Origin of the sequence: Acinetobacter sp. LCT-H3, assembly GCF_001866125.1 — a bacterium.
GTDB lineage: Bacteria > Pseudomonadota > Gammaproteobacteria > Pseudomonadales > Moraxellaceae > Acinetobacter > Acinetobacter schindleri.
In genome coordinates this window covers 57,672-173,014 of sequence record NZ_MODX01000002.1, presented here as the reverse complement: position 1 = coordinate 173,014, position 115,343 = coordinate 57,672, and the positions used below count along the sequence as shown (strand labels likewise).

The window sequence follows — 115,343 nt, the reverse complement described above, 5'->3', positions numbered from 1 at the left end:
CAGTATCAGTCTTAGCCTGATGCTGATGTTTGCAGCGCTGGAATGTATATTGCTGTTTCTGGGTGGTGGTTCACAAAGTGTTTTTGACCAACTCTTACTTGAAGACTCGCATCATGTAGACCTTCATCCTGCCAATAACCCCAATATCTTTAGCAAGGTATTTGACTGGTTGTATCTGGGACAACTTCCTCTCTTTATCTGGCTGATCATTTTCCTGACTACCTATGGCTTAAGCGGTCTTTTGATTCAAGGTATATTTGAACGTTTTACTGGACATTTAATTAATGGCTGGATCATTTCTCCCGCCTGCCTGTTCCTGTGCATGCCTCTGGTCCGTTTTAATGCCAAAATAGCGGAAAAGATCCTGCCAAAAGATGAAACCACTGCGATTCATATTGAAGAACTGATTGGCCGAACTGCAATCATTATCCTCGGCGATGCTCGTGCCAACTCACCAGCACAAGCCAAAGTTCAAGATCAGTATGGCCATACCCATTATGTGCTGGTCGAACCTGCCAATGGTGAAATCCTGAAACAGGGCCAATCTGTGATTTTAATGGATAAAACCCGCAATGGCTTCCAGGCCATGAAAGTCTAAATACTTATTCTTTCTTACTTTATATTTATTATTTAATCCAAAATTATATTTTCAAATACGCTAAAACAGAGAACAAACAACAATGCTAAATTTTGATTTATATAACATTTTAATCATTACTGGGGTTATTTTCTCCGGCCTGATCACCTTTGGTTTAATCATCGCTCGCCTTTACCGTCGTTCAAGTAAGGAAATTTCTTTTGTCCGTACCGGTTTTGGCGGGGAGAAAGTCATTCTAGGCGGTGGTGCGTTGGTTCTGCCGGTATTGCATGAAATTATACCGGTAAATATGAATACCCTGCGTCTGGAAGTTCGCCGTGCTGATGATCAGGCACTGATTACCCGCGACCGTATGCGTGTCGATGTTATGGCCGAATTCTATGTCCGGGTTAAACCAACCGCAGATTCAATTGCAACGGCAGCACAAACCCTTGGTCAAAAAACCATGTCGCCGAACGAGCTGAAAAATCTGGTAGAGGGCAAATTCGTGGACTCGTTACGTGCCGTAGCTGCTGAAATGGCGATGGAAGAGCTTCATGAAAAGCGTGTCGACTTTGTACAAAAAGTACAGCAAGTCGTGTCGGAAGATCTGCATAAAAATGGTCTTGAACTTGAAACTGTTTCTTTAACAGGTCTGGATCAGACTGGCTTCAAATATTTCAATCCACAAAATGCTTTCGATGCTGAAGGTCTGACCAAACTGACTGAAACCATTGAAGACCGTCGCCGTAAACGCAACCATATTGAACAGGATACTGACCTGGCAATTAAAACCAAGAATCTTGAAGCTGAACAGGCACGCTTACAGATTATTCGTGAAGAAGAATACGCCAAGCTGCAACAGGAACGTGAGATTTCGATTCGTCGCGCTGAACAGCTGGCTGAGATTGCAGCCCAAGAAGCTGCTAAAAAACGTGAAGCAGAGGAAGCACGTATTGCGGCTGAACGCGAAGTAGAATTAAAACGTATTCTGGCTGCCCGTGATGTCGAAAATGAAAATATCCAGAAAGCACAGATTATTCAAAAAGCTCAGGTTGAACAAAAGAAAACCATTGAACTGGCTGAACAGGACCGTGCGATTGCGATTGCTGAAAAATCTCGTGCCGAATCTGAAGCCAAAGCACAAGCAGATCTTGCCCGTGCTCAAGCAGTAAAAGCTGAAGAAGAAGTCGTAACAGTACGTCAGATTCAGCAGGCAGAACGTCAAAAAGCAGTTGAACTGGTGGCTGCCAAAGAACAGGCCGAGAAAGATGCAATTGCGATTACCGTGGCTGCTGAAGCAGGTAAACAGGCAGCGGCTGATGATGCAGAAGCGATTCGTATTGCCGCTGAAGCAGAAGCTGAAAAAGTTCGTTTAAAAGCCAAGGGGGAAGCAGATGCTAAAGTTCTCCTGGCTCAGGCAATGGAGAAACAGTATCAGGTCGATGCTGAAGGTACCCGTGCAGTGAATGAAGCTAACAATGTACTGTCTTCAGAGCAGGTAGAAATGCAGATCCGTCTGGCAATGCTCAAATACCTACCTGAAATTATCCGTGAAAGCGTTAAGCCAATGGAAAACATTGATGATATAAAAATTCTTCAGGTGAATGGCCTTCACGGAGCACATACAGGTTCTTGTCAGGCAGATGCTCATCATGAAAGTAGTAATGTTGCTCTCTCTGACCAAGTTGTAAATAGTGCTCTACGCTACCGTAGTCAAGCTCCGCTCATTGACAGTCTGATGAGTGAGTTAGGCATTCAGGGTGGTGATATTAATGGGATGACACAAAGTTTAAAAACGAAAACCTAAAAATTTATCGCTAAAATTTAAAAATAAAAAAGCTTCCAAGATGGAAGCTTTTTTCAAAAATTACACATATATTTTCAAATAAACATGCTATCAGTAAAGAAAGCGAATAAGCATCATTCTCATGATGGATTATTAAGATAAGAAAATTTATAACAACGATAATTACTGGATAGCATAATGAAAAATACAACTCCTTCCAGAAAATCTGCACTCAATATAACTTTAAGCTTAGGTTTAATTACCTCTTTAAGTTTACTTAGCACCTTTTCTAGCTCGTCAAATGCCCTGACCAAACCTTTATCTTTTTCATCATTAATTGAAAGGTACCAGAAGAACCAACAATTAGAGATGTCAATTATGCATCTTGATTTAGACTATATTTATGACCCTGATCCACGTCAGATGACACGTAATATTAACCAGTTAATCAAGCGTATAGAGACTGTCCAGCCTAATACTATTTTTTTACAGGCTTATGCTGATGAGGATGCTAATGGTTCAGCAAATGAAGTGTATTTCCCTAACCCACATATGCCTGTCAGGGAAGATTTATTTAAAAAAGTCACTGAACAGATTCGAAATCGCACCACTGTTAAAAAAATCTATGCCTGGTTACCCATGTGGGCTTGGGAACTGCCAAAGCACTACCGGGCAAATTATGTAGAAACTACAAACCAGAACATAAAAGGTTATATTCGCCTGTCGCCATTTGATCCAAAAAACTTTGATTATGTCTATGATATCTATAAGGCATTAACAGATAAAATAACTGTGGACGGTATTTTGTATCATGATGATATTACCTTGAATGACTATGAGGATAGTTCCCCCTCTGCCATGCAAGTATATAAATATTGGGGATTTAAGGATGCTGAAAAAATATTACGTCATCCTCAACATCCAGAACAAATGAAGTTTGCTAAAGCTAAAACCGCCTATTTAGATAACCTTGCTTTAAAATTGAGTAATAAGCTTAAAATCACCCATCCCTCCCTCAAATTCGCCCGAAACTCTTATGCGCCTGTGATGTTAAATCCTGAAAGCGAGAAATGGTTTGCACAATCAACCTCAAGTACCCTACAACATTATGATTATAATGCTGTTATGGCTATGCCCTATATGGAAAAAGCTCCGGACCATTCCAAGTTCTATCTTAATTTGGTAGAAAAAGCACGACAGTATGACCCTACTTTATCTCGGACCATTTTTGAAATCCAAACCATAGACTGGAATACACAGCATAAACTTTCAAATGAGGAGTTATTAGAAACGGTACATCTATTAAAAGAACAAGGAGTGCAGCATATTGGCTATTATCCAGAAGATCCTTTTATGCCACACCCACATGCAACGATTTTTAAGCCAAAGAAATTTTCATAGGCCTACCTTGTATGTCGTACTGCTCTAATCTCCCCTCCTGATTATAGTACAGAGTCAATTGTTTGGCCTGTACCATTTCCAGTAGAGCATGCTTTTCAACCTCAAAGCTATAAGCAATCTCCTGAAGTTCAACCGGTCTAGGTGCCGAACGTCGATCTACTCGATTGAATCGAATCCAGTTATAACAAGCCCATAACAGCAAGCTTGAAAAAGCAATAATAATCAGTAGGGCCAGCTCAAGTAGCGTCATTCCCTGATAAGGTTTATGGTCTATTAAGACATGATCAACAATCAGGCTCGATTCAAACCACCATAAACCCAGGGAGGCCAATGGCATAAATAACCATATCCACGCCATCCAGCCTAGTGCCATCAGGCTATAACCACTCGTTCGATCACTTACATATTCTGGAACATCGATATACTCCGGAATATCGAGTTTAGATTCTTTAACAGTTGCTGCGACACTGAGTTCAGAAAGTTCAACAGTTGTTGGGAGCTCCATATACTCGGCAATTTTAACCTGCGGCTTGGCAGGAATATTTTTATTGTTTTTCGCCTTATTTTACCTCTGTTTCACCACGGAAGCCTCGGTCTGGACTGATCCACCGTGCACGGGTTTGGGTTTTAAAAATGGTCTTCGGCAACGATACAACGGTCGTTAACATGGTTAAAATCCAGAAAAATAGTGGGTACCAGATTACCCAGAAATAACTTCTAAACATTCGACCTTTATCATATCTGCGGTCAATCCATAGACTGACCATGAACTGAATCAAACAGCTTGTGCCGAGAATCACACCATACCACTGCGGCAACAGAGAATTGACATACCACTCTGGGGCCACAGGAAAGAACAAACCATAAAAGAACAAGACGAATACACCAAACATGGTATATGCCCATAACACGCTAATCACAGATTCCAGTGCGATCGGCCACATGCGGCGCAAACGCCATTTAAATATTTTAGGAATATAGGCAAAGAGTACTTCAATACCACCTTGTGCCCAACGTAATCGCTGCTGCCACAACCCTTTAAAAGTTTCGGGCATATAAATATAGGTGAGCGCTTGAGGGACATACTGCACATCCCAATGATCAAACTGCAAACGCCATGACACATCAATATCTTCGGTAATCATGTCATCACGCCAATAACCAATACGATCCAGAGCAGTTTTTCTAAATCCGGCACAGACACCAGAGACAGTGAAAATGCGACCATAAGTACGTTGTGCCCGCTTAATCAATCCGATAATAGAAGAAAATTCTCCAACCTGGACTTTGCCTAGTATGCTGGAGCGATTGATAATACGCGGGTTACCCGTTACCGCTCCAACACGCGGGAACATGGTTAAGTGGTGCATCATCCAAAGTACACAATGTGGATGCATTAAAGCATCGCCATCAATACAGATCAGGTACTCATAACCACTTACCATTGCCCCTGCACGTAGTGCATACGCTTTACCCTGGTTCTCGGCCAAATGTACTACACGTAATTTTGGATATTTTTCTGCCAGTTCATCCAGAATCTCTCCTGTCTGATCCGAACTGCCATCATTAATCGCAATCACTTCAAATTTTGGATACTGACTTTGCATGGCATAGCGAATGGTCTGCTTGACCTGTTCAGCCTCATTAAAACAGGGAATTAAAATACTACAACCTGCTTCTTTGGGTTCAGGTAATGCTTTCTGATTCAGTTCGCGTTTTATAAAAAACCAGATTCCGCCAGCAATCCACATCCAGGCCATAAACAATGGATAGAAAAAAGCAAAGCCAAAAATGACATCATGTAAACTGATACTATTAATCATTTACGTTCTCCCTGCTGAGCCTGAAAGGGATCACGATAAACGAAAGGATTACTGTTTAAGCTAATCGATGCATAAAGTCTTTGTTGAACCTGCCCGGCATTTTTAAAGTTATAATTTTCAAGCGAAATTTTCTGGATACCTTGTCTACGTAAATTCGCAATACTATTAGTAATCCATTGATCTTGTTCTGATTGACCTGCCAAATCAAAACCGATCATCAAACGTTGTTTTTGTACGGAGGTCAACTGCTGAATATTTTTGAGCAACTGGTTATGCTCAGCTTTGCTGGTTTTTTGATCCAAAACCAGATAGATATAATCTGAATCATCTGCCAAGGTTTCAAATAAGGCCTTCAGCCCCATAGTTTTATGGGTATTTATTTTCAGTACTGCCAAATAGACATTACTGATATTGGCATAGTATTTGGCACGTCGACTCGTATTTTGTTTTAAGTTAATGACTCGCTCAATCTGTTTCTTACATTCAGCCGACCACTGTGTACTCTCTACAGCACAATTTAACTCTTGGCCAGCGTCTATCACCAAGCCTTCCAGATTGCTGTTATATTTGAATATATCTTCAACCAGCTGGACCATATTATAGCCCTGATTCATCATACTGAGCGGTAACTCTGCATAAACACGCTGATACGTACGGGTACGGGCTTGCCATAAAGTACGGTTCAGTAAATCCTGTTGCATTTTTAACTGGCTGTTCGGGAAGTAAGCCACATCGACCGTGCCATTACCATCGAGATCGGCAACAGGTTTCAAGATCAGCTGATTGGTTTTCAGCGCATCTAACTGGTTGAGGAACTGACCGAGTTTTTCATCAGCCTGTTTTATACTGGGCTGCGCAAGATCTTTCAAATTAAACTGAATAAAGCTCTTCTGCTCCAGATAGGGTTGCTTGGTATGATACAAAAACTCAGACATTGCCTCTTTAATTTCTGCCAGGTTCGGGTTATTCATAATCAAGGCACGCTGATAGGTTTTTACTGAATCAGCCAATGGTGCCATAGTTCCGAGGCTAAAAGACATGCTTAGTCCTGCCTGCTTAGCAATATCTTCTGTTTCTGCTGTTACAGCACCATAGGGCCAGAAAATAGCATGTGTCGGTACTGACAATTCCTGTTCCAGAATGGCTTTAGAACGCTTTAAGTCTTCCAGAACACGCTGCCTATAAGCGAGGTCAGATTCATAACGTGCCTTTGTCAGATCATATATACGTGCAGTTGCAGCAGGCTGCATATTTCTTTGTGGATTCGAAATAACTCCACGATGCAGATTATGTGAATGCGATACAAACTCGACTAAGCCACTATTTTGCATTTCCCGCATCTGGTCCCAATTCATCAGATTATTTGCCCCATAGGACTCTATGGCATCTTTATGCTTGGTACCAATCCAGCTGGTTGGAATAGCAAAAACGGCATGTAATTTATATTGCTTTAATAAAGGAAATACTTGGGTATATCCGCTTAGCGCCCCATCATCGAAGGTCAAAAGTACCGATTTTTCTGGTAATGGAATTTTTTCCTCACGGGCACGGCGGATATCTTCCAAAGAAATAGTTTTCCAGCCTTCACGTTTTAACCAAGCAAAGTATTGCGCCAAATATTCAGTACTAATTGCATATTGATCACGATCACCCTGACGTACTACATCATTCCTGACATCATGAAAAGTGAGTGTTACGAACTGGTTTTCAGGCAGATCCATCGCTTTATTTTCAGCATGAGTATATGCCATAAAAAGACTTAAGCATCCTAATAGAGCGAGTTTATTTTTTATTGTTTTCATTAGAATCTCCCTTCAAATCCAAAACTTGCTTCGAGTCTATTTTCATCTTCACCGTCATAAGGGTGTTGCCCATAGGACACCCCATAATTCAGGGACCAAGTTCTGGTGATTTGCCAGAGGTGTTGATATTTCGCCAAATAAATCAGGTCTGAGTCATAATCTTCTTGGTCAAATACACCAAGATTTAATGAAAAACGTTGAGTCAACGACTGATCATAACTACGCCAGGTTACCCAATCATGTTCCAGACCTGCTTCTGCACTCCAACTTGAAGATGGATTGAAATAGGAAGTTTCTACATCATCTTTATTCGAGGCCCAAAATCCATATAAGTTCAGATGGGTTAAATGATGTGGAGCCTGGAAAATACGTTGCTTGAAATAGGTACCTAGTTCCTGACGCTCATTTCCGTCATCAATATCAGTAAACTGATAGCTCAATCCAGCCTTTGTAGATTCATGCTGTTGCCAGTTTAAGTCGAAACGATAAGACTGCCCTTCATGTTCATCCTGTATCTGCAATGGAATCTCTGCCTGGCTGTTATAAGTCAGACCATAATTCCAGTGATCACTTAACCAATGATTCCAGGTTATATTCACACCAAAGCGATCACCCTCGGTCGCTTGTGAAAGTGCTATAGTGGCATACTTACGGTTATCGACCCATTCCAGTCCTACACCGATCCGTTGATCATCTCGCTTACCTTCTTCATACTCTCCACTACGGTACTGATGCTCCACAAAGGCCCGGTAATAATCCGAAAACCATGGGGTATTGAGTCGCGTCCAGCTTTGTTTCTCACGAGAACCATTCAGATTATTGACCAGATCTTGATCATCCGTTTCACTTTTCGCATAAAGACTATTATGTGAAATGGTAAACCGCTCACGATCTTTGAGCTCCTTATGACTACGTACTACCCCGGTATCAGTTCCTGCCCGCTCTAAAAGATCAGTATTGCTACTACGCCATGTCTGCACATCAAAGACAGCTTGTGCATTTTGCATGCTATTAATTCGGGTGGCTTGTGTTGATGGCTCTGTACCATTGAGTAAGGAAACCGTTGCCTGTGCTTGCAAAGGTTTTTCACGCCAACGCTGTATAGTCGCAAGATAATTGATGTAATTACGATTTCCTGGAGATTTATTTACCAGGTCCTGAAAATACAGTTCTGCCTTATCCAGCTGGTTTTTATAACTATAATGAAGACCTCTTAAGATCATATACTCATCCCGGTCCATATGAATCGTACGGTCTACACCTTTAGCCTGACTATAGAAGAAGATTGGTAAGCGCTGATCCATTTCCTTAATTACTTCATCAGCGGCTTTAAATTTTTCTTGTTCAATCAAGCTATAGTACAGACCTGCATAGACGTCATAGTCCACATAGTTCTTTTCTTTAAACAGACTGCGGTACAATATTTCCGCCTGCTTTGGTTTATGGTTGCGCAAATAGCTATCAGCTAGTGCATGTCTGGTATAGGCAGGCATGTGTTCTACCGGCTGATTGATTTTAGCCAGTTGGGCCAAAGCTTCAGCAGAACGTTGCCGTGCACTTAAGGCAAAAATATATTCATAATAAAATCTTTGACGTAACTCGGGATATTGGGCTAGCTCATTTTCATAAGCCTGCATTTCCGAAATCACCTGATCCAGCTCTGTATAGGCAATTTTGCCCTGATCCTTTTCACTTTGTACTTTATAGAAATCAATGGCATTACGAATATGTTGACTAAACTTGATCAGCTGTACTTCATGTTTGAGACGACTTTGCCCTTTACCCTGCTGCTGTAAATAACGGTTTGCACTGTCATAATCAGCACTGGCTGCCAAAGCCAGCACATACTGTTCCTGCACACTTTCCGAACGACTCATCGATAAAGCGCGAGTTGCGGTATTCAGTGCCTGTATAGGTTGTCTTAATAAGCGATAGGTATAAGCTAATTGTACCAGCTGATCAGCATTCAGCTGTTTCTGGTTAACTTTCCTGATTTGTTGCTCTGCCTGCTCCAACTGACCACTTTCCGCAAGCAACATGCCACGATATAAATCCCATGGAATATCACTTGTGCTGTTTTTCTGAAATTTTGCTGCATATTGTTCAGCCAGCAAAAATTTACCCTGATCACGTAATAACATCACCAGAGGCAGTTGCCCATAGACTGGATATGTTGAAATTTTTAAGTGATTCAGATTGTAATCTTGCTGAATTAGGGGGGAATTATATTGTCGGCTTAACAAAATAAAGTCAGCCAGCAGGTTCATGTTCGCAGGGTCTTTGCGTACCATTTCTGCGAGTATTTTAAGACCTTTTTGGGTATCCCCAGACTTAATTTGCTTGACCACCTGATGCCTTTGCGTGTCTGTAATAGCTGCATATAAAGGATTCAAGCTGATTCCTGTAGCAAGCAACACATAGGCGATTGAGTAATAGTTATTGTTGTTTAGCATTGGCATTTGTCTTGTTATGTATTTTATTTATACAAACATTATAACAAAGTGCGATTTAGCTCACAATTTCATCCTGTCAGACCAAACTATTATGTATTTCTTCTAAAAAAAGCCCTCAATAAGAGGGCTTTATGTTGGATTTTTATTGTTTAGATTAACCCTTTATCCTTCAGCAACTGATACATGGTCGAACCAAGCTCAGCAGGACTACGGGTATAAGCCATGCCAGCACGTTCAAAGGCTGCAAATTTTTCTTCCGCGGTGCCTTTGCCACCTGAAATAATCGCACCGGCATGTCCCATACGTTTTCCTTTCGGTGCTGTCACACCCGCAATATAACCCACCACAGGCTTAGTTACATTAGACTGAATATATTCAGCAGCTTCTTCTTCAGCTGTACCACCAATCTCACCAATCATGATAATAGCTTCTGTTTCAGGGTCTTCTTCAAACAGTTTTAAGCAGTCAATCTGGTTCATACCCGGAATTGGATCACCACCAATACCGATACACGTCGATTGACCTAGACCTAGTTTAGTCGTTTGCGATACAGCCTCATAAGTCAGAGTACCTGAACGAGAGATAATCCCGATCTTGCCTTTCTTATGGATATGGCCTGGCATAATTCCGATTTTGCATTCTTCAGGCGTAATAATACCCGGACAGTTTGGGCCAATCAGACGCGTGCCATTACCATTGGTTTCCAGATAACGCTTGGCTTTTAGCATGTCCAGTGTTGGTACACCTTCAGTAATCACTACAATCAGCTCAATACCTGAGTCAACCGCTTCCACAATAGAGTCTAATACAAATGGTGCAGGTACATAAATTACAGAAGCATCGGCCTGGGTTTCTTTTACCGCTTCACGCATGGTATTAAATACTGGCAGATCCAAATGTGATTGACCACCTTTGCCCGGTGTTACCCCACCGACCACTTTAGTACCGTAAGCAATTGCCTGCTCGGAATGAAAAGTTCCGTTTTTACCAGTAAAGCCCTGAACTAAAACTTTGGTGTCTTTATTAATTAATACGCTCATTCTAATACTCCTTAAGCTTTTACTGCAGCAACAATTTTTTCTGCAGCATCGGCCAGGCCATTTGCAGAAATTAATTTCAAACCAGATTCATCCAGTAATTTGGCACCAAGCTCAGCATTGTTCCCTTCAAGGCGAACCACAACCGGCACAGTGACATTTACTTCTTGAACTGCTGCAATAATTGCTTCAGCGATCATGTCGCAACGTACAATTCCACCAAAAATATTAATCAACACACCTTGTACAGAAGTATCTGCCAAAATAATTTTGAACGCCTCAATCACCCGCTCTTTGGTTGCACCACCACCGACATCGAGGAAGTTAGCTGGCTGACCACCATAAAGCTTGATAATATCCATGGTGGCCATCGCAAGACCTGCACCATTGACCATACAACCAATATTACCTTCCAAGGCAACATAGTTCAGATCAAATTCAGAGGCTTTTAGCTCACGCTCATTCTCTTGTGATTTATCGCGTAGTGCCGCCACTTCAGGCAAACGATACAGAGCGTTCGAATCGATCCCTACTTTGGCATCGACACAAAGAATGTCGCCATTTTCACGGACTGATAGCGGATTAATTTCAAACAGGGCAAAATCATTTTCCACAAAGGCTTGATAAGCTGCAGTCATGACTTTGACAAATTGGTTGATTTGTCCATCTTTAAGGTTTAAAGCAAATGCAACTTCACGTGCCTGGAACGGCAATAAACCAACGAGTGGATCAACTTCAACTTTAATAATTTTTTCAGGCGTTTCTTCTGCCACTTTTTCAATTTCAACACCGCCTTCAGTCGATGCCATAAAGGTAATACGGCGAGTTGAACGGTCTACCACAGCACCCAGATAAAGTTCACGCTCTACTGGATAAACATCTTCAGAGACCAGAATGCTATTGACCGGTTGACCATTGGCATCGGTTTGATAAGTCACTAAGCGTGAGCCAATAATTTGATTGGCATATTCAGCGGCTTCGTCGGCAGATTTAACTACCTTTACCCCACCCGCCTTACCACGCCCCCCGGCATGCACCTGTGCTTTTAATACAGCAAATTTTCCGCCCAGCTGTTGAAAAGCCTGCACGGTTTCTTCAGCATTTGTCGCAAGAATACCTTCCTGAACTGGCATGCCATATTTTTTTAATAACGCTTTTGCTTGATACTCATGTAAATTCATTGATTGACCTTTTACTACTTTTTCACTTTGTTATTACTGCGTCCAATATCCTGTGGCGCTGCAACATCGATATTGGAATTTATTAAAACGATGTTTTGATTCTTATCTTTATTTTTAGATGATTATTCATACAAAAACAACCACCAAATGTAAAAGAGCGGCCGAAGCCGCTCTTTTTTAGATTATTTACGCTTACGCTGGATCGCGTGAATTGCACGACCATCCACTGCCAGAGCAGCTTCATGTACGACTTCAGAGAAAGTTGGGTGACCAAAAGTCATCAACTGTAGGTCTTCTACTGAAGATACAAATTCAAGTGCGATCATACCTTGATGAACGATGTCAGACGCAGCAGGTCCAATCACGTGCATACCAAGTAGACGGTCTGTTTTCGCATCAGCAACAAACTTCACGAAACCAGCATTTTCGCCAGCAGCCATTGCACGGCCGTTCGCAGCAAAACCGAATTGACCAGTTTTTACCTCAATGCCTTTTTCTTTCGCTTGCTCTTCTGTTAAACCTACCCACGCCGCTTCTGGGTGTGTGTAAATTACAGAAATAATCGTGTCGTAGTTGACTTGTGCAGCGTGACCGTGAATACGTTCAACTGCCATTACGCCTTCTTCCATTGCTTTATGTGCAAGCATTGGACCACGTACCAAGTCACCAATTGCGTATACGCCTTCAACAGAAGTTGCACACCAATCGTTGACTTCAACCAAGCCACGTTCAGTCAATTTAATGCCTGAATCTTCAGCCAATAGGCCTTCAGCATAAGCACGACGACCTACACAAACGATCAACTTGTCGAAAGTCTGAGTTTTGTCTTCACCACCTTGAGTGTACTGAACAGTAACTTCACGGCCGTTAACTTCAGTACCAGATACTTTCGCACCAACACGGATATCTAGACCTTGTTTAGTCAATACTTTTTGGTAGTCTTTTGCCAATGCTTTATCAGCCATTGGTAAGAATGCATCCATTGCTTCAAATACAACAACTTCAGCACCCAGACGACGCCATACTGAACCAAGCTCTAGACCGATGACACCTGCACCGATGACACCTAAACGCTTAGGTACTTCCTGGAATTCAAGCGCGCCAGTAGAGTCAACAATAATGTCTTGATCTACAGGAGCAACAGGAATATTTACCGGCACAGAACCAGTTGCAAGAATCACGTATTTAGGTTCTAAAACTTGAGTTTCGCCTTCATGTGAAACAAACTCAACTTTTTTACCAGCAAGTAATTTACCAGTACCTTTTAACCATTCAACGCCATTGCCTTTAAGCAGACCGTCGATACCCATGGTCAATTGGTTTACGATTTTATCTTTACGCGCAAGCATTTTAGACAAATCAAATGCGACTTCGCCAGTCGTAATACCGTGATCATCTAAGTGATGAACAGTATCTTCATAACGATGAGAAGAATCCAAAAGTGCCTTAGAAGGGATACAACCTACGTTTAAGCAAGTACCGCCTAAAGAAGGTTTACCTTTGTGAATACGTTTTTCGATACACGCAACTTTAAAACCAAGTTGAGCTGCACGAATAGCAGCTTCATAGCCGCCTGGACCACCACCGATTACAACTAAATCAAACTGAGACATTTGTATCTCCAAAAACGAGTTCAAAGGATCGCTTCGAACTCGCTCTGATTATTCTTAAAAACTAAAATTATAGATCAAGGATAAGACGTGCTGGCTCTTCTAACAATTCTTTGATTGTTACAAGGAAACCTACAGCTTCTTTACCATCGATTAGACGGTGGTCATAAGAAAGCGCTAGGTACATCATTGGCAAGATTTCAACTTGACCATTTACTGCCATAGGACGTTCCTGGATTTTATGCATACCCAGAATCGCAGTTTGAGGCGTGTTCAAGATTGGAGTTGAAAGCAATGAACCGAAAGTACCACCGTTGGTAATTGTGAAAGTACCACCAGTCATGTCTTCAATTGCAAGTTTACCTTCACGTGCCTTACCAGCGTATGCACGGATACCATTTTCAACTTCAGCATAGTTCATGCGGTCTGTATCACGAAGTACAGGAACCACCAGACCACGATCAGAAGAAACCGCTACACCGATGTCATAGTAACCGTGATAAACGATGTCGTCGCCATCGATAGACGCATTCACCGCTGGGTAGCGTTTAAGCGCTTCAGTTGCCGCTTTAACGAAGAATGACATGAAGCCTAGACGCGCACCATGACGTTTTTCAAACACATCTTTGTACTGGTTACGCATTTCCATGATTGGTTTCATGTTGACTTCGTTGAACGTCGTCAGCATTGCTGTTTCTTGAGTTGCAGCAAGCAGACGTTCAGCAACACGTTTACGTAGACGAGTCATAGGTACACGTTTTTCAATACGTTCACCAACTGCAACGCTTAACGGTGCAGCAGCAGGAGCCGCTGGTTTCGCTTGGTGGCTTGCAACATCTTCTTTTGTGATGCGACCGCCACGACCTGTACCAGATACGTCAGATGCAGTAATACCAGATTCAGTTAACGCTTTACGAACTGCAGGTGCTTGGTCTTGAACCTGTTGACGCTCAACGATCGGTGCATTACCTGCTTCAGTTTTCGCAGCTGCTTGTTCTACTGATGCTTCAGATTCAGATTGAACTGCTTGAGTTTGCGCAGCACCAGAAACAGCACCTTCTTCGAATTGTGCAATCACTTCAGCAGAAAGCACTGTGTCGCCTTCATTTTTGATGATTGATGCAATTGTACCGTCAGCAGGAGCAACAACTTCTAAAACAACTTTATCAGTCTCAATATCACAGATCACTTCATCACGTGATACTGCTTCACCTGGTTGCTTGTGCCACGTTGCGATCGTGCCGTCTGCAACTGACTCTGGAAATACCGGTGCTTTAATTTCGGTTGCCATTACTTAGAATCTCCTGGATTATTCAGCATCGATCGCTAGAGCGTCGTTAACGAGCTGAGCTTGTTGTTTTGCATGCAAATATGGTGAACCACACGCCGGTGCAGCAGAAGCTTCACGGCCAGCGTAGCTAATACGAACCTGTTTACCAGACTTCATCACGTCGTCATACAGACGTGGCGCGATGAACAGCCAAGCACCTTGGTTCTTCGGTTCTTCTTGAGCCCAAACCAGCTCTTTCAGGTTTGGATACTGAGCAAGAACTTCAGCAAGACGTGCTTCTGGGTACGGATACAATTGTTCAATACGAACGATCGCTGTATTGTTCAATTCTTTTTCACGACGTTTTTCAACTAGGTCATAGTAAACCTTACCACCACACAGCACCAGACGAGTTACGTCTGATTTGTTGATGTTATCTACTTCATCGATCACAGTCTGGAATGTGCCGCTTGCAAGTTCATCAAGGTTAGACACAGCTAACTTGTGACGCAGTAATGATTTTGGCGACATGATGATCATTGGCTTACGGATTGGGCGAATTGCCTGACGACGTAATGCATGGAAGATCTGTGCAGGTGTAGTTGGAGTCATCACTTGCATGTTGTCTTCTGCACATAACTGCAGGAAGCGCTCAAGACGTGCAGATGAATGCTCTGGACCTTGACCCTCGAAGCCGTGTGGCAGAAGCATAGTCAGACCACACACACGTTCCCACTTGGTTTCACCAGATGAGATGAACTGGTCGATCACAACCTGTGCACAGTTCGCGAAGTCACCAAACTGAGCTTCCCAGATGATCAAGCTCTTAGGAAGAGTCGTCGCATAGCCGTATTCAAATGCCAATACTGCCATTTCAGACAATAATGAATCATAGATCGCAACGCGTGGCTGATTCTCTTTGATATGACAAAGTGGAATATAGGTTGAGCCATCTACCTGGTTATGCAGTTTTGCATGACGGTGTGAGAAGGTACCGCGACCCACGTCTTCGCCAGTTAAACGAACCAAGTAGCCATCGTCTAGAAGCGATGCATAGGCTAGAGTTTCAGCAGCACCCCAGTTCAGTGGCATTTCACCAGTCTGCATTTTCAGACGGTCATCAATCACTTTAGAAACCTGACGCTGCATCACGAAGCCTTCTGGAAGCTCGCGCATTTTACGACCAAGTTCTTTAAGACGTTCTAGATCACAAGTTGTATCCCACTCGTCTGTGTAGTCGTGACCTAAGTACGGAGACCAATCTACGAACATTTTCTTGTTTGGCTCTAACACCAAGGCATTGGCAACGTGTTTACCTGCTTCAAGATCGGATCGATAGTTTTCAACCATTTGATCTGCAGTTGCGCGGTCAAGGATCCCTTCTTGCACAAGTTTGTCAGCATACAAAGTACGAGTCGTCGCTTTCTTGTTGATGACTTGATACATCATTGGCTGAGTTGCAGCCGGTTCATCCGCTTCGTTGTGACCACGACGACGGTAACAGAACATGTCGATAACCACGTCTTTACGGAAAGTATGACGGAAATCATGTGCAAGCTGAGCAACAAACAATACAGCTTCCGGATCATCACCATTGACATGGAAGATCGGTGCCTGAATCATTTTCGCGATGTCAGTACAGTATTCTGTAGAACGCGCATCACGTGGATCAGAAGTGGTGAAACCAACCTGGTTGTTCACAACAATGTGCACTGTACCACCAACGGTGTAACCACGCGTTTGTGACATCTGGAAGGTTTCCTGGTTGACACCTTGACCTGCAAATGCTGCATCACCGTGAACGATGATTGGTAATACGTCATCACCACCGATGTCTTTACGACGTACCTGACGAGCACGTACCGAACCTTCAACTACCGGTCCAACGATTTCAAGGTGTGATGGGTTAAACGCCAATGCCAAGTGTACTTCGCCACCTGGAGTCATCACGTTAGACGAGAAACCTTGGTGATACTTAACGTCACCAGAACCTTTCTTATGAAGAGACTTACCTTCGAATTCGCCAAACAGGTCAGCCGGGTTTTTACCCATAATATTTACAAGAAGGTTCAGACGGCCACGGTGTGGCATACCGATTACAACTTCTTTACAGCCAACAGAACCTGCACGTTGAATCACTGCATCAACCATCGGAATGAAAGACTCACCGCCTTCAACACCGAAACGTTTTGCACCAACGAATTTGTTACCTAAGTATTTTTCCAAGCCTTCTGCTGCAGTCAAACGCTCAAGTACATGTTTTTTCTGTTGTGTTTTGAAACCAAACTGGCCACGTGCACCTTCAAGACGTTGTTGAATCCAACGTTTTTCCTTGGTGTCAACGATGTGCATGTATTCTGAACCAACAGTACTGCAGTATGTAGACTCTAATGCAGCAAGAATTTCAGCAAGCGTTGCTTCTTCTTTACCGATTGCAAGATTACCAGTATTGAATACTGTGTCTAAATCAGACTTGGTTAACCCATGCGCATCCAGTTCTAAGTCAAATGCTTGTTCGCGTTTTGCAAGACCTAATGGATCTAATTTGGCTTTCTGGTGACCACGGTTACGATAAGCCGCAATGAGTTGTAATACGCCAATTTGACGACGCTCGTGATCAGAGCTTACTGTCGCTTGAATGACAGGCTGAACACGGCTTGAATTACGACCTAACAGTAGGAATTGCTCACGTACATTGCTGTGTGGTTGGTCACCTTTAGGGAACTTACCGAAGTATTCCTGCCAGTCAGCACCCACTGAGTCTGGAGCGGTCAGATACTGCTCATAAAGTTCTTCAATATACGCTGCACTATCAGCGCTAAGTTCAGTGTCAAGACGCAGAGCGTCAGCAACTTCTTGCATTTGTGGACCCATTTCCTATTGCAAAAACATTTTCAGGATGCTTTTTAAGCAAAACCCAGGATTAGTAATGTCAAATTGGTAAGATGACATTAGTCCCCCATAAGGCATAAGCCATGAGGCGCTATCACCACACCAAGAGCAACTCTTGATATGTTTAATGAACAATAACGCCCCTCAGCGGCATCATCACTCATCGAATACCCGATAAAAACCGAGCAATTTTTTGCAAATCGACTTAGAAAAAACAAAGGCTTAAGCTGTATTTTTTCTAAAGCGACTCTAACTTACCTTTATATACCAGTCGCAGGTTTTTCCGTGTTTAAAAAGTGTACATTAATCCTTACATTTTTTGGATATAGTCTTATGCTAAATGCTATCACGATCTCGACTAATCAATTGATTTTTTTGACGAGAAATGTGTGTTTTTTAGTCAAATACATCAACCAGAAATTACTCTAACATAGGGAGCTTTAAATGAAAAATACAATCTCCGTAGACTAAAGTCCTACATCCATCCACCATACCACTGATAAACAAAAAGAGAGTAAATCTTCCAATCCACTCCCTTTGCAATCTTGCGTTATATAATAACATTATCGGGAATCTTTTTCAGGTCAGTTTTACATCTAAAAATCATAAATAAATCGAACTACATTATATTAGTGCACAAACCTGAGTAAAATGCTCTGAAATGATTCATCACCCTTTATGATTGCACCAGAACTCCTGCTGATAACACCTGCTTTTCGACTAGTCTTACCCTTTTCAGCGCCCCTATAAAGCAAAAAGCACACCAAGTGGTGTGCTTTTTTGACAAACTGTTATTCGCAGTCTGAATTAGCCAGCCATATCTAGAAGCATGTTACGGATGTGACCGATTGCTTTGGTAGGGTTCAAGCCTTTAGGACATACAGATACACAGTTCATGATGCCTTTACAACGGAACAGCGAGAATGGGTCGTCAAGACGAGCCAAACGCTCTTGAGTTGCTGTATCACGTGAGTCAATGATGAAGCGGTAAGCATTCAACAATGCTGAAGGACCCAAGAACTTATCAGGATTCCACCAGAATGACGGACATGAAGTTGAACAGCATGCACAAAGAATACATTCGTACAGACCATCAAGATGTTCACGTTCTTCAGGAGACTGTAGACGCTCTTTAGGCGGTGCAGGCTGATTATTGATCAAGAACGGATGAATTTTGTTGTACTGATCGTAGAACTGATTCATGTCTACAACAAGGTCTTTAACTACTGGAAGACCTGGCAGTGGACGGATTGTGATTGTTTCTGGTAAATCATTCAGGTTCCACAGACATGCAAGACCGTTTTTACCATTAATGTTTACACCATCAGAACCACAAATACCTTCACGACATGAGCGACGGAACGTTAAAGATTCGTCTTGTACTTTTAATGCCAGAAGTGCGTCAAGCAACATACGGTGCTTGTCAGTCAATTCCAGTTTAAAAGTTTGCATGTACGGTGCTGCATCCTTATCAGGATCGTAGCGGTAGATATTAAATGTACGAGTACCTCTACTCATCTTACTTCTCCGAATTAGAATGTACGTGGTTTAGGTGGAATTGCATCAACCGACAATGGACGGTAACGCACTGGTTTGTACTCAAGACGGTTGTCCGCAGAGAACCATAATGTGTGCTTCATCCACTCATCATCACGACGACCGTATGGGTATGCAGGATGGTCAGGAGACTCTTCAAAGTCTACTACCGTATGCGCACCACGGCATTCTTTACGCGCTGCAGCTGAAATTAGAGTCGCTTTAGCAACTTCATACAAGTTTTCAACTTCAAGCGCTTCAATACGTGCTGTGTTGAATACTTTAGATTTGTCTTTCAAGTGAATGTTGCGCACGCGCGGTTCAATTGCAAGAATCTGTTTCACACCTTCTTCAAGAAGTGCAGATGTACGGAATACACCAGCGTGGTCTTGAACGATGTCACGAATCGCATCAGCAACTTCTTGAGCATTTTCACCTGTCGTTGATTCGTCAAGTTTACGAATACGTGCAACAGTTTGCTCAAGTACAGTGGTAGGAAGCGGCTCATATTCATCACCGTGATGTTTAGTCACATAATCGATGATGTGCTGACCAGCAGCCTTACCAAATACAACCAAGTCAAGCAGTGAGTTTGTACCTAGACGGTTTGCACCATGTACAGATACACAAGAACATTCACCAATCGCATAGAAACCTTTCACTGGTTTAGTGAAGTTACGGCCTTCTTGGTTAGTCGAGTATGTATCAGTGTTCTTGTCGTAGTGAGTAACCAGTGCTTCAGTTTCCGGAGACTCTGGAACAACAACCTGACCATGAATATTCGTAGGAATACCACCCATTTGATAATGGATTGTTGGCACTACCGGAATTGGCTCTTTGGTGATATCAACGTTCGCGAATTTCTTACCAATCTCAAATACAGATGGAAGACGTTTCATGATCGTATCCGCACCCAGGTGCGTCATATCAAGAAGGATATAATCACCTTTAGGACCACAGCCACGACCTTCTTTGATCTCTTGGTCCATAGAACGTGATACGAAGTCACGTGGTGCCAAGTCTTTCAAAGTTGGAGCATAACGTTCCATGAACGGTTCGCCATCTTTGTTACGAAGGATTGCACCTTCACCACGACAACCTTCAGTTAGCAATACGCCTGCGCCCGCAACACCTGTAGGGTGGAACTGCCAGAATTCCATATCTTGTAATGGAATACCTGCACGAGCTGCCATACCAAGACCGTCACCAGTATTGATATACGCGTTAGTAGATGCACGGTAAACACGACCCGCACCACCAGTAGCAAATAGAGTAGCTTTCGCCTGGAATACTGCAATTTTACCAGTTTCCTGATCGATAGCAGTTACACCAAGTACATCGCCAGCTTCGTTACGGATCAAATCAAGTGCGATCCATTCTACGAAGAATTGTGTACCCATTTTCACGTTGCTTTGATAAAGCGTATGAAGAAGTGCGTGACCTGTACGGTCAGCTGCAGCACATGCACGAGGAACCGCTTTTTCACCATAGTTTGCAGAGTGACCACCGAATGGACGTTGGTAAATCGTACCGTCTGCGTTACGGTCAAATGGCATACCTAAATGTTCTAATTCGTATACCACTTGAGGTGCTTCACGCGTCATAAACTCGATCGCATCCTGGTCACCCAACCAGTCAGAACCTTTAACTGTGTCATAGAAGTGGTAGTGCCAGTTATCTTCTTGCATATTACCAAGAGATGCACCAATACCACCCTGTGCCGCAACAGTGTGTGAACGTGTCGGGAATACTTTAGTCAGTACAGCAACTTTTAAACCAGCTTGAGCAAGTTGGTAAGATGCACGCATACCTGAACCACCGCCACCCACGATGACAGCATCGAAAGTTTCATGTGGAATATTTGTATAATCTTCTTTAGGGTTAATTGCGCCCATGATCTCTTCCTATCAAGCCCAGAAAATCTGGATTGCCCAGATTGCGTATGCTAATACAGCGATAATCACTGCTGAAGTCAATACAATGCGTAAACCTGATGCTGATGGACCCATTTGACGAGTAGTCACATAGTCAGTGAAAACCTGCCACATGCCAATCCATGCGTGTGCAACAAGAGAGAATACTGCCAATAAAGACAAAATCTTCATTGGTGTAGTCATCATAAAGCCGTACCACTGTTCAAAATTGAAGCCACCATTCAGTAGAATCCAACCCAAAACGATAACAGTATACACAGCTAGAACCACTGCACTCACACGTTGAAGAAACCAATCGCGAGAACCTGAACCCGTTAAACCAGTAGCACTTTTCATTAGAGTACGATCCATACAAATGCTGCAACAATACCGATCGCAGACAAGATTAATGAAATAGTAGCTGCAGTACGGCCGCTTTGCAGTTCTTCTGCAACGCCAACATCTGCAAGTAAGTGCTTAATACCAGTAAACGTATGATAAATTAAGCCGGCTACAAATACCCATACAACAAAACGCACGATGAAACCGTTAAAGATTTCTTGCACTTGAGCAAAACCTTCAGGCGAAGACAATGACTTGTCTAAAATCCATAAAAGGACCGGTACGAGTAAGAATACGATCACACCAGAAAGACGGTGTAGAATTGATGCAATAGCCACAGGTGATTTTAAGTTTACTTCTAAAACTTGACCCATGGACAAATTGACAGGTCTGTTGCTTTTCACAGCGGGCATCCTGTAGTTAAAAACTCCATCCGGAGTTTGTTGGAATTAATTCGAAGGAAAGCTGGCATTGATTAGACAAATACATGCCTAAACGTAAAACGACACTGAATTATAAAACGCTCACTATCAAAATACAAACAACTCTCATAAGCTTTTTGGCTAAAAATCCTTTAAATAAGAATCATTAACAATAAGATTAATCTGCAATAATTTTATAATTGCCTTCTAATCAATACTTATATATATGTTTTTAAATAATAAAGCCGATTAATTTAGTCCGATATGGATATATATTAGAAACATCTGTTCTTTAGACTAAAGGTGAAGATTCAAGCACTTAGCGCTCGATTGAAAATATCACTCAAACTATACAGAACCCTCTATTTTTTAAAGATTTATGATAGGCCAAACGGTGAATACAAAACTATCTTTATAATAGTTGAATGAATATGTCACTTAGGCAGATAAAACGCATTTCAGTACCGATCTATGCTATTCAACTTAAAAATGTGAAACAGGTCTCCAAATAAATCAAATTAGCATGATTTAATCGAGCAAAAATAAGTCATTTTTTAATCAAACAGACATTTTCAAATATTCTATTAAGTGCTTTTATTTATAAAACCTGACAAAAACTACCAACCCTTGAAAAAGCTGTAAGTAGTGAAATTTATATAGTTTTAGCCAATTTATCGTTATGAACCCAATCATTTTAAACATTTTTTTACGATTAAAAGATGATGATTATTGCTACAAACAATGCATTTTTTTCTGCACCTCCTGCATGTTTTATCTTATTATAGCGCGTTGATGCTGTGATTTTAATAAAGCTTTTTATACAGAGATTATGTGACTAAGCCGCTGTGTAACGTCATTTTTTATCCATAAGTATAATTGACAAAATTTCAGTACTCACTAATCTTATAGCAAATTTTTGATCCGTCCGTTTTGTACATTAAAAGATTGATAGACAACTCGGATAAACATTCACCAGGACAGGAGATCTATTGAATGTCTGAAGCAACTGGCAAGAAAGCCGTTTTACAGCTTGATGGCAAAGAAATTGAATTACCAATTTACAGCGGCACATTGGGCCCAGATGTAATCGACGTTAAAGATGTGTTGGCTGCAGGTCACTTTACTTTTGATCCTGGTTTTATGGCAACAGCTGCATGCGAGTCTAAAATCACTTTCATCGATGGTAATAAAGGTGTTCTTTTACACCGTGGCTACCCAATTGACCAGTTAGCAACTAAAGCTGATTACCTAGAAACTTGCTACTTACTTCTTAATGGCGAGCTTCCAACAGCTGAGCAAAAAGAAGAATTCGACGCTAAAGTTCGTAACCACACTATGGTTCACGATCAAGTAAGCCGCTTCTATAACGGTTTCCGTCGTGATGCTCACCCTATGGCAATCATGGTTGGTGTTGTTGGTGCGTTGTCTGCGTTCTATCACAATAATCTGGACATCGAAGATGTTAACCATCGTGAAATCACTGCGATTCGTTTAATCGCTAAGATTCCTACTTTGGCAGCTTGGAGCTACAAATACACTGTTGGTCAACCATTCGTTTACCCACGTAACGATTTGACTTACGCTGAAAACTTCCTGTACATGATGTTTGCTACTCCAGCAGACCGTGACTACAAAGTAGATCCAATCCTTGCGAAAGCAATGGACCGTATCTTCACACTTCACGCTGACCACGAACAAAATGCTTCTACTTCTACAGTACGTTTAGCTGGTTCTACTGGCGCTAACCCATATGCATGTATCGCTGCTGGTATCTCTGCACTTTGGGGTCCTGCTCACGGTGGTGCGAACGAAGCTGTTCTTAAGATGCTGGATGAAATCGGCACTGTAGAAAACGTTGCTGGCTTCATGGAAAAAGTGAAAACTAAAGAAGTTAAACTCATGGGCTTCGGTCACCGTGTGTACAAAAACTTCGATCCACGTGCGAAAGTAATGAAAGAAACTTGTGACGAAGTTCTTGGTGCTCTTGGCATCAACGATCCACAGCTTGCTCTTGCTATGGAACTTGAACGTATCGCGCTTTCTGACGAATACTTCATCAAACGTAACCTTTACCCTAACGTAGACTTCTACTCAGGTATCATCCTTAAAGCGATTGGTATCCCAACAGAAATGTTTACTGTGATCTTTGCGCTTGCACGTACAGTTGGTTGGATCAGCCACTGGTTAGAAATGCACAGCGGTCCTTACAAGATCGGTCGTCCTCGTCAGCTTTATACTGGCGAAACTCAACGCGATATCGCTCGTTAATTCGAATCGCGTCGAAAGACCCAAAAAACCGCCCTTTCGGGCGGTTTTTTATGGGCAATGAAAATATTAAGCAAAGCAGCAAATAAAAAGTTGAGATTATTGTCTTAAATAGAATGATAAAGATGCTTACAAATCCAAGCCTATAATCCCGTTATAATCAGGTCATCCTGACTATTCATAAATACTATGCCCTACCGTTTTTTAGTCCTGCTGTTAAGACTGATCCGATTTCCACAATTTAAATGCCGTCAGCTGACTGTGGGCGAAATCCAGATGTGCCGTTCAGTGTTTGGAGACCGGATTGATTACGGCAAGGTGCATGTTATGAACCATCCTTTCCTGCCGTGGCAACCCAAGCATATTCTGATGGCACCTAATGGCTATATTCATGTACGCAATGCACTTTTTAAAGATGATTATTCCAAAGAGACTGCAAGTTATCGTGCAGTATTTATTCATGAGATGACGCATATTTTCCAGCATCAGCATGGCATTAATGTGGTATTGCGTGGCGCGATATTACAAACCGCTTATTTTTTGAGTTTTGGCCGCTATAATCCTTATCAATACTCTTATATTCCCGGCAAGTCTTTCTGGACCTACAATATTGAGCAGCAAGGTGATATTGCACGTGATATTTATCTTCAAAAGCTGCCAAATATCATTCAGCAAACGGATTAGAGAGTAGTATATTAAAATCTTTATATATAAATCTTTTCGCCCTGGCCAGGCAGATTCGATACAAAACAATATGTGATCCCTTTATTTTTAATCATCCAGTTGCATTTCAACAATAAATCTATGCAAACAACGCTAGCATCTGCTTCAAATTTCGATAGAATAACTCTTGTATGATATTTTATTTCCAAAAATGAGATTAGGTATCAAGCTTTTATTATTGTGTTTATGTTTCTCGCCATTTGGCATTATGTAAGTACCAGATTGCATTCGGCTAAATAACTATAATTTTAAACAATAGCCGATTAGTGCAAAAAATCTATCAGGATTAGGATTTAGTTGGAATGAAAAGTTTTAAAATTGCCCTTGCTCAATTCTCTCCACATGTTGGCAATATCGATGCAAATACGCAAAAAATGATCGAACAGGCCAATCTGGCTAAAAAAGACAATGCTGACCTGATTATCTTTCCAGAACTTTCGACTCTGGGCTACCCTGCAGATGACTTGATTCTGCGTCCAAGCTTGGCTAAACGCACCCAACAGGCATTTGATCAACTGGCACAAGTCAAAGATATCGTAATGGTCTTTGGCTTTGTCAACCAGACTGAAGATGGTCAGCGTTTTAACTCTGCTGCAGTGATGAAAGACGGTCAGGTATTGGGAATTTATAACAAGCAGACTTTACCAAACTATGCTGTATTTGATGAGAAGCGTTATTTTAATGAAGGTCATCAACATCTGGTATTTGAATACCTCGGTCATAAATTTGGAGTGCTGATCTGTGAAGATGTATGGTCTCTGAATGTGGTTCAACAGCTGGCTCAGCTGAATGTTGATACTGTGGTGGTACTGAACTCTTCTCCATATGAAGTCGGTAAGCCACAGCACCGTATTGAAACCATGGCAGCTTTGGTTAAACAGCTCAATATCAACCTGGTATATTGCAACCAGGTCGGCGGTCATGATGATCTTGTTTTTGACGGCACGAGTTTCGTACTGAATAAATCTGGCGAAGTTGCGCTGCAAGCAGCAAGTTTCCAGGAAAATCTATCTATTGCTGAATATGATGCAACTAACCTTGCGTTTAGCAAAACCAGCATTACCCCTACTCTTGACACCATGGCAGAGATCTATCAAAGCCTGGTCATGGCAACACGCGACTATGTACAACGTTCTGGTTTCCCGGGTGTAATTCTAGGTCTGTCTGGTGGCATTGATTCTGCCTTGACACTTGCGATTGCTGTAGATGCTATCGGTGCAGATAAAGTACAAGCGGTAATGATGCCTTATACCTATACGGCTCAGATCAGTGTGGAAGATGCAGCTGAACAGGCGAAAACACTGGGCGTGACTTTTGGTATTGCCGAGATCAACCCGATCGTAAATGGCTTCCTGCAAACCCTGTATCCGTTCTTCGGTGATGCTCCAGTGGATGCAACTGAAGAAAATCTGCAGGCTCGTTCACGTGGCACACTATTGATGGCTTTGTCGAATAAATTTGGCAACCTGGTACTATCGACGGGCAATAAATCAGAAGTAGCCGTGGGTTATTGCACTCTGTACGGTGACATGGTTGGTGGCTTCTCAGTACTGAAAGATGTGTATAAGACTATTGTGTTTGAACTGGCGAAATACCGTAACAGTATTGCAGACAAACCAGTGATTCCTGAGCGTGTGATTACCCGTCCACCTTCGGCAGAATTACGCCCAGATCAGGTCGATCAGGATTCATTACCTCCATATGAAGTATTGGATGCAATCCTTTACTCTTATATCGAAGAAGACATGAGTCAGGATGACATCATTGAGAAAGGCTTTGAGGAAGAAGTAGTAAAACGTGTGATTCGTCTAGTTGACGTGAATGAATATAAACGTCGTCAAGGTGCGATAGGTCCTCGTATCAGCTCACGTGCTTTCAGCCGCGAACGTCGCTACCCAATCGTAAATGGATGGAAAGCGGGTATCTGATTTAACCCTGTTTATTCAGAAAAACGCCCAAGTCCGCTTAGGCGTTTTTTTATTGGTAGTGATTTAAGATAAATGTATAACTCAAATATATTAATAAGTTGGCGCTGGAAAATTTAAATTAACAAGAATAGTGCAACAATTTTATAGGCTTAAATATATTTATTTGACACAAAAAAAGAGACCAAGCTGAGAGCTTGGTCTATAAAAATGGTGGCTATGACGAGACTTGAACTTGTGACCCCCGCATTATGAGTGCGGTGCTCTAACCAACTGAGCTACATAGCCGTAAACTGTGTGCGCATTATCGTAACTTCCGCATTCCTCGTCAAGCATTTTAACTCACAAATGTTCAGTCTTTAGGCAAATGCGTGTATTTGCATCAAACTTTAACCAAAATCAGTTTTTATTATGTATTTCACGTATTAATATGAATTTTAAAGCCGTTTTAAGTTACTCAGATATGATTAAAACTAAAATTCTCTTGACCATTTCTACGGCATTCAGCCTGAGTGCCTGCCAATTGATTTCACCACTGGTGGTGGACTATAACGGTGTACGTCGTGATGTTGCACATTGGATTAATAATCATCAATTTATGAGCATGCAACAAAAACGAAGTTTGGTTCAACTAAGTAAAGCACAGCAAAAACTGAAGCATTTTGCTGAATATGATGCAACTGAACAAATGAAAGTTACCCAAGAAAATCAAATTGCCCTGCATTGTGCACGCATACATATTACAGAATCCAAAATCTCCCAACTCCAACAACAAATTTATGGATCAGCCAATGCCTCTATTCAACAACAGTATCAACGGCTCGCATCAAAATTTAAAATAGATACGACACAAATTCAATGTGAATAATGCAGATGATCTATTAGGTGCGACCTTAGTCTGACAGCTTGAAGCATTTAAAATTCAAATAAATTTATATTTTATTATTTTTAATATAAAACAATAATTTATAAAAAATATTTTTACTAAAACCTTATTTAACCATATGGATTTACTTGGTTTTATTTTAACCTGATTAGCGTTATTATTTAAAAAACACCATGCCCGACGGATCATAGGCATTGTTTAAAATTTTTATAATACCCATAAATACATGTGGAGAATGACCATGGCTTTTCAACATATTTTAGTTCCAATTGATGGTTCAGAAACGGCTTATGCTGCGGTAGATCAGGCAGTACAACTGGCGAAAACTTTTAACGGTAAAATCACTGTAGTTCAGGTGATGACCTTAGACCCTTATATTGCGGCTGAATACATTACCGCAGCACAAACCAATGATTTAATTGAACGTGCACGTACTGCAATCCAGCAAAACCTGGATGAAGCGAAAAAACGTTTTGAAACAGCTGGTGTACAGGTAGATACCCAGTTGCTGGAAGGTCAGGTGGTAAATACCGAGATTGCCAAAGCAGCAAAAACTTTAGGTGCCGACCTGATTGTGATTGGCTCACATGGCCGTACCGGGTTCAAGAAATTCTTCCTTGGCAGTGTAGCTCAAAGCATTCTAGGACAGTCCGATGTTCCAGTGCTTGTGGTTCGCGGTCAGGCATAAATTATTATTTTATCCTCTTCAAATACCTCATGTACACATGGGGTATTTTCATTGGATATTGCCATCCCATTGGTAGAGTTTCAGATTAATTTTACCCTTAATAACTGCAACGCCTTCTTCCAGTAATTTACCTGCCTGAATGTTCATTCCCTGTTCATCCAGTTTTTGCACACTGATTTTGCCTTGCGAACTAACGACGCGATGCCAAGGTAAATCAGATGCTTCATCCATATCCCTCAGTACCCGTCCAACCAGACGTGCATGTCGTGGCAATCCTGCAAGCTGGGCCAGCTGACCATAGCTAGCAACTTTTCCTTGAGGGATTAATGCAATCACACCAAGAATCATTCGGGCAAGTTCATCACTGGGTTTGGCTGGCATTTTCAATATATCCATTTAAGCTGCTTTGATCATAATATTTGGATTCAAACTCACCAAGTTAATATCTAGGAAATAAAAAAGAGAATCCAAAAAGTCTCTTTTTTAAATCAAAAGTATTTTAGAAGTTATCCGGACTTTCCAGACGTTTCACTTCGTGTACTTTTTCAGGATTATGCACTGCTGCTACGCCATCTTCATCTTTTTCATCAATCAGGCTTTCAGGCTTGTACACCGTAATAATTTCATTGCCATTTGCATCTTCACCGATAATGTATTGGAAACCTTTACGGTTCATTTTATGGCACATCCGCTGATACCAGCCTTTCCAGCCTTCTTTCTCTTCATTCGGATTATAATAAAAGGCATTCATTACAGCTGGTAAACCCAGACCACAAACCACACCGGATAACAGCACCACAATAAAGGTATAACCGACCAGAATACTGCTGTACTCTTTTAGTTGCGGAACATTGGCAACAGCCAGAATCAAAGCTAAAGAAATTCCACCACGGACACCACCCCAAGAGAGAATTGCAAGACTGCCGTTATAACGTTTTTTACGCAGATGTGGAAACATGGAAAAAGACAGGAAGTTTGCTGCGAAACGCACTACATGCAGAATAATAAAAGCCACGATTCCACCCAGAATCAGGCTAGTGCTTAAATCCAGAATAAACAGTTCAAGACCAATCAGGGTAAACAGGAAAGAGTTAATAATTCCTTCAACCGTATGCCAGAAATGGTTCACATCACCAATATCGGCATCTGCCAGAATTTCCTTCCATTTATTACCAACGATCAGGCCTCCAATCACACAGGCAATTGGTGCAGAAGCATGCGCTAGCAAGGCCACCAGATAAGAACCACAAGCCAGTAATGCAGTGGTTAGAATCAGGGATTCCATTTCATGTTTGCCGCGAAGAATGCGTAGGATTGCCCAACCGAATACCACGCCAATGAATACAGCCACCACAATTTCGTAGAGCAGTGTTTGCAGTACGCCCAATAAAGTAAAGTTCTCACCCTGTAATACATTCAAAAGCGTCATAAACAAGGCAATACACATCGCATCGTTAAACAATGACTCACCTTCCAGTTTTACCATTAAGTGATGCGGTGCACGAACTGAACTGAGCACCCCTTTAATTCCGATCGGGTCCGTTGCACCTAATGCTGCACCCAGTAATAGCAATACCAACAGATCAACATGCTTACCGATCAGGAACTGGTAACCATACAGGACTAGACCAAACAAGACTGCACAGATCACCAGCGCCAGACTTGCTAGAATTCCGATCGGACGCCAGTGATTGCGCAAATCGGAAACCTTAAATTTCAGCGCAGATGAGGTCAAAATAAAACAGATGACGCCGTTAATCAGAAAATCATAAAAATCGATATGCCGGACTGCATTTTCAATATTGGCAATATTGATACTAAAAAAAGGATTGCCCTGCAGCAGGCTCGCGCCCCATTGCAGGATAAATACAAAAATTGCAGAAACAATCGGAACACCAATCGCTTGAGGAAAACCTAGCACTCTTTTATTAAATAATGTCGTGGCAATAGATAATGCAAAAACAACGGTCAAAAGTTGCAAGAAAAAGAAATTGCCCATGGGTTCCCTTAAAGCGCGCCTCATTCCTGAAAATGAGTGATTTGGCTTATTTAAAAATAAAATATCAAATGAAAAAGCATTTCTGGATGAAATAATTTTAATCCTGTTTATTTTGCTATTTAGTTAAGTTTCTTTTCAATAGTTCCAAATGGTGGTTTATCATACAATTCTATCTTAGTACTTTGCTGTATTCTTTTACCAGTTCTTCTGAATCCTTCTCCCATGCATCAAACCGTTAAACTTGTTTTCCGTCTTTTTCTTGCTACTGTGATTTTTTTGGTCACGCTTGCATTGTGTTTTACCTGTTTTGCCAAAATTCAGGAGATCATGCAGGCCGAGCAGTATTATCAACAAGGCAAGTCATTTAACTTAACCAGCTCACCAGATCAGCAGTATGTTTTGCTGTCCAATAACCAGAAACCAGATCATGCCATTTTTGTTCTGATTGCAGGGAATGGTTATATTTCTAAAAGTAGTTGCACCCATTATACGGCGTTGTGTAGCGATGACTTTAACCTGTCTCATACCCGTCAGATTGATCAGGTAAAACTGTTTAAGGCAGGTGAGTTTTCTTATATTCAACAGGTTAAATATAAAGATAGCCGCACTGGTCAGGTTTCAGAATTTTCCTATTCTGCTAATGAGATCCAGCAATTTTATCAGCAGGACATTGCTGGGCTGAAATATGTAGTCTTTGGTATTAGCTTATTTGCTTTAGCTGCTTTATTTGTCAGCTTCAAGCTGATCAGGAATTTTCAGCGATTTCTGAATAAATAAGTTTTTCTATGCTCAAGAAAAAGGAGCAACTGCTCCTTTTTGATTTCATCTGGCACTTTAAATAGATCTAAATACCTTTAGGATATTAAATGCCTTTATTAAAAGTATCACAATCTGCCATTTGACCAGATTTCAGGCCGGTATTAAACCATTGCACGCGCTGCGCACTGGTCCCATGAGTAAAGCTATCTGGCACCACATGTCCTTGGGCTTTTTTCTGTAAATAGTCATCACCAATCTTATGCGCTGCATCCATGGCTTCCTGTACATCACCCTGTTCCAGGAATTGAGTACGCTCATGATTATGATAAGCCCATACCCCCGCCAGACAGTCGGCTTGCAGCTCCTGATAGACTGACAGCTGATTCGCTTGCACCTTTGTGGCTTGCTGGCGTGCCTGCTGTACCTGAGAAGAAATACCCAAGATGGTCTGAATGTGATGTCCAACCTCATGTGCCACGACATATGCTTGAGCAAAGTCACCAGCCTGATCATTACGCGATAGCTCAGTTGAATTCTGCTCACCACTAATACCCATCTGGCTACGCATATCCCTAAAGAAGGTCGTGTCGATATACACTTTCTGATCTGCCGGACAATAAAACGGCCCCATGGCGGATTGCGCCGCACCACAACCTGAGTTCACCACACCGCTGAAGAGTACCAGTTTAGGAGGAGTGTACTGCTGATTCAGCTGCTGCTGGAACACCTGTGACCAGGTATCTTCTGTATCGGCCAGAACAGTTCCGACAAAGTCAATTGCTTCTTGCTGCTCTGGCGTTGGATTTTCCAGACCACGCGTTTCAGCACTGGAAACACCTTGTGTCACCTGCTTGGTGGCTTGATAAGCTTGTTGCGGATCCACACCAAAAAATTTCCAGGCAACAAAGGCTACAATCAGCCCTAGAATACTGATACCACCCGCTTTGGCACCCCCACCGCGGCGGTCTTCAACATTGCTACTAACTCGACGACCTTTCCAGCGCATAGTAAGATTCCTTATAGTTTATTTTTGACTTACTTCTAGCCAACCAAAATTATGCCTGCTTTGATTTTGCTCTGATCTTTTGAATAAAGCCAATCACAATGAATACCAATAATCCTGCGATAAAACCAATGACTAAATTAATGAGTGTTGGCGTAACGGCACCTATAATACTGCCCATTGTAGGAATGTGCTCTACATACTCGACTGAATCTTCAGTGAAATGATGAAACCATGGAATAGCGTGAGCAATAATCCCGCCACCAACCAGGAACATGGCAATTGTTCCCGCAATAGTTAAAGTTTTCATCAGTTTGGGTGCAAAAGCTAACAAGCCTCGTCCTACACTTTGCTTGAAACTCGATGCCTGCTTGCTCAAGTGCAAACCTACATCATCAATTTTCACAATCATGGCCACAAAGCCATACACTCCGATGGTCATGGCCACAGCAATCGTCGAAAGCACCATCACTTTGGTGGAAAAAGCAGCCGCTGCAACAGTACCCAAGGAAATCACGACAATTTCAGCTGACAAAATAAAGTCAGTACGAATCGCACCTTTAATTTTATCTTTTTCAAATTTAACCAGATCCGTTTCGATTGCGTTTAATTCTGCTTGCGCAGCTTCTTCAGTTTTGGCTTTTCTATGTTTGAGACTATGCAGTACTTTTTCTACGCCTTCATAACACAGGAACAAGCCGCCAATCATCAATAAAGGATTAATTAACCATGGTGCAACCACACTGACCAGCAAGGCCAAAGGAACAAGAATAAGTTTATTGACAAAAGAACCTTTGGCGACGCTCCATACCACCGGAAGTTCACGTTCGGCACGTACACCGCTTACCTGTTGAGCATTGAGCGCCAGATCATCTCCCAAGACCCCGGCCGTTTTTTTTGCTGCCATTTTACTCATGACTGCAACATCATCTAGAACTGTGGCTATATCATCCAATAATATTAATAAGCTACTCGCCATTCTTGTTATTCCTTATAAATGTAAAAATATTCTAATCAAAAAGCAGCAGAAAGATTGTATTTACTTCTTTAATTTCAGAGATTTTTTATTACTGTGATTCATTGTGACTGACATTCAAAAACAGAATGCCGTACAATGTTGCGATCCTAAAAATTTGAATGTAGTACGACTACTGGTTTGGAATAAATAATGAGTAATCAAGATAATCGTCCAGTGATCTTGACTGGCGACCGTCCTACCGGACAACTTCACCTCGGTCACTTTGTTGGTTCATTACGCTCTCGCGTGGGTTTACAGGATTCTCACCATCAGCATCTTCTGCTGGCAGATGCACAGGCCTTGACAGACAATGCAGATAACTTCGAAAAAGTACGTCGTAACATCATTGAAGTTGCAACAGATTATCTTGCAGTAGGCATTGATCCGACCAAAACCACAATCTGCGTTCAGTCTTGCCTTCCTGCCCTCAATGAATTGACTATGCTTTACCTCAACTTCGTGACTGTTTCACGTCTTGAGCGTAACCCAACGATTAAGTCTGAAATTCAGATGCGTGGTTTTGAGCGTGATATTCCGGCGGGCTTCTTGTGCTATCCAGTGGCGCAGGCCGCGGACATTACTGCATTCAAAGCGACTGTGGTTCCAGTGGGTGAAGACCAGATCCCAATGATTGAACAGACTAACGAAATCGTGCGTCGTCTGAACCGTCAGGTAGGTCGTGAGCTACTTCCAGAATGTAAAGCCCTGCTATCTAACGTTGGCCGTTTACCAGGCTTTGATGGTAAGGCGAAAATGTCTAAATCATTAGGCAATACCATTGTGCTAGATGCATCAGACAAAGATATCAAGAAAGCCGTTAACGCAATGTATACGGATCCGAACCACCTGCGTATTGAAGATCCAGGTCAGGTTGAAGGCAACGTGGTATTTACTTACCTGGATGCGTTCGATACCAACAAAGAAGAGCTGGAAGAACTAAAAGCCCATTACCGCCGTGGTGGTTTGGGTGATGGTACAGTGAAAAAACGTCTTGAAGGTATTCTAAAAGAATTAATTGGACCAATTCGTGAACGTCGTATGGAACTTTCTAAAGATCCTGACTACATTATGGATGTACTCAAGACTGGTACAGACAAATGCCGTGATATTACTCAAGCGACTTTGGATGAAGTTAAAACTGCCCTTGGCGTGTTCCACTTCTAATGCTTGGCTAAAGTTTGAAAAGCCCTTCACATGAAGGGCTTTTTTATTGAATTCCTACACATTTGATTCATAGTTGCTTTTTTCTGTCACACAAAGGTAGAAAAACTTACTTTAGTTAACAGCTCTTTACACGTTTACCAATGTAAAAATAACAAGCCAGTTTTAATATGAAAACATATTCAGGAAATAGCAAGAAACATTCTCCACAGTTTCATTTGTAACAAGTTTTTCCTTTTTCTACGCAATGACAACCCCAATCATTGCGTTTTTTTTGTCTGAAACTTTTATAAAAATTATTTTAGCTCACGCTGCTCTTTTACAATGTCTAGCTTATGTAGCGAAAAAACTAATAAAAAACCCGCAACATGTGCGGGTTTTTTATTAGTTTTTTTACTTAAGCGTGTTTATGACGCATGTGCGGGAACAGGATCACGTCACGGATACTTGGCGCATTGGCAAAGATCATCACCAGACGGTCAATACCGATACCTTCACCCGCTGTTGGAGGTAAGCCATATTCTAATGCTTCAATAAAGTCTGCATCGAAGTGCATTGCTTCATCATCGCCTGCGTCTTTCTCGGCAACCTGTGCCTGGAAGCGCTCAGCCTGGTCGATCGGATCATTCAATTCTGAGAAACCATTTGCCAGCTCACGACCACCAATAAAGAATTCGAAACGGTCAGTGATGTGCGGATTGTCATCATTACGACGCGCCAGTGGAGAAGTTTCTGCTGGATATTCAGTAATGAATGTTGGCTGACGCAGTTTAGTTTCTACTGTTTCTTCAAACACGATAGTTTGCAGTTTGCCCAAACCAAAACCTGGTTTCACCTGCTCTTTCAGTTCTTCCTGAACGTATTTTGCCAGGAAGTCACGGTCACCTACATTTTCAGGCGTGAACTGTGGGTTGTGCTCAAGAATCGCATCAAACATTGAGATTTTCTTGAATGGACCTTTGAAGCTAAATACTTCTTCGCCATAAGGCACATCAGTTGTACCCAAAATATCCAATGCCAGTTTTTCCAGCATTTGCTCAGTCAGTTCCATCAGGTCTTTATAGTCTGCATAAGCCTGGTAGAACTCGATCATGGTGAATTCCGGGTTATGACGAGTTGAAACACCTTCATTTCGGAAGTTACGGTTAATTTCGAACACTCGCTCAAAACCACCGACAACCAGACGTTTCAAATAAAGCTCAGGCGCAATACGCAAGAACAATGGCATGTCCAACGCATTGTGATGTGTTTCAAATGGACGCGCAGAAGCACCACCTGGAATCACGTGCATCATTGGTGTTTCCACTTCCATATAACGTTTTTCAGTCAGGAAGTTGCGGATACCAGCGACAACTTTAGCGCGGATTTCAAAAGTCTTACGTGTTTCTTCATTCACGATCAGATCCAGATAACGCTTACGATACTTCACTTCTGTATCTGTCAAGCCGTGGAATTTGTCTGGAAGTGGACGAAGTGATTTTGTTAATAATTCGAATTGTTCGATGTGTACATACAGATCGCCTTTACCCGAACGACCGATATAACCTTCAACGGCAATGATATCACCAAGGTCTAGACCTTTAATTGTAGCAAGTACTTCAGCATCTAATTCTTTACGAGGAACATAAAGCTGAATACGGCCAGTCATGTCCTGAATCACAATGAATGAACCACGGTTCAACATCACACGACCCGCAACTTTTACATACACCTTTTCGCCTGCTTCAATTTCTTCTTTTGATTGGTCAGCGAACTGGTCTTGAAGATCTTGCGCATAGTGCTCACGCTTGAAAGTATTTGGCCATGGGCTCTTGCCGGTTTCCTTGGCTTGATCTTCGATTTGCTTTAACTTGGCATGACGCTGTGCAATTAAATCGTTTTCGGAAATGATTTGTTCAGAAGTCGATTGAGCGTTAGTTTGCGTCATCTCTGCCTCGAATAAGATTAGTTAAAAAATAGAAGGTGCATACAATAGCAGATTTTGCAGTTAAATCGTAGCGTCCAGCAGCATCTCAATTGGCTTTTCTTTTCAAATATCTGGGGAAGGCTCAAATTACTCTTTTGGGCAGGGCCTTTCACCCTAACCAAGCCGAGGAATATACAGTTTTAATTGACCAATTAATCAAAAAATAACTTTTTAATATCAAATTCTTTACAGAACCTTTCAGTCTTTTTGACTAAGGTCGGCTTGGACTAAAGTCTTTAGACCAAATGCTAACTTCATTCCCTTTATAGAAGTTCTACAATGCTCCCTGACGCAAATCATTGCCGGACCATAAAACGAATTGATACGAACCACCATAATGAGCCAATGCACCTCTAAAATCCTGTTTTTTCATGGACTTGATTCTTCACGAGAATCTACGAAATTCCATGCCATCGATGCCGATCATAAATATTGCATTGATGTGGATTACCGCAACCTCAATTATGCGACTGTGGCAGAGTTTTATAACGAGATGATTGAAAAAATTCATCCAGATATTCTGGTTGGGCACAGTCTGGGGGGTTACTGGGCACTGAAAATGTCACAGCAACACCAGATTCCTTGTGTAATTGCCAATCCAAGCCTAGCCCCCTATTTCCGCGATGATTATCCTGCAATTTGTGATAATGACCTACAACATGACATTCCTCAGCTTGCCTATATTGAGTTAGGCGATGAAATACTGGATATGCATGCAGTACAGTCCCAACTAGAAGATTATATGCAGGTAGAAGCGGTTCCCGGTGGACATCATCGCCTTGAAACACCGGAACGGATCAATCCCCTGATCCTGCAAATCCAACAGAATCTGCAAAAAAGTTAAGTATTACATTTAAAGAAGCCATAAAAAAAGCCCTGCATATTGCAGGGCTTTTTATTCATCTTTTGCGCTTAAGCGGCATTAGCTTCAGGCTTAGATTTGTCATCCAATACAGACCAGATATTCAGCCCAAGATCACTATGTAAATCAGGTAGATCAAGAAAAATGCTCGCGCCGAGTACTTTATGATTACATTTTTCAGCCAGTTCATTGACAGCTTTCAATGTACCGCCAGTAGCCAATACGTCATCTACAATAATCACTTTTTTTGATTGAACCTCAGCAGACATTTCCAGACGGTCCAGACCGTATTCCAGGCTATAACCCACACCAACCACTGGAGGTGGTAATTTACCTGCCTTGCGAACCAACAACAGGCCCTTGCCGGTACGTTGTGCCAACAAGCTTGCCAATACAAAGCCACGTGCTTCAACAGCAATAAAGCTATCTACTTCTGCCAGTTTTTCAGCAGGAATGCTTGCAATCAAAGCATCAGTTAATGAACCGATGTTATTCATGAAAAGCGGTGTTAAGTCAAAGAAACTAATACCCGGCTTTGGAAAATCCTGGACAGTACGAATGTGAGACCACAATGAAGTAGACATATTGCTCATGGGAGATCGTTAGATAAGAAAAAGGAACCGGCAAATTTTAAACTGAATTACGACTAAAGGATAGGGAAAACCGAGTATTATTGCAGCAACACCCCTATTGACATGCAATTATTTACTTATATTTCATTAATTTATAAGAGCACTTTTTTCATAAAAACTTTAATGATTGTTTTAAATCCATGAATCATTACCCGACGGTAAAATATTGTTTTATTTCTCTCAGTGTGAGAAACAATAAGCGTTTATTTATTTGCATAAATAAAATTATATTCCGGCATTTCTAAGAGAATAAAAAGCTTGAGTAAAGGACTTTTACTGGCCCGGATCACTATTCTGCTTTTAATTTTGCTGTTTAAACTGTTATCTACTTTACTTTCTGAACAGAACTGCGTAAAAATTTAGCCAAATATGTCCGCTATTAAATGCCATATTATTAGAGTCTTGCCTGTTTAGGATTTTTGAGCCAGCTTCCATATTCGCTGGTTTTGGAGAGTTACATGAAAAAATATCAATGCATCGTTTGTGGATGGATTTACGACGAAGCGGAAGGTTGGCCTCAGGACGGGATCGTCCCTGGTACTAAATGGGAAGATATTCCAGATGACTGGACCTGCCCAGACTGTGGCGTTTCTAAAGTCGATTTTGAAATGATCGAAATCTGATTTTGCCCAAACAAAGGCCATATTGAGTGGTCTTTTTTTATGCCTTTCTACTATCTATAAAAAAGCATGGAGTTAAATATGCATCCTATCGTCATCATTGGTTCAGGTATGGCAGGCTATGCTGTCGCACGCGAATTCCGCAAGCTGAATCCAGACCATGAACTCGTCATGATTTGTGCCGATGATGCAACCAACTACGCCAAACCGACACTTTCCAATGCTTTAGTGGGCAAAAAAGCACCCGAAAATATTGCTTTGGGCGATGCTGCCAAAATGGCAGCTCAGTTAAATATGCGTATTGAAACGTATACTTGGGTTAAAGCCATTGATGCTACTGCACATGAACTGACTGTTGTAAAAGATCAGTCTGAGCAAAAACAGATATATTCAAAACTGGTTCTTGCCGTGGGTGCACAGCCAATTCGTCTGGCAATTGCTGGTGATGGCAGTGACGATATTCACGTGGTCAACAACCTGACTGATTATAAAGCTTTTCGTACCAGCCTGGAAAAACGCGAAGATAAGCGCGTAGTGATTTTGGGTGCCGGCCTGATTGGCTGTGAATTTGCCAATGACCTTCAGCACACGGACCATCAAGTGACTGTAATTGACTTGGCACCTCAGCCTCTAGCCCGTTTATTGCCTTCACATGTTGCAGATGTTTTCCAGCAAAACCTGGAAGAAACTGGTATTAACTTTGTATTAGGCACGACTGTAGAGAAAGTCTCTAAAGTCGAAAATGGTGACTACCTGGTGACATTAGCCAATGGTCAGTCAGTCGTTGCAGATGTGGTTCTGTCTGCGGTGGGCTTGCAACCAAATGCCTCGGTAGCCAAAGAGTCTGGTGTACAAATCGGTCGCGGTATCTTGACCAATAGCCAGCTCGAAACGAATTTAGCTGATATTTTCGCTGTCGGTGACTGTGCTGAAGTGAATGGTACTTTATTGCCTTATGTGATGCCAATCATGCAGCAGGCGCGTGCACTGGCTAAAACCTTGAATGGTGAAACGACAGCAGTGCATTATCCAGCAATGCCTGTTGCGGTAAAAACACCTGCTGCCCCCCTGACTGTACTGCCTGCACCCGCCAATATTGATGTAACCTGGGACACTGAAGAGTTTGAGGATGGCATGATTGCCAAAGCCACAGATACTGAAGGAACCCTACGCGGCTTTGTACTATTAGGCGCTACCGCAGCGAAACAGCGTCTTACATTGACTAAGCAGGTTCCTGACTTGATTCCTGTATCGGTTTAAGGTTTAAATACAAAGGACATTCTTTGTACAGAATGTCCTTTTATAGGGAACTTAACATGAATAGTCATGTGCAATCGAGTCTATTACCATCACCATATACTGCTTTCATGCATGAAACCAAGGTTGACCTTGGCAATGGTATTGAATTGCATGTAGAGGTAGGTGGTCAGGAGAATCACCCGACCTTATTGCTGATTATGGGTCTGGGTGCACAGATGCTGTATTGGCCGGACTTTTTCTGTAAATCTTTTATCGACCAAGGTTTCCGGGTCATCCGTTTTGATAACCGCGATATTGGCCTATCCTCTAAAGTCCATCATAAAGGTCCACGATTAAATACCATTAAACTGATGAGTCGCTTCATGCTAGGCCTGGGTAACCAGGGAGCACCTTATACCCTGTATGACATGGCAGATGACGTCAGTCTGCTGATTGATAAAATGGAACTGGACGAGGTGTATGTGCTCGGTGCTTCGATGGGTGGTATGATTGCCCAGATTCTGGCAGCACGTTATCCTGAAAAGGTTAAAAAGCTGGCCCTGTTATTTACCAGTAACAATCAGCGTCTGTTACCTCCACCATTTCCAAAACAGCTCTTTAGTCTGATTGGCAAACCCGCTTCGCAGGATGAAAATGGTATAATTGACCATAGTTTAAAACTGTTTAACATCATTGGCTCGCCTGGTTATATCAATCAGCTTGAGGCAATGCAGACCGCCCGTAAATTATATAATCGAAGTTATTACCCAGCGGGTGTACTTCAACAGTTTTTAGCAATATTATGTACGGGCTCGTTGCTGCAACTGGATAAGCAAATCCGACAAGAGACGCTTGTAGTTCATGGTTCTCAAGATCGCTTGCTACCACCCAGCCATGGTAAGGCTGTTGCGAAAGCAATATCTGGTGCTAAATTTGAATTAATTGATGGAATGGGGCATGATATCCCACCGCATTTTATTCCATATCTTAGCGAATTATTTGCTGATCATTTCAAATCATAAAATTAGGACACTATGGCTGCATTACCATCCCTAAGACAGCTGTCATATCTCGTAACACTGTCTGAGACGCTGCATTTTACAGAAGCTGCTCGCCGTTCATTTGTGACCCAGTCCACCCTATCGGGCGGGATCATGGAGTTGGAGCGTTTACTCGGGGGCGTTCTTGTTGAACGTGATCGCCAGAATGTACGCTTGACTCCACTCGGAGAGCAAGTGGTTGCACGCGCTCGTGTTCTACTGGCTGATGCTCAGGACTTAATGCGTTTAAGTCGTGAGATGAGTGAACCTTTAACAGGTGATCTGCATTTAGGTGTGATTCCGACTATTGCGCCGTTCATTCTGTCGCAACTTCTTGATGAAGTGCATAAACAGTTGCCGAAAATTCAGCTGCATCTGCACGAAGCACAAAGTGAAAAAATTGTTGAAAAACTGGAACATGGCAACCTGGATATGGTTGTACTGGCCCTGCCTTTTGATACACGTAGTCTAAAAGTTGCTGAAATTGTGAAAGAAGATCTGTATGTGGTTCACCACAAGTCAGATCAGAATGCAGCTCAGGCCACTTCCTTAGAAGATCTGGATCTTTCTCGTTTGATGTTACTTGAAGAAGGCCACTGTCTACGTGATCATGCTTTAAGTGCTTGTCCAATTGGTGAGCGTAAGAATGATCATCGCCTGAAAGCAAGCTCATTGCCAACACTGATCGAGATGGTATCTTCCAATCTTGGTTTTACCCTGTTGCCTGAAATTGCACTTCATACCAACATGATTAAAGCCAATCCTGAGCTCCAGGTGAAAAAGATTGCTGCTGCACCAAGCCGCACCTTGGCATTGGTGACACGTAAGAGTACACCGCTACAAAGCGAATTTGATGTACTGCTACCCATCCTGCAAAAGATCGCGCAGCAATAATGATACTGCTAGCGTAAAAAAGGAGCCCACACTGGCTCCTTTTTTTTTAGAGACAGCATATTTATATAAAAAGAGACTGAAAATTCAGTCTCTTTTTAAAAGGTTATGTCTTATTTAAAGGTTTCCAGTAACACGCGCTGTGCATTATGCGGCTGTTCACCTTGCGCAGGTTGTGCACGGATCCAGGTACCGTCACTTTGCAGTAACCAGGATTGCTGATTATCTTTGAGATAGTTCAATAAGCCTTGCTGATAGATGCGTTTTTTCAATGCTTCATCTTCAATCGGGAAACAGGCTTCAACACGATTAAACAGGTTACGGTCCATCCAGTCTGCGCTTGAGCAATAAATGCGGGAATTGCCATTATTGCTAAAGTAATACACGCGAGTATGTTCCAGGAAACGTCCGACGATGGAACGAACGCGGATATTTTCCGACAAGCCCGGTAAACCAGGACGCAAACAGCAGATCGAACGGATAATCAGGTCAATCTGCACGCCTGCTTGCGATGCTTCATACAATTTATTAATGAGCTGTAGTTCTGTCAGCGCATTCACTTTGACAATGATCTGAGCCTTTTTGCCTTCTTTGGCATTGGCAATTTCATTGTCAATGTAATTCACCAGCTGCGTATGCAATGTAAATGGTGCATGTAACAGCTTTTTCAGCTTGGCCATTTTTCCCATACCGGTGAGTTCCTGGAAGATACGGTGTACATCTTCACACAGTTCTTTGTCTGTGGTTAACAGTCCATAATCAGTATAGATACGTGCATTACCCGCGTGATAGTTCCCGGTCCCCAAGTGTACATAGCGCACCAGCTTGTTATTTTCACGGCGTACCACCAGAATCATCTTGGCATGGGTCTTATAGCCAACAATGCCATAGACAACTACGGCCCCCGCTTCTTGCAGGACATTGGCTACGGCGATATTGGACTCTTCATCAAAACGCGCACGCAATTCGATGACAGCAGTCACTTCCTTGCCATTCCGTGCTGCTTCAGCCAGTACCTGAACAATTTCCGAGTCTGCTCCACTACGGTATAAGGTCTGCTTGATCGCCAAGACTTGTGGATCACGCGCAGCCTCACGCAATAATGAAATTACGGGCGAGAATGATTCAAAGGGATGATGTAGCAGGATGTCCTGTTTCTGCATCGCGCTAAAGATATTTTCTGATTTCTTTAGTACTTTCGGTACGATTGGCGTATGTGAATCATAACGTAAATGTGGACGTTTAAAATTCGATAATAGACGTGCCAGATTGACCGGTCCGGCAACCTTGTACAGATGCTCTTCTTCTAGATCAAATTCATCCAGCAGGTATTCATAAATATGCTTTGGACAGTTTTCTGTAACTTCCAGACGTACTGCACGCCCAAAACGACGCGAGTTCAATTCGCCTTTTAAGGCAATCGCCAGATCTTCGACATCTTCGTTTAAAGCCAGATCAGCATTACGGGTTACACGGAACTGATAGCAACCTGTTGCAGTCATACCCGGGAACAGGTCAGAAACATGTTCATGTATAATTGCGGAAAGCATCACATGATGTTCCTTGCCGCCTGTTAATTCATCCGGTAAACGCACCACACGTGGTAGTGAACGTGGTGCAGGAACAACAGCCAGATCGATCTGACGGCCAAAAGCATCCTTCCCTTCCAGCGTCACAATAAAGTTCAGCGACTTATTCACCAAACGCGGGAATGGATGGGCTGGATCCAGGCTGATCGGGGTTAAGACGGGTGCCACCTGTTCCTGAAAATATTTTTTTATCCATTGTGACTGTGCTGGTGTCAGTTCACCGCGGCGCAGGAAACAGATATCTTCTTCACGCAGTTTAGGCAGAATTTCTTCATTCAGAATGCGGTACTGGCGTTCAATGGCAGCATGCGCAGTTTTGGAAATTTGATCCAGCACCTGCTTCGGCGTTAGCCCATCCGGACTACGACTTTCATTGCCCAGATCCAGCTGTTCCATCACCCCAGCCACACGAATTTCAAAGAACTCATCCAGATTACGCGAGAAAATCAGCAGAAAGTTCATACGTTCAAGCAGTGGATGTAAAGGATCGACAGCTTGTTCCAAGACACGCAAATGGAAATCCAGAATAGACAATTCCCGGTTAATGTACCGGTCATTATAGGTATATTCAGTTTGTACCGAAGGGCTGTTGGCTGCCGTATTCATATCGAACCTTTAATCGTTTTAAAGCCTGAGTCATTAGTATCAGTATGCTTCAAATTTATGACAATTTCATAAAAAAAGCCCGAATTCTCGGGCTTTATGGCAATTTTTTTATAACGATTTTTTACTGTCAGGGTAATTCTGCATAGCGCATATAACGTTGAATCATGCGTTTACGTGCTTTTAAAGCAGAAGCATTGCGATTTTCTTCAAAATATTTTGGATTGGTCAAAATTGCCGCCAGGAAAATTGCCTCTTCTCTGGTCAGACTTTCTGAAGTTTTACCAAAATAATGTTTGGCGGCCGCTTCCACCCCGTAAATATGATGACCAAACTCAATCGAGTTTAAATACACTTCAAGAATACGCTCTTTCGACCACATGCGTTCCATCATCCAGGTGGCAACCGCTTCCTGACCTTTACGCAGGAAAGAACGTTTGTTGAACAGGAACAGATTTTTTGCCAGCTGCTGGGAAATGGTAGATCCCCCCGCAACAACTTTACCCTGCTCTTTATTACGGCTTAAAGCTGTTTGAATCCCATCCCAGTCAAAACCATGATGATGCACAAATTTTCCATCTTCCGCAGTCACCACTGCTTTTTTCAGATTGGTACTGATCTCATCATAAGGACGCCATTGGTGTTGAATGGGCTTGGAGGGTTCAGTCCAATAATCGATCCGCATCATCATCGTGGTATTGACCGGATTAAAACGCCACCAGGCCAGGCTGGCAAAGATCCAGAGTTGAATACATAAAACCACACTGAACAGCAGCAAGAATATTCGGATTAGAAAAGCTTTCATGTCAGTGGGTTACTCCTGAAGATGTTATTTTTTCGTGTTAAGCTTATTTGAAATATCTCATACAGCGCAAGAATAGCATGTCTGAATACGCACCTCCTTCCATTCACCGTAAACTGGACGTCCACACCTGGTGGTTTACTGCGGTATTGATTGCAGTGAATGTCGGATTGTTTGCCTGGCAGATTTTTACTGGCACAGATGCCAGCCATCCAAGTACGCAAGATGCCATCCGCTGGGGTGCTGATTATGCACCTTTGACTTATCTGGCGGAACCCATTCGCGTATTCAGCAGCATGTTTTTTCATTTTGGCCTGATTCACTTAATGTTAAACATGTGGGCGCTTTATATTTTTGGAAGCGTGGCAGAACAGCTATTTGGGCGCTGGTATTTTGTTGGCCTCTATCTTTGTGCTGGGCTGATGGGCAGTCTGTTCAGCGGTTATATGAATATTCAGGATAGTTATGCCTTAATTGAAGGTGGGGTCGCCAATCCAGGACTTTTACCAAGCGTAAGTGCTGGTGCATCGGGTGCTGTCATGGGCCTGGGCGGTGCACTGACAATCTTGTCGATTCTGCCAGTTCTTCCACGTCAGCGCTTTATTTTAGATAAAAAAACCCTGCTGATGGTGATGGGGATTAACCTGTTTATGGGGTTTATGATTGCTGGCATTAACAATGCTGCACATATGGGTGGCATGATTATGGGCGCTGTGCTGGCTGTACTCTGGTATGCCGGGCAAAAGCTGCAACGCGCAGGTTTTATTCAATTCATCGCACTCATAGCTGCTTTAGCAGCCTGCTATGGGCTTTATCAATATAACTTGATCCTGATTGATCCTATTAAGCCACTCTGGCAGGAGATTCTGGAGATGATGCGTCAGCAGTTAAAACTGTAACTGACGCATCTTCAATTTTTATTGATTCAGCTCGCGCAAACTTTGCAGCGGTGGAATATCACTCAGATAACTCAGTCGATAACGACCAATCAGCGCACAGAGTAAAGTCATAAAGATCGGTAGAATCATCCAGATTTCCCAGTGTGGCTGAATCGGTAATTCCATGCGGTAACTGGCGACGGCGCTAATCACTTCGGCAAACAGACAAGATACAATTCCGGCACATAGACCAATAAAACCAATTTCCAGACTAAGCATGGTTTTCAGTTTCTGTTTGGAACTTCCGAATGAGCGAAGTAAAGCCACCTCTCGCTTGCGTTCATCCATGAGCAGATTCAGACAGGCAATCAGAACCAGTATTCCGGCCACACTCACCAGTAACGCCAAGATAGTCACGATCTGCACCAATACATTCACAATACGCTTGATCTCGTTCAGAATCAGGCTGACATCGATAAAGACCGTATTAGAAAACTGCTGGATCAGCTGAACCAGTTTTGGTCGTTCCTGTTCCGGCACATAGAAACTGCCCAGATAACTACCGGCATTGGCATCCATGGTATTCGGAGTAAAGATAAAGAAGAAATTCGGACTAAAGCTTTCCCACTCCACACTACGCAGATTCACCACTTTGGCTTCTAGTGGTCCCTCAGGTAAGCTAAACGTCAGCTTATCTCCAATCTTGATTCCCAGTTCTTCCGCAGTCGTGGCTTCAACTGAAACTTCTCCCGGCTGTTTCAATTGCGCTTCGCCACTTAAAATCACATTATCTTGTGGATATTGATCGGTCTGGGTCAGGTTCAGTTCACGGCGTAGTGTATTACTCTGCTTGACTAACTCTGCAGCGAATGGCTGATCATTTTTGGCAATCAGACGGCCACGAATATTCGGATATAGCGGCGTACTGTTCCAGCCATTTTGCTCTAACTCAGCCCTCAACTGTGGCATCTCAAAAGGTGGCAAGCCATAGACAAACTGGTTCGGTGTACCTTCTGGTAACTGCTGTTGCCAGCGTTCCAGCAGATCGGTACGCAATACGGCTAATACAGTAATCAGACTCAAGCCCAATGCCAAAGCGGTGATCTGTAATGCTGTCTGATAAGGTGTCCGTACATAAACAGAAATCCGGGATTTTGTATTACGCAGGACTTTCAGCAAGCCCCATACGGTGAGATACAGCACAGCGCAAAGCAGAATAATGGCACCAATTACCCAAGCCGTTAATACAATATTCTCGGTGAGCACCACACTGAAAATAATCAGGCTCAGTGTCCCACTCACCAGCATCCACAACATGGAATGTACGGATTTTTCTTCCTGACGGATAACCCGGATCGGTGCAGTATTGAGTAGTTGCCACAAACTTGGCAGCACAAAACCAAGCAATACCACAGCACTGGTCAGCATCGCAATTGGTAATGGACCTGATAGCATCGCCATCGCCGAGAATTGCAGCTGCAGATGTGGAATCAGCTGTAACATGAGTTGCAGCAAAGCATAACCTAAACTGATGCCAACAATGGTGCCTATGAGCATCGCGATTGCCAGTACCAGTCCAAGTAATGCCAGATAAGCCGCCAGAATTTGCTGTTTCGTCGCGCCGATACAACGCATTAACGCAATATGATCCTGATTCTGCTGTACATAGCGCTGTGCGGTTAAGGCAATCGCGATACCACAAAGCAAGATGGTCAAAATATTTGCCAACTGCAAAAAGGTATCCAGATTAGCAATCGGCTTCATCAAACGGGTATTGCTTTCACTGGCATTTCTTAGACGCAGACTATTCTGCTCCTCAAACTGTTGTTCCTCAGCTTCTGTATCCACACCTAGTTTAACAATCTTCTTAAAGTCTTTTTGATAGGTTTGAATACTGTCCGGATCACCTGCCATGAGCAGGCGATAATCAATCCGGCTACCAACCTGAATCGCATTGGTTCGTGCCACATCTGCCTGAGAGATAATTACGGTCGGTGAGAAACCTGAGAAGCCTAATTCCTGATTAGAGTCATAGTCAATCACGGCAGTAATCTTGAATGAGGCATCGGCAATATTAACCTGATCCCCCACTTTAACTTTAAGCAGATCCATGGCACGCTGACTGAGCCAGATTTCACCCGGTTTTAATTGTTTAGCTTCAGGTTTGACTCTTAGCTCACCGCGTAAAGGAAAAGCAGTATCAATCGCTTTGACATTGACCATGACAAATTCGTCATTGGTATGTGCCATACTGCCAAATACAGTAACCTCCGATTGCTGCAAACCCAGCTGATCAGCCTTTTCTCGCCAGGCATCTTCGATTGGCTCGTTATTACTGAGTAGCAGATCTCCAGCCAACATTTCCGCAGCTTGCAATGCCACGGCATTCTGAATCTGCTCATTACTGAACTTAAGCGCTGTGGTCGCACTAATTGCCAGGGTCAATGCAATAATCAGCAGATAAATGCCCGTAGTCTTAAAGCTTTGAGTCAGTAAAGGACGGAAGAGGTTCATATCATCCTCCATTCACATGTTCAGTCAACTGACCATTGCTTAACTCAAAATGACGCTGGCATAGTTGTGCCAGTTTCTGGTCATGGGTCACGAGAATTAAAGTGGTACCCAATTCATGGTTTAACTGAAATAACAGCTGTTCAATTTCCTTGGCGGTCTCCCCATCCAGATTTCCAGTCGGTTCATCAGCAAAAATGATTTTTGGCTCACTCACCAAAGCACGGGCAATCGCAACACGTTGCTGTTCCCCGCCAGAAAGCACTTTAGGGGTTTGCTGGGCCTGACGGTCCAGCCCTACTCTTTGCAACAGATTCAACGCTTTTTGTTCGGCTGCGGCATAATTGAAGTTTGGCTGTAAACGTAAGGGCAACATCACATTTTCTAATGCAGTCAGATGTGGCAACAGCTGAAAAGACTGAAATACAAAACCGATATTTTCCAGTCTGACCTTGGCTCGCTGTTCTTCATTCATTTCAGTAATGGATTCGCCACAGACCTGTAACTGACCTGAACTGGCCTGATCCAGGGTTGCCAGTATGCCCAGTAAGGTGGATTTCCCAGAGCCGGATCGTCCGGTAATCGCTACCTGTTCTCCAGCCAGAATCTCCAGATTGAGGTCCTCAAAAATCGTCAACTGTTTTTGTGATAGTTGTATCTTTTGTGTCAATTGTTGAGCAGAAATTATTGGCTGTGGCATGATGGTAGCTTTCTGGCGATCTTGAATCATACTTTTCCTATGCATCTGAATATTCAAATTCTAAAGTCTTATCTATTCCGCAGCTTAGCACTGTTTGGCCTGTGCCTGATGCCGGTGCTGGTTTCAGCAAAGACCATTATGATTCTGGGTGACAGCTTAAGTGCGGGTTATGGTATTCAACCTGAACAGGGTTGGGTCAATCTGTTGCAAAAACGTTTAAACCAACAGTATCCGAAACAGCATAAAGTGGTCAATGCAAGTGTGAGCGGTGAAACCACCAGCGGTGCACTGGCACGTCTGCCTAAACTGCTCCAGACCCACAAGCCACATATTGTCGTGATTGAACTGGGTGGCAATGATGGCCTACGTGGTCAGCCGCCACAGATGATTCAGAAAAATCTGGCAAATCTGGTTCAGCAAAGTCAGAAAGCCAAAGCAAAAGTCATTCTTTTTGGCATGAAAATGCCGCCAAATTATGGTCAAAGTTATACAAAAGCTTTTGAAAATAATTACAAGGTGGTGAGCCAGCAATATAAAGTGAAATTGTTACCATTCTTTTTGAATGGGGTAGCAGGAAATAAAAACTTGATGCAACAGGATCTGGTACATCCAAATGCCAAGGCACAAAGTATCCTGTTAAATAATGCTTATCCATATATTAAAGGCGCCCTCTAAGGCGCCTTTAATATCATTCATTCTTAAAATTCAAATTAGAAATCAAAAAAGGTGACTTCACCAGTTTCCAGTGAGTATTCAGCACCCACCACCAGTAATTTGCCTTGTGCAATGAGATTTTCCAGTACTGCTGAACCATGACGTAACTGGTTCACGGAAGCAAATACATTCGAACGCACTGCATGCTTAGACAGTTTGTTGAGGTCATCCTTCAGTTCAGTCTGCATCAGAATTTCAACTGATGGACGTACACGGTTAACAATTGACATCAGATTTGCAGATGGCGGAGTTGCCGGATTGGTTAGTGCTTCAATCGTAGAATGAATTGCGCCACAATGGGTATGACCCAAAACAATGACTACAGGACAACCAAAGCTTTCTGCAGCAAACTCAACACTACCAACCTGAGACGGCGCGACAATATTCCCTGCTACGCGAATGACAAACAGATCACCCAGACCTTGGTCAAATACCATTTCTGCTGGCACACGTGAATCTGAACATCCTAAAACAATAGCAAATGGTTCCTGACTTTCTGCCATTTCAGCACGTTGCTGATGCGATAATAATTTTAAATGCTGCGTTTCACCGTTGACAAAGCGTTGGTTACCCTTTTTAAGACGTTCTATAGCTTCCTGAGCTGTGAGCATTCGTGTTTACCACCGTTGTTTTAAGTTGCAATATTTTAATCCTCTGATTTATGAATGTCACTTGCAAAAAATCAGCTTGTCTAAATTTCTATCAGTAGACCTGCATCACACTAATATTTCAATTTATGATCAGAGTTCACATGAAAACTGATTTTTTTCACTTATGTGAATAACTTATTGGTGACATTACTTCACAATTATTTACAATAGAAATAACTCTATAATTTTATCTGAACAAGGTGGATTTGCTTCAGGATAAAACTGTTTTGAACAGTACACTGGATGCAAGACAAGGAATGTGACGCCATGATAAGAAAATTAATAAAGCGCTCAAAATTACTCTGCGCCATGACCCTAATATTAGCCCCAAGCTTCAGCACACTAAGTCAGGCCCAAGTCAGTTTTCCTACGCGTGCTCAGCCAGGCAATAATATTCTTAGCCAGTATCTGGTTCAGGAACGGCTACAGGCGGGTCTGAAAAGCAAAACGCTGAAAGTCGGTCATATTTCCTGGAGCTATAACGAGGGCGGGAATGTCAATAAACCCTCTATTTTACTGATTCATGGTCTGGCGGGCACCAAAGACGACTGGAATCGTGTCGCACGGTTTCTTACGCCTTATTATCATGTGATCGTTCCAGATTTACCCAATAATGGTGACACCCGTACACCCGCAGATTTTGATTTCTCAGTACCGAATGTAACCTCTCAACTGCGTATCTTTCTGGAAGCTTTGGATGTCGATGAGAATCTGCATGTTGCTGGACATTCTCTAGGGGGGTCGATTGCCACAGTTTATGCTTCTCAATATCCTTTCGATACGCAAAGCCTGTTCTTACTGAATAGTGCCGGAATCTATAAAAACGCCAATACGCGCTATACCCGTGATCCATATGCTTTAAAGAACCTGATTGTAAGCAAACCGGGAGATCTGGAAGATGTCAGTCATAAACTGATGCAGCATCCGCCTGCTCTCTCAGAGCAGTTAAAACATGCCCAGGAAAAACTGCTGATTTCCCGTTCCGAGCAGACCAGCAAAGCTATTGATCAAATTGTCATGCTGAGCCGGATCTACACGCCGGAAACATTTGCTCGTTTGACCCGTACTGTAGAAGCACCAACGTTGATTTTATGGGGTAAGCAGGATCGTATTATTAATGTTGAAGTGGCTAAAGAGCTGCACTCCCTATTTAAACGTGCTGAAACACCAGTGATCCTGAACAATGTTGGTCATATACCGATTCTTGAAGCAGAAAAACAGGTTGCACAGTATTATTTACCTTTTCTTGCAAAGACACAGACCCTAAAAAATCCACTTGCTGATAAACTCATCCCTTTAAATTAACTTTTAGAATCAATATGCAGAAACACCCGATGATTGAACAATTGATCGAAGCTCAGCTTGACTTTCTAGATCAGTCATTTGCTCAATCTGAAACGATTCAAAATGAGTTTCAGACTTTTTATCTCTGGTTCCGCAAACAGACCCTGAAAGATCTGTGGAGTCCAATGCAAATTAACCTGCTATTGCAAAAACAAATATTAGGCACAGCAGCCAGCTCTTTTTTGATTGAACAAATTGCAGAACATATCCGTTTTGCTTTGGTCCATCCTGCAAATGACAACACCAAGATTGCCGATGTGATTCCTGTACTGACCATTGATAAGATTGCTCAGTATGTCGCAAGTAAAAGTGGTCATCGTCAGCGCCTGATCAAGAAAGTAGTGAGTAATCCGGCCTTCTCTGCCATGATCAGCCAATTGATCCAACATTCAATTCAGGATTATCTGGATAATTCGGTGATTGCCAAAAGCGTACCCGGTGTTTCCCGCTTTATGAAAATGGGCAAATCTGTACTGGAAAATGTCACTGATACCAGTCTGGACAATACCATTGCCAAATACTTGCAAAAGAATATTCTCAAGCTTGGCCAGTTGAGTGAAAATATCCTGAACCAGCATTTTGATGATGAAAAACTCTATCATTTTCAAGCGAATCTCTGGCATAAAATCAAAGACATGCCTCTGTCCGTATTAAAGAATTATATTGAAGTACAAGACCTGACCCAGACTGTGAATTTGGGCCATGAGATCTGGGATCACATGCGCCAGACCGATTATCTGCAACAGCAGATACAGGATGGCGTACATGCCTGGTATGTCCGTAATCAGGAGCACACTTTTGATCTGCTACTTCGTGATCTGAATATCGATGAGTCGCTGATTCAGCATGAACTGAATGCCTTGCTGACACCGATTATTCAGCAGATGATTTCACAAGGCTATTTACGTGAACGTGCACGCCAATATCTGGAACAGTTTTATTATTCCAAAAGTACACTGAATATCTTAAAGATTGAAGTATAAAAAAAGCCGCTTCACGCGGCTTTTTTTATACTCACAGATTTAGAATTTTGCATTTAAGCTGATACCGTAACGACGACCATCTAATAATTGGTCACCATCAATATCTTCTGCTTTTTCATCCAGCAGATTATAGACCCCAAATTTACCTGTCAGGCTCGGGCTAAATTTGTAGTTAAAACCAAGGTCTATAAATTGATAGCCTGGATTCGGCTGGGCTATAGAGGTACGACTCAGGTAAGCAGATGTTTCAGAACGATGGTGCAAGCGGCTCCATACATTTAATGCATCGCTTAATTCATAATCTACCCCGATATTGAACATATGTTCTGGCATCTGGTTCAGTGGCTGACCTTTAAAATCACCCGACTTAAACTCGGAATCTGTATAAGTATAATTTGCAGTTAATGTCGTATAGTCATTTAAAGTAGCTTCTAAAGTAGCTTCCACACCACGAATTTCTGCTTCATCCACGTTAATACGCTCACTGATGAAGTAAAACGGCGTGTCTCCTTCGAAACATGTCCAGTTTTGCCAGTTATTTCGGTTTGTCGTTGTACCATCGGTATCGGTTTCACAGGCACGCACTTCGGTAATACGGTCTTCATATTTAGTGATAAAGCCGGTAATAGAAGTACTGATATAATCATTTTTCCAGTTGAAGCCCAGTTCAGTAGATAGACTCGATTCAGGTTCTAAATCCGGATTCGCACGAATGATGCCACGCCCTGTTGGTAATGGTGAACCGCTACCACCGGTAACACTATAGAAACCTTCAGTGGCTGCACGAATATCAGGTTGTTTATAACCTGTAGCTACACCGCCTTTTACAACAAAATTATCATTTATAGCGTACACCCCATACAGACGTGGTGATAAATGACCACTATAGTTTTCATCATGGTCATAACGTAAGCCGGCTGTTAAATCGAAACGATCTGTCATGTTCCAGGTATCTTCCAAGAACGCTGCAGCAGACCAGCGCGTCAATTCACTAAACTCAGGTGAATTCGGATTACGGTTAGTGGCTTTATCTTCGAGCTTTTCATCTTTAAAATATCCACCAAATGATAAAGTATGGTCACCCAATAACAAATTCCATTGACTGTTAGCAGTCCAGGTATCTAAGGTAATTCCTTTGGTACCCAGTTCCGTATTGCCTCGATCCGGATTTTTTGAATTTTCATATTGAATATATGATGAACTGTCCAAGTTATCGTTATAACGGCCATTATGAGTTACTGAATAAACATTACGATAATTGCGCGAAAACGAATCTGCAGCACCTTGAGCGGGTGCTACCGTTTTACCGACTGAAGTCGTAGATTCCTGTTGTACAAAATTGGCTTCAACTTGCACATCATGATCATCATTAATCGCATAGGTCAAACGCGAGTTTAAGCTTTCACGCTCGGTGCCACGGAAGCCGCCAATATAACGATCTTCATTACGTTCCTGCTTATTGACTGCCAGTTGCAAGCCAAGCTTATCTGCAATTAAAGGACCGGCAAGATATACAGAACCATTTTTAATATCACCTGAGCGGTTACTATCCTGAATGATGGTCCCTAACTCAATATTGCCAGACCATTCATCAGACACTTTTTTGGTAATGATATTGACTACCCCGCCCATGGCGTCTGTGCCATAAAGAGTTGATGCTGGACCACGGATAATTTCAATACGTTCAATTGCGGCAATTGGTGGCAGGATATTTTTTTCAAAACCACCGTCATCACCATTTGGGTTCACATCTTTACCATATTGACGCTTACCATCTACTAGAAACAAGGTGTAATTTGAGCTCATGCCACGAATACTGATGGTCTGTGCAGAACCTGCACCTGAAACTACGACCCCTGGCGTATTACGCAATACATCGGTAATGTCGTTATATTCACGCTTTTCTAATTCTTCACGATCAATGACCGTAATGGATGCAGGTGCTTTAGACAGGTCTTGTTCATAACCTGTTGCAGTTACCACAATCGTTTGCAGTTTCGCAGCTTCAACTTGTGGAGCACCAACTTCTACTGCAAATGTATTGCCCGCCATTGCCGAGCCGATTGCAAAGGCTAACGTCGATTTCAAAAACGGTGTGTTCATACTCTATTTACGCCCCAAAAGTAGATTTATGAAGAAATATTGATGGAATTGTGACGCATTGTATCAAATGTTACTCTAAACACAATTACTATTGATAATTATTATCATTATTAAATACAAATAAAAAAAGACCTCAATATTTGAGGCCTTTTTCATAAGCTAAATTTTATTTGCTACTTACTTGAAGTATGCACCTTCAGCCTGACTATGGTCAGTCTGGTCAACCACACGTGCAAGTTCTGGAACGTGCTGTTTCAAAGTCGTTTCAACGCCTTGTTTCAAAGTCACGTCAATTGCTGAACAGCCCTGACAACCGCCGCCAAATTTAAGTACAGCAGTCAAACCGTGTTCAGGATCTTCAACCACTTCAACCAGTGCACAGTTACCACCATGACCTGCCAGACCTGGATTAATTTCTGACTGAAGCACGTAAGTAATACGCTCTTCTACCGAGGCATCAGGACCTACACGTGGCACTTTAGAGTTTGGTGCACGGAAAGTCAGCTGACCACCAAAGCGGTCTTTGTTGTAATCAATTACTGCATCGAGCAAATAAGGAATAGATGGAGTATCGATATACGCAGGGAATTCTGGATAATCCTGTTTGTAATCTGTCGGTACAACTTCATCTGGTGCACTATAAGCCATGCAACATTCAGCGCGCGGTGTACCCGGATTTTCCACGAAAACGCGTACACCAATACCTGGTGTATTTTGCTTTTCCAGTAGATCCTTTAAATACTCTTGTGCAGTCGGTGTAATCAATAGATTTGGAATTTCTTCTGTAACTGCAGTGCTGCTGTTCTCAGTCGACATAACAATAATTTCCTCAAGCTGAAGCTGCCATTTTAACTGAAGATGCGGGGTAAATTTAAAATTTCAACTAAAATTGTCGGATTTATTATAAAAGTACTACTTAAATGTCAGAATAATGGCAAGATTAGGGATCACTACTTCAGAATTAGAACTGCCGTCTATGCTGCATTTACCCTTTAATCATACCGTTACCCTTATTCTGATTACCTGCATCATCTCTTTTATTGCCTTTTCCAAAGAGCAGGTCATGAACCGTCTGATTTTCTGGCCACCAGCAATTCAACGTGGTCAATATGACCGTTTTATTTCGCATGGCTTTATTCATGCAGATGGCACACATCTACTGTTCAATATGATTACGCTGTTCTTCTTTGGCAGTATTATCGAGAGCTTTTATCGCCAGTATCTTTATGATCTGGGCTTTGTCCTGTTCTATCTGGGTGGTCTGATTGCAGCCATTATTCCGAGTTATCTGCAAAATAAAAATAATCCACGCTGGGCAAGTCTGGGGGCCTCGGGTGCAGTATCAGCAGTGCTATTTGCCTATATTCTGTTTGAGCCATGGAAACTGATTTTCGTGTTTTTTATTCCTGTGCCGGCCATTATTTTTGCAGTACTTTATGTCGCTTATAGTGTCTGGTCTGGCAAACGTGGGAACAGCAATATCAATCACAGCGCCCATCTTTGGGGGGCGGCTTATGGTGTGATTATGACCATTATCCTGGAACCTCGACTTATTCCACACTTCCTGAATAAACTGGCTCAACTCCCCTTCTAGATTCTTTCATTCATCAAGGGTACTGAGAATTAGTTTTTAAACGAGTGATGATAAGGAAGCCATATGCTTCCTTTTATTTCGAAACATCTCGTAATAATTTTAAAAGTCAGGATGTCATATATTGCCAACCTTGGAGTGGATTTTGCAGTGATAATGTATACATCTGTATATTAATTGCTGTAAATCGCGAGATATTTTGCATGTCCAATTCCCCAGACGGTCTTCAATTCCCTATTTCTGCTTCACAACAAAAACCTAGCACTTCAAAAATTGGCCGCACTATCATTTCTGAAGCCTTAAACGCTGTTGATCCTGTACATGCCAGCGCAGCTCAACAGGAAAAAAACTGGCGTAAGCAATATCCGGTTCACTTTAAACATCTGGTTGAAGATGGCCTGCGCTCTCCAGGTGCAGCACTGAATATTGCCCAACAAGGTCTGGAAACAGCGCATGCCAGTTTTGAATATTACCGTGATGGCCAGAAGCATCTACTCAAAGATGTAATGTCTTTACCTGCGCAAAACCTGAGTACCTTTCAGCTGAAAGGTCAGTCTGAAAAAGCTCCTGAATGGTATGTGCCTTATCATGGTAAAAAATTGCAGGGACAAGCCTTAGTGGACCAGATCCAACTATGGGAAGAACGTGGTATCGTCGAGCCAAGTCATGCCCATGCCCTGCGTGAATGTATTGCCCATCCGGAATGGTTTGACCTGTCAGATCGTACCACGGTGCTGTTCGGTGCTGCTTCTGAAGCGGGTCCACTGACCTGGTTATCTAAATGGAAAGCCAATATCGTGGCAATTGACCTGCCCAATACCCGTGTCTGGAGCAAGATTCTGGATACGGTAAGTGAAGGTAATGCTACTTTATATGCGCCTTCAGCTGAAACTCTGCCAGCGGATACTTCAATTGAAGTTCTAAAAGAGAAGCTCGGTGCCAACCTGCTAACGCAAATTCCAGAAATTGCCCAATGGCTGATTCAGTTCGAGCAAAACCTGGATCTGGCAGCAATCGCCTACCTGGATGGTGAAAAACATGTGCGTGTTTCCATGGCAATGGATGCAATCATGAAACATGTCAGCGGGCAGAAAGCCAATACCAGTTTGATGTATATGTGTACACCAACTGACGTCTATGCGGTGCCAGAAGAAGTTGTTCAAGCATCGCAAAGCAAATACCATTATCTGTCTAAACTGGAAAGTACTTTGACCAAAGGTATTTCGCTAATCTCACGCAAACATTTCTTTAAGAAAAATGCACAAGATTTATTCAAAGTTGCTGATCAATCCTATGGCATATGTGACTGTCTGGTCGTTGAACAAGGCCCGAACTATGCGCTGGCAAAACGCATCCAGCAATGGCGTGCCACACTGGCACGTACCAATGGCCAACATGTCAGTATTAATATCGCACCTTCTACAACCACTTATTCTGTAACCAAGAATCCGCTGCTTAAAGCTGCGTTTAATGGTGCCAGCCTGTTTGATGTCGAAGCTTTTGCACCAGAAACTACCAATGCGATTATGGCAGCCTTATGGATTCATGATCTGCGTAATCCGGAGTCTGTGGCTAATCCAGATGTAAAACTGAATCATCCACTTGAGCTGATGATGTCTGGTGCAAATCATGGTGGTTTATGGCGAGTGGCTTATCTGGCACGTACTGCACTGCCTTTTGCGGCGCTATATGGTTTTGCGACGGATAAGTTGCCGAAAGGATTGTTAGGCAAGTTGAAGAAATAATAGTAATCGCTCTTTCCTGTCCAAGTTTTTAAAGCACTACACAGGTATTGGTGAGAAAAAGTTTTTTTACTTTTCCCTCATCCCAGCCCTCTCCTGAGCAAGTTTTAAAGCACTGCTTTTAAAACGAAGTACAAGTGAGGGTCAGGGAGAGGTTATTCTCTACTTAAATCACTCTATTTAAATATAAAGCTCTTCCTCTCTTTTTAGGAGATGAGCATCCTTAGAATATATTCCGAGTGCGAAAGGGAGAGGTAAAAATCACCAATAAAAAACGCTGCCTTGGCAGCGTTTTTTACATCAAATTTTCTTAGAAAACTTTTAACAGTACCCAGTACAAACCACCTGACAGACAGATCGTTGCTGGCAGTGTGAACACCCAGGCAGACAGAATCGTTTTCACCATCTGGAAGTTCAGGCCAGACTTGTTCGCTACCATCGTACCTGCAACCGCAGAGTTCAGAACATGAGTCGTTGATACCGGCATACCGAAACCGTCTGCAGCAGCAATTGTAGTCATGGCTACCAGCTCGGCAGACATCCCCTGACCATAAGTCATATGTTGTTTACCAATACGCTCACCTACAGTCACTACAATACGTTTCCAGCCCACCATGGTACCTAGACCAAGGGCCAAAGCAACCGCCACTTTTACCCAAGTCGGGATGTATTGCAGGAATGAATCCAGGTTATCACGATAGTCGTCAACTGTTTTTTCCTGTGCAGCAGTCATCGCAGGCAAAGCTTCTGCTTTATCCAAGCGTTTAAATGCTGTGGTGCTCAAGTACATGTCATTACGGAATTCTGAAACTTGCGCCTCAGGCACATCTTTAATATTCGTGTATGAACCGACTTTTTCACCCAAATGATCCGTTAAGCTTGCCAATGCTGGCACAACTTCAGCATTTAACTCTTTAGTCTGAATATATTTGGTAATTACGGCACGTGCCTGTTCATCCGGAATATCATCATGCTGTGGATAGATCACATCAGCAGTTTGAGCAGATAACTGACCGAAAGACTGGATATGCTGTGCATCAAGATTCTTGTTTAACGAGTATGCCAAAGGTACACAACCGATCAAGATCAGCATGATCAGGCCCATACCTTTTTGACCATCATTTGAACCATGGGCAAAGCTTACGCCAGTACAGGTAAAAATCAGAATGGCACGAATCAGTGGTGGTGGTGGCTTGTTACCTTCAGGTGGCTTAAACAGTTCTAGCTGCTTTCTGAAGATTTTTTTCACCAGCAAGAACAGGATTGCAGCAAAAGCAAAACCGATCAAAGGCGAAAATAACAGCGCCTTACCGACTTTCATCACCTGTTCCATGTCCACACCGGAAGCACCGCCACCTGCGTTGAGCAGATAGTTCATGATGCCCACCCCCAGAATCGAACCAATCAGGGTATGTGAACTCGAAGCAGGAATACCCAGGAACCAGGTGCCCAGATTCCAGAGAATCGCGGCGATCAGCATGGCAAAGACCATGGCAAAACCGGCCCCTGTACCCACGTTCATAATCAGTTCAACAGGAAGTAATGCAATGATCCCGTAAGCAACGGCACCACTGGCCACCATTACCCCAAGGAAATTACAGAAACCTGCCCACATGACTGCAACCGGTGCAGACAATGCGTTGGTATAGATTACGGTGGCAACCGCGTTGGCTGTATCGTGGAAACCATTGACGAATTCAAAGCCCAGCGCAATAAATAGCGCTGTGGCTAAAAGAATCATCGAATACATACCGATTGCTGGAACATGCGCCAGATCTGAAGTCAACTGAAAGCCGATATAAATCAGCGTAGAAATAATTACAGTCAGAAACACCGGCATAAAAAATTTCGGTGTTGGCACATGAACATTAGTCGACTTATGTGAAGGCGACTGATGGGCTGAACCTGAGGGAGTTTGATTAGAATTCATGCAAGCAGGAATAGAGGATTCAAGAATCCCCATATTGTTCAGTTTAATTGTGACAATTATATGACAAAGCGCCATCATATAGACCAATTTCTTAGACTTTCTTGCTGCCGTTCATCCTAAAGCTACATACTATCAATATTAAAATTAAAAAATAAAAATCAATAATTTATTTAAATAAAAACCGTTTATCCACTCAACTTCATTCATGTTTTGCAATAAAATTGATCATTTTCTCAGGACTGTCATTTTCCTGAGCCGGTCACAGTTGACTCTATATTGCCCCAGCCATATGACACTTTCATGAAACTCATTTATATTTTATTTTCGGTTCAATTCCTCCATAACTGACTTAGGGCTTTCTGTTTTCTATCTGTTTTCAGCTTTCTATGCACAGTTCAATTTTCTTATCAGATTTTCATATCAGCCATATCCAGCATTCTGAATAATGGCTACAGAAAACTGCGCACTAATCTGTTAAGATTATTGCCGTTTTTGATGCTTACTGAGAAAGTCTGAATGTCCACACTTGCCACCCTGAAAGAACTTCTTGCCAAAAGAATTTTAATTATCGATGGTGCGATGGGTACCATGATCCAACGCCATAAATTGGAAGAAGCCGATTATCGGGGTGAGCGTTTTGCTGATTGGGCATATGACCTTAAAGGCAACAACGACCTTCTGGTTTTAACACAACCACACATTATTCAAGGTATCCATGAAGCGTATCTTGAAGCGGGCGCTGACATTATTGAAACCAATACCTTTAACGGTACCCGTGTTTCAATGTCGGATTACCACATGGAAGATCTGGTTCCAGAAATTAACCGTGAGGCAGCACGTCTTGCCAAAGAGGCCTGCGCGAAATATTCGACCCCTGAAAAACCACGTTTTGTGGCAGGTGTAATTGGTCCGACTTCACGTACCACCTCTATTTCACCAAACGTAAATGATCCTGCATTCCGTAACATTACTTTTGATGCATTAAAAGTCGACTATATCGAATCGACCAAAGCACTGATTGAAGGTGGTGCCGACATTATCCTCATCGAAACAGTATTTGATACCTTGAATGCCAAAGCTGCCATTTTTGCGGTAAAAGAAGTGTTTAAAGAAATTGGTTATGAATTGCCAATCATGATCTCAGGTACGATTACCGATGCATCAGGCCGTACATTGACCGGTCAAACCGCTGAAGCGTTCTGGAATTCAATGCGTCATGCAGAACCGATTTCAATCGGCTTTAACTGTGCGCTGGGTGCAGATGCGATGCGTCCACACGTAAAAACCATATCTGACGTTGCTGATACTTTCGTTTCTGCACATCCAAACGCAGGCTTGCCAAATGCTTTCGGTGGTTATGATGAAACCCCTGAAGAAACGGCAGCATTCATCAAAGAATTTGCTGAAAGCGGCTTGATCAATATCACCGGTGGTTGCTGTGGTACTACGCCGGATCATATCCGCGCGATTGCACAAGCAGTTGAAGGTATTGCGCCACGCCAGATTCCTGAAATTGAGCCTGCATGCCGTTTAAGTGGTTTAGAACCATTTAACATCACCAAAGATTCGTTGTTCGTGAACGTCGGTGAACGTACCAACGTGACTGGTTCTAAAAAGTTCCTTCGTTTAATTAAAGAAGAAAACTTCACAGAAGCTTTAGACGTTGCCCGTCAACAAGTTGAAGCTGGTGCGCAGATCATCGACATCAATATGGATGAAGGCATGCTCGATTCACAAGCTGCAATGGTGCACTTCCTGAATCTGATCGCATCTGAACCTGATATTTCACGTGTGCCAATCATGCTTGATTCTTCAAAATGGGAGATCATTGAAGCAGGTTTGAAATGCGTACAAGGTAAAGCCGTGGTGAACTCGATTTCCTTAAAAGAAGGTTATGACGAGTTTGTAGAACGTGCCCGCCTCTGCCGTCAGTACGGTGCTGCAGTGATCGTGATGGCATTTGATGAAAATGGTCAGGCGGATACTGCAGAGCGTAAAAAAGAAATCTGTAAACGTTCTTACGACGTGCTGGTAAATGAAGTCGGCTTCCCATCTGAAGACATCATCTTTGACCCGAACGTGTTTGCAGTGGCAACCGGTATTGAAGAACACAATAACTATGGCGTAGACTTCATTGAAGCGACTGGTTGGATCAAACAAAACCTGCCAAATGCGATGATTTCAGGCGGGATCTCAAACGTGTCGTTCTCATTCCGGGGTAACGAACCTGTTCGTGAAGCGATCCATGCGGTGTTCCTGTATCACGCGATCCAGAAAGGCTTGACCATGGGGATCGTGAATGCCGGCCAGCTTGCGATTTACGATGATATCGATGCAGAACTGAAAGAAGCCGTTGAAGATGTGGTCTTGAACCGTAATCAAGGTGAAAGCGGTCAAGAAGCGACTGAAAAATTACTGACTATTGCTGAAAAATACCGTGGTCAAGCAGGCGCACAAAAAGCCGAAGAAAACCTGGAATGGCGTAATGAAAGTGTTGAAAAACGTCTTGAATATGCATTGGTGAAAGGCATCACCACTTACATCGATCAGGATACTGAAGAAGCCCGTTTAAAATCTGCACGTCCTTTAGATGTGATTGAAGGGCCTTTAATGGCAGGTATGAACGTGGTCGGCGACCTGTTCGGTGCCGGTAAAATGTTCCTGCCACAAGTGGTGAAATCTGCACGTGTCATGAAACAAGCCGTGGCCTGGTTGAACCCGTTTATTGAAGCGGAAAAAACCCAAGGCGAAGCCAAAGGTAAAATCCTGCTGGCTACAGTAAAAGGCGACGTACACGACATCGGTAAAAATATCGTGGGCGTGGTACTTGGCTGTAACGGTTATGACATCGTGGACCTTGGCGTGATGGTGCCGTGTGAGAAGATTCTACAAACGGCAATTGATGAGAAAGTTGACATCATTGGTCTATCTGGTTTGATCACACCTAGCTTAGATGAAATGGTTTTTGTTGCCAAAGAAATGCAACGTAAAGGCTTTAACATTCCACTGATGATTGGTGGTGCGACCACATCGAAAGCGCATACAGCGGTGAAGATTGCTCCGCAATATCAAAATGATGGTGTGTTCTATACGGCTGATGCCTCTCGTGCTGTAGGTGTGACCACACAATTACTTTCTGCCGAAATGAAACCACAATTGATGGCAGACTATGCAGCGGATTATGAAAAAATCCGTACCCGTCTTGCCAATAAACAGCCGAAAGCTGCGAAGCTCTCTTATAAAGAATCAGTTGAAAATGGCTTCAAAATCGACTTCGACAAGAATGCACCAGTAAAACCAAATTTCATTGGTTCTCAGACTTTCACCAACTATCCTCTAGAAACCTTGGTGGAATACTTTGACTGGACGCCATTCTTTATCTCTTGGAGCCTTGCGGGTAAATTCCCGAAAATTCTTGAAGATGAAGTTGTCGGTGAAGCAGCACGTGACCTGTATGCACAAGCGCAAGCAATGTTGAAAAATATTATCGACAATAAACGTTTCGATGCGCGTGCAACGTTCAGCATCTACCCGGCAAATCGTACCGGTTCAGATACGGTTGCAGTGACTGATGAAGCTGGCAATGTAACGCATACCTTCGAGCACCTACGTCAGCAGTCTGACAAAGTAACAGGTAAAGCGAACTACTCTCTGGCTGACTTTATTGCACCGAAAGATGTAGCTCAAGATTACTTGGGTGGTTTCACCGTTTCAATCTTTGGTGCGGAAGAACTTTCGCAAGAATATAAAGCCAAAGGTGATGACTATAATGCAATCATGGTTCAAGCCTTGGGTGACCGTTTTGCGGAAGCCTTTGCTGAACATCTGCATCAGCGGATCCGTAAAGAGTTCTGGGGCTACCAACCGAATGAGTCTTTGGACAATGAAGCATTGATCAAAGAGAAGTATGTGGGTATTCGTCCTGCACCGGGCTACCCTGCTTGTCCTGAGCATTCTGAAAAAGCGCCATTATTTGACTGGTTAGGTACGACTGAGAAAATGGGCACGTACTTAACGTCTAGCTTTGCGATGTGGCCACCTTCATCTGTGAGCGGTTTCTACTATGCAAACCCTGAAACGGAATACTTTAACGTGGGTAAAATCTCTGGCGATCAGCTCGAGGATTATGCGAAGCGTAAAGGCTGGACCTTGGATGAAGCGAAACGTTGGTTAGCACCGAATTTGGATGATTCTGTGGTTTAATCCCCCTCCTTGCGAAGCGATGCTTCTCACCTTTGATAAAGGGGGAAGAATCCATTCGTATCGAATATGAAAAATCCCCTCGAGTGAGGGGATTTTTTTGTTTTGAATCTTTGAATCCCCCTAAATTCCCCTTCTCCAAAGGGGGACTTTCACGTATCAAATGAATTACGTGACAGCTCCTCCCTTTTTCAAAGGGAGGTTGGGAGGGATTTTTCTAGTTTAGATGATATATTACCAACTCTTATTTTGATTTTAGACGACCACTCATGGTTAGTTATTAACGGTTCTGGATATTTCAGCCTAGATATAATTTCAATTTTTTCTAATGTAGTTAATGAATGGTTAATATTTTTCCATTTAAGGTATCTATCTAATCCATTCATACCTGACCCTAAAAATGCAATTTTAAGATAGGTAGTTGATATTTGTTCTATGCTAAATCTTCGAGAGATCAAAACTGCTAAAAGTTGCTCTCTCAATTTTCTACGCCAAGTTTTTTCATATCGATCAGTAGCCACTCTTACTAGCTGTTGAGCTATTGTACTTGCACCCTGAAACTGTTTTTTAAATTTCGTATAGTAAATTGCTCTTAACATTGCATAATGATCAATGCCTAAATGACTATTTACTCTATGATCTTCAGCTACAGCCAGAATATATAAAATTTCCTTGTCTAAATCTAACTCGGTCTTTGATATTAAATTGCTAATTTTTTCTAAATCTTGATTAAATCTAGAAGTTCTAAATAAAATTAAAACCTTAGCAAAAAATAGAAAAGGTATCGTCAAACAGAAATAAACCCTTTTCATTTTGGAATAATCTGTGGAATTGATTTTGAAAATTCAGTTTGTGACAACCAAACCTCCCCTTTTTGGTCTGCTACCATAGAGTAAAATTCACCTTTAAAAATATGATCTTTGTATCCTCCAAAAATCCAATATTTTTTTGTCAACTCAAAACGACAATAAATCGTTGATGATCGTCTTTCTCCATATTCAGTTGCATGTAATGTCAAAATATCTGAACTAAAAATTCTTTTTTGTATTGAACCTTCTATCTTTGCATTTGATCGATAATGACCAACATACGTTAGAACGTGTTTATAGTGCGTTTTTCTCATACCATAGGAGGAATTTTCGTATATTTTTTCAGAAGCTCCTCTTAAATTATTTCCCTCTAACCTTAAAAACAATTGGTGTTGTAATTCCATAGAAATAAATGGATTATATTTTGATTGCTTGGTAATAGACTTCAAAAACCATTTTCCTGAAAAATCAGGAATACCAAATAATTTTTCTTTTATAAAGAAAAAGAGTAAAGCAATACATATAGCTGCAACTATTGCCTCTAATACATCACCAAATGCAAAATCGTTTGTGATCACATTCCAAAATTGTATTTCACTCATTTTTAGGATTTTTTATAAGGAAATTGCTTTATCTTATCTAAAAGAAAAATTCTTCTAAAGAAAAATATCTATAAAAACAATAAATTTGCTCAATTATCAATTAAATATTTCTCTTTTTAGAACCCTATTTTATTTCTCATAATCCCTCCTAACCTCCTTTTTAAAAAGGGATTTAGGGGGATTCTTTAGAAAGCTCATTCAAACAATATTTATAAATTACATTTGCTACATCATCAATCCGCCCCATCACCTGCCCATTATCAAACCTTAATACTTTCGACCCAAATTGAGCCAAAGCTTCATCTCGAATTCTATCTGTGTCTAATCCTTCATACGTAAAGTACTGACTGCCCGTTATGTAAGTAAAAAAATTTAATAAGTTATAAATAATTATCGAATTGCTTGCGTTTACTACTACATTCGAATATAGATTAAATAATCCTCAATTCTTTTTAACAAGGGTTCAACATGAGCGCTCGTGTTTATTCTTACATGTATTTTTTTACTCTTAAATATTCAAAATTTATAGGAAGCATACTTTTGGTGGCTTCTCTAGCACTTGTAATAAATAGTATGAGTAAACTAACATTATTTATAGGTATGGCTACTCAAATTGAATTAATTAATATTGTTTTGGAACTTGCTGTAAGCATAATTACATTGATTACAGGCTTACTTTTAATAATTGTTCCTCATTTCTTTACTTCTTGCGATTTAGAGGTAATGTCCCCCAACACACATAAAATTATAAATAACGTTATATCTCCTTTATCAGACATAATTTCATAATCAAATATTAAGCACCCTCACCCCAACCCTCTCCCAATGGGAGAGGGAGAACTCATAGCAAATCCAATAACTGTATGCATTTAATAATGGATGCTCCCTTTCCTGAGCAAGTTTTAAAGCACTGCTTTAAAATGAAGGGTAAGTGAGAGCTAGGGAGGTAAAATTAAGCAAGCAATAAAATAACAAGCCGCCCCTTTTCTAACCACCCAACCCCACATCATCCGTTTTAACATTTTTAGATCAGTAAATATTTCAACTTTAGTGAATAATTAAAACTTATTAATGAAATTACCAAAAGTTTGATATTTCCATGAAAAAACTCATCAACAACCCTGAAAACCTGGTTGTCGAAATGTGCAAAGGCTTTGTCCTTGCCCACCCTGAACTACAATTTACCGAATCCCACAAAATCATTTCACGTAAACAAAAACACAATAACGTTGCACTGATCAGTGGCGGTGGTAGCGGGCATGAACCTGCACATGCAGGTTTTGTCGGTACAGGAATGTTAGACGCAGCCGTATGCGGTGACGTATTTGCATCACCTTCACAAATTCAGGTCTATAAAGCCCTGCAACGTGTCGCAACGGACAAAGGCGTGTTGATGATCATCAAAAACTATTCTGGCGATATGATGAATTTCCAGAATGGCGCAGCCTTAGCCACTGAAGATGGCATCAAAGTTGATTACGTGAAAGTGGCAGATGATATTGCCGTTAAAGATAGCCTCTACACAGTCGGCCGTCGTGGCGTGGCGGGTACTGTATTTGTACATAAAATTGCAGGTGCAGCAGCATCAAAAGGTTTAGAGCTTGCGGAAGTCAAAGCTGTGGCTCAAAAAGCAGCATATAACGTGATTAGTCTTGGTTTCGCCTATAGCTCATGTACCGTTCCTGCCAAAGGCACGCCCACCTTCACCTTAGCGAATGATGAAATGGAATACGGCGTCGGCATCCACGGCGAACCGGGTATCCGCCGTGAAAAAATCCTGCCATCCAAAGAACTGGCACAACGTATTATCGATGATCTGTTCCTCGATCGCCCTGACATGCAAGAAGTTGCTGTTCTAGTGAATGGCTTTGGTTCAACACCAATGCAAGAGCTGTATGTCTTTAATAATGATGTGTGCGAACATTTGGCGCGCAAAGGCATCAAGATTTACCGTACTTTTGTCGGCAACTACATGACCAGTATCGACATGAACGGTGCTTCGGTGTCATTGCTAGCTGTGGATGATGAACTAAAAGGTTATTTAGATGCAGAGGCGAACACGCCCGCTCTTAAAATGGATGGTTCAGCAGCACAGCCTTTAATCTTCTCAACAAAAAATGCCGCAGCAGAAGATGTAATAAATACGGAAGTCGAAACTCAGCCTGAACATGCTGAAGTTCAAAATGAACAGTTCACGATTGAAAATATGCGTTATGTGGTCGATGTGATGGCTGCCTGTATTATCAAAAACGAAGTGCCATTCTGCGAGCTGGATGCCCATGCAGGTGATGGTGACTTTGGCATGAGTGTAGCTAAAGGTTTTAAACAGCTGAAACGCGAATGGCAAAGCCTGATTCAAGCCCAGCACATGGATGAATTCTTGCTAAATAGTTCAATGATTATTATGGAACACTGTGGTGGTGCATCGGGCCCGATCTGGGGTTCAGCGTTTCGTGCAGCGAGTAAAGCCATTCAAGGCAAATCCACATTAACTGTGTCAGATTTTGCCGAGATGCTGCAAGCAGCAGTGAAAGGCATTCAAGTTACCGGCGAACGTTCATTTGGCCGTGGAGCAGTTGTTGGTGACAAGACCCTGATTGATGCCTTAGTGCCATGTGCATATTCCTGGTCAGCCAATACCCACAAGACGTTTAAAGAAAACTTTGTGTTGGGTGCAGCGGCGGCAGTAAAAGGTGCAGAATCCACCAAAGACATCGTGGCGCGTATGGGTCGTGCCGGTACGGTCGGTGACCGTAGCTTGGGCTATCCGGATGCCGGGGCATATGGTTTAGGTGTCATCTTTACCGATATTGCTGAGCATATTAAATAAGATTCTCAAGATTTTAAAAAGCCTCGCATTATCGGGGCTTTTTTATTTACTGACAGATATCCTATTCTGAAGCAAGCTGGCAGAAAAACGTCTATTGAAATTTTTCCAGATACTTGGTCAGTTTTTCTTTGACCACGACCCTTTTATTTCCCTTCATTTGGGCTTCACTCAAAATTCCTTCCGAGTCAACCACCACGACTGGATGACCATCCTTTTTCAAACGAGCCACACCTTCAAATAACATTCGGGCACCAACATTATGAATTAAGGTCAAATTGGTCAGATCCAACACTATTCGTTTTTTGCCTTCTGGTTCATCTTGCAAAATACGCAGCAGCATTTCCGATTCAGTAAACTGTAATACGCCACGTAGTTCATACACCACCACATGATCACGTTTACCGGTGAGATAACGACTTTGCAAAATGGTTTGTGCCGATGGCGTCCCTTCCATTAAGTGCAGACCCATTTCTCGGGACATACGTTCAAAAATATCGACGCCACGTACACTATGTCCATGCTCATCAATTCGCGGAGAAAACACGGCGATACCCACCTGTCCAGGTAACACGCCGATAATACCACCTGCAACCCCACTTTTGGCCGGAATACCCACGGTGGTCAGCCAGTCACCGGCAGCATCATACATGCCACAGGTGAGCATCACACTCAGGACTTGCCGCACTACAGAACGGTCCAGCAATTTTTTACCAGTTTGTGGCTGAATTCCCCCGTTGGCGAGCACCCCGGCGATCATCGCCAGGTCCTTGACCGTCACCTTGATTGAACACTGCTTGATATAACCATTAACAATCGCTTCTGGATCTTCTTCCAGCACTCCCACGGTACGCAGCATATAGCCCAAGGATCTGTTACGAAACGCTGTTTTCAGTTCGGAGGTATATACATCGGTATCAAAACTCAGTTCACGCCCAGCCAAACCACTTAAAAAACGGCGCAATTGTTCGGCACGGGACACTGTTCGTTTATAGGGAATCAGAGAATGGATGGTAATAGCACCCGAATTGATCATCGGATTTTTTGGAATATTGGAATCCTTCTCCAGTGAAATCTGGTTAAAGGCTTCGCCCGAAGGTTCCACGCCTACTTTTTCCATGACCTTGGTCAAGCCGACTTTCTGCAAAGCCAGAGCATAGGCAAAAGGCTTGGACATAGACTGCATGGTGAACTCAACTTCGTCATCACCGGTGGAATAGATCGTGCCATCTACGGTGGAAAGTGCCAAAGCAAACTTATCTGGATCGACTGCTGCCAGCTCAGGAATATAATCTGCCAAGGCACCTTTATGATTGTCACGGCAGGAAGTTAAAACATGCTTGAGGTAGTCTGGCACCGGTGTTTTCATCGAATGAGCTTATTCCAGTTGGCTGTTATTTTTAATTAACATACCGGCTTTTGGCTTAAGTACCAGAGTGAAAAGGTAATTTTCTGCATATCCGTGTTATCGGAACTGTACTCTTTGGATCAGATTCTCCAGAAATAAATGGTACATATATTAGAGTTCTTCCATAAATCATAATTGAATCACTATAAAGGGAATTCCCTCTCCTTGCAGGAGAGGTTTTTTTCTAAGAAATCCCTTCATTCTCTTGCGAAGCTATGCTTCTCATCCCAGAGGGAGACGGAAATTTAAATATGAATATAACGATCATGTTTTGATTTATGAAAAAGATCTATTTTAATTTTCTCTTTTTAAGAAATATCAAAAAAAGGGCAATGCTGCCCTTTTATGTATACTAAATAATTTATTTCACTTTAGTCTTGCGAATCATTTTATACAGCATCTTTGGTGAAATACGTGAAACCAGTACGCCCAGTTTTTCTTTCTGGCCACCGACCACAATATATTCCTCGCCCTGCTGTAACGCCCTCACCGTCTGTTTAGCAAAATCATCAGCCTCTAAACCATTTTCAATTGCTTCATCCTGCTTGGCTTGCGGTTTACCTTCACCATTTAAGGCATTAAAAGAGACATTGGTTTTGACAAAGCCCGGGAAAATCACCGAGACCTGAATACCCTGATCTGCCACTTCAGCACGCAGGCTGTTCGCCCACATATGTATTGCACCTTTGGCAGCGGAATAGGATGCGCGATACTGGGTGCCAAGCAAACCTGCCACACTGGAAATAAATGCAATACGTCCAGACTGCTGTTTCAAGAAAGTTGGCAAGACCGTTTTAGTCAAAAACACCTGCGAGAAATAATCCACTTCCATAATGGCGCGTTCAGTCTGCATGGTGGTGTCGGCAATCAGGGCACGCTGACTTAAACCAGCATTATTGATCAGCCAGTCAATCCGGCCTTTATTTTCCAAAACCTTGGCATAGGCTTTTTCCACCTGGGTTTCATCGGTAATGTCAGCAATGACAGACAGATGCTGATCAGGATTGGGCAAACTGAGACGCACATTTTCCAGTTCTTCAAAACGGCGTGCCGTTAAAACTACCTGCGCTCCCTGTGACGCACATTCCTGCGCGACTGCCTTACCAATCCCTGAAGATGCTCCGGTGATCCATACCACTTTTCCATTTAAACTTTCCAGCTTTGCCATTGATCCCTCTATCTCTTTTAAATATCTGATGTCTGTTTTACTTCATCTTCTAAAAACGCTAAAAAATGCTCAAAGTAATGACTGATGGTCGGTGCATCATACAGGCTTCCCAACTTGTCAAAACGCTTATAACCGAGCTGCGTAGTTAAATTAATCACACCATTCAGGGTTTTATCAACCACCATATTGAACTTCAGCATATTTTTGGGTTGACGTACCAGATGGGTAACCCCCTGATCCACTACTTCAATAAAGGTCTTTAAGGCAGGTGAAACACAATGATGATTGCCACTTTCCATTTCTTTTACATAGCGGAGTAATTCGATCGCCAGCGTCTTCTGAATGGGATAACGCACGTAATAATCGCCTTCAATTTCGTGGGTCATTTCATAAAGATAATTCACCATTGGAATCAGCCGTTCATTGCCAAAAAATGAGACTGACCATGGCATATATTTACGTGTGGTCTCAACAATTTGCTGAACGACTTTTTCAGACTCGCGATCCGCAGAATTTGAAAGACGCGCAAGGCGGCCAAAGACCTGATCAATAATTTCACAGGCAATATCCGTGAGGTTTTCACCCAAGGCTTTGGACAGACTGGTTTGATCACCACTATTGAGACGGGAATGAATATCGCGGAAACGATAGTGAGTTTCTGGCTGTATTTTCAGGGAAATGTTATAGCTCATCTTCTTATCCTTAATATTCATCTTGTTATTTAAATTTTGTGATGAGTTGTCTGGCGCTGTTGCTATCATACGATGAGTTCAGCTTACTGCCAATTGCTTAAAGTTTGCTTTTGGTTAAGCTGCCGCAGCCGCCATTTTTTTTGCTACAATAGATGCAATTTTTTATCCACTTTTGATCTGTTCGAACTATGACTGATTCAGCGCAAAATATTGCTACAACTTACGATCCGACCGAGATCGAGAAAAAATGGTACCAAACCTGGGAGGAGCGCGGTTACTTTAAGCCGTCTGAAAAAGGCGAGTCTTTCTGTATCATGATTCCGCCACCAAACGTCACCGGTAGCTTGCACATGGGTCATGGTTTTAACAATGCCATCATGGACGCGTTAACCCGTTATAACCGTATGTCTGGTAAAAATACTTTATGGCAACCGGGTACTGACCACGCAGGTATTGCAACGCAAATGGTGGTAGAGCGTCAGTTGGGTGCGCAAGGCATCAGCCGTCATGACCTGGGTCGTGAAAAGTTCATCGAAAAAGTATGGGAATGGAAAGAACAGTCTGGCGGTAACATCACCCGTCAAATCCGTCGCCTAGGTTCTTCAGTTGACTGGTCTCGTGAACGCTTCACCATGGATGAAGGTCTATCTAACGCAGTGAAAGAAGTGTTCGTTAAACTGCATGAAGAAGGTCTGATTTACCGCGGTAAACGTCTGGTGAACTGGGACCCTAAACTACAAACTGCCCTGTCTGACCTGGAAGTTGAGTCTGATAAAGAAGAAGCAGGTTCACTCTGGCACTTCAAATACTTCTTTGAAGACAAGTCATTGCGTACCCACGATGGTAAAGATCACATTGTTGTAGCAACCACTCGTCCTGAAACATTACTGGGTGATACTGCCGTTGCAGTTGCGCTTGATGATGAGCGTTATGCGCACCTTGTTGGTCAAAACATCATCCTGCCAATTACAGGCCGTGCGGTTCCAATCGTTAAAGACGAATATGTCGACAAAGAATTTGGTACAGGCTGTGTAAAAATCACCCCTGCGCACGACTTCAATGACTATGAAGTCGGTAAACGCTGCGAATTGCCTATCATCAACATCTTCAACAAAAATGCTGAAGTTCTTGCTGAGTTTGAATACATCGCCAAAGCAGGCGAGCAAATTTCTAAAACCATTCCTGCACCTGCGGACTATGTTGGTTTAGAGCGTTTCGAAGCACGTAAAAAGTTAGTAGAACAAGCTGAATCTGAAGGCTGGTTAGATCAGATCCAACCTTACACATTAAAACCACCTCGCGGTGACCGTTCAGGCGTGATCGTTGAGCCATTACTGACTGACCAATGGTATGTAAAAATTGCGCCACTTGCGAAACCTGCCATTGAAGCGGTTCAAGATGGTCGTATCAAGTTCGTGCCTGAACAGTACAGCAATATGTACATGGCTTGGATGAATAACATTCAAGACTGGTGTATCTCGCGTCAATTGTGGTGGGGGCACCGCATCCCTGCTTGGTACGATGCGGACGGCAATGTATACGTTGGTCGTGACGAAACTGAAGTGCGTGCGAAAAATAACATTCCTGCCGATGTTCAATTGAACCAAGACGAAGACGTGTTAGATACATGGTTCTCATCGGGTCTTTGGACATTCTCAACTTTAGGTTGGACTGGCGACGAAGCGAAAGATAAAGAAAACTATTTCTTAAATACTTTCCACCCGACTGATGTATTGGTAACAGGTTTCGACATCATCTTCTTCTGGGTTGCTCGTATGATCATGCTTACGATGCACTTCATGAAAAATGAAGATGGTACGCCACAAGTACCGTTTAAAACGGTATATGTACACGGTTTGGTACGTGATGGCGAAGGTCAGAAGATGTCTAAATCTAAGGGTAATGTCCTTGACCCACTCGATTTGATTGACGGTGTTGATCTTGAAACTTTAGTACAAAAACGTACCACAGGTTTGATGAATCCGAAACAAGCGGCGAAGATTGAAAAATCAACCCGTAAGGAATTCCCTGAAGGCATTCAATCTTACGGTACTGATGCGGTTCGTTTCACATTCTGTGCGCTTGCCAATACTGGTCGTGACATTAAGTTCGACATGAAACGTGTTGAAGGTTACCGTAACTTTGCCAACAAAATCTGGAACGCAACGCGTTTCGTGATGATGAATGTCGAAGGTCAAACGATTGGTTCAGAAGCACGTCAAGACCTTTGGGAATTGCCTGAACAGTGGATCGTGAGCCGTCTGCAAAAAGCGGAACAAGCGGTGCAAACAGCATTTGCAACCTACCGTTTAGACTTGGCTGCGCAAGCGATTTACGAGTTCATCTGGAATGAATACTGTGACTGGTATGTTGAATTAACCAAACCGGTTCTGAACGATGAAAATGTGTCTGAAGAGCGTAAAGCTGAAGTACGTCGTGTTCTTCTTGCGGTGATGGAAGCGTCTTTACGTTTAGCGCATCCGTTAATGCCGTATTTGACAGAAGAAATCTGGCAAACCCTTGCGCCGAAACTGAACATCGTTGGCGAAACGATTATGTTGGCGCAATACCCTGTTGCTGACCAAGCGCTTATCAACGACCAAGCTGAAGCAGATATGCAATGGCTGCAAGGTTTGATTGGTGCGGTACGTAACATCCGTGGTGAGATGGGCTTAGGTAATGCTCGTTTGTTACCTGTTCTGCTTCAAAACACGACAGATGCGGAAAAAGCGCAAATCGCACGTATTGAACCATTGTTTAAAGCATTGGCAAAAGTTGAAAGCATTACATTCCTTGCAGATGCTGAACAACCACCATTGTCTTCATCTTCTGTCGTGGGTCATGTGTCTGTATTCGTTCCAATGAAGGGTTTAATTGACCCTAAAGCGGAATTGGGGCGTTTGCAAAAAGACTTAGACAAGGTTCAAAAGCAGCATGACCAAATTGCCACTAAACTTAGCAATGAAGGTTTTGTGGCGAAAGCACCTGCTGCTGTGGTTGAAGGCGAGAAAGTGAAACTTGCTGAGTTTGCGGATCAGTTAGCGAAGATTAAAGCGAATATGGAGCAAATTGCTGCACTTTAATGTGTTGTTAGTTTGATCTAATTTGTGTATAAAGGGCTGATTATTCAGCCCTTTATTATTTTAAAAATGAAATTCGACGATATCATCAATAATTTTGATTCAGAAAATAGTAAAAATTCTTACCGTGATTTGAATTTTTTTCTAGAAAAATTACTTGAACACTACTTTGAAAAAAACAATAAAGAATATTATAAATTAGATAATCCTATTTTTCCTTTCGATTATATTGTTGAAACCAATCTAAATAATGATTTAGCAACTCCTACTGTAGTTGAATTAAAAATAATCCCTTCAAGTATTGCAGTAAAAAAAGTATTAGAAAAATTTCTGCTTTTTAAGGAAAAATTTCACCCTGAACCACGAAGTATTATCATAATATCCACCTTAAATGAAAGTGAAATAGAAAAATTTAATCGCAACAAAGATTATGATTTCCCATATAAACTTTATGGTAAAAACTTTATAAATGAGTTAATTAATGATGATATAGAATATTCTAAAAATCTATTAATCAATCTATATAATATTAAATTTGAAGAAATACTTTCAAATAATAATCAGAATTGGAAAGATGAAAGATCTAAGCAAATTGAACAATTAAAGCTCAAATACAAAGAAGGAAACTTTTCATTACTTTTAGGAGCAGGTGTCTCATGCGATGCAAAACTCCCCTCATGGGAACAATTAATTTCCTCACTTTTAATAAAATATTTTTCAGAGACCCAAAATGCAGATAATAAATTTTCTCAAAAATCGATAAATGAAATTTCAGAGAATTTTAAAGATAATTACTTTAACTCTGCGTTGCTTTCAGCAAGATATCTTAAAAAATCACTTACTAAAAATAATGAACCCTCTGATAAATTTAAAAATATTATTCATGAAATTTTATATAAAACTAATACTATAAATCGAAATTCAAAACTTATAGAAGTTATAGGAAGACTATGTATCCCTACTAGATTAAGAGCTCATGTCGATTCAATCGTTACTTATAATTTTGATGATTTAATAGAACAAAAGCTAAAAAAATTAAATTTACATCATCATGTTATTCCAAATGCATTAGAAACATATAGTATTAAGGAATTGCCAATCTATCATGTACATGGATTTATTCCTGAAAATCCAAATAATTATGATGATTATGTAGGAAATGAAATTGTATTTTCTGAGGATGGCTACCACAAGATGTATTCCGACTCATATCATTGGTCAAATTTGGTTCAGCTAACACATTTAAGAGAAAAAAGTTGTTTAATGATAGGTTTGTCTATGGATGATCCAAATTTAAGACGACTCCTAGATATAGTTTCAAATCCTTCAGTAGAAAGTAAACACTATGCAATTCTTAAAAGAGTAAAACAAGACTCTTTAATTAGTGAAAGATCAACAGAAGAAGAAATAAATTTAGCGAAAAATTTCTTACAGAGTCACCATCATTTACAAGAAGCAATTTTTAAGGATCTTGGAGTTAATATTATTTGGTATGAAGAATATTCCGACATTCCTGACATTCTAGAAATGTTATTACATTAAATTTATTACCCTCACCCCAGCCCTCTCCCATAGGGAGAGGGAGCCTCATTTGATTTAATACCTATATGAATTTTATATTGGAGTTCCCTCTCCTTTTAGGAGATGAGCATCCTCAGAATATATTCTGAGTGCGCAAGGGAGAGGTGCTTTTATCTGATTTATAATCCCTCATCCCCCGCCTTCTCCCAATGGGAGAAGGAACTTCCGTTATTGATTTACTTTCAGCTTAAGGCACACACTCCACAATTCCTCTAACACCACATCCGTCCGCCCCAACACATCATGATTCCAATACCGAACCACAGTTAAACCCAAAGTCTCTAAAAACTTTGTGCGTTCAGCATCATATTCAATTGCATCATCCGTTCCATGCTGACCACCATCCAACTCAATCACCAAACCAATTTCATGACAGTAAAAATCCACAATATAGGGTTTGATCACATGCTGACGACGAAATTTAAGATTCATAAAACGCTTGGCACGAAGCAGTTGCCACATCAGGTGTTCTGCATCGGTTACGGTGTGGCGCATGGATTTGGAGAATTCTAATAATTGGGGATCTATTTTCATTTTTATTTTCCCTCTTAAATTTATTGTCATTATACGATACGCAAAGAAGTTCCCTCTCCTCTCAGGAGATGAGCAGCACTGCTGCGCAAGGGGAGAGGTGAAGCTAAAGAAATAAATCTAATAAATTACCCTCACCCCCTTGCGGAACGTTGTTCCTCATCCCAAAGGGAGAGGGAGAAAAGCATTAAAGCACTCCATGTTCCAACAACATTTCCACCCCACTTACCTTCTTCATATACTTCAAGCGTTCCTTCTCGCCTTTTAGCTGCTTTTTCAGCGCTGAAGTATCTGCATCCACCTGCTTATATAAATCGGTAATTTTCACCTTGCCTATATGGCCTTTTTTATTCCAGCTCAACGATTGAAGAATCTCTTCTATTTGATCATCTAATTTTTGACTTTGTAGATCTAAAGCCAGTTGATAAAACTTTAGCTGCTCGGCACTTAAACCCTTTTGTGAAACTCCCCGATTCTGCTCAATCTGGATTTGTAATTTCAGTAAATAAAATAGGTCCTGCACTGCATAAGCCTCATTCGCGCGTTGCAGTAACTCAGTCTTTTCTACTTTCTTAGCTTCATCCGGCTCACGGTCTGGATGAATGGTTGCAGCAATTTTTAAATACACTGCTTTTAAAGACTGCTCTGCCAACTTCGCAGCCTGTTCCAGTTTTTCCTGCTGGCGTTTAAGCTTGGCTTGCTCTCGTGCCTGACTGTACTTTTCGCTATCCCATTCTTCAAAATTTTCAGATGCTGCCTGATCCGAAGTATCGTCATTAGCAAAGAACAGCTCAACATCCTTTATGCTTTGCTTTTTGTTTTTTCTGGCTTGGCTATGTTCAATATGCTGTTGATAGTAATTATAAATTTCCTTAACAATCTCGGCCTGTTGTTTTGATAAAGATTGGGAGTCGGTTAAATAAGCCGCAAGATACTGGATTTTAACATCTAGCTGCGTCGCCTCGGCCTTGGAAAATTCTGCCTCATGCAAATGCTTCCATAACTGTTCCAGTTGCTGAAACAGCACTGTATGTAACTCATGATAGACCGGCATCAAGGTTTGACGGGTATATTGCTGAATCTGTTCCTGTGCCTGCTGCCACTGCTTCAGTTCAAGCTGCTGCTGTTCAATTTTATCAATCAGACGGTTCAGCTTTCTCTGCTGCGGAGTAAGATCGGCATCGGGCTGAATAGTGGTTTTCAAATCAAAAGACATGGCAAACAGGCAAAGCAAATAAATGCTATTTTATCCCTAAAACTTTTAAGTAACTGCTGATTTACTGCAAATAAAAAAGCAGACCGCAGTCTGCTTAAGGGAGTTATCAATTAATTTTCAACAATAACCCGTCCATTTAAGGGCTGAATCGGACGATTATTCGGATGTCCCATAAGTTTTGAGAACGCTGCAATCTGTTGTGCCGAAGCCTGCTGAATATCTTTTAGAATTAGCCAGCGTACCCCTTCCGAACACGGCGGTGTGGTCAGTGATCCGCTAAAGCGATAATAATCAAGGTTTTTAGGCAGCATCTCATTTACCGGTTGCGGTTTGCTTAATACCACTTTTTCACCTTGTTTTTTCGGCAAACGGTTCCACATACGTTTGAGCATCTGGCTTTCTGCACCCTGCTCGAACATCATGCCGACCACAGCAAGCTCACCTTTAGTATTGGCATGCACAAAGTGAATTTCGAGTGGATAGCTTTTGCCCTTGATCAGGTTTTCACTCGGGCTATGCAAATGAAACTGTTTCAGCACAAAGGTATCGCCGTCCAGCTGTAATTTGCCACCTTGAGCAAAATCTACCTGCACGGTATGACCTTTATTCTCGATCGCATGAATCATGGTGTTATAGCTGAACTTTAAAGGTTCCAGTTCTGCCTTTACGCTACCTTCGATATTAATAGGTGACTGATTTACGCTATTACATGCAGCATATTTATCGCTCAGTGAACCCCACTGATGGGTATGCTTATAATCCCAGTCTGCATCCGCATATGCCGTATTCATTAGTCCAAAAGCAACTGCACATAACGTGGCCTTTTTCATCTATTCACCCACCCTTGTTATCAATCATCTTGTTAAAATGCATGAATATTCATACATTAATTTTTCATACGATATAATTAAGCAACTGATTTATTAATAAAATAATATATATATTAATAATTATGATATTAAAAATTCAGACGGGTATTATTAAAACAGAGCGGAAATTTGAAACAAGCACAAAAGATTCCATTCTCAAACTTGAATGTCGTTGGAGTTTTATAGTTTTGTTATTAATTGAAAAATATAATATTCTTAACTTGGTAATTCATGTTCATCATCGGCTAATCGATAACTGATGATACCGAGATCTTACCTGTATAAACATAATCACTAAACTTCACATCCAAGTTCATTGCTACACTCAGTTCACTTAAGGAAATATGAGCTAAGCCTATGGATTTTTTCACGATTTTTATCCATGACACTGACTGGACCTTTATTGGCGAAATTCTGCTGCGCTGCCTGGTCATGTATACCATGATCATTGTATTCTTGCGCCTGACCGGTAAACGTGGGGTACGTCAACTTTCTATTTTCGAAGTCGCAATTATCTTGGCTTTGGGTTCGATCGCAGGCGATCCTATGTTCGATGAAACACTGCCTTTGCTGCAGGCGTTTATCGTCATGGCTACCATTATTATTTTATACCGTCTTACCACCTACCTGACCATGCAATATCAATCCTTCGAAGATCTGCTCGAAGGCAAACCGCTTTATATTGTGGAAAATGGTGAAATGGTGCTTGAGCATATTTCCAAAGGCAAAATGTCGCATGATGAATTCTTTGCCGAAATGCGTCAGCAAGGTGCTGAACATTTGGGACAAATTCGTACTGGACTGCTGGAAAGCGATGGTAAATTCAGCATACTCTTTTACAGTCCCGAAGAAGTCCGTTATGGCTTGCCCTTATTTCCCAAAGCCCAAAAGGACCTCATTACGGAAGTTGAACCAGATACTTATTATGCCTGTCTGCATTGCGGCAACGTGGAGTTGCTGTCTAGTCCAGATGCAATCTGCCAGCGCTGTGAATATTGCAAATGGATCAAAGCCATCAACACCCAGCGTCAGACTTAATGTTTGAGATAATCCAGCACTTGAGCCAGATTCTGGATCTTGTGTTCTATCTGCTGTAAAGGCGTATGGAATCCTTCCATCCATAAAGTCTGCATACCGGCATTCTGTGCACCCTGAATATCATTGACAGGATGGTCTCCAATATAAAGACAATGCTCTGGAGCCACAGCAAGTTTTTGCGCAGTATATTGAAAAATTTCAGGATTTGGCTTACTGATGCCAACCAGACCTGAACTCATGATTTCATCAAAATAATGAGCAAAACCCAGCCCGTTAATAATATTCATGCGGGTGTCATGTCCACCATTAGAAATAATCGCCAGCTTATAATCTGCGGCTTTAAGTGATTGCAATAAGTTTCCTGCTTGCGGCATGGCGACGGCGAACTGGCCAAAATTCTGGAACCAGAAATCACTCAATTCTTCTAATGCTGGCTGAGATTGCCAGGACAATTCTTGCAGAAGCGCAAAAGCAACTGAGCCACCAATTGTGGAATGGGTCAGCAGTTCTTTTTTCGGATAGCCACCATTATCAATACGGCGTACGATCTCGGTAATTTTTGCAATATCGGCTAGATTAAGCATCTGACTATATTGCTCTGCCAGATATCGGCTATAAGCCTGCACACTCAAATCACGATGTGTCAGTGTATTATCCAGGTCAAATAAAACAGCTCGTATAGTCATAATAGTTACATCAAACTTTTGTGTTTACTTTAACAGCTCAAACCCTGCTGCTAATGGGTTTAAACTCATAAGCTATACAAAATTCCATATAAAAAGGCGATGTAAAAACATCGCCTTTTTTCAGATTACAAAATCTAAATTAGAATTTGTATTCGAAACCTGTACCTAACAGGAACTGATTATCTTCATCAGAACCTTGTTCAATCGTCAGGTAGCCGGCTGTACCGTACACTTTTACTTGTTTAGAAAAAGCATAGTCGACACCAGCAAGAATTTGCTTAGCTTCAAAGTCAGAAGTAGCATCATCAAACGTTACATCGCTATAGCTGTACTGCCCCTTCACTGTCCAATTTTTAGCATTTGGAAGGTTATATTCCGCACCAATTAACCATGCTTGCGCATCGTCAATATTTGCTGCTACCAAAGCGTTTGCTGGAGTTGGACTTGCATCAGCATTTTCAATATCAGAAGTTTGATATAATGCGCGTAGTGATAGCCCATTATCCAAATTAATACGACCAATTGCACGAATTGTATTTGCTTCTGCTAAAACATTACGACTTGCTGTAACATCTTGACCTGGTCGTGCATCCGTATTATCAGCATTTAAGAAACCACGACTTAAGAAACGAGATGGGATCGCTTTATCATAGCCCAGGCCAGCAACGAACATTTTGTCGCTATAAACAACTGAAGAAGACCAAGAATCACCTAGGCCACGACCAGCAACAGTTGAACCACCTTTAGTTGACTCAATAGTGTCATTACCTTCACCTGTAGCAAGCTGTAATTTACCTTCAAGTTTACCTTCACCTAACTGGAAAGCTGGGGTTTCATAAACAAGTACATTATCAATACGGTTTTCACCAGCCATGATACCTGCGACATCGGCATTGTTAGCTACATAGTTATTAAATGTATCTACTACAGATGAAAGTTGCTTTACTGGCGTATCAATTTTACCTAATTTTACTGTACCCAGCTTTTCATCTTTAAGACCAATTAAAAGATTACGTGGTACGAATGTGTCAGAGCTTCCACCATTGTCTACATAAAAAGTAAACTCGGCTTGGTAAAGTGCACTTAGGCGGTCAGTTAACTTCTCATCACCCTTTAAACCAAGGAATGAGTTATTTGAATTTAGGTCGGTAATATGACGATCTTCTACGCCATTTTTATTATCTGCCTGTACATGGTCAACAGAAAGGTCAATTTCACCATAGAAAGTTGGTGCTGCAAAAGTTGTCCCCGCCAATAGGCTCAATGCAATCGCTGTCGCTAACTTGGTTTTCATTTCAATAATCCTTTGGTTTATTTTGTAACAAATCATACACAACGTCTTTATATTACAAAATTATTAAAAATGTATTTATATATTCTTTTTAGTACTTTAGGCTAATATCCAATCAAACATTTGATTTAGATAATTTTTCAATCAATTTTACGGTATTTTATCCAACCGTTTATCGGGATTAAGCACAATATTGCAGTAAAAACGATGCCATACAGATAATCCTGATAACCCAATCTATCCCCTAATATTCCACTTATGCTATAAAGCCCGCCACTTACCGTCGCCATGATCGCTACTTGAAACGTAAAGTCCGTTCCCGCCAGATGTTTACGGCTGTATTGCATAACTAAAGTCAGCATCACGACTAATAACATGGCAGAAATCATATCTTCAGCCGCATTAATCAAGTAAATCACCATGGGTGCAACTGACTGTTTGGCTTCGTATTGCATTGCCAGCCAGGCATACGCTATTAAGGTGATAATTTTGATAATTGAGAAAGCCATCAAAGTTCGGGCACGGGAAAATATTTTCAGGCACCAGCCCGCAAGTCCTGCTCCAATCAGTGCTGCAAATGCACCGAGCATAGTCACGTAAATCCCGATCTGGCTAAAACTCAGTCCCATATCTACCATTAACGGTTTTAATAGAGGTCCAGACAGGCCATCCGCAATTTTAAAAGTCACCAGAATCGCCAGCCACCAGCGTAAAGTAGGCTGTTGGAGAAAATATTGAAAATAGGTTTTTAACTGGAATTTATTTTGCTGAGCTTTGGCAATCTCGTTCAGGTTTTCATGTTGCGGCTCTTTAAATAAAAGTATTGGTAAAGTATTCAGAAAGACCAGAGCTGCTAAAATCAGGAACGTCGTTTGCCATTGCAGGACATCCAAAAGCCATAGGATGGCACCGCCACCGACAATAAAACCCAAACGTGAACCCATCACCTGAAAGGTATTACCCCAGTGTTGCTGGTTATTTTTCAGAATATTGACCGCGAGTCCATCCGTAGCAATATCCTGTGTCGCCCCAATGCCATTCATAAATAGCAGTGCCACAAAAAAAGCCAGCAGATAAACTGGCTGATTTAATGCCTCAATTGGTATAAAGGACAGGATGATGAGTACGATGACAGACAATAACTGTGCGGGAATAATCCAGCTACGATAATGGCCTTTTGTAGAACCATAACGATCGACTAAAGGTGCCCAAAAGACTTTGATTGACCAAGGCAGCATCAGCAGGCCGAATCCCCCAATATGCGTCAAAGATACACCTTGAGCACGCAAAATTACTGGAAGTGCATGCGTCATAAATCCCACCGGTAAACCTTGCGCCCAGTATAAGGAAAATAGCAAAACATAGAAGTTGCGCATGGCCGGCATTAAAAGTCCTTGGCTGATCAAACATTCCAGAAAACATCATCTGGCATGGATATTTTGCCAGTGAAAAAATTACCATGAAGGAATAATATAATAAAAAACAAAGAATATTGTCGTAATTCAAGAGTCTTATAAGATGGCAAATACTTCCTTTCCTGACCTGCCTGCTTTAGTCCCTGGGCGTGGCAGTAAATTTAGCCGGACATTTTATAAAAAGCTTTTTCTTGCTCAAGGCTGGAAAATGGAAGGTGAATTTCCAAATCTACCAAAAGCTGTTGCCATCATTTCTCCGCATACCTCTAATATTGATGCCTGGCTGGGCTTCAATGCTTTGCTCGGTCTCGGCATTCAGATCACGATTTTTGGCAAGGACAGTTTATTCCGTACACCACTTAAACCGATTCTGGAATGGATTGGTGTGGTTCCGGTGGTACGTGATACCCCTCAAGGACATACCCGACAGATTGTTGATGTCATTAACAAGACTGATCGGATCTGGGTAGGTATGGCACCTGAAGGTTCGCGTAAGGCACCGGAAAAAATCCGTAGCGGTTTTTATCATATTGCCAAAGCTGCCAACCTGCCGATTGTGATGTTTTCTTTTGACTATGACATTAAAACCATTCATATCCTGGGCGTATACCATTTAACCGGTGATTATGAATATGATCTGGAGCAGATCTATGCCCATTATGAAGGCAAGATCTCGGCAAAAAATCCGGACTGGATTGCCAAGCCTTTACAAAAACTGGTGAAAAAACGCTAGGCAAAATGTCTTTTTTTTGCTCTGATAACCGTAATTTGCTTATTTAATCCTCTATTTTTAGAATGAAATTAATTCGTTATGCAATGATTGGTTGTTTGGGCCTAAGCCTTGCAGCCTGTGACAGAAGCCCATCGAAACCTGTTGTTACCCCGACGCTTAAAGCCCGTGAACCTGTCATTGCCCTTGCCTTGGGTGGTGGCGGAGCGAAAGGCTTTGCCCATATCGGCGTGATTAAAGTCCTTGAATCACATGGAATTAAACCTAAAATTGTGACTGGAACCAGTGCCGGCAGTTTTGTCGGCAGTCTGTATGCCAGCGGTAAAACTCCATATCAGCTGCAACAAATTGCGCTTAATTTTAAAGAAGCGGATATTCGTGATCTGACCTTAAACCGTCAGGGTATTATCGCCGGTCAAAAGCTACAGGATTATGTAAATAAGAACGTGGCCAATAAACCCATTGAACAGTTCCCGATCCGTTTTGCTGCGGTAGCTACCCGCCTGGATAATGGCCGTAAGGCTGACTTTATCAAAGGCAATGCCGGTCAGGCGGTACGTGCCTCTTGCAGTATTCCAAATGTCTTTGTGCCAGCGGTGATTGGGGGTAACAAATATGTCGATGGTGGATTAGTCAGTCCAATTCCAGTGAAAACAGCCAAAGATATGGGAGCGGATATTGTCATTGCAGTTGATATCTCAGCGCGTCCGGATGCCAACAAAGCCATGAACATGTTTGGCCTACTGGATCAGACCATTAATATCATGGGTCAGCAAAGTATTAATGAAGAACTGGCTCAGGCTAACGTGGTCATTCAGCCGAAGGTCGGACATATTGGTACACTGGATCTGAAATCGAGTAATGAAACGATTCTGGAAGGTGAAAAGGCGGCCCAGTTAAAAATCCGGGCCATTGAAAAGGCCATCAGCGATTTCAGCAAGTCCCCAGCTGCATTACAACCGCCACGCAAGGCCAGGTTCTAAATCGGGATTGCAGGTATTCATCCGCTGCTGCATCTGCTACATTGAAGTGAAGATAAAAATCATGATGAATATTTAATTTTGAATTACATAGGTTAATTTATGCAATTTGTTCTTGAACCGTGGCACTGGTTTGTACTTGGCATTATCCTGATTCTGTCAGAGTTAATTCTGCCAGCATTTGCTGCACTCTGGTTTGGTATTGGGGCCATTATGGTGGGTATTCTGTACTGGATGTTCCCGATGATGGGACTGACCACGCAGCTGCTGACCTGGATCGTTCTCTCTGTGCTGTGTACTCTGGCCTGGTTCAAGTTTATTAAACCGCTGTCTACAGACAAGACCAAAGCCGGACTGTCACGTGAAGCAACTATTGGTCAGGTGGGGATGGTGATTCAAACCAATCTGGATCACGGTCAAGTCAAAGTCCGCTTTCCACTCCCTGTCCTCGGTTCAGATGAATGGGAATGTCGTACGCTCAGTCCGGTACAAGTTGGCGACCGGGTTCGTGTGGTCGATATTCTCGGCAATGACCTGGTGGTACAGCCACATAGCAATAATTAAGAAAAGGAAAAGGTGAAAAAGACATGAGTATAAGTTCTATTATTGTATTGGCCCTGCTGGTCTTTGTGGCCGTCACCATCTTCAAAGGTGTACGAATTGTTCCTCAAGGCTATAAATGGATTGTACAGCGTCTGGGTAAATACCATTCTACCCTGAATCCTGGCTTGAACTTCGTGATTCCTTATATCGATGAAGTTGCTTATAAAGTGACGACCAAAGATATCGTGCTGGATATTCCTTCCCAGGAAGTGATTACCCGTGATAATGCAGTCTTGCTGATGAATGCCGTAGCTTATATTAACCTGACTACACCTGAAAAAGCCGTGTACGGGATTGAAAACTATTCTTGGGCGATTCAGAACCTGGTTCAGACTTCATTGCGTTCGATTGTCGGTGAAATGGATCTGGATGATGCCTTGTCATCTCGTGATCATATTAAGGCACGTTTGAAAGCCAGTATTTCGGATGATATTTCAGATTGGGGGATTACCCTGAAAACCGTAGAAATCCAGGACATCAAACCATCGCATACCATGCAGGCAGCGATGGAAGAACAGGCAGCGGCTGAACGTCAACGTCGTGCCACAGTAACTAAAGCCGATGGTGAAAAACAGGCAGCCATTCTGGAAGCAGATGGTCGTCTTGAAGCCTCACGTCGTGATGCGCAAGCACAAGTGGTATTGGCTGAATCTTCACAGCGTGCTATTGATATGGTGACTCAGGCGATTGGTGATAAAGAAATTCCTGTGGCTTACTTACTTGGCGAGCAATATGTAAAAGCCATGCAGGATATAGCGAAATCTCCAAATGCCAAGACTGTGGTCTTGCCAGCAGATATTATGAATACCATTCGTGGCGTTATGGGTCGCAACAATTAACTGTTAAGAAATATGAATCAAATAGGCAGTCGAATGACTGCCTATTTTCATTTAAATCAAGAAAATCTCAGCAAAGATTGTGAAATTATGGTTAAATTTCGCGTTTATTTTTGAAATCTTCTGGATTTAATGTTGCATGACTTTCGGATTAAAGACCATAACATTTGCCATAATCCTTATTTCGATCTACTGTCCAACTTAAAAATGGATACCGTATGAGCTCCCTAAATCCAACCTTAATCACCTTTCTATTTTATATTGTTGCCATGATCATAATTGGCCTGATGGCTTATCGCGCGACAACAAACTTTTCCGACTACATCTTAGGGGGCCGACGTTTAGGTAGTTTTGTCACTGCACTTTCTGCTGGTGCTTCCGATATGAGCGGCTGGCTGCTGATGGGTCTGCCTGGGGCAATTTATCTTTCAGGTCTGTCTGAAATGTGGATTGCGATTGGCCTGATTATCGGTGCCTGGCTGAACTGGCTCTTGGTGGCTGGACGTTTACGTGTACATACTGAAGTACAGCACAATGCACTGACCTTGCCAGATTATTTCTCGAACCGCTTTAACGACCAGAAAAAAGTTCTGCGTGTGGTTTCTGCATTCGTGATCCTGATTTTCTTCGCAATTTATTGTGCTTCAGGCATGGTCGCAGGTGCACGTCTGTTTGAAAGCATGTTTGAACTGCCATACAGTACTGCCCTCTGGATTAGTGCGATTGCGACGATCAGTTATGTATTCATTGGTGGCTTCCTGGCTGTCAGCTGGACTGATACGATTCAGGCGGGTCTGATGATCTTTGCTTTGTTGCTGACACCAATTGTGGCTATTTTATCTTTCTCCGATATGTCACAAATCACTTTGGCACTTGAAGCGGCTCGTCCACAAGCCATGAATGTCATGGGTGATCTGAGCTTTGTTGCGATTATTTCCTTACTGGCTTGGGGTCTGGGTTACTTTGGTCAACCGCATATTCTGGTGCGTTTCATGGCAGCAGATTCGGTGAAATCGATTCCGAATGCACGTCGTATTGGCATGACATGGATGATACTGTGTCTGGGTGGTGCGGTTGCAGCCGGTTTTTTTGGCATTGCTTACTTCCAGGCACATTCAGAACTGGCAAGTGTGGTCAATGCCAATCCTGAAACCGTATTTATGGAGCTGACTAAAATTCTGTTCAATCCATGGATTGCCGGTGTGGTTCTGGCTGCAATTCTGGCTGCGGTAATGAGTACACTCAGCTGTCAGTTACTGGTGTGCTCAAGTACTTTGACTGAAGACTTCTATAAATCTTTTCTGCGTAAAAATGCCTCTCAGAAAGAACTGGTTTGGGTCGGCCGTTTGATGGTGCTATTGATTGCCCTGCTTGCGATCTGGATGGCGGGTAATCCGGAATCTAAAGTGCTTGGTCTGGTTGCTTATGCTTGGGCTGGTTTTGGTGCTGCATTTGGTCCATTGATTATCCTGTCACTGTTCTGGAAACGCATGACCCTGAATGGTGCCTTGGCCGGTATGATTGTGGGTGCAACTGTTGTGATCCTATGGAAAAATCTGTTTGCTGCGACTGGACTGTATGAAATCATTCCAGGTTTTATCTGTTCAATGATCACTATTATTGTGGTGAGCTTGATCGGCAAAGCGCCGACAGAAGAAATTACTGACCGTTTTGAACAGGCAGAACGTCTGTACAATGAAAGCCAATAAAATGAGCTGAAATAAAAAAAGAGGACTGAATGTCCTCTTTTTTATGCACTACATCCCTATGAAAATTAACTTTTGCGATGTAACAAAAACTGTGTAATCTGAGTCAATTCTTCAGCCTGACCTTCGAAGTGAGCCAAAGCATTTAAGGCTTGATCATGCAACTGCTTAGCATACTGTTTTGCCTGCTCGAGTCCCATAAGCGCAGGATAAGTCGATTTCTCTACCTGTTCATCCTTGCCTGCCGTTTTTCCTAATACTTCAGTATCAGAAATGATATCCAGAATATCGTCCTGTACCTGGAAAGCCAGACCAATGGCCTGCCCAAATTCACGCAGTTTCGGAATCGCCAGATCCGTACCTTCAAAAATCGTCACCGCTGCCATCATAATCGCGGCGCTAATCAGTGCACCGGTCTTATTACGGTGAATGGTTTCTAATGCTTCCTGGTCAATTCGTTTTCCTTCAGACTGCAGATCTAAAACCTGACCATTGACCATCTTGGAAGATGCTGTAGCCAGAATCTGCATTTGCTTTAATACAATTGCTGGCTCAACTGCAGGGTCCTGATCAAACAGACGGCTGCCTAAAATTTCAAAAGCCATGGATTGCAGAATATCGCCAGCAAGCAACGCGGTATCTTCACCAAAGGCAACATGGCAAGTTGGTTGTCCACGACGCAGCAAATCATTGTCCATACAAGGCAGATCATCATGAGCTAGTGAATAGCAATGAATGAACTCGATTGCGACTGCAGCACGACGCACAGCAGCAGTATTCTGATTCGGTTTAAGCGCGGCTGTGGCATAACACAAGGCTGGACGTACACGTTTTCCACCCAGCATCACTGCATGGTGTACAGCCGATTTCAGCGGCTCAGGAATGGCAAAAGCATCTAATGCTGTCAATAGGTCCTGTTGAATACGATGTTGTGCTTGAGTTAATGCATGGGTTGACAGCTCAGTTGTAGATGACACATTCGCCTCAGATTGGTTGTTCAATATATTTTCGATGACAAGAATAAAGAACTTGCCGCTTTATTCCTGCATTGTACCTCTAAATATCCTGAATTATCAGCTTGAAATCGTCTGCTGATTTTGCTCTATCAAGAGTCAAGAGCATTTTTAATGAGAAGAAGCTATCTAGAATGTTAAAGGTGCTGCCCTGAATATAAAAACCATTGCGCGGACAATGGTTTTTATATGGCTAAAACTCAAGGCATCAGTTGTGTTCTTTTATCACATCTGCAGGCACACGTACCCAGCCTTCCATCAAGACACGCGCACTACGGCTCATGATGGCTTTCTTCACTTTCCATTCACCATTTTCCTGAGTAGCTTGTGCGCCAACGCGCAAAGTCCCTGATGGATGACCAAATCGCACCGCTTCACGCTCATCCCCACCTGCTGCCAGATTTACCAATGTTCCTGGAATCGCAGCTGCAGTGCCAATCGAAACCGCGACGGTTCCCATCATGGCATGATGCAGCTTACCCATCGATAAGGCACGTACCAATACATCGGTATCTAATTCGGTGATCGCTTTACCCCCTGAAGACACATAAGCTTTAGATTGTGACACAAAAGCAATTTTCGGCGTATGCTGACGTTGAGCTGCTTCAGTAATATCTGAAATCAGCCCCATTTTTAATGCGCCATAAGCACGAATGGTTTCAAATTTAGCGAGCGCTACCGGATCACTATTAATATCTTCCTGTAGCTCTGTGCCCTGATAGCCCAGGTCTTCAGCTTTCAGGAAAATTGTCGGAATACCCGCATTGATCAAAGTTGCTTCAAAGGTACCGTATTCTGGAACAACCAGCTGATCAACTAAATGACCTGTCGGAAACATGGCTCCACCCTCGGCATCATCATCGGCAGGGTCCAGAAATTCGATCTGAACTTCAGCCGCTGGGAAGGTGACACCATCCAGCTCAAAATCACCCAGTTCCTGTACCTGCCCCTTCACAATTGGCACATGGGCAATAATGGTTTTCTGAATATTGACCTGCCAGATCCGTACTGTGCAGATGCCGTTTTCCGGAATACGAGAGGAATCCACTAGACCATTGCTAATCGCAAATGAACCTACACCTGCTGTCAGGTTGCCGCAGTTACCACTCCAGTCGACAAAAGGTCGGTCAATTGCAACCTGTCCAAACAGATAATCTACGTCATGATCAGGTTGCTGGCTTTTAGACAGAATGACCGTTTTGCTGGTACTGGAACTGGCTCCCCCCATCCCATCAATCTGCTTGCCATAAGGATCTGGGCTACCAATCACACGTAAGAGTAACTGGTCTCTGATTTTGCCCGGCTGTTGTGCTGCAGGTGGAAGATCTTCCAGCTTGAAAAATACACCTTTACTGGTACCGCCACGCATATAGGTAGCTGGAATCTTAATTTGCGGGGCAAAACTCATCGTTATTATCTTCCTTTGTCTGATCTTTATTTTGTAAATGCAATGTAACTGAGGTTGAATTTGAGTATAGTATATTTATATCGTGATAAATTGACTGCAAGACCTTTGTATAAAAAAACAACATATACAACGGCTGTCTTTTTAATATTCGATGAGGAATATCAGATTCAATAAAATTAATATATTGATTCATTTATCTTTTATTTAATTTATTTTTATAATAATTTTTTATTAATCTGATAATAATTTTTCATTCAAGGCTTCTACTAGGCTTCTTTTGACTGATCAATTACAATCTTTCAACTTATTTTTACATTGTCGGGCTGAATACTTTGAATAACGAGTCTTCACAACTTCAGCGTGGCTTAAAGAACCGTCATATTCAGTTGATCGCCATGGGCGGTGCAATTGGCACAGGCTTATTCTTAGGTTCCGCACAGGTGATCCAATCCGCTGGTCCTTCGATTATTCTGGGCTATGCCATTGGTGGCTTAATTGCTTTCCTTATTATGCGTCAATTGGGTGAAATGATTGTTCATGAACCTGTTGCAGGTTCTTTCAGCCATTTTGCTTATAAATATTGGGGTAAATTCCCTGGCTTCCTCGCGGGCTGGAACTACTGGATCCTGTATATCCTGGTCGCAATGACCGAGCTTACCGCTGTCGCAAAATATATTAACTACTGGTGGCCACATATTCCTGCCTGGGCATCGGTGCTGTTTTTCTTCATTGTGATTACCCTGGTCAACCTCGGCAATGTGAAATTCTACGGTGAATCAGAGTTCTGGCTTTCAATCATTAAAGTGACTGCGGTCATCTCGATGATTGTCTTTGGTTTATACCTGATCCTGACTGCAGATGCTTCATCTACTGCATCTTTTAGCAATTTATGGACCGCAGGTGGCTTCTTCCCAAATGGCTTTGAAGGTTTATTCTTCATGCTGGCCTTCCTCATGTTCGCCTTTGGTGGGATTGAACTGATTGGTATGGCAGCAGCAGAAGCGGAGAATCCGGAAAAGACCATTCCTAAAGCGATTAACCAGGTTGTTTTCCGTATTCTGATTTTCTATGTCGGTGCGTTGACCATCTTGTTATCATTAGTGCCTTGGAACCAGTTGGAACTCGGCGGTCTGGATAAAAGTCCATTCGTAATGATTTTCAGTCAGCTAGGTATTGACTGGGCAGCCCACCTGCTAAACTTCATTATTCTAACTGCTGCACTGTCTGTATATAACAGTGGTATGTATGCCAATAGCCGCATGCTTTACGGTCTGGCCAAACAAGGCAATGCACCGAAGCTCTTCCTGAAAGTAAATAAACAAGGTACGCCAATTCCTGCAGTACTCTTCTCTGCTGCTTTGATTTTTGGCTGCGTACTGTTGAACTACTTTGTACCAGAAGATGCTTTAAGCCATCTGATCTATGTGGTGGTAGGTGCCTTGGTCTTGAACTGGGCAATGATTTCACTGACACATTTCAAGTTTATTCAGGCAATGAAAAAAGTTGGGGAAAAAACCAAATTTCCAGCACTTTGGTCTCCAGCAAGTAACATACTTGTATTAGGCTTTATTGCGACTATTCTTTACATTATGTGGACTCAGGGCTTCCAGGAATCTGTATACATGCTTCCGATTTGGGTCGTGATCATGTTTATCCTGTTTAAACTGCTCAAGACCAAAAATTAATTAAAAAGTTTTAATTGACTATTTTTTAAAGTTATTGCTTCGGCAATAACTTTTTTTTTCGTCTTTTTTGGAGTAGATTAGGGATCGTTTTGCGCCCTTAGCTTAACTGGATAGAGCAGTTGCCTCCTAAGCGACCGACGTGGGTTCGAGTCCCGCAGGGCGCACATATTTCAAATATGTGAACTAATTAACAAAAAATTTAAGCAATAATTCAATAAATCTATATTTTTTTCATTTTTTTTACTATCTCTCTATTTCTAATTAAATTTTTAAATTTCAAAAACTTATATCCTTACATTACTTTTCAATTAGTATTTTTACTCTAATTTGATGTTTTTTTGAACTACTCATTCAAACTAGAGCATTTACTCTTTTTTATATTGTGTTATTTTTGTCACATGGAGTAACAAATCAGCCATTGAAGGCATAGGAATGACTCCAAAAACAATACCAAGCTAATACCGAAAAAACGTTTTAAATACCCAAATTTGTACCTCAAGGGAAGATGAATAATGAAATTAAAAGCGCTTAGTACAGCAATGATTTTAGCAGCATTACCTATGTCAGGCGCATTTGCTGCAGCTATCGACCGTTCTGGTCAATCTATCGCAGCATTTTTACAGCCAGGTAACTATTTTGAAGCAGGGATTTCTGTTTTAGATCCATCAGTATCTGGTAAAGTTCAAAATAATTGGACACCAGGTGGAACGGCTGCACCTTTAGCTCCTGCTTACCGCGGCACTTCAGTGGGTGAGATGGCTGATGACTACTATTTTCCAAGTGCAGCCTTAAAGTTTCAGTTAACTGATAATTTTTCATTTGGTTTGATTTACGATCAACCATTTGGTGCAAAAGCAACCTACTCTACTGATACTTATCTAAATCCTTTAGGTGGTGGTGTTTTCCATAACGGAACAGAAGGCACAGAAGTAGAAGTTAAATCAGAAAATATTACTATGCTCGTAGGTTATCAACCTACTGAAAATTTTAATATTTATGGTGGTGCTGTATACCAGACAGTTGAAGGTAATGTTCAACTACGTGGTTTAGCATATGGTAGCACAACTGCCTTAGGTCAATACAATGCTAACATGGACGATGATAGTGCTGTAGGTTGGTTAGCAGGTATTGCTTACCAGATTCCTGAAATTGCTCTAAAAGCATCACTAACTTATCGTTCTGAAATTGATCATGATTTGAAAACAAATGAGTATGGTCGTAGTGATATTTTAGCTTTAGTAACGCAAAACCCTGCTGCTGCACTTTATAATGTAAATACAAATACTGAAATTTCTACTCCTCAATCTGTAAATCTTGATTTCCAGACAGGTGTAATGGCTGACACGGTTGCCTTTGCTAATCTTCGTTGGGTGAACTGGAAAGAATTCTCTATTCGTCCACAACAGTTTGAACAAGTTTCAAGAGCTTTAGGCGCAGCTGGTGCTACTCCTAACAATCCAAATGGCTTTGATGTCGTTTCTTATACTGATGACCAAATCTCTGCTACTGTTGGTCTAGGCCGTAAATTTTCTGAGCAGTGGGCAGGTAATGTTTCTGTAGGCTGGGATTCAGGTTCTGGTAATCCAGTGTCTACTTTAGGTCCAACTGAAGGTTATTGGAATCTTGGTTTAGGCCTACAATTTAGTCCTGCATCAAACTACTTCATTGCTGGTGGTGTTAAATACTTCTGGTTAGGCGATGCAAAAGCTCAAGCGGCGTCCGATTTTGGTTCTAATTCATATGTAGCTGACTTTGAAGATAACGATGCTTGGGGTTATGGTCTAAAAATTGGTTACCGTTTCTAATTCAGTCAATTTAATAAAAAAACCGCCTTCGGGTGGTTTTTTTATTGCTATGAATTTATTTTTATACACTTGTAAACTATTTGATGATTTAAACATCACTTAACTTTTAAATTATTTACGTGTCATTTTAGCCAATTCATCACACTAAAATATTATTTAATTCACATATTTAACATCGTATTTTTAGTACAAAAACTCTAACTTCTTCTATTTTAATTACTACTCAGTTCAAATCTTCATCGAAGCTGAGCATTTACTCTTTTTAATTTTATGTTACTTTTCCACAACTTTTTTATTATCTTTATGAAACATTCAAGGACGAGCCATGAAGCTTAAGCCGATTTCTACTGCAATATTACTTGCAACTCTTCCAACTACAGCAGTTTTTGCAGGTGGTTTAGACCGTTCAGGTCAATCTATTCAAGCTTTTTTACAGCCTGGTAACTATGCTGAAGCTGGAATTTCTGTACTTGATCCGGATGTCAAGGGCAAGTCAAGTGTGCGTTCACTTGGTAACAGCTTTAATGGTGAAAAAATTGACGATATGGCTGAAGATTACTATTTCGTCAACACAGCAATTAAAGTACAAGCGACTGATAAAATTTCACTCGGTTTAATTTACGATCAGCCTTATGGTGCAGATGCAAGCTATTCTACTAACGGACCATTATCTAGCTTCTCTGCTGCTGGTGAAGGAACAAAAGTTGAAGTAAAAACCCAAAATATTACAGCTCTCATCGGTTATCAACCGAATGAAAACTGGAATTTATATGCCGGACCAGTATGGCAAACAGTAGAGGCTGATATCTCTTTACGAGGCGCCGCTTATATTTCTCCTTTAGATCCAACAAAAGCATTAAGTGGATACAATATTAAAATCGATGAAAAAGAAGCATATGGCTGGTTAGCAGGTTTTGCTTATTCTATTCCTGAAATTGCTTTAAAAGCCTCTGTAACTTATCGTTCTGAAATTAAACATAAGGCAACAGGAACTGAAAGTTTTACCTTTGCTCAGTCTACTACCTTAGCACCGGGATTCACTGTACCTGCAGGTACTACTGTTCCTATGAGTAATGAGCGCGTAGATGCAATTACACCACAATCTGTGAATTTAGATTTCCAGTCTGGTGTTGCACAAAATACCATCGCTTTTGCTAATATACGTTGGGTACATTGGGATCAATTTGCTGTAACTCCTGTATTCTTAAAAGCTAATTCAGGGAATAATCTTATCGATTACTCTGACGATCAATGGTCTGCAAATATCGGTGTCGGTCATAAGTTTAATGACAAATGGTCAGCATCTACTTCAGTAGGCTGGGATTCAGGTGCAGGTAATCCTGTGACAACACTTGGCCCAACTGAAGGCTATTGGAGTTTAGGTCTAGGTGCTCAATATAGCCCTGCTGCAAATTACTTTATCCAGGCTGGTGTAAAACACCTTTGGTTAGGTGATGCGACTGCACAGACAGGAGGAAATCCATTAGGTGAATTTGAAGATAATAATGCATGGGCATATGGCATAAAGATCGGTTACCGCTTCTAATTCAGGCTATATCCTCAAAATAAAAAAGGCGCCTCAAGCGCCTTTTTTATTTCATTCAGCTTTTAACACTTAAGCTGGAATATTACGGATTGAAGCATTACGGATGGCTTCTTTCAACGCTGCATAACCATGAATCGGTGGGAATTGCGGGAATTCAGCAATCACATTTTCCGGTGCATCAAACAGGAAACCGTGATCCGCTTCACCCAGCATGGTTGTATCATTATAAGAATCCCCTGCTGCGATCACACGGAAGTTCAGGCCATGTAATGCTTTTACCGCTTGACGTTTTTGATCTGGCTGACGCAGTTTGTACGCGGTGATCATGCCTTTTTCATCAGTTTCAAGTTTATGACAGAAAATTGTTGGCCAGCCCAACTGCTTCATTAAAGGATGCGCAAATTCATAGAAAGTATCAGATAAAATAATCAGTTGGAAATGAGTGCTTACCCATTCTACAAATTCTTTGGCGCCTTCAAATGGCCCCATATCTGCAATCACTTCCTGAATATCATTCAGACCCAAGCCATGCTCTTTCAGAATATTCAGACGTTGTGTCATCAACACATCATAGTCAGGAATATCACGAGTCGTTGCTTCAAGCGCTTTAATGCCTGTTTTCTTTGCAAAATTAATCCAAATTTCAGGAACTAATACACCTTCAAGATCCAGACATACGACTTCCATGAATATTCCCCTCAGTTATCATCTAAAAAATTTTCCATATCATAGCTGAAGATTCATATTTTGCATTGTTCTTTTTTAAATCTATTTTTTTCATAAGTATTTATTTTTTAGTGATAAGCCTACTAATTCTCTTCTATTAAAATACATGTGAAATTAATTAATATAGGCAGAGTCATTCCAAGCCTATATCGCCAGGATTCTCATGACTACTATTCCTACTATTGATATTGTGGATGCGCTTGCATCTGAATATGCTGATAAATCTCCAAGTGAAATTTTGGCACTTGCCCTGAATCAACCAGGTGAAATTGCCATTTCATTTTCTGGTGCAGAAGATGTTGTACTGATTGACATGGCTTCCCACCTCGGTAAACCTTTCCGTGTCTTTAGTCTGGATACAGGCCGCTTGCACGCTGAAACCTATCAATTTATCGAACAAGTTCGAAAACACTATAATATTGATATTGAAATCTGTTTTCCTGAACGTGAAGCCATTGAAAATTTGACTACTCGTAAAGGGATGTTCAGTTTCTATCAAGATGGTCATCAGGAATGTTGTGGCATCCGAAAGGTTCAACCATTACGAAAAAAACTTGCAACACTTGATGGCTGGATTACCGGTCAGCGTAAAGACCAGAGCCCGGGTACACGGAATGAAATTCCGGTGGTTCAAGCAGATCCAGGTTTTTCAGGTCCCGGTAAACAGCTGATTAAATACAATCCACTTGCCAACTGGTCGAGTGCCGATGTATGGAGTTATATCCGTATGATGGAAATTCCATATAACCCATTGCATGAGAAAGGATTTATTTCTATTGGCTGTGAACCATGTACTCGTCCCATTTTACCGAACCAGCATGAACGTGAAGGTCGCTGGTGGTGGGAAGAAGCAACACATAAAGAATGCGGCTTACATGCAGGCAACCTGAAAAAGTAAAATTAAATCAGACTGTGTATATTTGTAAGAGGCTATCCTGAATCAGGATAGCCTTTTTAACTACGATTCTTACATTTGGTGACAAGATTTAAAGTCTCCTCTTTTACCATTCATCAGGAAAGATCCTGAGGATTATCAAAGAATTTATAAAATGTTATTGAATAGATTTATTTGCAAAAAAATGTGAAATTGAACTCAATACCATTCTTTTAATGATGCATAATTATTCAGTTATACTCCCACCAGACCTAAAAAATGTATTTTCAGCAGTAGCTTTAAAAACTAAAATTTTCACATTTCAAAAACTTAGGAAGATATAAACCTCCATGTCAATTATTACTTTTTAACTTAACAGATTAAGATTAAGCAGTTCATTTCTACGTTAAAACAGCTATACTTTCTTTACTAAAGCAATAATTCTAACAAGGCTTTTCAGATAGAGAACAGCCATATAGAGTGCAGTGAGGCAATCCACGCTATGCGTCCATTACATCCAATTGATCTTATTTTTTTATCTTTAGAGAAACGGCAGCAACCTATGCATGTAGGTGGTCTTTTTTTATTTCAGATTCCCGATAATGCACCGGCAACTTTTATTCAGGAATTGGTGCGTGATATCCGCACTTCCAAATCTATTCCAATCCCACCTTTCAATAATTATTTAAATGGCTTGTTCTGGGACGAAGATCAACAGTTCGATCTGGATCATCATTTCCGGCATATTGCCCTGCCAAAACCGGGTCGCATCCGTGAATTACTCACCTATATTTCACAGGAACATAGTGCTCTGATTGACCGTGCCAAACCACTCTGGACCTGTCATATCATTGAAGGAATAGAAGGTAATCGTTTCGCGATGTATTTTAAAATCCACCATGCCATGGTCGATGGCATTGCGGGTATGCGTCTGGTAGAGAAATCACTGTCTCATGATCCACATGGAAAAAGTATTGTGCCACCATGGTGTGTAGAAGGACCACGTGCCAAGCGCCTGAAAGCACCAAAAGTTAGTCGCATTAAAGGCGTTTTATCTACGCTGAAAGGACAGCTGGAATCTACTCCGCGTGTCATCTATGAGCTGTCGCAAACTGTATTAAAAGACATGGGACGTAATCCTGATTATGTCTCCAGTTTCCAGGCCCCTTCATCCATTCTAAATCAACGTGTCAGTGCATCACGCCGATTTGCTGCGCAATCCTTTGAATTTGAGCGTCTTCGTCGTATTTCTAAAGCCTTGGGTGTAACCATTAACGATATCGTGCTGGCAATCTGTTCCGGTGCCTTACGTGAATATTTAATCAGCCAAGAGGCTCTACCGAAGAAACCGTTGATTGCCATGGTACCGGCTTCTGTACGTTCTGATGACTCTGATGTATCAAACCGTATTACCATGATTCTGGCGAATCTGGGTACGCATAAGGAAGATCCCTTAGAACGTCTCAAGATCGTACGTCGTAGCGTACTGAATGCCAAAGAACGTTTTAAGCGTATGAATGCCAATCAGATTCTGAACTATAGTGCTTTTGTTTATGGGGCTGCAGGTTTAAATATTGCATCAGGTCTGATGCCAAAACGCCAGGCATTTAATCTGGTGATTTCCAATGTTCCAGGTCCACAAGAACCGCTGTACTGGAATGGTGCCCGTCTGGAAGCTCTCTACCCTGCCTCTATCGTGCTCGATGGTCAGGCACTCAATATCACCATGACCAGTTATTTAGACAAACTTGAAGTAGGTCTGACCGCCTGCCGTAATTCCCTGCCTAAAATGCAGAATCTCCTTACTCATCTTGAGGACGAAATCCAGCGTTTTGAACGGATTGTCGATGGTGGCAAAACCCCAAAGCTCGCAGCAGTAAGTTAGACTGCGATGAAGACTAAAACCAAAACTAAGTTTCTATGCAAAAATAAGTATGAACATTTTTGCCAATAATTTCATGCAATAATAAAGGGGCATATGGTGCCCCTTTATTTTTATTTGATTATTTTTTATTCAAATCAATCAAGCAATATTCAAATTTTAACTTTTCACAGTACGACATTGTTTTAATAGCTGATGGCAGACCGTACGGATCATAGATGAAGTAATCTGAACTTCATTGCCGCGTTCGTCCACAATGTATCCCGCGTGGACAGTTTTCGGTTCAAGCACGTGTTTTAGACCCTTATTAATAACTGCTTTACTTATACTCATGACACACCTCATTTTTTGCTAAGCCAAAATATTGGGAGATTGGCTTTGGCTACTGGATGTGTCTAGTATTCAGAATTCACCTGCGCTTGTAAAATTCCAGTTGTAACAAGGGTTTTACGATATTCTGTTACAATTTCAGCTGAGAATGATATCGTATTGCTCTTGCGTATATAAATTTTCAACCTGGAACTTAATCACGCGATCAATAAAGTGTTCCAGATCCGCCACAGCCGGGGCTTCTGCAGTCAGCAGTCGATCAATCACTGACGGATGTGCCACTACAGTAAATCCACTTTGTGATTGATAAGCGCGTGCGTAACGTAAAATTTCACGGAATATTTCGTAACACACTGATTCTGCTGTTTTGACATATCCACGTCCTTGACAGGTTGGACAGGATTCACATAACAGGTGTTCTAGAGATTCACGGGTACGTTTACGCGTCATTTCGACCAGACCCAGTTCAGATACCTGGGTAATCTTGGTTTTGGCATGATCACGTTCCAGCATTTTTTCGAACTGGTTCATCACTTCGTCACGATGCTGTGCTTCCTGCATGTCAATGAAATCAATAATAATGATCCCACCCAGATTACGCAGTCGTAACTGACGTGCAATCACCTCAGTCGCTTCCATGTTGGTTTTAAAAACGGTATCTTCCAGTGAACGACCGCCGACATAGGAACCGGTATTGACATCAATCGTGGTCATGGCCTCAGTCTGATCAATCATCAGATAGCCACCAGATTTCAGTGCCACACGGGTTTGTAGAGCCTTCTGGATATCATCTTCAACATTATATAAGTCAAAAATCGGGCGCTCGCCTGGATAGTGCAGCAAACGATCATTCATGCTTGGCACAAATTCTTTAACAAACTCTTTCAGTTTGCCGTGGATTTCACGTGAATCGACATAGATTTTGGCAGTGTTTTCATTGGCCAGATCGCGAATCACACGCTGTGGCAGCGGCAGTTCTTCAAAGATCAGTGATGGAACGGCAATGCTCTTCTGTTTGCGCTGAATGTAGTCCCAAAGCTTAGCCAGATAAGCCATGTCCTGGGCAATTTCAGCTTCATCAATGCCTTCTGCCGCAGTACGGACAATCACCGAACCGGGCAGTTTATGCTGAGCCTGAATCCGTTCAATAATCGAACGTAAACGGTTACGTTCTTCTTCAGATTCAATTCGTTGCGATACGCCAATATGATTGCCATAAGGCATCAAAACCAGGTAACGTGAAGGAATGGAGAGATCAGTTGAAAGACGTGCGCCTTTGGTCCCGAGCATGTCTTTCATCACCTGCACCGTCAGAATCTGACCTGGCTGCAGTAATTCAAACACATTCGGTGTCGGCTGCTGACGCGGCCAGACCATATCATTGATATGCAAAAAAGCAGTACGTGACAGACCAATATCGACAAAAGCAGCCTGCATCCCTGGCAGGACACGGACCACTTTGCCTTTATATACGTTCCCCACCAGACCGCGCTTCGCGGTACGCTCGATGAACAGTTCGTTCACCGTGCCGTTTTCGATTAACGCCACACGACATTCCATCGGTGTGAAGTTAATCAATAACTCGTCAGACATAACAACACTCAAAACATTATAAGAATTCTTTTTTCAGCAGTTAATTTAGTGCTTTAACCGTCTGTAATAACTGTACCGTTTCATATAGGGGCAAACCGACTACATTAGAGTAGCTCCCCTGAATCGCGGGGATATAACGTGCTGCAATGCCTTGAATGGCATAACCGCCTGCCTTGCCTACCGGTTCACCAGTCGCCCAATAAATTTCCATATCATGGGTGGTGAGTGATTGAAATTCAACCTGTGTTCTTACCACTATACTGTATTTTTCATTTTTTGTGCGTACGCAGACACCGCTAAATACATCATGTTTACGGCCTGATATTTTAGCCCACATTACAAAGGCATGCTGTTTGGATTCAGGCTTACCCAGAATCTCGTTATCAACCCCCAAACTGGTGTCCGCGGCAATGATAATTGCATCTGGATAACGCTCGGCCACGGCATCCGCTTTGGCACGTGCCAAACGCTCAACATAAGCCGTAACTGACTCATTGGGCAATACGGATTCGTCAATATCAGGACTGTAAATCTCGAACTCCAGTCCCAACTGTTGCAGCAGTTCACGGCGTCGAGGTGAACTGGAGGCCAGAATCAGATGCGCCATTTTCTGAGCAGATAATATAGAACAGGCCATACCATAACGCTAGTCAGTATCGGTAGCCAGTGACGTGGAATCGAGAACTGCACGCCGCTAATGATCTGAGCAAAGAAGGTCAGCATCAGATGGGCAACGAGTGCCAATGTAGCAATAATCCAAAGATTGCTAAAAGTCAGGATACGGCGCTCACGGGTCAGGAAGCGCGCCATAAAGGCAATAATAATAAAACTCAGCGCATTCAGACCCAAAGGTGCATCCAATAGCAGATCCAGCAAAATCCCGGTACTGAACGCAAACCAGATCCCACACCAGGTCGGCTGGCAGAGTACCCAGAACAGCATCACCATCAGCATAAACTGCGGACGCCAGCCAGAGAGCGAATAAGATAAAGGATAGACCACCAGAACCGAGGCAAAAATTACTGAAATAATAATCGGGAACAAGGGATCCCGATGGGTTCTGGACTGCATTTTAGCGATCGACATGTGGCTGCTCCATCGCTAATGAATCAGAGAACAGTACCACCACATGATGACCACCAGCCAGCTGTGCTGCCGGAATCACATCAATCTGGGCAAATTCACCTGAATTATGACGTTGTACTTTAGAGACGGTGCCAACCAGATAACCTGCGGGGAAATGCTGTCCCAAACCTGAGCTATAAACTTTTTCACCGACTTTGATGTTGGCACTGGTCGGTACATATTCCATTTTCAGACGCCCAAGATCACCCGTCCCCGAGACGATGGCACGCATGCCGGTGTGTTCCAGACGTACTGAAAGTGAATGTTCTTTATCTGAGAGCAGCATGACACGGCTACTGTGCGGATAGACACTAATGATCTGTCCCATGATCCCCTTGTCATCCAGCACAGTCTGCCCTATCCGTAGGTGGCTGTTAGAACCCCGGTTAATCACGATGATATGACGTAGCGGATCGGCATCAGTACCAATCACTTCTGCAATTTCCATACGTCCATCAATAATTAAAGGCGTGTCCAGTAGCCCGCGCAGACGGGTATTTTCAGCAGACAGTTCAGAAATTTTCTGTAAGCGTACCTGCGCCTGTAACAGCTCAGCCTGCATCGCGGTATTTTCACGACGCAGTTGTGCTTCAGACTTGGTTTGTTGATTCAGCCATTCTCGCGACAATACAGGATAACTGGCCACAGCATATATCGGATTATATGCCGCATTCAGCACATCCCTTGCAGGTTGAACCAGATGAGGCATGCGCCAATCAAAGAAAAGCACCACCAGACAGGTCACCAACGCAATGATGAATGAGCGAAAAGATGGCGGTTGTCGAGAAAACAGATGTGTTTGCACCCGCCGTGTCCTGTTCTTAGCCTACGAATAACATGTCATGATTTGGGTTATCGAAGAATTCGAGAACCTTACCGCCACCACGTGTTACACATGACAGCGGATCTTCTGCAACCACGACAGGAAGACCAGTTTCTTTAGCAAGAAGCTTGTCCAGGTTACGTAGTAATGCACCACCACCCGTCAATACGATCCCGCGCTCAGCAATGTCTGAAGACAGTTCAGGAGGGGTTTGCTCCAGTGCAGATTTCACAGCAGACACGATATATTGCAATGGGTCAGAAATTGCCTGAGTCACTTCATCAGAAGTCACCGTAATTGCACGCGGTACACCTTCAGCCAGATTACGACCACGAACTTCAATTTCCAGTGGTTTTGCACCTTCATCCGGAAGCGCCATACCGACTTCTTTTTTAATAATTTCGGCAGTCGTTTCACCGATCACGCAACCATGTGCTTTACGCACGTAGTTAATGATCTGTTCATCAAATACATCACCGCCAATACGCAATGAGTCTGCATAGACACAGCCCTGCAGTGAGATGATCGCGATTTCTGTTGTACCACCGCCCACGTCCACAACCATTGAACCACATGCCTGCTCTACCGGCATGCCAGCGCCAATTGCAGCTGCCATCGGTTCTTCAATCAAACGTACTTCACGCGCGCCAGCGTTATACACGGCTTCACGGATCGCACGACGTTCAACCAGAGTAGATTTACATGGAACACACACCACAACACGTGGTGCAGGCGGGAATAAACGTTTTTCGTGAACCTTGCCGATGAACTGATTCAACATGGTTTCAGTGACTTCAAAGTCTGCAATCACGCCATCTTTCATCGGGCGGATTGCTGAAATATTTGCCGGGGTACGACCAAGCATTTGTTTCGCGTCAAGACCTACGGCAGCAACAATTTTTTGTGAACCACTATGACGGATTGCTACAACCGTCGGTTCATTTAATATAATGCCTCGTCCTGGCGCATAAATAAGTGTATTTGCAGTACCTAAATCAATGGCTAGATCTGGCGAAAACAAGCCTATTAGTCGTTTTAGAATCACGGGGACGTTCTCAATTAAACTTTATATGGACGCAAGGTGGCAACTTTAACTAAATGTGATGCTTTGGACAAGTCAATCGCTTATCATAACGCATGATAATTTGATTTTTTTTTAATACTGATTAGGTAATGTTATGTCTACATCGGATGCACAGCATTCTGCAGATTTAAATGCAGAAACAGTTTCAGCTATTGCGAACCTTGCACGATTATCTCTGAATGATACGCAATCTGCTGAATATGCTCAAAGTTTAAATAAAATTTTAGGCATGATGGAAACGCTGAAAGGTATCAATACTGACGGTGTTGAACCATTAAAAAGCCCTTTCGACCATCCTCAGCCATTACGTGAAGATGTAGTGAGTGAAAGTAATCACCGTGATGAATATCAGGCAGTTGCGCCAGCTGTACAGGACGGTTTGTATCTCGTCCCACGCGTGATTGAGTAATTAATATCCAGTTCAATCTTTTTATTAAATTAAACGTAAAGAATTATTTCTCATGACAGATTTACACCGCCTATCAATTCGTGAACTTACCGAAGGTTTGGCCAATGCTAAATTTTCATCACGCGAATTGACTGAACATTACTTAAAACGCATCGAAAAAGTGGATGCTCAAGTGAAGTCATACGTGACTGTGACCGCTGAGCAAGCACTGGCACAAGCCGATGCTGCTGACGCACTGCGTCGTGCTGGTAGCGCAAATGTGCTGACTGGTGTGCCAATTGCACATAAAGACATCTTCTGTACCCAAGGCATTAAAACGACTGCTGGTTCTAAAATGCTGGACAATTTTATCTCTCCTTACGACGCGACCGTTGTAGCGAAAGGTACAGCTGCGGGCCTGGTGACGCTTGGTAAAGTGAACATGGACGAATTCGCCATGGGTTCAACTTCCGAATCATCTTACTTTGGCGCGACCAAAAACCCTTGGGCACTGGATCATGTTCCGGGCGGTTCTTCAGGCGGTTCTGCTGCGGTTGTAGCGGCTGATCTGGCACCATTTGCAACCGGTACTGATACTGGTGGTTCGATCCGTCAGCCAGCCTCTTTCTGTGGTCTGACTGGTCTGAAACCGACTTATGGCCGTGTATCGCGTTTCGGTATGATCGCGTACGCATCATCACTGGATCAAGGTGGTCCAATGGCACGTTCTGCGGAAGACTGTGCTTACCTGATGAATGTCATGGCCGGTCACGATGCTAAAGACTCTACTTCAATGGAAAAAGAAGTGGATGATTATGTAGCAAACCTGAACGGCACCTCTGTGAAAGGCCTACGTATTGGTATTCCAAAACAGTACTTCAATGTTGAAGGTCTTGCCGCTGATGTAAAAGCACGCGTTGAAGAATCCTTAAAAAAACTGGAAGAAATGGGCGCAACGCTGGTTGAGATTGATCTCGACATGACAGAAGCCTATGTTCCAACGTATTACCTGATCGCACCTGCCGAAGCTTCTTCAAACCTGTCTCGTTATGACGGCGTTCGTTATGGCTACCGTTGTGAAGAGCCTAAAGATCTTCTCGACCTGTATAAACGTTCCCGTTCAGAAGGTTTCGGTGCTGAAGTTCAGCGTCGTATCCTGATTGGTACCTATGCCCTGTCTGCTGGTTATTACGATGCATATTATGTAAAAGCACAGAAAGTACGTCGCTTGATTCAACAAGACTTCTTGAAAGCATTCGAATCTGTCGATGTCATCGCTGCCCCATCTGCGCCAACTACAGCATATAAAATCGGTGCGGATTTGACTCCAGTTGAAATGTATCTGGGCGATATTTATACGCTTGCGGTAAACCTGGCAGGTCTTCCTGCGATTAACGCGCCTGTTGGTTTTGACCATAACAACTTGCCGGTTGGCTTACAGCTGATTGGTAACTACTGGTCAGAATCTCAACTGTTGTCTGTGGTACACCAGTATCAACAAGCAACAGATTGGCATACAAAACGCGCTGCAATTGCTGAGGAGAATGCATAATGGCGAAGAACAACGCTAAACCAAAATCTAACCTGATTGATGGTTGGGAAGTGGTGATTGGTATCGAGATTCACACTCAGCTTGCGACCAAATCTAAAATCTTCTCGGGTTCATCAACTGAATTTGGTAATGATCCTAACACTCAGGCCAGCCTTGTAGATTTGGCGATGCCGGGCGTATTGCCAGTATTAAACAAAGAAGTGGTTGATCTTGCGATTCGCTTTGGTCTGGGGATTGACGCTTACATCGACCAGGCTTCTGTATTTGCCCGTAAAAACTACTTCTATCCAGACTCTCCAAAAGGCTACCAAATCAGCCAGATGGACAACCCGATTGTGGGTTTGGGTCATATCGACATCCAGCTTGAAGATGGCACAACCAAACGTATTGGTGTGACGCGTGCTCACCTTGAGGAAGATGCTGGCAAATCGATTCATGACCAGTTTGAAGGCATGTCAGGCATCGATTTAAACCGTGCAGGTACACCTTTACTTGAAATCGTATCTGAACCCGATATGCGTTCTGTGGAAGAAGCGGTTGCCTACATTAAAGCGATTCACACACTTGTGCGTTGGTTAGGCATCTCTGATGGTAACATGGCGGAAGGTTCATTCCGTGCTGATTGTAACGTGTCTTTACGTCGTCCGGGTCAACCCTTCGGTACACGTTGCGAATTGAAAAACCTCAACTCATTCCGTTTCATTGAGCAAGCGATCAATGTTGAAATTGAACGTCAAATGGAAATCCTGGAATGGGACGGTACGATTGACCAAGAAACACGTTTGTTCGACCCTGTAAAAATGGAAACGCGTTCTATGCGTTCGAAAGAAGAAGCGAACGATTACCGCTACTTCCCTGACCCAGACTTGTTGCCCGTGGTGATTGCGGATGAGCAAATCGAAGCGATTAAAGCAACCATGCCTGAGCTTCCTGCGGCACGTCGTGCGCGTTTCGTGGCAGACTTTGGTGTGACTGAGTACGATGCTCACGTTCTTACATTGACTCGTGAAATGTCAGAATTTTATGAGGAAGTCGTTAAAGCTGCTGGCGGTGCTGCACAAGGTAAAGTGTCTGCAAACTGGGTGATGGGCGAATTCTCAGGGGCTTTAAACAAAGCAGGCTTAGACTTAGCTGAATCGCCTGTATCTGCTGAAAAACTTGGCGGTATGATCGCACGTATTGTGGATAATACGATTAACGGTAAGATTGCGAAACAAGTATTCGGCTTTATGTGGGACGAAGGCAAATCTGCGGACGAGATTATTGCGGAAAAAGGCTTGAAACAGGAAACTGATACAGGCGCAATTGAAGCGATTATTAAGGAAGTGCTTGCTGCGAACGAGAAGATGGTTGAAGAGTACAAATCTGGTAAAGAGAAAGCGTTCAATGGTCTTGTTGGTCAAGTGATGAAAGCAGCAAAAGGTAAAGCTAACCCTGCGCAAGTAAATGAATTGATGAAGAAGTTGATTGGTTGATTTGATCTTTCTTTATAAAGAAACCCGCTTTAAAGCGGGTTTTTTTACATTTAAATTGAAGCTCTTTTTTGTTCAGGAAATAGTGCATTTATCTCCTCTATTTCCTTTGGCTTTGTAATTGCATAATCCACTATTAAATTTATATAGGTGAAAATAGCTGGATTAATATCTTCTAGAACTTCGTCACAAATAATTCCTGGATGAACATTTGCGTTACCAATTAATCTAATATTATCTGCAGCTTGGGCAACTTTTATTGGGATAATTTGTTGTTTTGCTAATTCTTCGATCGACTCTTTAATATTTTTCCTCTTCACATCTAAATGATGACATAATTTTTCTAATGCTAAACGAATCAATGCTGCAGCTGAACGGGGTGATAATTCAAAAATTAAGGCTGCCTCTATATAAAGTTTTTTCACATTTTCGGGCATATCAGCATTGGCATTTGGAATATCCTTATTCGCAATCTCTTGAATAGGATACAATCTAGTTAATTCATTATTATCTCTTGGCTCATGAAAATTATTTGGAGGCAACCAATCCATCTCTGGCGCATGGTTATACCATATATTGTTATTATCACATGAAGCACAATTAGCTTGATGTACCCTTGTTCTAATATAAAAATCATTACCCACTGGATCTTGTGAAATAACATATAAGTTATTCCACTCCATATAAGCAAAAGCTCCACAATGAGGACATTTAAAACTTTTTTGATTGAGAATTGTCTTTGGTTCTTCTGACATTTTGACTTTATTATGAACTTAGATACTTTTATTTAACATTTATCAATACCAATCAGCAAGTTTAAAAAGTTCAACTATTGTATGAAAGCCATTTAAGAATATGACCATCAAAAAAGTATCCTCTTTCGCCAAACTCGAAGACTTAGGGCGCGTTCAACTGTCAAAGTCATTTTTTATACGTGAATTTAAATCCCTCTAAATCTCCCTTTAAAAAAGGGAGACTTTGTCACGTAATCCATTAGATACGCGCAGTTCCCTCTCCTTTATTAAAGGAGAGGGCTAGGGAGAGGATTATTAAAAGCCTCCCTCTCCTGAGCAAGTTTTAAAGCACTTCTTTTAAGACGAAGCGCAAGAAAGGATGAGGGTTAGGGAGAGGTCTTAAAAATTGTGAGATGATTAATATTTATGCTATAAAATCAAAAACATTTAAGAAAAACAAAAATGACACCCAAACTTTTGCTCTTCCTTATCCAAATTGCCATTGGCATATTTGCACTGGTCATTACCATTTTGCTATTGATTCCAAAATGCCATAAATGGCTATCTAGAATGCAGCCCGAACCTCGCAGAAAACAGCGAGGATCAGGATTACCAAATGGTATCGAATTTATTTTCTATCCCATTTACGGACTCATTAGAATTGTTATTGCAATATTCAAGTAAGTCTTACAGATACGTTAATTCCCTCTTATCGAACCCAACTTATTCCAAATATCTGGCGTTAAAAATGTGGTTACCAGCTTATTCAAATCTACATAACGCAATATACCTTTAAGCTGATTGTTGATTTCAGGATTCTTTAAAATTTCCTCACCCGTACTACGTCCGAGTCCCTGAAAACTATTCCCCACAGCCTCCAGACCTTCTGCCTGAATCACCGCTTTGGTTTGTGCCGAACATTGCTCAACTAAAATACGCTGTAATACTGAAGCCAGATTTTTATCCAGACTTTCCTTCTGCTGGGCGGATACATTGCTATAAGCTTTCAAGTCCGGATGTGCAGACAAGGCTACAAAGGTCCATTGCATCACCGTGGTTTTATCGGCAGTTGTAGTAGACCTCTCCAGACAATTACTGAGCTGATCGACCGTTGGGCCTGCATTTGCTATTTGCACTACTCCCAACAAGACAGTTGCCATCAGCGCAGAACGAACGATTTGGGAAAATCTGTGGCTTACAGGGGAAACATGGCGAGACATAAGCAAACTCCGATGAACAGTTTGCCCTTTGTACCACAAAGCATAACAGTTCATCTGTTATTGCATTGCAAAATCAATCTGATTTTTAGCAAAGTACTTGGCACGTTGATTACGCTAGGCATTCACCCAGTTTCAAAATAAAAATGCCACGTTTCTAAAGCGTGGCATTCTTATCGATTAAAGTCAGATTCTTTTAATTGAGCTGTTTCAACATATTCTTTGCACCCGCATGATTATATTGCGATGCCAGTCCGTTCAGGACGCGTTGAGCCTGTCCTTTGGCATTTGGAAAACGGCTGCTATACGTCGAAATACTGGTCAGACAACGCGCCACCAACATACCGGATTCAGTATAAACCCGCGTTCCTTCTGTGCCTTGCTGCTTGCCATAGTTATAAGCACGCTGGGCATTATTACAGGCATTATTCAAATTTCTACCATTATTAATGTCACGCCGGGCAGTCACATACAGCTTCATTTGCTGCTGTTGTGGGGTTTCGTTCACACTCGCACGTGGAGTGGTGACTGTCACCGGCTTAGGCTCTTTCTTCTCGACTTCGGCTTTGGCCAGTTCTTTGCGCTCAAGCTCTTTACGATCGTGGTCTTTCTGTTCTGCCGTTGGTTTTGCTGCTACAGACGTTTTGGCAGTAGCCGTTGCCTTCACCACATTGACCTGTTTCTTGGCTGTCTTCGCAGTGCTCGCAGCCGCCTGATAAAAATTATGTGCTTCAGCTGTTTTCATGAGTCGGGTCAGTAACCGAACGCTACGGGTCTTGCTATTATTTTCTGCCTGACGTTCCGCAACAGGTTCAATCGACACAATCCAGCTTTCCGCAAGATCACCCATCGTACATTTATAGGCACCGATTCCCTGTACAACACCTTGATTTGCAGCGAGACGTGTACGCTGGGCAGAATCATTCACCAGACCAAATTTGCTCTTATATAGCAGGGATAACTTACCCCCCTGTTCATGGCAATATTGCGTCATGACGGAACGTGGATACATGGCCTGAGTGGTATTATGGCGCTGTTGTTGATCCCATAGATAGACATAGTCTTTCGCCTTGCCATCTGGCTGATTGATGCCCCGTTTCACAATCAGTTCCTGGGGACTGTGAAAAGGATGTAATATATTTTTCTTTGCGCCTTGCATGCTATTACATGCTGCCAAGCTCATTGTTATTGTTATCAATAAAAATACTTTCAGTTTCACCGTAGATATCTCAACCCAAAGCATTCACATAAAATAATGCAAAACTGTGCAAACAACAAATACAAGCATCTGATTAATAGAATTATTTTCAAATTTAAAAATATCAAAAATGATAACTATGAGACATTTTAATGGTTATTTTTGAAATTATTTGCATTAACTTTCATGTGGTGCAGTATTATTTTTGAGATAAAACCTGCTCAAGAAAAAAGACCAAAGAAGGAAGTACGTACTTCTTTGGTCACTCATCTGGCAGGCTGGATCGAGCTTTTATACTTGTATAGCAAACCACTCTCCACCATCCACATTCAGTTTATGAGCATTAAAATACTTAATTTTCATCAACGTACATTTATTATTTTTATACGTCAGCGGGGTTGAAAATTAAGTACCAAACACGTTTGGCCCTTAGGATTCTAGTCAAGCGAATATTCACTGAATATCCCCAAATTGGGAGGTTTTACAAATATTTTGCCTATAATTGACCGTTCATCGGATACTCCGGCCAATCCTGAGTTGATATAAAAAAGACCCGCCATAAGGCTGGTCTTTTTAAAATACCAAACACTATTTTTTAATGAATATGAGATTCAAACGCTTTCAGACGCTTGTAGATCGACATTAACTCGATAATCTTTGGCCAAGACAAAATCAGGTACTGGAATGATTCACGGACCTTATTAAACACATTCAGGATCTGCATCATCAGACCCAAAGTAATTGCTCCCGCTGCAATACTCGGAAATAGCACAAACAGGCCATAGATATTGTCGAGCTGCAAATACCAGATCCGTACCATATTGAAATAGGCATAGTGGAAATACAGGCGGAAATAATTCCAGCGCACCCGGCTAAACAGCTCTTTTAGTGTCAATGGCTGGGCACGTTCGGCATGATCTTCCCCATATACCAGTTCTTTACGGTAAGCCGCTTCGACTTTCTGGTTATTAAACTCCAGTCCTGGCAGTTTCATACCAACGACCATTAATACCACTGTACCAAAGACCGCCCAGCCCAAGGATGCCCAGACCAGCGCGTGACTAATCTCACCCACAATCGGTAAGGTCTTGACGTGACTTGAAAGCTTGTACAGAACTGGCAAAAAAGCCATCAGCAACATAAACGATTCAATAAAGGAAACGCCAAGTTCTTCAGTGCTGCGAGCAAAGCGCATGGTATCTTCCTGAATACGCTGTGACGCCCCCTCAATATGCCGCAGCTTTTCCCAGTAAGCCGTATAGTAATCATTCATTGCTGTCCGCCAGCGGAACACATAATGACTGACAAAGAACATGTTAAATACTGCCAGGGTGACATAGATCATCGCGATATAGATAAAGACCAATGCGCCCTGATAGAGCAAAGTTACGTCCCCACCACCACTGGTCAGCATCTTTTGGATCTGGTCATAGAACGGACTGTACCATTCATTCAGCACAACATTGACCTGAACTCCAAACCAGATATTGAACAGGATAAAGGCCGAACCCCACACCGACCAGCGCTGCCAGGGATGGCGCGCTACCACATACCAGAATCCTGCAAAAAGCGCAGTTGCAGTCAGGAACCAGAGATAGAACCACAGGAATTTCTGTGACCAGAAACGGCTGATATCAATCGCCATCGTCGCTTCATGGTAGCCTTCGCTAAAACCCACATAACTGCCCCAGCTTGAACCTCCACTATGCCAGATCGCGAGGTTGATAAAGAACCACACCACCACGCTGAGAAAAAACCAGACGGGTTTTGGAAAGAAAGACTTAAACATGTCCTTTGCATGCTCCTTATTTTTAGTAGACCTCAGGTCAATCAATCATGATGAAATCTGCAGCAGTGTAAAGCAGTTCACAACAGGTTTTTCAACCTGATCAAAAAAATATCTGCCTGAAAACTGCTTATTTTTATCAATCTATTTATAAGCATGAATCATTATGTATGTAGTTAACTGAATACTTATGTGACGAATCCTGTGATCCATCCTTTGTTGGTTTTAACATCAGTTAACAAGCCTGTACAGAACAGATACGATATATGGTTATTTTCCATCCTACACTACAGCGATATGCACTATTGAAAGGGATCATTCCAATTTTTCATTTTGCAAAAACTATTAAATAACAAAGAAAAATTATGCTATCCTTGAATGAATAGTAAACATAATAACCGCGGGAAGTTAACTCATGGAAAGCTCTGTAATTGAACTACTGAAGCCAATCACCTTGGAAAAAGAAAACTGCACGCCAATTATTTATGAAGAAGGTACAGTGCTGAAAGTAGTTATGCAAACACCAACCAGTCTATTGGTCACTACAGACAACCAGTTTAACTTTACTGTTGCACTAAAAGATGAAAATACAATCTGGAGAGAATTATAATTCTGCTGATTAATAGTTTGGTTTGGGTTGTTGTATGTTTTACTTCTTCTCCTGAATACAGATCAACACCTGCCTGACAGTATTATTATTTTAATCCTAAAGCTGAAAAAAGATAAAAAAACCTCCCATCACATCGGGAGGTTTTTTATTGTCTTAAGAAAAATGTAGAATCTTGAGACCTACTATACAATCAATATGCCAGCTTTAGCAGGAAGCGGAAAAAGCCTGCAATGAGAACCATTGTGACAAAGCCTGCAAGCCATAACACAATAAACCATCCTGCCCGATTCAGTTTCATCCTGTTTCCTCCACAAGCCTAATGATAGCCATCATCACCTACCCGTACCTTATCCCGGAACACCCAATAAGACAGACCGGTATAAAACAGGATAATTGGGATGAGGATCAATGCACCAATCAAGGAAAACAGCTGACTGCTTTGTGGTGCGGCGGCTTCCCAAAGAGTAACACTTGGCGGAATGATATAAGGCCAAAGGCTAATGAGAAAACCGGTGTAAGCCAGGATCACCAGCGCCAAGGTATAGATGAACGGTGCAAATTCCTGACGGCGTTTACAGGCACGCAGCGCCATAAAGGTAAATAATACAACCAGTATCGGCACCGGACTGAAATAGAAAATCTGTGGTTGACTAAACCAGCGCTCGGCAATCTGTTGATGTGCCAGTGGCGTATACAGACTAACTGCTCCAAAGACCAGTAATAACACAATGATAAGTTTTGGCATCAGCTGGAACATCTTGTCCTGTAACTCGTGGTCGGTTTTAAAGATCAGCCAGCCACAACCTAGGGTTGCATACAGGATTACTACACCTACTCCGGTAAACAGCGAAAATGGGGTCAACCAGTCCAGTCCACCACCACTATAAATGCCATTCGTGGTTTTAATGCCCTGAATATAAGCGCCAAGAATTACGCCTTGCAAGAAAGAGGTCAGAAGCGAACCGCCAATAAAAGCGATGTCCCACCAATGCCTGCCACGATGTGCCTTAAAGCGAAATTCAAAGGCAACTCCTCGGAAAATCAGTGAGATGACCATCAGGATAATCGGCATATATAGTGCGGACAGCACGGTTGAATAGACCAGTGGAAAGGCTGCAAACAGACCTGCTCCACCGAGTACCATCCAGGTTTCATTTCCATCCCAAACCGGTGCCACGGTATTCATCATCACATCGCGTTCATGCTGATCCTTAAAGAAGGGAAACAGAATGCCTATACCCAGGTCGAAGCCATCCAGTACCACATACATCAGTACACCGAGCGCGATGATCGCAATCCAGATCAATGACAGGTCAATCATTTGTTATTCTCCTGATCACGTTGAGCACGGTCATCCTCTTCATTTTGCTCAAAGGTACTCATTGGACGTTTAGATGCACGGATGACTTCACCCTCCGTATGCGGACGGGCATGGATAAATTCTGGTCCCTTATGCATCATTTTCAGCATGTAATAGATGCCAACACCAAATACGACACAATAAACCACTACAAAGATAATCAGAGTAAGTCCGACCTGTTCAGCTGATACAGGTGAGAGTGCATCACGAGTGCGCATGACCCCATAGACCACCCATGGCTGACGGCCCACTTCCGTAGTAAACCAGCCTGCCAGTAAAGCAATAAATCCAGAAGGTCCCATGAAAAAGGCGAATCGGTGCAACCAGCGCGCTTCATAGAAACCACCCGTTTTACGCAGGATCAGACCCGCCAGCGCCATCAAAAGCATCAGCATGCCTAAACCGACCATGATACGGAAGCTCCAGAACACTACCAGCGAGTTTGGGCGGTCTTCAGGCGCAAAATCTTTTAGACCCTGCACTTCACCATCCATACTATGGGTCAAAATCAGACTGCCCAAGTTTGGTATGCCGATAGCATATTTGGTTTCTTCGGCTTCCATATCCGGAATACCAAACAGATAAAGCGGCATGCCTTCACCACGGTTAGTTTCCCAGTGTCCTTCAATCGCAGCAATCTTGGCTGGCTGATATTCACGGGTATTTAAACCATGAAAATCTCCCACAATTACCTGTAGGGGTGCCAGCACCAGAATCATCCACATCGCCATGGAAAAAGACTTTTTGACCAGTGCATCGCGGCGCCCTTTAAGTAGATGCCAAGCAGCTGTAGCCGCTACTAGCAGTGCCGAAACAAGAAAGGCAGCAATCCCCATATGCAATAGACGATACGGAAAAGACGGGTTAAACACGATAGCAAACCAGTCCTGTGGCATGATGATGCCATTTTCAATGATAAAACCCTGGGGGGTCTGCATCCAACTATTAGAGGACAGAATCCAGAACATGGAAATACAGGTACCAAGGGCAACCATTACC

95 protein-coding genes, 2 tRNA genes and 1 pseudogene (2 of these 98 cut by a window edge) are annotated in these 115,343 nt (G+C 42.2%); 42 read left to right on the top strand and 56 right to left on the bottom strand.

What is annotated here, in order from left to right; all coding sequences use genetic code 11:
* From BK820_RS02235 to pgaB (BK820_RS02225), 3 genes are all read left to right on the top strand, one after another.
* Positions 1 to 598, top strand: partial view of a YqiJ family protein gene (locus BK820_RS02235; RefSeq protein WP_071319971.1) — the 3' portion only. Its footprint begins 38 nt before the window's first position; the window shows 598 of its 636 coding nt (coding positions 39-636); its start codon lies beyond the left edge, outside the window; it ends in the stop codon at positions 596 to 598.
* 82 nt (positions 599 to 680) lie between these two features.
* On the top strand, positions 681 to 2,387 hold the full coding sequence (locus BK820_RS02230) for a flotillin family protein (protein ID WP_071319970.1): 1,707 nt from the start codon (positions 681 to 683) through the stop codon (positions 2,385 to 2,387).
* Between the two features lie 177 nt (positions 2,388 to 2,564).
* Positions 2,565 to 3,767, top strand: a complete 1,203-nt coding sequence (pgaB, locus tag BK820_RS02225) for a poly-beta-1,6-N-acetyl-D-glucosamine N-deacetylase PgaB (protein ID WP_034591915.1) — start codon at positions 2,565 to 2,567, stop codon at positions 3,765 to 3,767.
* Here pgaB (BK820_RS02225) and pgaD read toward each other — a convergent pair.
* From pgaD to sdhC, 13 genes and pseudogenes are all read right to left on the bottom strand, one after another.
* Positions 3,745 to 4,272, bottom strand: a complete 528-nt coding sequence (gene pgaD, locus BK820_RS02220) for a poly-beta-1,6-N-acetyl-D-glucosamine biosynthesis protein PgaD (protein ID WP_071319969.1) — start codon at positions 4,270 to 4,272, stop codon at positions 3,745 to 3,747. The two genes, pgaB (BK820_RS02225) and pgaD, sit on opposite strands and share 23 nt — an antisense overlap.
* Before the next feature lie 55 nt (positions 4,273 to 4,327).
* A complete protein-coding gene (pgaC, locus tag BK820_RS02215; RefSeq protein WP_071319968.1) occupies positions 4,328 to 5,590 on the bottom strand; it encodes a poly-beta-1,6-N-acetyl-D-glucosamine synthase in 1,263 nt (420 codons plus the stop codon).
* Positions 5,587 to 7,392, bottom strand: coding sequence for a poly-beta-1,6-N-acetyl-D-glucosamine N-deacetylase PgaB (pgaB, locus tag BK820_RS02210; RefSeq protein WP_071319967.1), 1,806 nt, complete (start codon positions 7,390 to 7,392; stop codon positions 5,587 to 5,589). Before pgaB (BK820_RS02210) ends, pgaC begins: the two co-directional genes overlap by 4 nt.
* Positions 7,392 to 9,845, bottom strand: a complete 2,454-nt coding sequence (locus tag BK820_RS02205) for a PgaA family protein (RefSeq protein WP_071319998.1) — start codon at positions 9,843 to 9,845, stop codon at positions 7,392 to 7,394. Before BK820_RS02205 ends, pgaB (BK820_RS02210) begins: the two co-directional genes overlap by 1 nt.
* Before the next feature lie 149 nt (positions 9,846 to 9,994).
* Positions 9,995 to 10,885: a succinate--CoA ligase subunit alpha gene (gene sucD / locus BK820_RS02200; protein WP_004810828.1), complete on the bottom strand. Its 891-nt coding sequence runs from the start codon at positions 10,883 to 10,885 to the stop codon at positions 9,995 to 9,997.
* Positions 10,886 to 10,896: 11 nt separating this feature from the next.
* Positions 10,897 to 12,066 (bottom strand): annotated as a pseudogene (gene sucC / locus BK820_RS02195) (ADP-forming succinate--CoA ligase subunit beta); the annotation flags it as partial.
* 179 nt (positions 12,067 to 12,245) lie between these two features.
* A complete protein-coding gene (gene lpdA, locus BK820_RS02190; protein ID WP_004893506.1) occupies positions 12,246 to 13,676 on the bottom strand; it encodes a dihydrolipoyl dehydrogenase in 1,431 nt (476 codons plus the stop codon).
* 67 nt (positions 13,677 to 13,743) lie between these two features.
* Entirely contained in the window at positions 13,744 to 14,964 is a 1,221-nt protein-coding gene (gene odhB / locus BK820_RS02185) for a 2-oxoglutarate dehydrogenase complex dihydrolipoyllysine-residue succinyltransferase (protein ID WP_071319966.1), read from the bottom strand.
* An 18-nt stretch (positions 14,965 to 14,982) separates the two neighbouring features.
* Positions 14,983 to 17,805, bottom strand: coding sequence for a 2-oxoglutarate dehydrogenase E1 component (locus BK820_RS02180; RefSeq protein WP_071319997.1), 2,823 nt, complete (start codon positions 17,803 to 17,805; stop codon positions 14,983 to 14,985).
* An 837-nt stretch (positions 17,806 to 18,642) separates the two neighbouring features.
* A complete protein-coding gene (locus tag BK820_RS02175) occupies positions 18,643 to 19,353 on the bottom strand; it encodes a succinate dehydrogenase iron-sulfur subunit (RefSeq protein WP_004810837.1) in 711 nt (236 codons plus the stop codon).
* A 14-nt stretch (positions 19,354 to 19,367) separates the two neighbouring features.
* Positions 19,368 to 21,266, bottom strand: a complete 1,899-nt coding sequence (locus BK820_RS02170; RefSeq protein WP_004810838.1) for an FAD-binding protein — start codon at positions 21,264 to 21,266, stop codon at positions 19,368 to 19,370.
* A 12-nt stretch (positions 21,267 to 21,278) separates the two neighbouring features.
* The gene (gene sdhD / locus BK820_RS02165; RefSeq protein ID WP_004810840.1) at positions 21,279 to 21,641 is read right to left on the bottom strand and encodes a succinate dehydrogenase, hydrophobic membrane anchor protein; all 363 of its coding nucleotides are present in this window, start codon (positions 21,639 to 21,641) and stop codon (positions 21,279 to 21,281) included.
* Positions 21,641 to 22,039 carry a succinate dehydrogenase, cytochrome b556 subunit gene (gene sdhC, locus BK820_RS02160; protein WP_008301879.1) on the bottom strand — a complete coding sequence of 133 codons (399 nt, stop codon included), beginning with the start codon at positions 22,037 to 22,039 and terminating at the stop codon, positions 21,641 to 21,643. Before sdhC ends, sdhD begins: the two co-directional genes overlap by 1 nt.
* 1,002 nt (positions 22,040 to 23,041) lie before the next feature.
* Here sdhC and gltA point away from each other — a divergent pair.
* The 3 genes from gltA (at position 23,042) to BK820_RS02145 (ending at position 26,964) form a co-directional block, all read left to right on the top strand.
* Positions 23,042 to 24,316, top strand: a complete 1,275-nt coding sequence (gene gltA, locus BK820_RS02155; protein WP_008301877.1) for a citrate synthase — start codon at positions 23,042 to 23,044, stop codon at positions 24,314 to 24,316.
* Between the two features lie 186 nt (positions 24,317 to 24,502).
* Complete coding sequence (locus BK820_RS02150) at positions 24,503 to 24,997, top strand: hypothetical protein (protein ID WP_071319965.1); 495 nt, start codon at positions 24,503 to 24,505, stop codon at positions 24,995 to 24,997.
* Between the two features lie 341 nt (positions 24,998 to 25,338).
* A complete protein-coding gene (locus tag BK820_RS02145) occupies positions 25,339 to 26,964 on the top strand; it encodes an NAD+ synthase (protein ID WP_071319964.1) in 1,626 nt (541 codons plus the stop codon).
* A 208-nt stretch (positions 26,965 to 27,172) separates the two neighbouring features.
* Here the strand turns inward: BK820_RS02145 and BK820_RS02140 are convergent.
* Positions 27,173 to 27,249, bottom strand: a tRNA-Met gene (locus BK820_RS02140).
* Positions 27,250 to 27,328: 79 nt separating this feature from the next.
* Between BK820_RS02140 and BK820_RS02135 the strand changes: the two genes are divergently transcribed.
* Both BK820_RS02135 and BK820_RS02130 read left to right on the top strand, forming a co-directional pair.
* Entirely contained in the window at positions 27,329 to 27,829 is a 501-nt protein-coding gene (locus BK820_RS02135) for a hypothetical protein (RefSeq protein WP_081409027.1), read from the top strand.
* A gap of 259 nt (positions 27,830 to 28,088) precedes the next feature.
* The gene (locus tag BK820_RS02130) at positions 28,089 to 28,535 is read left to right on the top strand and encodes a universal stress protein (protein ID WP_004810852.1); all 447 of its coding nucleotides are present in this window, start codon (positions 28,089 to 28,091) and stop codon (positions 28,533 to 28,535) included.
* A gap of 48 nt (positions 28,536 to 28,583) precedes the next feature.
* On the opposite strand, the gene BK820_RS02125 is transcribed toward BK820_RS02130, so the two are convergent.
* Both BK820_RS02125 and BK820_RS02120 read right to left on the bottom strand, forming a co-directional pair.
* Positions 28,584 to 28,916 (bottom strand): MGMT family protein, encoded by a 333-nt coding sequence (locus tag BK820_RS02125; RefSeq protein WP_071319995.1) that lies wholly within the window; start codon positions 28,914 to 28,916, stop codon positions 28,584 to 28,586.
* A gap of 118 nt (positions 28,917 to 29,034) precedes the next feature.
* The gene (locus BK820_RS02120) at positions 29,035 to 30,534 is read right to left on the bottom strand and encodes a cation:proton antiporter (protein WP_048882295.1); all 1,500 of its coding nucleotides are present in this window, start codon (positions 30,532 to 30,534) and stop codon (positions 29,035 to 29,037) included.
* Positions 30,535 to 30,756: 222 nt separating this feature from the next.
* On the opposite strand from BK820_RS02120, the gene BK820_RS02115 reads away from it, so the two are divergent.
* Positions 30,757 to 31,311 carry a hypothetical protein gene (locus BK820_RS02115; protein WP_071319963.1) on the top strand — a complete coding sequence of 185 codons (555 nt, stop codon included), beginning with the start codon at positions 30,757 to 30,759 and terminating at the stop codon, positions 31,309 to 31,311.
* Between the two features lie 85 nt (positions 31,312 to 31,396).
* On the opposite strand, the gene ypfJ is transcribed toward BK820_RS02115, so the two are convergent.
* Together ypfJ and BK820_RS02105 are read right to left on the bottom strand one after the other, a co-directional pair.
* On the bottom strand, positions 31,397 to 32,299 hold the full coding sequence (gene ypfJ / locus BK820_RS02110; RefSeq protein ID WP_071319962.1) for a KPN_02809 family neutral zinc metallopeptidase: 903 nt from the start codon (positions 32,297 to 32,299) through the stop codon (positions 31,397 to 31,399).
* Positions 32,300 to 32,348: 49 nt separating this feature from the next.
* The gene (locus BK820_RS02105; protein ID WP_071319961.1) at positions 32,349 to 33,275 is read right to left on the bottom strand and encodes a DUF808 domain-containing protein; all 927 of its coding nucleotides are present in this window, start codon (positions 33,273 to 33,275) and stop codon (positions 32,349 to 32,351) included.
* Between the two features lie 189 nt (positions 33,276 to 33,464).
* Here BK820_RS02105 and trpS point away from each other — a divergent pair, with 189 nt between their 5' ends.
* On the top strand, positions 33,465 to 34,478 hold the full coding sequence (gene trpS, locus BK820_RS02100; protein WP_071319960.1) for a tryptophan--tRNA ligase: 1,014 nt from the start codon (positions 33,465 to 33,467) through the stop codon (positions 34,476 to 34,478).
* A 394-nt stretch (positions 34,479 to 34,872) separates the two neighbouring features.
* Here trpS and lysS read toward each other — a convergent pair whose 3' ends face one another.
* Complete coding sequence (gene lysS / locus BK820_RS02095) at positions 34,873 to 36,402, bottom strand: lysine--tRNA ligase (protein WP_004810866.1); 1,530 nt, start codon at positions 36,400 to 36,402, stop codon at positions 34,873 to 34,875.
* Positions 36,403 to 36,778: 376 nt separating this feature from the next.
* On the opposite strand from lysS, the gene BK820_RS02090 reads away from it, so the two are divergent.
* On the top strand, positions 36,779 to 37,285 hold the full coding sequence (locus tag BK820_RS02090; protein WP_004810867.1) for a YqiA/YcfP family alpha/beta fold hydrolase: 507 nt from the start codon (positions 36,779 to 36,781) through the stop codon (positions 37,283 to 37,285).
* 68 nt (positions 37,286 to 37,353) lie between these two features.
* Here the strand turns inward: BK820_RS02090 and BK820_RS02085 are convergent, their stop codons facing one another.
* Complete coding sequence (locus tag BK820_RS02085) at positions 37,354 to 37,896, bottom strand: adenine phosphoribosyltransferase (protein ID WP_071319959.1); 543 nt, start codon at positions 37,894 to 37,896, stop codon at positions 37,354 to 37,356.
* 497 nt (positions 37,897 to 38,393) lie between these two features.
* Between BK820_RS02085 and rubA the strand changes: the two genes are divergently transcribed.
* The 4 genes from rubA to oxyR all read left to right on the top strand — a co-directional run bounded on the left by rubA (position 38,394) and on the right by oxyR (position 41,728).
* A complete protein-coding gene (gene rubA / locus BK820_RS02080; protein WP_004783011.1) occupies positions 38,394 to 38,558 on the top strand; it encodes a rubredoxin RubA in 165 nt (54 codons plus the stop codon).
* Between the two features lie 78 nt (positions 38,559 to 38,636).
* Positions 38,637 to 39,815: an NAD(P)/FAD-dependent oxidoreductase gene (locus BK820_RS02075; protein WP_071319958.1), complete on the top strand. Its 1,179-nt coding sequence runs from the start codon at positions 38,637 to 38,639 to the stop codon at positions 39,813 to 39,815.
* A gap of 56 nt (positions 39,816 to 39,871) precedes the next feature.
* Positions 39,872 to 40,816 carry an esterase EstB gene (estB, locus tag BK820_RS02070; RefSeq protein ID WP_004810873.1) on the top strand — a complete coding sequence of 315 codons (945 nt, stop codon included), beginning with the start codon at positions 39,872 to 39,874 and terminating at the stop codon, positions 40,814 to 40,816.
* Positions 40,817 to 40,828: 12 nt separating this feature from the next.
* On the top strand, positions 40,829 to 41,728 hold the full coding sequence (gene oxyR, locus BK820_RS02065) for a LysR family transcriptional regulator OxyR (protein ID WP_004893466.1): 900 nt from the start codon (positions 40,829 to 40,831) through the stop codon (positions 41,726 to 41,728).
* A 110-nt stretch (positions 41,729 to 41,838) separates the two neighbouring features.
* Here the strand turns inward: oxyR and ppk1 are convergent, their stop codons facing one another.
* Together ppk1 and mtgA are read right to left on the bottom strand one after the other, a co-directional pair.
* Positions 41,839 to 43,920 carry a polyphosphate kinase 1 gene (gene ppk1 / locus BK820_RS02060; RefSeq protein ID WP_071319957.1) on the bottom strand — a complete coding sequence of 694 codons (2,082 nt, stop codon included), beginning with the start codon at positions 43,918 to 43,920 and terminating at the stop codon, positions 41,839 to 41,841.
* Between the two features lie 127 nt (positions 43,921 to 44,047).
* The gene (gene mtgA, locus BK820_RS02055) at positions 44,048 to 44,722 is read right to left on the bottom strand and encodes a monofunctional biosynthetic peptidoglycan transglycosylase (RefSeq protein ID WP_004810883.1); all 675 of its coding nucleotides are present in this window, start codon (positions 44,720 to 44,722) and stop codon (positions 44,048 to 44,050) included.
* A gap of 77 nt (positions 44,723 to 44,799) precedes the next feature.
* On the opposite strand from mtgA, the gene BK820_RS02050 reads away from it, so the two are divergent.
* Positions 44,800 to 45,618 (top strand): rhomboid family intramembrane serine protease, encoded by an 819-nt coding sequence (locus BK820_RS02050; RefSeq protein ID WP_071319956.1) that lies wholly within the window; start codon positions 44,800 to 44,802, stop codon positions 45,616 to 45,618.
* Between the two features lie 18 nt (positions 45,619 to 45,636).
* Here the strand turns inward: BK820_RS02050 and BK820_RS02045 are convergent, their stop codons facing one another.
* Positions 45,637 to 48,111, bottom strand: coding sequence for an ABC transporter permease (locus BK820_RS02045; RefSeq protein ID WP_071319955.1), 2,475 nt, complete (start codon positions 48,109 to 48,111; stop codon positions 45,637 to 45,639).
* A gap of 1 nt (position 48,112) precedes the next feature.
* On the bottom strand, positions 48,113 to 48,838 hold the full coding sequence (locus tag BK820_RS02040) for an ABC transporter ATP-binding protein (protein WP_004893459.1): 726 nt from the start codon (positions 48,836 to 48,838) through the stop codon (positions 48,113 to 48,115).
* Between the two features lie 78 nt (positions 48,839 to 48,916).
* Between BK820_RS02040 and BK820_RS02035 the strand changes: the two genes are divergently transcribed.
* Positions 48,917 to 49,483 carry an arylesterase gene (locus BK820_RS02035; protein WP_372510645.1) on the top strand — a complete coding sequence of 189 codons (567 nt, stop codon included), beginning with the start codon at positions 48,917 to 48,919 and terminating at the stop codon, positions 49,481 to 49,483.
* A gap of 35 nt (positions 49,484 to 49,518) precedes the next feature.
* Here the strand turns inward: BK820_RS02035 and BK820_RS02030 are convergent, their stop codons facing one another.
* Positions 49,519 to 50,133, bottom strand: coding sequence for a carbonic anhydrase (locus BK820_RS02030; protein WP_004810892.1), 615 nt, complete (start codon positions 50,131 to 50,133; stop codon positions 49,519 to 49,521).
* 306 nt (positions 50,134 to 50,439) lie between these two features.
* Between BK820_RS02030 and BK820_RS02025 the strand changes: the two genes are divergently transcribed.
* Together BK820_RS02025 and BK820_RS02020 are read left to right on the top strand one after the other, a co-directional pair.
* Positions 50,440 to 51,477, top strand: coding sequence for an alpha/beta fold hydrolase (locus tag BK820_RS02025; RefSeq protein WP_071319954.1), 1,038 nt, complete (start codon positions 50,440 to 50,442; stop codon positions 51,475 to 51,477).
* Between the two features lie 14 nt (positions 51,478 to 51,491).
* On the top strand, positions 51,492 to 52,499 hold the full coding sequence (locus BK820_RS02020) for a hypothetical protein (RefSeq protein WP_048882286.1): 1,008 nt from the start codon (positions 51,492 to 51,494) through the stop codon (positions 52,497 to 52,499).
* 39 nt (positions 52,500 to 52,538) lie between these two features.
* Here BK820_RS02020 and BK820_RS02015 read toward each other — a convergent pair whose 3' ends face one another.
* Together BK820_RS02015 and nfuA are read right to left on the bottom strand one after the other, a co-directional pair.
* Complete coding sequence (locus BK820_RS02015) at positions 52,539 to 54,602, bottom strand: TonB-dependent receptor domain-containing protein (protein WP_071319953.1); 2,064 nt, start codon at positions 54,600 to 54,602, stop codon at positions 52,539 to 52,541.
* A gap of 177 nt (positions 54,603 to 54,779) precedes the next feature.
* Positions 54,780 to 55,418, bottom strand: a complete 639-nt coding sequence (nfuA, locus tag BK820_RS02010) for a Fe-S biogenesis protein NfuA (RefSeq protein WP_004810902.1) — start codon at positions 55,416 to 55,418, stop codon at positions 54,780 to 54,782.
* 160 nt (positions 55,419 to 55,578) lie between these two features.
* On the opposite strand from nfuA, the gene BK820_RS02005 reads away from it, so the two are divergent.
* Positions 55,579 to 56,196, top strand: a complete 618-nt coding sequence (locus BK820_RS02005; RefSeq protein WP_008304768.1) for a rhomboid family intramembrane serine protease — start codon at positions 55,579 to 55,581, stop codon at positions 56,194 to 56,196.
* A gap of 200 nt (positions 56,197 to 56,396) precedes the next feature.
* Positions 56,397 to 57,938 carry a hypothetical protein gene (locus BK820_RS02000; RefSeq protein WP_071319952.1) on the top strand — a complete coding sequence of 514 codons (1,542 nt, stop codon included), beginning with the start codon at positions 56,397 to 56,399 and terminating at the stop codon, positions 57,936 to 57,938.
* A gap of 307 nt (positions 57,939 to 58,245) precedes the next feature.
* On the opposite strand, the gene BK820_RS01995 is transcribed toward BK820_RS02000, so the two are convergent.
* Complete coding sequence (locus tag BK820_RS01995) at positions 58,246 to 59,865, bottom strand: inorganic phosphate transporter (RefSeq protein ID WP_071319951.1); 1,620 nt, start codon at positions 59,863 to 59,865, stop codon at positions 58,246 to 58,248.
* 516 nt (positions 59,866 to 60,381) lie between these two features.
* Here BK820_RS01995 and metH point away from each other — a divergent pair.
* Positions 60,382 to 64,068 (top strand): methionine synthase, encoded by a 3,687-nt coding sequence (gene metH, locus BK820_RS01990; protein ID WP_071319950.1) that lies wholly within the window; start codon positions 60,382 to 60,384, stop codon positions 64,066 to 64,068.
* A 188-nt stretch (positions 64,069 to 64,256) separates the two neighbouring features.
* On the opposite strand, the gene BK820_RS01985 is transcribed toward metH, so the two are convergent.
* From BK820_RS01985 to BK820_RS15045, 3 genes are all read right to left on the bottom strand, one after another.
* Positions 64,257 to 64,856 carry a transglycosylase domain-containing protein gene (locus BK820_RS01985; RefSeq protein ID WP_171260578.1) on the bottom strand — a complete coding sequence of 200 codons (600 nt, stop codon included), beginning with the start codon at positions 64,854 to 64,856 and terminating at the stop codon, positions 64,257 to 64,259.
* A 17-nt stretch (positions 64,857 to 64,873) separates the two neighbouring features.
* Positions 64,874 to 65,476: a hypothetical protein gene (locus tag BK820_RS01980; protein ID WP_081409026.1), complete on the bottom strand. Its 603-nt coding sequence runs from the start codon at positions 65,474 to 65,476 to the stop codon at positions 64,874 to 64,876.
* A gap of 172 nt (positions 65,477 to 65,648) precedes the next feature.
* The gene (locus BK820_RS15045; protein ID WP_081409025.1) at positions 65,649 to 65,834 is read right to left on the bottom strand and encodes a DUF559 domain-containing protein; all 186 of its coding nucleotides are present in this window, start codon (positions 65,832 to 65,834) and stop codon (positions 65,649 to 65,651) included.
* 110 nt (positions 65,835 to 65,944) lie between these two features.
* Here BK820_RS15045 and BK820_RS01975 point away from each other — a divergent pair, with 110 nt between their 5' ends.
* Complete coding sequence (locus BK820_RS01975; protein WP_228715829.1) at positions 65,945 to 66,265, top strand: hypothetical protein; 321 nt, start codon at positions 65,945 to 65,947, stop codon at positions 66,263 to 66,265.
* A 310-nt stretch (positions 66,266 to 66,575) separates the two neighbouring features.
* On the top strand, positions 66,576 to 68,306 hold the full coding sequence (dhaK, locus tag BK820_RS01970; RefSeq protein ID WP_071319948.1) for a dihydroxyacetone kinase subunit DhaK: 1,731 nt from the start codon (positions 66,576 to 66,578) through the stop codon (positions 68,304 to 68,306).
* A gap of 91 nt (positions 68,307 to 68,397) precedes the next feature.
* On the opposite strand, the gene BK820_RS01965 is transcribed toward dhaK, so the two are convergent.
* The 3 genes from BK820_RS01965 to BK820_RS01955 form a co-directional block, all read right to left on the bottom strand.
* Entirely contained in the window at positions 68,398 to 69,672 is a 1,275-nt protein-coding gene (locus BK820_RS01965) for a glutaminase (RefSeq protein WP_071319947.1), read from the bottom strand.
* A 400-nt stretch (positions 69,673 to 70,072) separates the two neighbouring features.
* Positions 70,073 to 70,879 carry an SDR family oxidoreductase gene (locus tag BK820_RS01960; RefSeq protein ID WP_071319946.1) on the bottom strand — a complete coding sequence of 269 codons (807 nt, stop codon included), beginning with the start codon at positions 70,877 to 70,879 and terminating at the stop codon, positions 70,073 to 70,075.
* 17 nt (positions 70,880 to 70,896) lie between these two features.
* Positions 70,897 to 71,571, bottom strand: a complete 675-nt coding sequence (locus BK820_RS01955; protein ID WP_071319945.1) for a hypothetical protein — start codon at positions 71,569 to 71,571, stop codon at positions 70,897 to 70,899.
* Between the two features lie 188 nt (positions 71,572 to 71,759).
* Here BK820_RS01955 and BK820_RS01950 point away from each other — a divergent pair, with 188 nt between their 5' ends.
* Both BK820_RS01950 and BK820_RS01945 read left to right on the top strand, forming a co-directional pair.
* Positions 71,760 to 74,654: a valine--tRNA ligase gene (locus BK820_RS01950; protein ID WP_071319944.1), complete on the top strand. Its 2,895-nt coding sequence runs from the start codon at positions 71,760 to 71,762 to the stop codon at positions 74,652 to 74,654.
* A 24-nt stretch (positions 74,655 to 74,678) separates the two neighbouring features.
* Entirely contained in the window at positions 74,679 to 76,193 is a 1,515-nt protein-coding gene (locus BK820_RS01945; RefSeq protein WP_071319943.1) for an SIR2 family protein, read from the top strand.
* A 207-nt stretch (positions 76,194 to 76,400) separates the two neighbouring features.
* Here the strand turns inward: BK820_RS01945 and BK820_RS01940 are convergent, their stop codons facing one another.
* The 3 genes from BK820_RS01940 to BK820_RS01930 form a co-directional block, all read right to left on the bottom strand.
* Positions 76,401 to 76,766 carry an endonuclease domain-containing protein gene (locus BK820_RS01940; protein ID WP_071319942.1) on the bottom strand — a complete coding sequence of 122 codons (366 nt, stop codon included), beginning with the start codon at positions 76,764 to 76,766 and terminating at the stop codon, positions 76,401 to 76,403.
* A 184-nt stretch (positions 76,767 to 76,950) separates the two neighbouring features.
* On the bottom strand, positions 76,951 to 77,979 hold the full coding sequence (locus tag BK820_RS01935; protein ID WP_071319941.1) for a coiled-coil domain-containing protein: 1,029 nt from the start codon (positions 77,977 to 77,979) through the stop codon (positions 76,951 to 76,953).
* 110 nt (positions 77,980 to 78,089) lie between these two features.
* Entirely contained in the window at positions 78,090 to 78,809 is a 720-nt protein-coding gene (locus tag BK820_RS01930; protein ID WP_071319940.1) for a carbonic anhydrase, read from the bottom strand.
* 396 nt (positions 78,810 to 79,205) lie between these two features.
* Here BK820_RS01930 and BK820_RS01925 point away from each other — a divergent pair, with 396 nt between their 5' ends.
* A complete protein-coding gene (locus BK820_RS01925; protein ID WP_071319939.1) occupies positions 79,206 to 79,886 on the top strand; it encodes a DUF421 domain-containing protein in 681 nt (226 codons plus the stop codon).
* On the opposite strand, the gene BK820_RS01920 is transcribed toward BK820_RS01925, so the two are convergent.
* From BK820_RS01920 to BK820_RS01910, 3 genes are all read right to left on the bottom strand, one after another.
* The gene (locus BK820_RS01920; RefSeq protein ID WP_071319938.1) at positions 79,883 to 80,572 is read right to left on the bottom strand and encodes an HAD family hydrolase; all 690 of its coding nucleotides are present in this window, start codon (positions 80,570 to 80,572) and stop codon (positions 79,883 to 79,885) included. The two genes, BK820_RS01925 and BK820_RS01920, sit on opposite strands and share 4 nt — an antisense overlap.
* Before the next feature lie 139 nt (positions 80,573 to 80,711).
* Positions 80,712 to 81,866 (bottom strand): porin, encoded by a 1,155-nt coding sequence (locus tag BK820_RS01915; protein WP_071319937.1) that lies wholly within the window; start codon positions 81,864 to 81,866, stop codon positions 80,712 to 80,714.
* A gap of 137 nt (positions 81,867 to 82,003) precedes the next feature.
* Positions 82,004 to 83,248 (bottom strand): MFS transporter, encoded by a 1,245-nt coding sequence (locus BK820_RS01910; protein WP_071319936.1) that lies wholly within the window; start codon positions 83,246 to 83,248, stop codon positions 82,004 to 82,006.
* 133 nt (positions 83,249 to 83,381) lie between these two features.
* On the opposite strand from BK820_RS01910, the gene BK820_RS01905 reads away from it, so the two are divergent.
* From BK820_RS01905 to putP, 5 genes are all read left to right on the top strand, one after another.
* Positions 83,382 to 84,011 carry a 1-acyl-sn-glycerol-3-phosphate acyltransferase gene (locus tag BK820_RS01905; protein ID WP_071319935.1) on the top strand — a complete coding sequence of 210 codons (630 nt, stop codon included), beginning with the start codon at positions 83,382 to 83,384 and terminating at the stop codon, positions 84,009 to 84,011.
* A 62-nt stretch (positions 84,012 to 84,073) separates the two neighbouring features.
* On the top strand, positions 84,074 to 84,991 hold the full coding sequence (locus BK820_RS01900) for a patatin-like phospholipase family protein (protein WP_034592511.1): 918 nt from the start codon (positions 84,074 to 84,076) through the stop codon (positions 84,989 to 84,991).
* 99 nt (positions 84,992 to 85,090) lie between these two features.
* Entirely contained in the window at positions 85,091 to 85,552 is a 462-nt protein-coding gene (locus tag BK820_RS01895) for an NfeD family protein (protein ID WP_004810952.1), read from the top strand.
* 23 nt (positions 85,553 to 85,575) lie between these two features.
* Positions 85,576 to 86,430 (top strand): SPFH domain-containing protein, encoded by an 855-nt coding sequence (locus BK820_RS01890; protein ID WP_071319934.1) that lies wholly within the window; start codon positions 85,576 to 85,578, stop codon positions 86,428 to 86,430.
* 215 nt (positions 86,431 to 86,645) lie between these two features.
* Positions 86,646 to 88,136, top strand: a complete 1,491-nt coding sequence (putP, locus tag BK820_RS01885) for a sodium/proline symporter PutP (RefSeq protein WP_071319933.1) — start codon at positions 86,646 to 86,648, stop codon at positions 88,134 to 88,136.
* 65 nt (positions 88,137 to 88,201) lie between these two features.
* On the opposite strand, the gene BK820_RS01880 is transcribed toward putP, so the two are convergent.
* Positions 88,202 to 89,110, bottom strand: a complete 909-nt coding sequence (locus BK820_RS01880) for a polyprenyl synthetase family protein (protein WP_048881390.1) — start codon at positions 89,108 to 89,110, stop codon at positions 88,202 to 88,204.
* Between the two features lie 244 nt (positions 89,111 to 89,354).
* Entirely contained in the window at positions 89,355 to 90,554 is a 1,200-nt protein-coding gene (gene prpF, locus BK820_RS01875) for a 2-methylaconitate cis-trans isomerase PrpF (RefSeq protein ID WP_071319932.1), read from the bottom strand.
* A gap of 332 nt (positions 90,555 to 90,886) precedes the next feature.
* On the opposite strand from prpF, the gene BK820_RS01870 reads away from it, so the two are divergent.
* The 4 genes from BK820_RS01870 to BK820_RS01855 all read left to right on the top strand — a co-directional run bounded on the left by BK820_RS01870 (position 90,887) and on the right by BK820_RS01855 (position 95,590).
* Positions 90,887 to 92,239, top strand: coding sequence for an amino acid permease (locus BK820_RS01870; protein ID WP_004810960.1), 1,353 nt, complete (start codon positions 90,887 to 90,889; stop codon positions 92,237 to 92,239).
* A 91-nt stretch (positions 92,240 to 92,330) separates the two neighbouring features.
* Positions 92,331 to 92,403, top strand: a tRNA-Arg gene (locus tag BK820_RS01865).
* Between the two features lie 348 nt (positions 92,404 to 92,751).
* The gene (locus tag BK820_RS01860; RefSeq protein WP_004893390.1) at positions 92,752 to 94,044 is read left to right on the top strand and encodes an OmpP1/FadL family transporter; all 1,293 of its coding nucleotides are present in this window, start codon (positions 92,752 to 92,754) and stop codon (positions 94,042 to 94,044) included.
* 325 nt (positions 94,045 to 94,369) lie between these two features.
* Positions 94,370 to 95,590: an OmpP1/FadL family transporter gene (locus tag BK820_RS01855; RefSeq protein ID WP_071319931.1), complete on the top strand. Its 1,221-nt coding sequence runs from the start codon at positions 94,370 to 94,372 to the stop codon at positions 95,588 to 95,590.
* Between the two features lie 69 nt (positions 95,591 to 95,659).
* On the opposite strand, the gene thrH is transcribed toward BK820_RS01855, so the two are convergent.
* A complete protein-coding gene (thrH, locus tag BK820_RS01850; protein WP_004810966.1) occupies positions 95,660 to 96,277 on the bottom strand; it encodes a bifunctional phosphoserine phosphatase/homoserine phosphotransferase ThrH in 618 nt (205 codons plus the stop codon).
* A 202-nt stretch (positions 96,278 to 96,479) separates the two neighbouring features.
* Between thrH and BK820_RS01845 the strand changes: the two genes are divergently transcribed.
* Complete coding sequence (locus BK820_RS01845) at positions 96,480 to 97,214, top strand: phosphoadenylyl-sulfate reductase (protein ID WP_071319930.1); 735 nt, start codon at positions 96,480 to 96,482, stop codon at positions 97,212 to 97,214.
* A gap of 478 nt (positions 97,215 to 97,692) precedes the next feature.
* On the top strand, positions 97,693 to 99,075 hold the full coding sequence (locus tag BK820_RS01840; protein WP_071319929.1) for a WS/DGAT/MGAT family O-acyltransferase: 1,383 nt from the start codon (positions 97,693 to 97,695) through the stop codon (positions 99,073 to 99,075).
* A 156-nt stretch (positions 99,076 to 99,231) separates the two neighbouring features.
* On the opposite strand, the gene BK820_RS15445 is transcribed toward BK820_RS01840, so the two are convergent.
* From BK820_RS15445 to BK820_RS01815, 6 genes are all read right to left on the bottom strand, one after another.
* Positions 99,232 to 99,405 (bottom strand): PA1571 family protein, encoded by a 174-nt coding sequence (locus BK820_RS15445; RefSeq protein WP_004810972.1) that lies wholly within the window; start codon positions 99,403 to 99,405, stop codon positions 99,232 to 99,234.
* Positions 99,406 to 99,540: 135 nt separating this feature from the next.
* A complete protein-coding gene (rng, locus tag BK820_RS01835; RefSeq protein WP_004810976.1) occupies positions 99,541 to 100,995 on the bottom strand; it encodes a ribonuclease G in 1,455 nt (484 codons plus the stop codon).
* A gap of 40 nt (positions 100,996 to 101,035) precedes the next feature.
* Positions 101,036 to 101,602, bottom strand: coding sequence for a Maf-like protein (locus BK820_RS01830; RefSeq protein WP_005221179.1), 567 nt, complete (start codon positions 101,600 to 101,602; stop codon positions 101,036 to 101,038).
* Positions 101,590 to 102,081 carry a rod shape-determining protein MreD gene (mreD, locus tag BK820_RS01825; protein ID WP_004893383.1) on the bottom strand — a complete coding sequence of 164 codons (492 nt, stop codon included), beginning with the start codon at positions 102,079 to 102,081 and terminating at the stop codon, positions 101,590 to 101,592. The genes BK820_RS01830 and mreD overlap by 13 nt, the downstream gene beginning before the upstream one ends.
* Positions 102,068 to 102,925, bottom strand: coding sequence for a rod shape-determining protein MreC (gene mreC, locus BK820_RS01820; protein ID WP_071319928.1), 858 nt, complete (start codon positions 102,923 to 102,925; stop codon positions 102,068 to 102,070). The genes mreD and mreC overlap by 14 nt, the downstream gene beginning before the upstream one ends.
* Positions 102,926 to 102,941: 16 nt before the next feature.
* Complete coding sequence (locus BK820_RS01815; protein WP_004893381.1) at positions 102,942 to 103,988, bottom strand: rod shape-determining protein; 1,047 nt, start codon at positions 103,986 to 103,988, stop codon at positions 102,942 to 102,944.
* A 133-nt stretch (positions 103,989 to 104,121) separates the two neighbouring features.
* Between BK820_RS01815 and gatC the strand changes: the two genes are divergently transcribed.
* Genes gatC through gatB form a run of 3 tightly spaced genes read left to right on the top strand, consistent with a single transcriptional unit; the run spans position 104,122 to position 107,442 of the window.
* On the top strand, positions 104,122 to 104,436 hold the full coding sequence (gene gatC / locus BK820_RS01810; protein WP_005221175.1) for an Asp-tRNA(Asn)/Glu-tRNA(Gln) amidotransferase subunit GatC: 315 nt from the start codon (positions 104,122 to 104,124) through the stop codon (positions 104,434 to 104,436).
* 52 nt (positions 104,437 to 104,488) lie between these two features.
* On the top strand, positions 104,489 to 105,967 hold the full coding sequence (gene gatA / locus BK820_RS01805; protein WP_071319927.1) for an Asp-tRNA(Asn)/Glu-tRNA(Gln) amidotransferase subunit GatA: 1,479 nt from the start codon (positions 104,489 to 104,491) through the stop codon (positions 105,965 to 105,967).
* Positions 105,967 to 107,442, top strand: coding sequence for an Asp-tRNA(Asn)/Glu-tRNA(Gln) amidotransferase subunit GatB (gene gatB / locus BK820_RS01800; protein WP_071319926.1), 1,476 nt, complete (start codon positions 105,967 to 105,969; stop codon positions 107,440 to 107,442). Before gatA ends, gatB begins: the two co-directional genes overlap by 1 nt.
* A gap of 50 nt (positions 107,443 to 107,492) precedes the next feature.
* Here gatB and BK820_RS01795 read toward each other — a convergent pair whose 3' ends face one another.
* From BK820_RS01795 to sbmA, 4 genes are all read right to left on the bottom strand, one after another.
* Entirely contained in the window at positions 107,493 to 108,194 is a 702-nt protein-coding gene (locus tag BK820_RS01795) for a DUF4145 domain-containing protein (protein WP_228715830.1), read from the bottom strand.
* A gap of 677 nt (positions 108,195 to 108,871) precedes the next feature.
* Positions 108,872 to 109,393, bottom strand: a complete 522-nt coding sequence (locus BK820_RS01790) for a hypothetical protein (protein WP_004810993.1) — start codon at positions 109,391 to 109,393, stop codon at positions 108,872 to 108,874.
* A 193-nt stretch (positions 109,394 to 109,586) separates the two neighbouring features.
* Complete coding sequence (locus BK820_RS01785; RefSeq protein ID WP_004810995.1) at positions 109,587 to 110,573, bottom strand: hypothetical protein; 987 nt, start codon at positions 110,571 to 110,573, stop codon at positions 109,587 to 109,589.
* A gap of 610 nt (positions 110,574 to 111,183) precedes the next feature.
* Complete coding sequence (sbmA, locus tag BK820_RS01780) at positions 111,184 to 112,377, bottom strand: peptide antibiotic transporter SbmA (RefSeq protein WP_004810997.1); 1,194 nt, start codon at positions 112,375 to 112,377, stop codon at positions 111,184 to 111,186.
* A 412-nt stretch (positions 112,378 to 112,789) separates the two neighbouring features.
* Here sbmA and BK820_RS01775 point away from each other — a divergent pair, with 412 nt between their 5' ends.
* Entirely contained in the window at positions 112,790 to 112,984 is a 195-nt protein-coding gene (locus BK820_RS01775) for a hypothetical protein (protein WP_004810999.1), read from the top strand.
* Positions 112,985 to 113,174: 190 nt separating this feature from the next.
* Here the strand turns inward: BK820_RS01775 and BK820_RS15330 are convergent, their stop codons facing one another.
* The 3 genes in view from BK820_RS15330 to BK820_RS01765 are tightly spaced (at most 18 nt apart) and all read right to left on the bottom strand, a layout consistent with a single transcriptional unit that may run on beyond the window.
* Positions 113,175 to 113,282 carry a DUF2474 domain-containing protein gene (locus BK820_RS15330; protein WP_143045182.1) on the bottom strand — a complete coding sequence of 36 codons (108 nt, stop codon included), beginning with the start codon at positions 113,280 to 113,282 and terminating at the stop codon, positions 113,175 to 113,177.
* 18 nt (positions 113,283 to 113,300) lie between these two features.
* The gene (cydB, locus tag BK820_RS01770; RefSeq protein ID WP_004811002.1) at positions 113,301 to 114,305 is read right to left on the bottom strand and encodes a cytochrome d ubiquinol oxidase subunit II; all 1,005 of its coding nucleotides are present in this window, start codon (positions 114,303 to 114,305) and stop codon (positions 113,301 to 113,303) included.
* Positions 114,302 to 115,343, bottom strand: the 3' portion of a protein-coding gene (locus BK820_RS01765; RefSeq protein WP_071319924.1) for a cytochrome ubiquinol oxidase subunit I. The gene runs 398 nt beyond the window's last position; 1,042 of the gene's 1,440 nt are visible here — the last part of the coding sequence; its start codon lies beyond the right edge, outside the window — the gene reads right to left on this strand; the stop codon is at positions 114,302 to 114,304. Before BK820_RS01765 ends, cydB begins: the two co-directional genes overlap by 4 nt.

Coding starts and splice junctions, on each gene's coding strand:
- pgaB (WP_034591915.1), top strand. CDS start 2,565: ATGAAAAATACAACTCCTTCCAGAAAATCTGCACTCAATATAACTTTA.
- BK820_RS01900 (WP_034592511.1), top strand. CDS start 84,074: ATGAAATTAATTCGTTATGCAATGATTGGTTGTTTGGGCCTAAGCCTT.
- BK820_RS01775 (WP_004810999.1), top strand. CDS start 112,790: ATGGAAAGCTCTGTAATTGAACTACTGAAGCCAATCACCTTGGAAAAA.
- BK820_RS02145 (WP_071319964.1), top strand. CDS start 25,339: ATGAAAAGTTTTAAAATTGCCCTTGCTCAATTCTCTCCACATGTTGGC.
- rubA (WP_004783011.1), top strand. CDS start 38,394: ATGAAAAAATATCAATGCATCGTTTGTGGATGGATTTACGACGAAGCG.
- BK820_RS01930 (WP_071319940.1), bottom strand. CDS start 78,809: ATGAAAAAGGCCACGTTATGTGCAGTTGCTTTTGGACTAATGAATACG.
- BK820_RS01790 (WP_004810993.1), bottom strand. CDS start 109,393: ATGTCTCGCCATGTTTCCCCTGTAAGCCACAGATTTTCCCAAATCGTT.
- BK820_RS02005 (WP_008304768.1), top strand. CDS start 55,579: ATGCTGCATTTACCCTTTAATCATACCGTTACCCTTATTCTGATTACC.
- BK820_RS01965 (WP_071319947.1), bottom strand. CDS start 69,672: ATGAAAACACCGGTGCCAGACTACCTCAAGCATGTTTTAACTTCCTGC.
- trpS (WP_071319960.1), top strand. CDS start 33,465: ATGAGTAATCAAGATAATCGTCCAGTGATCTTGACTGGCGACCGTCCT.
- BK820_RS02050 (WP_071319956.1), top strand. CDS start 44,800: ATGTCTGAATACGCACCTCCTTCCATTCACCGTAAACTGGACGTCCAC.
- BK820_RS01840 (WP_071319929.1), top strand. CDS start 97,693: ATGCGTCCATTACATCCAATTGATCTTATTTTTTTATCTTTAGAGAAA.
- odhB (WP_071319966.1), bottom strand. CDS start 14,964: ATGGCAACCGAAATTAAAGCACCGGTATTTCCAGAGTCAGTTGCAGAC.
- pgaD (WP_071319969.1), bottom strand. CDS start 4,272: ATGGAGCTCCCAACAACTGTTGAACTTTCTGAACTCAGTGTCGCAGCA.
- ppk1 (WP_071319957.1), bottom strand. CDS start 43,920: ATGAATACGGCAGCCAACAGCCCTTCGGTACAAACTGAATATACCTAT.
- BK820_RS01955 (WP_071319945.1), bottom strand. CDS start 71,571: ATGAGCTATAACATTTCCCTGAAAATACAGCCAGAAACTCACTATCGT.
- BK820_RS02120 (WP_048882295.1), bottom strand. CDS start 30,534: ATGGGCAATTTCTTTTTCTTGCAACTTTTGACCGTTGTTTTTGCATTA.
- BK820_RS01980 (WP_081409026.1), bottom strand. CDS start 65,476: ATGAGTGAAATACAATTTTGGAATGTGATCACAAACGATTTTGCATTT.
- BK820_RS02000 (WP_071319952.1), top strand. CDS start 56,397: ATGTCCAATTCCCCAGACGGTCTTCAATTCCCTATTTCTGCTTCACAA.
- BK820_RS01915 (WP_071319937.1), bottom strand. CDS start 81,866: ATGAAAACCAAGTTAGCGACAGCGATTGCATTGAGCCTATTGGCGGGG.
- BK820_RS01890 (WP_071319934.1), top strand. CDS start 85,576: ATGAGTATAAGTTCTATTATTGTATTGGCCCTGCTGGTCTTTGTGGCC.
- BK820_RS02085 (WP_071319959.1), bottom strand. CDS start 37,896: ATGAGCAATATGTCTACTTCATTGTGGTCTCACATTCGTACTGTCCAG.
- BK820_RS01950 (WP_071319944.1), top strand. CDS start 71,760: ATGACTGATTCAGCGCAAAATATTGCTACAACTTACGATCCGACCGAG.
- BK820_RS02130 (WP_004810852.1), top strand. CDS start 28,089: ATGGCTTTTCAACATATTTTAGTTCCAATTGATGGTTCAGAAACGGCT.
- BK820_RS02115 (WP_071319963.1), top strand. CDS start 30,757: ATGCATCAAACCGTTAAACTTGTTTTCCGTCTTTTTCTTGCTACTGTG.
- lysS (WP_004810866.1), bottom strand. CDS start 36,402: ATGACGCAAACTAACGCTCAATCGACTTCTGAACAAATCATTTCCGAA.
- BK820_RS02040 (WP_004893459.1), bottom strand. CDS start 48,838: ATGATTCAAGATCGCCAGAAAGCTACCATCATGCCACAGCCAATAATT.
- estB (WP_004810873.1), top strand. CDS start 39,872: ATGAATAGTCATGTGCAATCGAGTCTATTACCATCACCATATACTGCT.
- sbmA (WP_004810997.1), bottom strand. CDS start 112,377: ATGTTTAAGTCTTTCTTTCCAAAACCCGTCTGGTTTTTTCTCAGCGTG.
- BK820_RS01785 (WP_004810995.1), bottom strand. CDS start 110,573: ATGAGCTTGGCAGCATGTAATAGCATGCAAGGCGCAAAGAAAAATATA.
- thrH (WP_004810966.1), bottom strand. CDS start 96,277: ATGGAAGTCGTATGTCTGGATCTTGAAGGTGTATTAGTTCCTGAAATT.
- dhaK (WP_071319948.1), top strand. CDS start 66,576: ATGAAAAAACTCATCAACAACCCTGAAAACCTGGTTGTCGAAATGTGC.
- BK820_RS02180 (WP_071319997.1), bottom strand. CDS start 17,805: ATGCAAGAAGTTGCTGACGCTCTGCGTCTTGACACTGAACTTAGCGCT.
- nfuA (WP_004810902.1), bottom strand. CDS start 55,418: ATGTCGACTGAGAACAGCAGCACTGCAGTTACAGAAGAAATTCCAAAT.
- mreD (WP_004893383.1), bottom strand. CDS start 102,081: ATGTCGATCGCTAAAATGCAGTCCAGAACCCATCGGGATCCCTTGTTC.
- BK820_RS01905 (WP_071319935.1), top strand. CDS start 83,382: ATGGCAAATACTTCCTTTCCTGACCTGCCTGCTTTAGTCCCTGGGCGT.
- BK820_RS02135 (WP_081409027.1), top strand. CDS start 27,329: ATGCGTGTATTTGCATCAAACTTTAACCAAAATCAGTTTTTATTATGT.
- BK820_RS02035 (WP_372510645.1), top strand. CDS start 48,917: ATGCCGGTGCTGGTTTCAGCAAAGACCATTATGATTCTGGGTGACAGC.
- prpF (WP_071319932.1), bottom strand. CDS start 90,554: ATGAGTTTTGCCCCGCAAATTAAGATTCCAGCTACCTATATGCGTGGC.
- BK820_RS02150 (WP_071319965.1), top strand. CDS start 24,503: ATGCCCTACCGTTTTTTAGTCCTGCTGTTAAGACTGATCCGATTTCCA.
- BK820_RS01935 (WP_071319941.1), bottom strand. CDS start 77,979: ATGTCTTTTGATTTGAAAACCACTATTCAGCCCGATGCCGATCTTACT.
- lpdA (WP_004893506.1), bottom strand. CDS start 13,676: ATGTCTCAGTTTGATTTAGTTGTAATCGGTGGTGGTCCAGGCGGCTAT.
- BK820_RS01925 (WP_071319939.1), top strand. CDS start 79,206: ATGGATTTTTTCACGATTTTTATCCATGACACTGACTGGACCTTTATT.
- BK820_RS01845 (WP_071319930.1), top strand. CDS start 96,480: ATGACTACTATTCCTACTATTGATATTGTGGATGCGCTTGCATCTGAA.
- BK820_RS01910 (WP_071319936.1), bottom strand. CDS start 83,248: ATGCCGGCCATGCGCAACTTCTATGTTTTGCTATTTTCCTTATACTGG.
- BK820_RS01920 (WP_071319938.1), bottom strand. CDS start 80,572: ATGACTATACGAGCTGTTTTATTTGACCTGGATAATACACTGACACAT.
- cydB (WP_004811002.1), bottom strand. CDS start 114,305: ATGATTGACCTGTCATTGATCTGGATTGCGATCATCGCGCTCGGTGTA.
- gatC (WP_005221175.1), top strand. CDS start 104,122: ATGTCTACATCGGATGCACAGCATTCTGCAGATTTAAATGCAGAAACA.
- BK820_RS01860 (WP_004893390.1), top strand. CDS start 92,752: ATGAAATTAAAAGCGCTTAGTACAGCAATGATTTTAGCAGCATTACCT.
- BK820_RS02175 (WP_004810837.1), bottom strand. CDS start 19,353: ATGAGTAGAGGTACTCGTACATTTAATATCTACCGCTACGATCCTGAT.
- BK820_RS02045 (WP_071319955.1), bottom strand. CDS start 48,111: ATGAACCTCTTCCGTCCTTTACTGACTCAAAGCTTTAAGACTACGGGC.
- BK820_RS01940 (WP_071319942.1), bottom strand. CDS start 76,766: ATGAAAATAGATCCCCAATTATTAGAATTCTCCAAATCCATGCGCCAC.
- BK820_RS02075 (WP_071319958.1), top strand. CDS start 38,637: ATGCATCCTATCGTCATCATTGGTTCAGGTATGGCAGGCTATGCTGTC.
- BK820_RS01960 (WP_071319946.1), bottom strand. CDS start 70,879: ATGGCAAAGCTGGAAAGTTTAAATGGAAAAGTGGTATGGATCACCGGA.
- ypfJ (WP_071319962.1), bottom strand. CDS start 32,299: ATGCGCTGGAAAGGTCGTCGAGTTAGTAGCAATGTTGAAGACCGCCGC.
- BK820_RS02090 (WP_004810867.1), top strand. CDS start 36,779: ATGAGCCAATGCACCTCTAAAATCCTGTTTTTTCATGGACTTGATTCT.
- oxyR (WP_004893466.1), top strand. CDS start 40,829: ATGGCTGCATTACCATCCCTAAGACAGCTGTCATATCTCGTAACACTG.
- putP (WP_071319933.1), top strand. CDS start 86,646: ATGAGCTCCCTAAATCCAACCTTAATCACCTTTCTATTTTATATTGTT.
- BK820_RS02230 (WP_071319970.1), top strand. CDS start 681: ATGCTAAATTTTGATTTATATAACATTTTAATCATTACTGGGGTTATT.
- BK820_RS02025 (WP_071319954.1), top strand. CDS start 50,440: ATGATAAGAAAATTAATAAAGCGCTCAAAATTACTCTGCGCCATGACC.
- BK820_RS02020 (WP_048882286.1), top strand. CDS start 51,492: ATGCAGAAACACCCGATGATTGAACAATTGATCGAAGCTCAGCTTGAC.
- BK820_RS01795 (WP_228715830.1), bottom strand. CDS start 108,194: ATGTCAGAAGAACCAAAGACAATTCTCAATCAAAAAAGTTTTAAATGT.
- BK820_RS15445 (WP_004810972.1), bottom strand. CDS start 99,405: ATGAGTATAAGTAAAGCAGTTATTAATAAGGGTCTAAAACACGTGCTT.
- BK820_RS01830 (WP_005221179.1), bottom strand. CDS start 101,602: ATGGCGCATCTGATTCTGGCCTCCAGTTCACCTCGACGCCGTGAACTG.
- BK820_RS01895 (WP_004810952.1), top strand. CDS start 85,091: ATGCAATTTGTTCTTGAACCGTGGCACTGGTTTGTACTTGGCATTATC.
- gatA (WP_071319927.1), top strand. CDS start 104,489: ATGACAGATTTACACCGCCTATCAATTCGTGAACTTACCGAAGGTTTG.
- sucD (WP_004810828.1), bottom strand. CDS start 10,885: ATGAGCGTATTAATTAATAAAGACACCAAAGTTTTAGTTCAGGGCTTT.
- BK820_RS02170 (WP_004810838.1), bottom strand. CDS start 21,266: ATGGGCGCAATTAACCCTAAAGAAGATTATACAAATATTCCACATGAA.
- BK820_RS01995 (WP_071319951.1), bottom strand. CDS start 59,865: ATGAATTCTAATCAAACTCCCTCAGGTTCAGCCCATCAGTCGCCTTCA.
- BK820_RS02015 (WP_071319953.1), bottom strand. CDS start 54,602: ATGAACACACCGTTTTTGAAATCGACGTTAGCCTTTGCAATCGGCTCG.
- BK820_RS01855 (WP_071319931.1), top strand. CDS start 94,370: ATGAAGCTTAAGCCGATTTCTACTGCAATATTACTTGCAACTCTTCCA.
- sdhC (WP_008301879.1), bottom strand. CDS start 22,039: ATGCCCGCTGTGAAAAGCAACAGACCTGTCAATTTGTCCATGGGTCAA.
- rng (WP_004810976.1), bottom strand. CDS start 100,995: ATGTCTGACGAGTTATTGATTAACTTCACACCGATGGAATGTCGTGTG.
- metH (WP_071319950.1), top strand. CDS start 60,382: ATGTCCACACTTGCCACCCTGAAAGAACTTCTTGCCAAAAGAATTTTA.
- BK820_RS02105 (WP_071319961.1), bottom strand. CDS start 33,275: ATGGCGAGTAGCTTATTAATATTATTGGATGATATAGCCACAGTTCTA.
- BK820_RS02125 (WP_071319995.1), bottom strand. CDS start 28,916: ATGCCAGCCAAACCCAGTGATGAACTTGCCCGAATGATTCTTGGTGTG.
- BK820_RS01975 (WP_228715829.1), top strand. CDS start 65,945: ATGAGCGCTCGTGTTTATTCTTACATGTATTTTTTTACTCTTAAATAT.
- BK820_RS02030 (WP_004810892.1), bottom strand. CDS start 50,133: ATGCTCACAGCTCAGGAAGCTATAGAACGTCTTAAAAAGGGTAACCAA.
- mtgA (WP_004810883.1), bottom strand. CDS start 44,722: ATGAAAGCTTTTCTAATCCGAATATTCTTGCTGCTGTTCAGTGTGGTT.
- pgaB (WP_071319967.1), bottom strand. CDS start 7,392: ATGAAAACAATAAAAAATAAACTCGCTCTATTAGGATGCTTAAGTCTT.
- gltA (WP_008301877.1), top strand. CDS start 23,042: ATGTCTGAAGCAACTGGCAAGAAAGCCGTTTTACAGCTTGATGGCAAA.
- pgaC (WP_071319968.1), bottom strand. CDS start 5,590: ATGATTAATAGTATCAGTTTACATGATGTCATTTTTGGCTTTGCTTTT.
- BK820_RS02205 (WP_071319998.1), bottom strand. CDS start 9,845: ATGCTAAACAACAATAACTATTACTCAATCGCCTATGTGTTGCTTGCT.
- BK820_RS15330 (WP_143045182.1), bottom strand. CDS start 113,282: ATGAAACTGAATCGGGCAGGATGGTTTATTGTGTTATGGCTTGCAGGC.
- gatB (WP_071319926.1), top strand. CDS start 105,967: ATGGCGAAGAACAACGCTAAACCAAAATCTAACCTGATTGATGGTTGG.
- sdhD (WP_004810840.1), bottom strand. CDS start 21,641: ATGAAAAGTGCTACTGGTTTAACGGGTTCAGGTTCTCGCGATTGGTTT.